This is a genomic window from Geobacter sulfurreducens PCA (assembly GCF_000007985.2).
Lineage (GTDB): Bacteria > Desulfobacterota > Desulfuromonadia > Geobacterales > Geobacteraceae > Geobacter > Geobacter sulfurreducens.
This window is the reverse complement of the sequence record NC_002939.5, coordinates 1,633,700-1,749,042: the sequence shown is the minus strand read 5'-3', so window position 1 is coordinate 1,749,042 and position 115,343 is coordinate 1,633,700. Positions and strand designations below refer to the sequence as shown.

At 58.6% G+C, this 115,343-nt stretch carries 104 protein-coding genes, 4 tRNA genes, 1 pseudogene and 1 riboswitch (2 of these 110 running past the window's edge); of the genes and pseudogenes, 13 read left to right on the top strand and 96 right to left on the bottom strand.

The window, feature by feature from the left end:
• The 10 genes from GS_RS07950 to rimP all read right to left on the bottom strand — a co-directional run.
• Positions 1 to 856 carry the 5' portion of a M16 family metallopeptidase gene (locus GS_RS07950; RefSeq protein ID WP_010942239.1) on the bottom strand. Its footprint begins 401 nt before the window's first position, so only the first 856 of its 1,257 coding nucleotides appear in the window; it begins with the start codon at positions 854 to 856; its stop codon lies beyond the left edge, outside the window.
• 44 nt (positions 857 to 900) lie between these two features.
• Positions 901 to 2,994 (bottom strand): polyribonucleotide nucleotidyltransferase, encoded by a 2,094-nt coding sequence (gene pnp, locus GS_RS07945; RefSeq protein ID WP_041914012.1) that lies wholly within the window; start codon positions 2,992 to 2,994, stop codon positions 901 to 903.
• A 273-nt stretch (positions 2,995 to 3,267) separates the two neighbouring features.
• Positions 3,268 to 3,534 (bottom strand): 30S ribosomal protein S15, encoded by a 267-nt coding sequence (gene rpsO, locus GS_RS07940; RefSeq protein ID WP_010942237.1) that lies wholly within the window; start codon positions 3,532 to 3,534, stop codon positions 3,268 to 3,270.
• Between the two features lie 123 nt (positions 3,535 to 3,657).
• Positions 3,658 to 4,572, bottom strand: a complete 915-nt coding sequence (gene truB, locus GS_RS07935) for a tRNA pseudouridine(55) synthase TruB (protein ID WP_010942236.1) — start codon at positions 4,570 to 4,572, stop codon at positions 3,658 to 3,660.
• A gap of 5 nt (positions 4,573 to 4,577) precedes the next feature.
• Entirely contained in the window at positions 4,578 to 5,528 is a 951-nt protein-coding gene (locus GS_RS07930) for a DHH family phosphoesterase (protein WP_010942235.1), read from the bottom strand.
• Positions 5,521 to 5,877 carry a ribosome-binding factor A gene (locus GS_RS07925; RefSeq protein WP_010942234.1) on the bottom strand — a complete coding sequence of 119 codons (357 nt, stop codon included), beginning with the start codon at positions 5,875 to 5,877 and terminating at the stop codon, positions 5,521 to 5,523. The genes GS_RS07930 and GS_RS07925 overlap by 8 nt, the downstream gene beginning before the upstream one ends.
• A 67-nt stretch (positions 5,878 to 5,944) precedes the next feature.
• Complete coding sequence (gene infB / locus GS_RS07920; protein ID WP_010942233.1) at positions 5,945 to 8,596, bottom strand: translation initiation factor IF-2; 2,652 nt, start codon at positions 8,594 to 8,596, stop codon at positions 5,945 to 5,947.
• Positions 8,574 to 9,191 carry a DUF448 domain-containing protein gene (locus GS_RS07915; protein WP_010942232.1) on the bottom strand — a complete coding sequence of 206 codons (618 nt, stop codon included), beginning with the start codon at positions 9,189 to 9,191 and terminating at the stop codon, positions 8,574 to 8,576. Before GS_RS07915 ends, infB begins: the two co-directional genes overlap by 23 nt.
• A 3-nt stretch (positions 9,192 to 9,194) precedes the next feature.
• Positions 9,195 to 10,352 carry a transcription termination factor NusA gene (gene nusA / locus GS_RS07910; protein WP_010942231.1) on the bottom strand — a complete coding sequence of 386 codons (1,158 nt, stop codon included), beginning with the start codon at positions 10,350 to 10,352 and terminating at the stop codon, positions 9,195 to 9,197.
• Positions 10,353 to 10,377: 25 nt separating this feature from the next.
• Positions 10,378 to 10,857 (bottom strand): ribosome maturation factor RimP, encoded by a 480-nt coding sequence (gene rimP / locus GS_RS07905; protein ID WP_010942230.1) that lies wholly within the window; start codon positions 10,855 to 10,857, stop codon positions 10,378 to 10,380.
• 231 nt (positions 10,858 to 11,088) lie between these two features.
• Here rimP and bioB point away from each other — a divergent pair, with 231 nt between their 5' ends.
• The 3 genes from bioB to bioA are packed head-to-tail and all read left to right on the top strand — an operon-like array spanning position 11,089 to position 14,147.
• Positions 11,089 to 12,078, top strand: coding sequence for a biotin synthase BioB (bioB, locus tag GS_RS07900; protein WP_010942229.1), 990 nt, complete (start codon positions 11,089 to 11,091; stop codon positions 12,076 to 12,078).
• Positions 12,071 to 12,793 carry a dethiobiotin synthase gene (bioD, locus tag GS_RS07895; RefSeq protein ID WP_010942228.1) on the top strand — a complete coding sequence of 241 codons (723 nt, stop codon included), beginning with the start codon at positions 12,071 to 12,073 and terminating at the stop codon, positions 12,791 to 12,793. Before bioB ends, bioD begins: the two co-directional genes overlap by 8 nt.
• The gene (gene bioA, locus GS_RS07890) at positions 12,786 to 14,147 is read left to right on the top strand and encodes an adenosylmethionine--8-amino-7-oxononanoate transaminase (protein ID WP_010942227.1); all 1,362 of its coding nucleotides are present in this window, start codon (positions 12,786 to 12,788) and stop codon (positions 14,145 to 14,147) included. The genes bioD and bioA overlap by 8 nt, the downstream gene beginning before the upstream one ends.
• Positions 14,148 to 14,183: 36 nt before the next feature.
• Here the strand turns inward: bioA and GS_RS07885 are convergent, their stop codons facing one another.
• The 5 genes from GS_RS07885 to cobO all read right to left on the bottom strand — a co-directional run bounded on the left by GS_RS07885 (position 14,184) and on the right by cobO (position 19,818).
• Positions 14,184 to 16,826, bottom strand: coding sequence for an A-adding tRNA nucleotidyltransferase (locus tag GS_RS07885; RefSeq protein ID WP_010942226.1), 2,643 nt, complete (start codon positions 16,824 to 16,826; stop codon positions 14,184 to 14,186).
• 54 nt (positions 16,827 to 16,880) lie between these two features.
• Positions 16,881 to 17,747: a L,D-transpeptidase gene (locus tag GS_RS07880; RefSeq protein ID WP_010942225.1), complete on the bottom strand. Its 867-nt coding sequence runs from the start codon at positions 17,745 to 17,747 to the stop codon at positions 16,881 to 16,883.
• 78 nt (positions 17,748 to 17,825) lie between these two features.
• A complete protein-coding gene (gene meaB / locus GS_RS07875) occupies positions 17,826 to 18,785 on the bottom strand; it encodes a methylmalonyl Co-A mutase-associated GTPase MeaB (RefSeq protein WP_010942224.1) in 960 nt (319 codons plus the stop codon).
• 86 nt (positions 18,786 to 18,871) lie between these two features.
• Positions 18,872 to 19,276: a cobalamin B12-binding domain-containing protein gene (locus tag GS_RS07870; RefSeq protein WP_010942223.1), complete on the bottom strand. Its 405-nt coding sequence runs from the start codon at positions 19,274 to 19,276 to the stop codon at positions 18,872 to 18,874.
• An 11-nt stretch (positions 19,277 to 19,287) separates the two neighbouring features.
• Positions 19,288 to 19,818 (bottom strand): cob(I)yrinic acid a,c-diamide adenosyltransferase, encoded by a 531-nt coding sequence (gene cobO, locus GS_RS07865; protein WP_010942222.1) that lies wholly within the window; start codon positions 19,816 to 19,818, stop codon positions 19,288 to 19,290.
• 297 nt (positions 19,819 to 20,115) lie between these two features.
• On the opposite strand from cobO, the gene GS_RS07860 reads away from it, so the two are divergent.
• Positions 20,116 to 20,190, top strand: a tRNA-Val gene (locus GS_RS07860).
• Between the two features lie 432 nt (positions 20,191 to 20,622).
• On the opposite strand, the gene GS_RS07855 is transcribed toward GS_RS07860, so the two are convergent.
• From GS_RS07855 to GS_RS07770, 18 genes are all read right to left on the bottom strand, one after another.
• Positions 20,623 to 21,429 carry an SDR family oxidoreductase gene (locus GS_RS07855; RefSeq protein ID WP_010942221.1) on the bottom strand — a complete coding sequence of 269 codons (807 nt, stop codon included), beginning with the start codon at positions 21,427 to 21,429 and terminating at the stop codon, positions 20,623 to 20,625.
• A 24-nt stretch (positions 21,430 to 21,453) separates the two neighbouring features.
• Positions 21,454 to 22,182, bottom strand: a complete 729-nt coding sequence (locus tag GS_RS07850; RefSeq protein WP_010942220.1) for a class I SAM-dependent methyltransferase — start codon at positions 22,180 to 22,182, stop codon at positions 21,454 to 21,456.
• Between the two features lie 62 nt (positions 22,183 to 22,244).
• Positions 22,245 to 22,511: a hypothetical protein gene (locus GS_RS07845; protein WP_010942219.1), complete on the bottom strand. Its 267-nt coding sequence runs from the start codon at positions 22,509 to 22,511 to the stop codon at positions 22,245 to 22,247.
• Positions 22,508 to 23,335, bottom strand: a complete 828-nt coding sequence (locus GS_RS07840) for a CPBP family intramembrane glutamic endopeptidase (protein WP_235045008.1) — start codon at positions 23,333 to 23,335, stop codon at positions 22,508 to 22,510. Before GS_RS07840 ends, GS_RS07845 begins: the two co-directional genes overlap by 4 nt.
• A 170-nt stretch (positions 23,336 to 23,505) precedes the next feature.
• Positions 23,506 to 24,033, bottom strand: coding sequence for a dihydrofolate reductase family protein (locus GS_RS07835; RefSeq protein ID WP_010942217.1), 528 nt, complete (start codon positions 24,031 to 24,033; stop codon positions 23,506 to 23,508).
• A 56-nt stretch (positions 24,034 to 24,089) separates the two neighbouring features.
• Positions 24,090 to 25,187: a GrpB family protein gene (locus tag GS_RS07830; RefSeq protein ID WP_010942216.1), complete on the bottom strand. Its 1,098-nt coding sequence runs from the start codon at positions 25,185 to 25,187 to the stop codon at positions 24,090 to 24,092.
• 212 nt (positions 25,188 to 25,399) lie between these two features.
• Positions 25,400 to 26,344, bottom strand: coding sequence for a TerC family protein (locus GS_RS07825; protein ID WP_010942215.1), 945 nt, complete (start codon positions 26,342 to 26,344; stop codon positions 25,400 to 25,402).
• A gap of 222 nt (positions 26,345 to 26,566) precedes the next feature.
• Positions 26,567 to 26,782, bottom strand: a complete 216-nt coding sequence (locus tag GS_RS07820) for a ribbon-helix-helix protein, CopG family (RefSeq protein ID WP_010942214.1) — start codon at positions 26,780 to 26,782, stop codon at positions 26,567 to 26,569.
• Between the two features lie 72 nt (positions 26,783 to 26,854).
• Positions 26,855 to 27,148 carry a zf-TFIIB domain-containing protein gene (locus GS_RS07815; RefSeq protein WP_010942213.1) on the bottom strand — a complete coding sequence of 98 codons (294 nt, stop codon included), beginning with the start codon at positions 27,146 to 27,148 and terminating at the stop codon, positions 26,855 to 26,857.
• Between the two features lie 22 nt (positions 27,149 to 27,170).
• The gene (htpX, locus tag GS_RS07810) at positions 27,171 to 28,031 is read right to left on the bottom strand and encodes a zinc metalloprotease HtpX (protein WP_010942212.1); all 861 of its coding nucleotides are present in this window, start codon (positions 28,029 to 28,031) and stop codon (positions 27,171 to 27,173) included.
• 336 nt (positions 28,032 to 28,367) lie between these two features.
• The gene (locus GS_RS07805; protein WP_010942211.1) at positions 28,368 to 28,826 is read right to left on the bottom strand and encodes a nucleoside 2-deoxyribosyltransferase; all 459 of its coding nucleotides are present in this window, start codon (positions 28,824 to 28,826) and stop codon (positions 28,368 to 28,370) included.
• A gap of 108 nt (positions 28,827 to 28,934) precedes the next feature.
• Positions 28,935 to 29,126 (bottom strand): hypothetical protein, encoded by a 192-nt coding sequence (locus GS_RS07800; protein WP_010942210.1) that lies wholly within the window; start codon positions 29,124 to 29,126, stop codon positions 28,935 to 28,937.
• A 28-nt stretch (positions 29,127 to 29,154) separates the two neighbouring features.
• A complete protein-coding gene (locus GS_RS07795) occupies positions 29,155 to 32,127 on the bottom strand; it encodes an NAD-glutamate dehydrogenase domain-containing protein (RefSeq protein WP_010942209.1) in 2,973 nt (990 codons plus the stop codon).
• Positions 32,128 to 32,171: 44 nt separating this feature from the next.
• On the bottom strand, positions 32,172 to 32,471 hold the full coding sequence (locus tag GS_RS07790) for an MTH1187 family thiamine-binding protein (RefSeq protein WP_010942208.1): 300 nt from the start codon (positions 32,469 to 32,471) through the stop codon (positions 32,172 to 32,174).
• 13 nt (positions 32,472 to 32,484) lie between these two features.
• Positions 32,485 to 34,473, bottom strand: coding sequence for a penicillin-binding protein 1A (locus tag GS_RS07785; RefSeq protein WP_010942207.1), 1,989 nt, complete (start codon positions 34,471 to 34,473; stop codon positions 32,485 to 32,487).
• A gap of 169 nt (positions 34,474 to 34,642) precedes the next feature.
• Positions 34,643 to 36,058: a thio(seleno)oxazole modification radical SAM maturase SbtM gene (gene sbtM, locus GS_RS07780; RefSeq protein WP_235045007.1), complete on the bottom strand. Its 1,416-nt coding sequence runs from the start codon at positions 36,056 to 36,058 to the stop codon at positions 34,643 to 34,645.
• Positions 36,059 to 36,134: 76 nt separating this feature from the next.
• Positions 36,135 to 36,491, bottom strand: coding sequence for a selenobacteriocin (locus GS_RS07775; RefSeq protein ID WP_074187118.1), 357 nt, complete (start codon positions 36,489 to 36,491; stop codon positions 36,135 to 36,137).
• A gap of 150 nt (positions 36,492 to 36,641) precedes the next feature.
• The gene (locus tag GS_RS07770) at positions 36,642 to 37,466 is read right to left on the bottom strand and encodes a mechanosensitive ion channel family protein (protein WP_010942204.1); all 825 of its coding nucleotides are present in this window, start codon (positions 37,464 to 37,466) and stop codon (positions 36,642 to 36,644) included.
• 146 nt (positions 37,467 to 37,612) lie between these two features.
• Positions 37,613 to 37,689: riboswitch (cyclic di-GMP riboswitch) on the top strand.
• A 72-nt stretch (positions 37,690 to 37,761) separates the two neighbouring features.
• On the opposite strand from GS_RS07770, the gene GS_RS07765 reads away from it, so the two are divergent.
• Positions 37,762 to 38,691 carry a DUF4382 domain-containing protein gene (locus tag GS_RS07765; protein ID WP_010942203.1) on the top strand — a complete coding sequence of 310 codons (930 nt, stop codon included), beginning with the start codon at positions 37,762 to 37,764 and terminating at the stop codon, positions 38,689 to 38,691.
• 236 nt (positions 38,692 to 38,927) lie between these two features.
• Positions 38,928 to 42,266 carry a PAS domain S-box protein gene (locus GS_RS07760; protein ID WP_010942202.1) on the top strand — a complete coding sequence of 1,113 codons (3,339 nt, stop codon included), beginning with the start codon at positions 38,928 to 38,930 and terminating at the stop codon, positions 42,264 to 42,266.
• A gap of 39 nt (positions 42,267 to 42,305) precedes the next feature.
• Here GS_RS07760 and GS_RS07755 read toward each other — a convergent pair whose 3' ends face one another.
• The 4 genes from GS_RS07755 to GS_RS07740 are packed head-to-tail and all read right to left on the bottom strand — an operon-like array spanning position 42,306 to position 46,442.
• Positions 42,306 to 43,475, bottom strand: a complete 1,170-nt coding sequence (locus tag GS_RS07755) for a diguanylate cyclase (RefSeq protein WP_010942201.1) — start codon at positions 43,473 to 43,475, stop codon at positions 42,306 to 42,308.
• 7 nt (positions 43,476 to 43,482) lie between these two features.
• Positions 43,483 to 43,863, bottom strand: a complete 381-nt coding sequence (locus tag GS_RS07750; protein WP_010942200.1) for a DUF1987 domain-containing protein — start codon at positions 43,861 to 43,863, stop codon at positions 43,483 to 43,485.
• 10 nt (positions 43,864 to 43,873) lie between these two features.
• Positions 43,874 to 44,404 (bottom strand): SiaB family protein kinase, encoded by a 531-nt coding sequence (locus tag GS_RS07745; RefSeq protein ID WP_010942199.1) that lies wholly within the window; start codon positions 44,402 to 44,404, stop codon positions 43,874 to 43,876.
• Positions 44,405 to 44,462: 58 nt separating this feature from the next.
• Positions 44,463 to 46,442, bottom strand: coding sequence for a SpoIIE family protein phosphatase (locus GS_RS07740; RefSeq protein WP_235045006.1), 1,980 nt, complete (start codon positions 46,440 to 46,442; stop codon positions 44,463 to 44,465).
• A gap of 299 nt (positions 46,443 to 46,741) precedes the next feature.
• On the opposite strand from GS_RS07740, the gene GS_RS07735 reads away from it, so the two are divergent.
• The gene (locus GS_RS07735) at positions 46,742 to 46,945 is read left to right on the top strand and encodes a 2-hydroxymuconate tautomerase family protein (RefSeq protein ID WP_010942197.1); all 204 of its coding nucleotides are present in this window, start codon (positions 46,742 to 46,744) and stop codon (positions 46,943 to 46,945) included.
• On the opposite strand, the gene GS_RS07730 is transcribed toward GS_RS07735, so the two are convergent.
• From GS_RS07730 to GS_RS07705, 6 genes are all read right to left on the bottom strand, one after another.
• Complete coding sequence (locus GS_RS07730; RefSeq protein ID WP_010942196.1) at positions 46,917 to 47,525, bottom strand: transglutaminase-like domain-containing protein; 609 nt, start codon at positions 47,523 to 47,525, stop codon at positions 46,917 to 46,919. The genes GS_RS07735 and GS_RS07730 overlap by 29 nt on opposite strands.
• A 27-nt stretch (positions 47,526 to 47,552) precedes the next feature.
• Entirely contained in the window at positions 47,553 to 48,038 is a 486-nt protein-coding gene (locus GS_RS07725; protein ID WP_010942195.1) for a ferritin family protein, read from the bottom strand.
• A 100-nt stretch (positions 48,039 to 48,138) separates the two neighbouring features.
• On the bottom strand, positions 48,139 to 49,554 hold the full coding sequence (locus GS_RS07720) for a tetratricopeptide repeat protein (protein ID WP_235045005.1): 1,416 nt from the start codon (positions 49,552 to 49,554) through the stop codon (positions 48,139 to 48,141).
• Between the two features lie 85 nt (positions 49,555 to 49,639).
• The gene (locus GS_RS07715; RefSeq protein ID WP_235045004.1) at positions 49,640 to 50,485 is read right to left on the bottom strand and encodes a hypothetical protein; all 846 of its coding nucleotides are present in this window, start codon (positions 50,483 to 50,485) and stop codon (positions 49,640 to 49,642) included.
• Positions 50,486 to 50,684: 199 nt separating this feature from the next.
• Positions 50,685 to 51,299 (bottom strand): LysE family translocator, encoded by a 615-nt coding sequence (locus GS_RS07710; RefSeq protein ID WP_010942192.1) that lies wholly within the window; start codon positions 51,297 to 51,299, stop codon positions 50,685 to 50,687.
• Positions 51,300 to 51,393: 94 nt separating this feature from the next.
• Positions 51,394 to 51,840 (bottom strand): DUF2845 domain-containing protein, encoded by a 447-nt coding sequence (locus tag GS_RS07705; RefSeq protein WP_010942191.1) that lies wholly within the window; start codon positions 51,838 to 51,840, stop codon positions 51,394 to 51,396.
• A 113-nt stretch (positions 51,841 to 51,953) separates the two neighbouring features.
• Here GS_RS07705 and GS_RS07700 point away from each other — a divergent pair.
• Positions 51,954 to 52,233 (top strand): annotated as a pseudogene (locus GS_RS07700) (type II toxin-antitoxin system RelE/ParE family toxin).
• A gap of 9 nt (positions 52,234 to 52,242) precedes the next feature.
• Positions 52,243 to 52,536 (top strand): addiction module antidote protein, encoded by a 294-nt coding sequence (locus GS_RS07695; protein WP_010942189.1) that lies wholly within the window; start codon positions 52,243 to 52,245, stop codon positions 52,534 to 52,536.
• A 37-nt stretch (positions 52,537 to 52,573) separates the two neighbouring features.
• Here GS_RS07695 and GS_RS07690 read toward each other — a convergent pair whose 3' ends face one another.
• The 4 genes from GS_RS07690 to GS_RS07675 all read right to left on the bottom strand — a co-directional run bounded on the left by GS_RS07690 (position 52,574) and on the right by GS_RS07675 (position 57,552).
• Positions 52,574 to 53,377: a transposase gene (locus tag GS_RS07690; RefSeq protein WP_010942188.1), complete on the bottom strand. Its 804-nt coding sequence runs from the start codon at positions 53,375 to 53,377 to the stop codon at positions 52,574 to 52,576.
• Positions 53,378 to 53,603: 226 nt separating this feature from the next.
• On the bottom strand, positions 53,604 to 54,773 hold the full coding sequence (locus tag GS_RS07685) for an FG-GAP repeat domain-containing protein (RefSeq protein WP_235045003.1): 1,170 nt from the start codon (positions 54,771 to 54,773) through the stop codon (positions 53,604 to 53,606).
• Positions 54,774 to 55,337: 564 nt separating this feature from the next.
• Complete coding sequence (xthA, locus tag GS_RS07680; protein ID WP_010942186.1) at positions 55,338 to 56,153, bottom strand: exodeoxyribonuclease III; 816 nt, start codon at positions 56,151 to 56,153, stop codon at positions 55,338 to 55,340.
• Positions 56,154 to 56,292: 139 nt separating this feature from the next.
• Positions 56,293 to 57,552 (bottom strand): cytochrome-c peroxidase, encoded by a 1,260-nt coding sequence (locus GS_RS07675; RefSeq protein WP_010942185.1) that lies wholly within the window; start codon positions 57,550 to 57,552, stop codon positions 56,293 to 56,295.
• A gap of 308 nt (positions 57,553 to 57,860) precedes the next feature.
• Here GS_RS07675 and GS_RS07670 point away from each other — a divergent pair, with 308 nt between their 5' ends.
• Positions 57,861 to 59,483, top strand: coding sequence for an AAA family ATPase (locus tag GS_RS07670; protein WP_010942184.1), 1,623 nt, complete (start codon positions 57,861 to 57,863; stop codon positions 59,481 to 59,483).
• Complete coding sequence (locus GS_RS07665) at positions 59,480 to 60,172, top strand: hypothetical protein (RefSeq protein ID WP_010942183.1); 693 nt, start codon at positions 59,480 to 59,482, stop codon at positions 60,170 to 60,172. The genes GS_RS07670 and GS_RS07665 overlap by 4 nt, the downstream gene beginning before the upstream one ends.
• Positions 60,173 to 60,210: 38 nt before the next feature.
• Here the strand turns inward: GS_RS07665 and recD are convergent, their stop codons facing one another.
• Genes recD through GS_RS07645 form a run of 4 tightly spaced genes read right to left on the bottom strand, consistent with a single transcriptional unit; the run spans position 60,211 to position 69,132 of the window.
• Complete coding sequence (recD, locus tag GS_RS07660) at positions 60,211 to 61,998, bottom strand: exodeoxyribonuclease V subunit alpha (RefSeq protein ID WP_010942182.1); 1,788 nt, start codon at positions 61,996 to 61,998, stop codon at positions 60,211 to 60,213.
• Positions 61,995 to 65,609, bottom strand: coding sequence for an exodeoxyribonuclease V subunit beta (gene recB / locus GS_RS07655; RefSeq protein ID WP_010942181.1), 3,615 nt, complete (start codon positions 65,607 to 65,609; stop codon positions 61,995 to 61,997). Before recB ends, recD begins: the two co-directional genes overlap by 4 nt.
• Positions 65,606 to 68,800 (bottom strand): exodeoxyribonuclease V subunit gamma, encoded by a 3,195-nt coding sequence (gene recC / locus GS_RS07650; RefSeq protein WP_010942180.1) that lies wholly within the window; start codon positions 68,798 to 68,800, stop codon positions 65,606 to 65,608. The genes recB and recC overlap by 4 nt, the downstream gene beginning before the upstream one ends.
• Positions 68,791 to 69,132, bottom strand: a complete 342-nt coding sequence (locus GS_RS07645) for a TSCPD domain-containing protein (RefSeq protein WP_010942179.1) — start codon at positions 69,130 to 69,132, stop codon at positions 68,791 to 68,793. Before GS_RS07645 ends, recC begins: the two co-directional genes overlap by 10 nt.
• Before the next feature lie 345 nt (positions 69,133 to 69,477).
• Between GS_RS07645 and hisI the strand changes: the two genes are divergently transcribed.
• Together hisI and hisG are read left to right on the top strand one after the other, a co-directional pair.
• Positions 69,478 to 69,855: a phosphoribosyl-AMP cyclohydrolase gene (gene hisI / locus GS_RS07640; protein ID WP_010942178.1), complete on the top strand. Its 378-nt coding sequence runs from the start codon at positions 69,478 to 69,480 to the stop codon at positions 69,853 to 69,855.
• Positions 69,852 to 70,727 carry an ATP phosphoribosyltransferase gene (gene hisG / locus GS_RS07635; protein ID WP_010942177.1) on the top strand — a complete coding sequence of 292 codons (876 nt, stop codon included), beginning with the start codon at positions 69,852 to 69,854 and terminating at the stop codon, positions 70,725 to 70,727. The genes hisI and hisG overlap by 4 nt, the downstream gene beginning before the upstream one ends.
• Before the next feature lie 86 nt (positions 70,728 to 70,813).
• Here hisG and GS_RS07630 read toward each other — a convergent pair whose 3' ends face one another.
• The 45 genes from GS_RS07630 to GS_RS07410 all read right to left on the bottom strand — a co-directional run.
• Positions 70,814 to 73,402, bottom strand: coding sequence for a hybrid sensor histidine kinase/response regulator (locus tag GS_RS07630; protein ID WP_235045002.1), 2,589 nt, complete (start codon positions 73,400 to 73,402; stop codon positions 70,814 to 70,816).
• A gap of 12 nt (positions 73,403 to 73,414) precedes the next feature.
• A complete protein-coding gene (locus GS_RS07625) occupies positions 73,415 to 74,311 on the bottom strand; it encodes a transporter substrate-binding domain-containing protein (protein ID WP_010942175.1) in 897 nt (298 codons plus the stop codon).
• Positions 74,312 to 74,558: 247 nt separating this feature from the next.
• Positions 74,559 to 75,848, bottom strand: a complete 1,290-nt coding sequence (locus GS_RS07620; protein WP_010942174.1) for a serine dehydratase subunit alpha family protein — start codon at positions 75,846 to 75,848, stop codon at positions 74,559 to 74,561.
• Positions 75,849 to 76,109: 261 nt separating this feature from the next.
• Positions 76,110 to 76,186 (bottom strand) — tRNA-Arg (locus GS_RS07615).
• A 59-nt stretch (positions 76,187 to 76,245) separates the two neighbouring features.
• Positions 76,246 to 76,761 (bottom strand): adenine phosphoribosyltransferase, encoded by a 516-nt coding sequence (locus tag GS_RS07610; protein ID WP_010942173.1) that lies wholly within the window; start codon positions 76,759 to 76,761, stop codon positions 76,246 to 76,248.
• A gap of 34 nt (positions 76,762 to 76,795) precedes the next feature.
• Positions 76,796 to 77,782 carry a sigma-70 family RNA polymerase sigma factor gene (locus tag GS_RS07605; protein ID WP_010942172.1) on the bottom strand — a complete coding sequence of 329 codons (987 nt, stop codon included), beginning with the start codon at positions 77,780 to 77,782 and terminating at the stop codon, positions 76,796 to 76,798.
• 32 nt (positions 77,783 to 77,814) lie between these two features.
• Positions 77,815 to 78,465, bottom strand: a complete 651-nt coding sequence (locus GS_RS07600) for a protein-L-isoaspartate(D-aspartate) O-methyltransferase (protein WP_010942171.1) — start codon at positions 78,463 to 78,465, stop codon at positions 77,815 to 77,817.
• A 27-nt stretch (positions 78,466 to 78,492) separates the two neighbouring features.
• A complete protein-coding gene (gene surE / locus GS_RS07595; protein WP_010942170.1) occupies positions 78,493 to 79,281 on the bottom strand; it encodes a 5'/3'-nucleotidase SurE in 789 nt (262 codons plus the stop codon).
• Positions 79,282 to 79,381: 100 nt separating this feature from the next.
• Positions 79,382 to 79,458, bottom strand: a tRNA-Pro gene (locus GS_RS07590).
• 8 nt (positions 79,459 to 79,466) lie between these two features.
• A complete protein-coding gene (locus GS_RS07585) occupies positions 79,467 to 79,817 on the bottom strand; it encodes a MerR family transcriptional regulator (RefSeq protein WP_010942169.1) in 351 nt (116 codons plus the stop codon).
• Positions 79,818 to 79,837: 20 nt separating this feature from the next.
• Positions 79,838 to 80,113: an integration host factor subunit alpha gene (locus GS_RS07580; RefSeq protein WP_010942168.1), complete on the bottom strand. Its 276-nt coding sequence runs from the start codon at positions 80,111 to 80,113 to the stop codon at positions 79,838 to 79,840.
• Positions 80,114 to 80,207: 94 nt separating this feature from the next.
• Positions 80,208 to 82,613: a phenylalanine--tRNA ligase subunit beta gene (pheT, locus tag GS_RS07575; protein ID WP_010942167.1), complete on the bottom strand. Its 2,406-nt coding sequence runs from the start codon at positions 82,611 to 82,613 to the stop codon at positions 80,208 to 80,210.
• Between the two features lie 67 nt (positions 82,614 to 82,680).
• Positions 82,681 to 83,700 (bottom strand): phenylalanine--tRNA ligase subunit alpha, encoded by a 1,020-nt coding sequence (gene pheS / locus GS_RS07570; protein ID WP_010942166.1) that lies wholly within the window; start codon positions 83,698 to 83,700, stop codon positions 82,681 to 82,683.
• A gap of 74 nt (positions 83,701 to 83,774) precedes the next feature.
• A complete protein-coding gene (gene rplT, locus GS_RS07565; RefSeq protein WP_010942165.1) occupies positions 83,775 to 84,128 on the bottom strand; it encodes a 50S ribosomal protein L20 in 354 nt (117 codons plus the stop codon).
• Positions 84,129 to 84,217: 89 nt separating this feature from the next.
• The gene (gene rpmI, locus GS_RS07560; RefSeq protein WP_010942164.1) at positions 84,218 to 84,415 is read right to left on the bottom strand and encodes a 50S ribosomal protein L35; all 198 of its coding nucleotides are present in this window, start codon (positions 84,413 to 84,415) and stop codon (positions 84,218 to 84,220) included.
• 37 nt (positions 84,416 to 84,452) lie between these two features.
• The gene (gene infC / locus GS_RS07555) at positions 84,453 to 84,971 is read right to left on the bottom strand and encodes a translation initiation factor IF-3 (protein ID WP_010942163.1); all 519 of its coding nucleotides are present in this window, start codon (positions 84,969 to 84,971) and stop codon (positions 84,453 to 84,455) included.
• A gap of 11 nt (positions 84,972 to 84,982) precedes the next feature.
• Positions 84,983 to 86,893: a threonine--tRNA ligase gene (gene thrS / locus GS_RS07550; protein WP_193360261.1), complete on the bottom strand. Its 1,911-nt coding sequence runs from the start codon at positions 86,891 to 86,893 to the stop codon at positions 84,983 to 84,985.
• A 76-nt stretch (positions 86,894 to 86,969) separates the two neighbouring features.
• Positions 86,970 to 87,044: transfer RNA gene (locus tag GS_RS07545), tRNA-Val, on the bottom strand.
• A gap of 53 nt (positions 87,045 to 87,097) precedes the next feature.
• Entirely contained in the window at positions 87,098 to 88,189 is a 1,092-nt protein-coding gene (locus GS_RS07540; protein WP_010942161.1) for a glycosyltransferase family 9 protein, read from the bottom strand.
• Entirely contained in the window at positions 88,186 to 89,112 is a 927-nt protein-coding gene (locus tag GS_RS07535; protein ID WP_010942160.1) for a class I SAM-dependent methyltransferase, read from the bottom strand. The genes GS_RS07540 and GS_RS07535 overlap by 4 nt, the downstream gene beginning before the upstream one ends.
• A complete protein-coding gene (locus tag GS_RS07530; protein WP_010942159.1) occupies positions 89,109 to 90,473 on the bottom strand; it encodes a protoporphyrinogen/coproporphyrinogen oxidase in 1,365 nt (454 codons plus the stop codon). The genes GS_RS07535 and GS_RS07530 overlap by 4 nt, the downstream gene beginning before the upstream one ends.
• Before the next feature lie 72 nt (positions 90,474 to 90,545).
• The gene (locus GS_RS07525) at positions 90,546 to 91,667 is read right to left on the bottom strand and encodes a glycosyltransferase family 4 protein (RefSeq protein ID WP_010942158.1); all 1,122 of its coding nucleotides are present in this window, start codon (positions 91,665 to 91,667) and stop codon (positions 90,546 to 90,548) included.
• Between the two features lie 128 nt (positions 91,668 to 91,795).
• Positions 91,796 to 92,590 carry a glycosyltransferase family 2 protein gene (locus tag GS_RS07520; protein ID WP_010942157.1) on the bottom strand — a complete coding sequence of 265 codons (795 nt, stop codon included), beginning with the start codon at positions 92,588 to 92,590 and terminating at the stop codon, positions 91,796 to 91,798.
• 1 nt (position 92,591) lies between these two features.
• Positions 92,592 to 93,545 (bottom strand): glycosyltransferase family 2 protein, encoded by a 954-nt coding sequence (locus GS_RS07515; RefSeq protein ID WP_235045001.1) that lies wholly within the window; start codon positions 93,543 to 93,545, stop codon positions 92,592 to 92,594.
• A 117-nt stretch (positions 93,546 to 93,662) separates the two neighbouring features.
• The gene (locus GS_RS07510; RefSeq protein ID WP_010942155.1) at positions 93,663 to 94,676 is read right to left on the bottom strand and encodes a glycosyltransferase family 2 protein; all 1,014 of its coding nucleotides are present in this window, start codon (positions 94,674 to 94,676) and stop codon (positions 93,663 to 93,665) included.
• Positions 94,666 to 95,784, bottom strand: a complete 1,119-nt coding sequence (locus tag GS_RS07505; protein ID WP_010942154.1) for a glycosyltransferase WbsX family protein — start codon at positions 95,782 to 95,784, stop codon at positions 94,666 to 94,668. The genes GS_RS07510 and GS_RS07505 overlap by 11 nt, the downstream gene beginning before the upstream one ends.
• A 66-nt stretch (positions 95,785 to 95,850) precedes the next feature.
• Positions 95,851 to 96,801 carry a glycosyltransferase family 9 protein gene (locus GS_RS07500; RefSeq protein ID WP_235045000.1) on the bottom strand — a complete coding sequence of 317 codons (951 nt, stop codon included), beginning with the start codon at positions 96,799 to 96,801 and terminating at the stop codon, positions 95,851 to 95,853.
• An 83-nt stretch (positions 96,802 to 96,884) separates the two neighbouring features.
• Positions 96,885 to 97,844 carry an FkbM family methyltransferase gene (locus GS_RS07495; RefSeq protein ID WP_010942152.1) on the bottom strand — a complete coding sequence of 320 codons (960 nt, stop codon included), beginning with the start codon at positions 97,842 to 97,844 and terminating at the stop codon, positions 96,885 to 96,887.
• The gene (locus GS_RS07490) at positions 97,841 to 99,109 is read right to left on the bottom strand and encodes an ABC transporter ATP-binding protein (protein WP_010942151.1); all 1,269 of its coding nucleotides are present in this window, start codon (positions 99,107 to 99,109) and stop codon (positions 97,841 to 97,843) included. Before GS_RS07490 ends, GS_RS07495 begins: the two co-directional genes overlap by 4 nt.
• A 6-nt stretch (positions 99,110 to 99,115) precedes the next feature.
• On the bottom strand, positions 99,116 to 99,967 hold the full coding sequence (locus GS_RS07485) for an ABC transporter permease (protein WP_010942150.1): 852 nt from the start codon (positions 99,965 to 99,967) through the stop codon (positions 99,116 to 99,118).
• A gap of 3 nt (positions 99,968 to 99,970) precedes the next feature.
• A complete protein-coding gene (locus tag GS_RS07480) occupies positions 99,971 to 100,780 on the bottom strand; it encodes a glycosyltransferase (RefSeq protein ID WP_235044999.1) in 810 nt (269 codons plus the stop codon).
• 100 nt (positions 100,781 to 100,880) lie between these two features.
• Positions 100,881 to 101,735: a decaprenyl-phosphate phosphoribosyltransferase gene (locus GS_RS07475; protein WP_010942148.1), complete on the bottom strand. Its 855-nt coding sequence runs from the start codon at positions 101,733 to 101,735 to the stop codon at positions 100,881 to 100,883.
• A complete protein-coding gene (locus GS_RS07470) occupies positions 101,732 to 102,643 on the bottom strand; it encodes an ABC transporter ATP-binding protein (RefSeq protein ID WP_010942147.1) in 912 nt (303 codons plus the stop codon). The genes GS_RS07475 and GS_RS07470 overlap by 4 nt, the downstream gene beginning before the upstream one ends.
• Before the next feature lie 13 nt (positions 102,644 to 102,656).
• Positions 102,657 to 103,511: a hypothetical protein gene (locus GS_RS07465; protein ID WP_010942146.1), complete on the bottom strand. Its 855-nt coding sequence runs from the start codon at positions 103,509 to 103,511 to the stop codon at positions 102,657 to 102,659.
• Positions 103,511 to 104,302 carry an ABC transporter permease gene (locus tag GS_RS07460; protein ID WP_010942145.1) on the bottom strand — a complete coding sequence of 264 codons (792 nt, stop codon included), beginning with the start codon at positions 104,300 to 104,302 and terminating at the stop codon, positions 103,511 to 103,513. Before GS_RS07460 ends, GS_RS07465 begins: the two co-directional genes overlap by 1 nt.
• Positions 104,299 to 106,047 (bottom strand): tetratricopeptide repeat protein, encoded by a 1,749-nt coding sequence (locus tag GS_RS07455; RefSeq protein ID WP_010942144.1) that lies wholly within the window; start codon positions 106,045 to 106,047, stop codon positions 104,299 to 104,301. Before GS_RS07455 ends, GS_RS07460 begins: the two co-directional genes overlap by 4 nt.
• A 67-nt stretch (positions 106,048 to 106,114) precedes the next feature.
• Positions 106,115 to 106,489, bottom strand: a complete 375-nt coding sequence (locus GS_RS07450) for a hypothetical protein (protein ID WP_010942143.1) — start codon at positions 106,487 to 106,489, stop codon at positions 106,115 to 106,117.
• A gap of 27 nt (positions 106,490 to 106,516) precedes the next feature.
• Positions 106,517 to 106,732: a type IV pilin protein gene (locus tag GS_RS07445; protein ID WP_049786599.1), complete on the bottom strand. Its 216-nt coding sequence runs from the start codon at positions 106,730 to 106,732 to the stop codon at positions 106,517 to 106,519.
• A 219-nt stretch (positions 106,733 to 106,951) separates the two neighbouring features.
• Positions 106,952 to 108,328 carry a sigma-54-dependent transcriptional regulator gene (locus tag GS_RS07440; protein WP_010942141.1) on the bottom strand — a complete coding sequence of 459 codons (1,377 nt, stop codon included), beginning with the start codon at positions 108,326 to 108,328 and terminating at the stop codon, positions 106,952 to 106,954.
• 33 nt (positions 108,329 to 108,361) lie between these two features.
• Entirely contained in the window at positions 108,362 to 110,014 is a 1,653-nt protein-coding gene (locus GS_RS07435) for a two-component system sensor histidine kinase NtrB (RefSeq protein ID WP_010942140.1), read from the bottom strand.
• Positions 110,015 to 110,017: 3 nt separating this feature from the next.
• Positions 110,018 to 111,235 (bottom strand): type II secretion system F family protein, encoded by a 1,218-nt coding sequence (locus tag GS_RS07430; RefSeq protein ID WP_010942139.1) that lies wholly within the window; start codon positions 111,233 to 111,235, stop codon positions 110,018 to 110,020.
• Positions 111,236 to 111,271: 36 nt separating this feature from the next.
• Entirely contained in the window at positions 111,272 to 112,369 is a 1,098-nt protein-coding gene (locus tag GS_RS07425) for a type IV pilus twitching motility protein PilT (RefSeq protein WP_010942138.1), read from the bottom strand.
• 127 nt (positions 112,370 to 112,496) lie between these two features.
• Positions 112,497 to 114,203, bottom strand: coding sequence for a type IV-A pilus assembly ATPase PilB (gene pilB, locus GS_RS07420; RefSeq protein WP_010942137.1), 1,707 nt, complete (start codon positions 114,201 to 114,203; stop codon positions 112,497 to 112,499).
• A 65-nt stretch (positions 114,204 to 114,268) separates the two neighbouring features.
• A complete protein-coding gene (aroE, locus tag GS_RS07415; RefSeq protein WP_010942136.1) occupies positions 114,269 to 115,129 on the bottom strand; it encodes a shikimate dehydrogenase in 861 nt (286 codons plus the stop codon).
• Positions 115,130 to 115,131: 2 nt separating this feature from the next.
• Positions 115,132 to 115,343 carry the end of a glycosyltransferase family 117 protein gene (locus GS_RS07410; protein WP_010942135.1) on the bottom strand. The gene runs 1,660 nt beyond the window's last position, so the window shows 212 of its 1,872 coding nt (coding positions 1,661-1,872); the start codon falls outside the window, past its right edge; the stop codon is at positions 115,132 to 115,134.

The following is a 115,343-nucleotide window of genomic DNA, read 5'->3' as shown; positions in this document are numbered from 1 at the left end:
AATAGACCGAATAGGCAAGCCCCAGCCGTTCACGGATCTCCTGGAACAACCGGGAGCTCATGCTGCCGCCGAGGAGCGTATTGACCAGGTAGACTTCGAATCGTCGAGGATGATTCTGAGGGAAGGCCTTGGTGCCGAGACAGATGTGAACCTGCTCCAAATCCTTCTCCACCACTTCGACCTGTTTTTCGTAGGCAGGCAGATGGCAGATATCCCGGCCAGAGCCCTCGGGCACCCGCCCGAAAAGACCATCCACCAGGCTCAGGAGTTCGTCGTGGCGTACGTTGCCGGCCACGGCAATGATAATGTCGTCGGAGCGGTATTTCTCTTTCAGGTGAGTAATGATCGCTTCCCGGGAAAGTCCTTCGATGCTCTCTACGCTGCCGAGAATCGACATGCCGAGGGGATGCCCCCGCCAGAAGCTTCGGTGGAACAGATCGTGGACGTAATCATCCGGTGTATCCTCCAGCATGTTGATTTCCTGGAGAACCACCTTCCGCTCCTTCTCAATCTCTTCGGAGTCAAAGATTGAATTGAGAAAGATGTCGGCAAGAAGATCAATGGTTTTGGGAAGGAATTTGTCGAGGACCTTGGCGTAATAACAGACGTACTCGCGGCTCGTGAATGCATTAAGCACGCCGCCTACCGAATCGATTTCGCGTGCGATATCGAGGGCGTTGCGCCGTTCAGTTCCCTTGAACATCAGGTGCTCGACAAAGTGAGCGACGCCATTGTGCTCCCGCCGTTCATGGCGGGAGCCGTTGGCCACCCAGATACCAATGGAGACAGAATGGACGTGGGGCATGTACTCAGAGATGATCCGCACGCCATTGTCGAGGATTGTTTTATTGACCATAGATAAAACTATACCCCGGTTGGAGGATTATACCAGCGCCGGCCCTATTCGGGCAGTACGGCGCCGAGCGCCTCTTTCCGCGACAGCTTTATCTTGCCCTGCTTGTCTATGCCGATACACTTCACCAGCACCTTGTCACCCTCATTGAGAACGTCGGTCACGTTCTTCACACGCTCGGTATCCAGTTCGGATATATGGACAAGTCCGTCGGTGCCGGGGAATATCTCCACGAATGCGCCAAAATCCATGACTTTTTTGACGGTGCCCATGTAGAGCTTACCCTCTTCGGCCTCGGCCGTGAGGTCGCGGATCATCTTGATAGCCTTGTCGCAGGCTTCTTTGCTGGTGCTGGCAATATTGATGCGGCCGCTGTCCTCGATATCGATGGATACGCCGGTCGCCTCGGTGATGCCGCGGATATTCTTTCCTCCTGACCCGATGACGTCGCGGATCTTGTCGGTCTTGACCCAGATGGTGGTGATGCGGGGAGCATAGGGTGAGAGATCAGTCCGCGGAGCGGCAATGGCCTGATTCATCTTGCCCAGGATATGGAGTCTGCCGTCACGGGCCTGCAGCAAGGCTTTCTCCATGATCTCGCGGGTGACACCGGTGATCTTGATGTCCATCTGGATGGCGGTTACCCCTGCTTCGGTGCCGGCCACCTTGAAATCCATATCGCCAAGATGATCCTCATCACCGAGAATGTCGGAAAGGATGGCGATGCCCTCCCCTTCCTTGATGAGGCCCATGGCGATACCGGCCACCGGAGCCTTGATCGGCACGCCTGCATCCATCATCGCCAGTGCGCCGCCGCACACGGTTGCCATGGAGGAGGAACCGTTGCTCTCGAGGATATCGGAGACAATTCTGATGGTGTACGGAAAATCCTCGTGCTTGGGCACGACGCGCTCAAGAGCTCTTTCGGCCAGCATGCCGTGGCCGATTTCGCGCCGGCCCGGAGCGAGACGGAAGCTCGTTTCCCCGACCGAGAACGGCGGGAAGTTGTAGTGAAGGAGGAAGCGCTTGCGGGTCTCGCCGTACAGTGAATCAATCCGCTGCTCGTCAATGGAAGTCCCGAGAGTCGATGCCACGAGCGCCTGGGTTTCACCACGAGTGAAGAGAGCGGAGCCGTGGGCACGCGGCAACATGCTGACCTCAATGCTGATAGGACGGATAGTTGTGGTGTCCCGACCGTCAATGCGGTAGCCGTCCTTGATGATATGCTCACGGACGAGTTCATACTCGAAGTCGCCGAGGAACCCCTTAATCTCCGACTCACGTCCTTCATACTCGGGCAGAAGTGTTTCAAGGGTTTGCGCGGTGATCTCGCCGATGCGGTTGTGACGCTCCTGCTTGGCGACGATCCGGACGGCCTCCTTGATCCCGGCATAGGCAAGATCCTTCACCCGAGTCTTCAGGGCCTCATCAACAGACGTGGCCGCAACCTCGCGCTTGGGAACGCCAGCCAGCTTCCGGAGATCGGTTTGGGCCTCGATAATCGGCTGAACAGCGGCGTGACCGAAGAAAATAGCTTCCAGGACATCCTTTTCGGACGCCTCTGCAGCCCCCCCCTCTACCATGATGACCGCATCGCGGCTCGCCGCAACAACGATTTCAAGATCGCTTTTCTCCAGTTGCTCTACCGTGGGATTGCATACAAACTGGCCGTCCACGCGCCCAACCTTGACGCCGGCGATGGGGCCGAGGAACGGAATATCGGAGACCTCAAGGGCGGCAGATGCGCCGATCATGGCAAGGATGCCGGGATCATTATCCTGGTCCGCCGAGACGACAGTTGCCATAATCTGGGTATCGTTCAGAAAACTCTCAGGGAAAAGCGGACGGATCGGACGATCGATAAAGCGGGACGTGAGAGTCTCGTTGTCGGAGGGACGCCCTTCGCGCTTGAAGAAGCCGCCGGGAATCTTGCCGCCGGCATACGCTTTCTCCTGATAATTCACCGTCAGAGGGAAAAAGTCCTGTCCTTCCCGGGCCGATTTGGTTGCTACGGCAGTCACGAGAACCACGGTGTCCCCGCAACTAACCACCACGGCGCCACTAGCCTGCTTGGCCCACTTGCCCGTTGCGATCGTTATGGTCCGCCCACCGAATTCTACGTTAACCTTGTGTTCAGTCATAGTGTGTTCCATCATGTTCATTGGCCTCCCAGCCTGTGAAAATAGGTGCGTTGGGGCCGTCGATGGAGCGACTGAGAATGCAATCAGTCGTTCCATCCACGCCCCCAACAGACAAAATAAATGGGCCATCAGGCCCATCTCCAAAAAACGCTAGCACCACATTATCCGCACTGTTCTGCCTGGAAGCGACGACGATCGCATGGCACGACAGTGAAGATAAAGGGCAGAAAAAGGAGAGGCAATATACCCCGGCGCGGAGTATACTGCCTCATCTTAGCGACGAATGCCGAGCTTCTCGATGATCGACCGATACCTCTCGACGTCTTTCTTCTTGAGGTAATCGAGGAGCCTTCTTCTCTGGCCGACGATCTTCAGAAGTCCGCGGCGGCTGTGGTGATCCTTCTTGTGCACCTTGAAGTGCTCGGTAAGATAGATGATCCGCTCGGTAAGAAGCGCGATCTGCACCTCGGGAGAGCCCGTATCACTGTCGTGAAGCTTGTGGGTTGTGATAATCTCTTTCTTTTTGTCAGTCACCAGCACGTTTGCTACACCTCCTTTACTAAGGGATTATGAGTATGTGATGCATGGCGGCGCACTGCTGCGCCAGAACGATCAGCAAAGTGTGTTTGTACCACAAAGGGTGCGCCGTGTAAAGGGGAAAACCTAGTTAAACACCCTTAAAAGTCTTAGGTTTTTGGTATCACTGGACCAAAGACCGGCAAGAGAATCCGCCACAGCAACAACAATTCCGTCTCTCAGCAAACGCAGACGTGTCCCCGCCGGTATTCCCGTACCCGCCCCATGCTCAACATCCTCACGGCAAGGGGGCATGCCGCGCCTGACACGTTCAGCTCCCTGGGCGGTGAGCGGCAATGCATGAAGATGACCCAGGGCGTCGGATGGCGACACAAGGACATCGGCAAGGTTGCCGGCTTCTGCCAGCTCTTTAAGCCGTTCAAGGGATATAGCCCGGTCCAGATTGAAGGGGCCGCTGCTCAACCGGCGCAACTCCGTCAGGTGAGCACCGCAGCCAAGACGCTCACCCATGTCGTGGGCCAGTGTCCGGACATAGGTCCCGCGCGAGCAGGACAGGGTAAACGTCACCAACGGCAGATCAATCGAGTCGACAACCAATGAGAAAACCTCTATCTCACGGCGTTCGCGCTCGACTTCCCTGCCAGTGCGGGCGAGTTTGTAAAGGGGGACGCCATCACGCTTGAGGGCCGAAAACATGGGGGGCAGCTGGCTGAGTTTGCCCGTGAACGAGGAAACGACATCACGAACTGACTGAGGCTCCAGGTGCCGCCAGTCGCCGGCATGAACAACCTGACCGGTGTGGTCCTGGGTATCAGTGGCAGCGCCAAGGATCAGCGTGGCACGGTATACTTTGGTTGATTCATCCAGATAGGGAATCGCTTTTGTCCCCTCGCCGACAGCAACCGGTAGAACGCCGGTGGCGAATGGATCAAGCGTGCCGGTGTGACCGGCCTTCTTCTGCCGAAGGGTTTGCCTGACTCTCGCAACCACATCATGGGAGGTGAGACCGATCGGTTTGTCGATGACGATAAAGCCGTCCATGAAAATCAGAGAGCAGTCTCCAGATGGTCGAAAACCTGCTTTCTGACTTCGGCCAAATCACCGGTCAGGGTACAACCGGCCGCATTGTGGTGCCCGCCGCCGCCAAAGGCTGCGGCAAGGCTCGACACATCGATCTTGCCCTTGGAACGGAATCCGACCTTGAACAGATGGGGCTGGATCTCGCGGAAGAAAACCGCGACTTCCACCCCCCTGATGGAACGGGGGTAGTTGACGAAACCGTCGGTCAGTTCGGCACAGGCGCCAACCTTCTCGTACATGTCAAGGGTCACGGTGATTGAGGCGCAATCCCCGTTGGCGGAGAAAGAAAGCGTCGAAAGGGCCAGCGCAAGAAGCTCCAGACGCTGGCGCGGCTGGCTTTCATAGAGTTTCTCGGCAATGGACCACGTATTGATGCCCGTGGCGACCAACTCACCCGCAATGGCGAAGGCTTCGGGATTTGCGTTCGAGTAGCGGAAAGAACCGGTATCGGTGATTATGGAAGTATAGAGTGCCAGGGCCGTATCGTAGTCGATGTCGTGACCGGCGGCCTTGATAAGGCGGTAGACCAGTACCCCGCTGGCTGCGGCTGCGGAATCTATGTAATTGATGGTACCGAAACGGTCACAGGTGAGGTGGTGGTCAATATTGATGAACATGCCGATGCGGCGGCACTCGTTCACCAGTTTGCCGGCTCGGCGAAATTCCCCCACATCGAGAACAAAGCACACGTCGAAATCCTGATCCGGCAGATCCTGTCGGACACTGTCGGCCAAGGGGAGAAAACGGTACAACTCGGGCACGGGATCACAGAAATGTACGGTAACATCCTTGCCCAAGCGTTTGAGGTAACCTGCAAGGGCAAGGGACGACCCGACCGCATCGCCGTCAGGATTCTCGTGAGTGGTGATCAAAAAACTACGGTGAATCCGAATTTCACGAAGAATGCTTTCAATCATCGGAACCTTTCTCAGTCTCGATTTCTTTCAGCAGTTGATCGATCCGGTTGCCGTACTCAATTGACTGGTCGTATTTGAAGTGAAGCTCCGGTGCGAATTTGAGCCTGAGCTGCTTTCCGATCTCCCGGCGCAGGAAGCCGGTTGCACTTGCAAGCCCGCGCGCCGTCGAGACCCTGGCTTCGTCATCACCCATGACCGTGTAATAGATGGTCGCCTGGCGTATGTCATCGGTAACTTTTACGCCGGTAATGGTGATGAACCCGATGCGCGGATCCTTCATCCCCTTGACGATAAGCCCCGACACGAGCTCATGGATCGCCTCGGCTACTTTTTCAGAACGGTTGAACATAGGCACGGCCCGGAGCGCACGGCGGTCAACGGACTACGGAACCGTCGTGCGCATACTTGTTCCCTTTCTACAGGGTGGTGGCGATCTTCTCGATCTCGAAATCCTCGATGACGTCACCAACCTTGATGTCGTTGTAGTTCTCAAGGCCGATACCGCACTCGTAGCCGGTGGCCACCTCTTTGACATCGTCCTTGAAGCGGCGCAGACTGGACATCTTGCCTTCGTAGATGACCACATTGTCCCGCAGCAGCCGCACTTGGGCGTTGCGGATCATCTTGCCGTCCTGGATGTAGCAACCCGCCACGTTGCCGACCTTGGGCACAGAGAAAACTTCCCGGACCTCTGCCCGTCCCAGATACTTCTCGCGCAAGGTTGGCTCGAGGAGTCCCTCCATGGCCTTTTTGATGTCCTCCACAGCATCGTAGATGATGTTATAGAGACGGATATCGACCCCTTCCTTCTCGGCATGGGCGGATGCCTTCGGCTCGGGCCGGACGTTGAAGCCGAGGATGATGGCGTTGGACGCCGAGGCCAGGTTCACGTCGGTTTCGGTAATGGCGCCGACCGAGGAATGGATGACGTTCAGCCGCACGGCGTCGGTGGAGAGCTTGCGCAATGACTCCGAAACAGCCTCCACGGACCCCTGAACGTCGGCCTTGACGATGGCATTGAGATCCTTGACCTCGCCCTTCTGGATCTTGTCGTAGAGCTGCTCCAGCGACATTTTGCTGTGCTTGGCAAGTTCGGTTTCACGAAGCTTCTGCTGACGATGGGAGGCGATTTCCTTGGCACGCTTCTCGTCGACAAGACTGATAAACACGTCGCCCGCATCAGGGACCCCGGTGAAGCCGATAACTTCCACCGGCATGGAGGGGCCGGCTTCGTTGACCTTATCGCCCCGATCGTTCTGCATGGCACGGACTCTTCCCGAGTTGACGCCGGCCACGAAGTAATCACCGATCTTAAGCGTTCCTTCCTGAACGAGCACCGTGGCAACAGGGCCGCGGCCGCGGTCGAGCTTAGCCTCCACGATGGTGCCGCGAGCGTCTTTGTCCGGATTGGCCTTCAAGTCCATCACGTCGGCTTGGAGAAGTACCATTTCGAGCAGTTCCGGGAGATTGATCCTCTTCTTCGCCGAAACCTCGACAAAGATGGTCTCCCCACCCCACTCCTCGGAAACCAGACCGAATTCCATGAGCTCCTGTTTCACCCGTTCGGGCTTTGCCTCGGGCTTGTCGATCTTGTTGATGGCAACGATGATGGGAACACCGGCGGCCTTGGAGTGGTTCACCGCCTCGCGGGTCTGGGGCATCACGCCGTCATCGGCGGCCACCACGAGGATGACGATGTCAGTGACCTTGGCACCGCGGGCGCGCATGGCAGTAAATGCCTCGTGGCCCGGCGTATCGAGGAAGGTGATCTTCCGGCCATTCAACTCCACGTCGTAGGCACCGATGTGCTGGGTGATGCCGCCGGCTTCGCCGGCGATGACGTTGGCTTCACGAATTGCATCCAGAAGCGACGTCTTGCCGTGATCGACGTGTCCCATGATAGTGACCACCGGCGGCCGCTTCGTGAGGCTCTCGGGCGCATCGGGCACCGATTCGAGCATTTCGTCCACATCGATTGCAACGTTCTCGATTTCGTACCCGAATTCGGACGCAACAAGGGTGGCGGTGTCCACGTCAAGGGGATGGTTTATGGTGACCATCATCCCCATTTTCATGAGGACGCGGATAAGATCGGTCGCCTTAACCCCCATCCGCTTGGCCAGTTCGCCCACGGTAATCGATTCGGAGATCTTGATGATCCGCTTGATTGCCTTGGGCACCGTAATCTCGGTCTTTCTGCCGAGAGAAACCATATCCCTCTCGCGCTTCTTGCCTTTACCCGTCTTTGGCCCGGGCTCAAAAATCCGTTCGCGCTTTTCGAGAAGTTCAGTCTTCTTGAACGCTTCTTTTTTCTTGCCCGCACCGCCTCCGCCGGGTTTTTTGGCTCCCCTTTCAGGCTCGGCCGGAGCAACGAACTCCTTGCCCTTGCGGGGCGGCGGGGGAGGAGTTCCCGCTTTGCGGCGGTCGTCGCCCGCCGGCGCCGGCCGATCGGTCGGAGAGGGAGTCATGATGCGCTCTTCGATCCGTTTCTTGGGAGCTGTTGCTTCACGTCTGTCCGCAGGCTTGGGTGCGGGGGTCGTGATGCCGGGGAGCTCGACCCGGCCAAGAATCCGTGCCTTGTTGGCCGTCGGCTTGTCATCAACCGGAGGTGCGGCAGGCGCAACCGGAGCCTTTTGCACAACCGGGGGCTCGGATGCAGGTTTGACGGCAGCGGCGACCGGTTCTTCCGCAGGTGCGGCCTCGGACTCTCGCGCCACGGGGGGCTCGACTACGGGCGGCGCCTGAACGACGGCCTCTTCGACTGCCTCGACTTCCAACGGAGCAGGCGCACTTTCAACCGGAGGTGCAACGGCCTCGACCGGCGTTTCTGCGGGAGCGGCCTCTGCCACACGGCGACGGCGGATAACGGTTGTCGTCACCCTGACTTCTTCCTGGGGGCCACTCTTCGGGGGAGCGGCAGGCGGCGCGGTTACCTTCAAAATCTCGTCTTCCTCCAGCACCGACAGGTGGTTTTTCACCTCAATGCCAAGGCTCTTGAGTCGGGTAAGGAGCTCCTTATTTTCAATACCCATCTTCTTTGCCAGCTCATACACGTGGGTTTTGCTCATCAACCGCACCCCCATCAAGGAAATTACCGTAGCGTTCTAATTCTTTCAGAATGGACGGGACAAAGCCGCTCTCCCCGATTGCGACGACACTTCGCAATCCTTTGCCGAGAAGAGCGCCGACCCGATCCTTGTCCAAGAGATGATAACAGGGTATCTGATATCGCTCGGCCAGGTGAGTCACCTTTTCGCCGATATCAGCGGAAATATCTTCCGTGAGAATCACGAGGCCAAGCCGGTCGCCGCGCCGAAGGCGCTCCATCACCGTATCGCTGCCCGACACGACCTTGCCCGCCTTGTTGGCCAGGGCCACATAAGAGGCTATCCGCTCCTCGAGACGTAACCGTATCTCGGCGATCAGCGCATCTACAGGGGCAACGCTGCCCTCCCCCTTGAAAGCTCGCGCAAACTGCTTCCGAGCTATAGCGGCCCGCACACAGGCGGGATCGGGGCACGTATACGCACCGCGCCCGGGAAGCTTGGCAACAATATCGGGAACTACCCTTCCTTCGGGATCAAGAACGAAGCGGAGCAGTTCGCCCTTGCCCCTCTCCTGACGACAACCGATACAGGATCTGCGCGGTTCGTCCTTTCCCATGACCTATGCTTCCACCTGCTCCTCTGCAACCGCTTCGCCTTCGGTCTCAACGGCTTGGGCGGCCTCTTCAGCAACCTCTTCGGTGGCCCCATCATAGGAGGAATACTGGAGCAGTTCCGCCTCGGCAGCAGTGGTTTCGCTCTTGATGTCGATGCGCCAGCCGGTAAGCTTTGCGGCAAGCCGCACGTTCTGCCCTTTTTTACCGATAGCCAGCGACAGTTGGTCGTCGGCGACGATTATCTCCATGGAGCGGTTCTCGTCGTCAATGTACACCTTCGACACCACGGCCGGTTGCAGCGCATTGCACGCAAAGCGTGCCGCGTCATCGGACCAGGGGATGATATCGATCTTTTCACCCCTCAGCTCGGACACCACATTCTGCACGCGGCTACCCCGCATACCCACGCAGGCCCCAACGGGATCCACATCGGAATCATGGGAGTAGACGGCGATCTTGGCCCGGCTGCCCGGCTCACGTACAACGGCCTTGATCTCCACGATCCCTTCGGCGATCTCCGGAACCTCCGCCTCGAAAAGCTTGGCAAGGACGCCGGGATGGGTACGCGACAGAACGATCTGGGGCCCCTTTGGGGTCATCCGGATGTCGGTGATCAGAGTCTTAACGCGGTCACCCTGGCGATACACCTCGCGCGGCGCCTGCTCCTTATGGGAAAGCACCGCTTCGGCGCGCCCGAGATCGATTACCAGATCACCTTTTTCAAAGCGGCGCACAACGCCGGTCACCAGTTCGCCGATCCGGTCCTTGAACTCGTTGAAAATAGTTTCCCGCTCCGCCTCGCGCACCTTCTGGATGATGACCTGCTTGGCGGTCTGGGCGGCGATACGGGTAAAACCGCTTGCATCCAGCTTCATACCGAGAGAATCGCCCACTTCCACGTCAGGGTCGATCTCCCGGGCCTCTTCCATGTCGATTTCCTTGTAGGAATCCTGAACCTCGTCGACCACGGTAACGAACTCAAAGAGCTCAACTTCGCCAACTTCCGGGTTATAGTGGGCCTCAAGATCACGAGTATTGCGGAACTTCTTGTTCGCAGCGGTGAGTACCGCCTGCTCCAGGGCTTCCACGACGATGTGCCGGTCAATCCCCTTCTCCTTGACGATCTGGTCAATAATGTGCTTGAGGTTGAAGGTCGTTTCCACGTCCAATCTCCTTGAGCTGATCTTTCTAAAACTCGAATTCCAGGTTAGCTTTAGCTATCTTATCCAGAGGGATGCGGGCCAGCTGCCCTTCCCGAAGCGTAAGGGTGACGACCCCGTCGGAGAGTCCGACAAGATCACCCAGGAACGTCTTGCGCCGGTTCCCCTCTTCATCCGCCAGGAGCTCGAATGTGCGCACCTTGACAAGGCGCCCGGCATAGCGCTCATAATCCGCCTCTTTCTTCAGGGGACGGTTGAGGCCGGGCGATGAAACCTCCAGCGTGTAATTCTCACGAATAAAATCTTCGACATCGAGAATTTCGGACAACTCGCGACTGACCGCGGCGCAGTCGTCAAGACTTATTCCACCCGGCTTGTCGACAAAGAGACGCAGAACCATCTGCCGTCCTTCGCGCTTGTACTCTACCTCCACAAGTTCCAGCCCTTGAGGGGTAAGCACCTGCTCGGCGACCGCCGTTATCCGACCGGCAACATCATCCTTCTGCATGAATCAAAAACCTCAAAATAAAAAAAGTGAGCTGCTGAGCCCACTTTCTAGTGAACGATTTACTTGAAACAAATGTTTAACATGCGTTGAACGGAAATGCAAGTAATTATTTTGATGTACCAAATCGACATCAACCCATATTCTGTTGGCCATTGTCAACCTATCACTACACACAAGTTGACAATGGCCAACCGCCTGTGGTAATCCAAGGATGCGGAGGAACCACACACAATGATCAACTACCCTGAATCACTAGCAAATCGCATCATCAAAGGAAGCACTCTCGACAAAGATGAAGCCAACGAGCTACTCCTGCTGGAAGGCACCGATGCCAACGCCCTCTTCCTGGCGGCCAGTCGCGTCCGCGATCATTTCCTCGGTACCGGCGTGGACCTGTGCTCCATCATTAACGCCAAATCGGGCCGCTGCCCGGAAAACTGCGCGTTTTGCGCCCAATCGGCTCACCACGCCACCAACGCGCCCGTGTATCCTCTCGTCGACGAAGAACAGATCACCGCCTGCGCCAGAGAAGCAGCGGGGGCCGGATCCCATTGCTTCGGCATCGTAACCAGCGGCTCTGCCATCTCGCGCGGCGAAGAGCTGGACCGAATCTGCCGGGCCCTGCGGCGCATCCGCCGGGAGACGGCCATAGAGCCGTCCTGCTCCCTCGGTGTCATCGACTACGAAACCGCCCTGGCGCTTCGCGAGGCCGGAGCCGTAACCTATCATCACAATCTTGAAACAGCCCGCAGCTTCTTCCCGAACGTCTGCACCACCCATGATTACGAAGAGGATGTGGAAACAGTACGAGTCGCGAAGCGTGCAGGACTGAAGGTATGCTGCGGCGGCATTTTCGGTCTGGGAGAAACCCCGGAACAACGGGTCGAAATGGCCCTCACCCTGCGTGAACTCGACGTGGATTCGATCCCTCTCAACTTCCTGAATCCCATCGAAGGGACGCCTCTGGCCGGTGCGGACCGAATTACCCCGCTCGAATGCCTCAAGACCATCGCCGTGTACCGTCTCATCCTTCCGGACCGGAAAATCGCCGTTTGCGGAGGCCGTGAGCGCAACCTGAGGGACCTGCAGTCGTGGATGTTTTTTGCCGGGGCCAGCGGCACCATGATCGGCAACTATCTTACCACCACCGGTCGTCCGCCCGAGCAGGACTGGCAGATGCTGGCCGACCTGGGGCTTACTGTGAGGCAATGCAATGGCTGAGAAAGGAATTTTCATTACCGGAACTGATACCGGAGTGGGCAAAACAATCGTAGCGGCGACCATCGCCCGCCTGCTGCGAGACCGGGGCGTAAATGTGGGCGTGATGAAGCCGGTCACCAGCGGCTGCATTGAACGCGACGGCACCCTGATTTCCGAAGATGCCGAATTGCTCACCTGGGCCGCCGGGGTTCCCCTTGATGAAGCCTGCGCCCCCTACCGCCTTCGCACCCCGATCGCTCCGTCCGTGGCCGCCAGCCGCGAAGGGGTCAAGATCGATTTCAATCACCTGAAGGATGCCTATGAAACACTGCGGCAGCGGCATGACTTCGTCATCGTCGAAGGTGCCGGAGGGCTCATGGTCCCCCTGTCGGGCGGCATGCTGGTGGCGGATCTGATGAGCCTCCTTAAACTGTCGCTTCTCGTGGTGGCCCGTCCGAATCTGGGAACCATCAACCACACGGTTCTCACCTGTTATGCCGCGCGCCAGCTCGGACTGGATGTGCGCGGCGTCATCGTCAACAGCTATCCCGAGTCGCCGGACATGGCCGAAGAATACGCGCCGCACCTGATCGACTCGCTCTCCGGCGCACCGCTGCTCGGCGTCTTTCCCCGCATCGAGGGAGCTGAAGGACGTGCCATGGTGGAACAGCTCGCGGCGCGCCTGGCAACCGAACCAACCACCAGGATACTGGTAAGGGAGATTGGCTGTGCCTGACTATGATACTCAGACCCTGAGAGACTGGGACCGTCGCCACATCTGGCACCCCTTCACCCAGATGAAGGAGTGGGAGGAAAGCGAACCAGTGGTGATCGTTGAAGGGGAAGGCTCCTGGATCATCGATTCGGAAGGAAAACGCTACCTGGACGGCGTGGCCGCTATCTGGACCAATGTGCACGGGCACTGCCGCCGGGAGATTAACGAGGCGCTCAAGGCCCAGGTGGACCGCCTGGAGCATTCGACGCTCCTGGGGCTCACCAACGACAGGGCGGTTGTTCTGGCTAAACGCCTCGCTGAGATCGCTCCGCCCGGACTGTGCAAGGTCTTTTACTCTGATAACGGCTCCACTGCCGTGGAAGTCGGCGTGAAGATGGCATTCCAGTTCTGGCGCCATGAGGGCAAACCGGAAAAATCCCGGTTCATCTCCTTCACGAGCGCCTATCACGGCGACACCCTGGGTGCCGTGAGCGTTGGAGGCATCGATCTGTTCCACGGCGTATTCCGCCCACTGCTCTTCCCGACTATCCAGGCGCCGGCGCCCTACTGCTACCGCTGCCCCATGGGCCGGGACACCCCTGCCGCCTGCGGCATGGAATGCCTGACGGAACTGGAGCGGATCATGGAAAGCCATGCCGGCGAGGTGGCGGGTCTCGTCATCGAGCCGCTGGTTCAGGGCGCGGGTGGAATGATCGTTCAGCCCGAAGGGTTTTTAAAGGGGGTGCGGGAGCTCTGCGATCGACACGACATCCTGATGATCGCCGACGAAGTCGCTGTGGGCTTCGGCCGCACCGGTGCCATGTTCGCCTGTGGGCGCGAAGGGATCACTCCCGACATCATGGCACTCTCCAAGGGGATTACCGCAGGCTACATGCCCCTGGCCGCCACCCTGGCGACCCAGCAGGTCTATGATGCGTTCCTGGGCGAATACCGGGAGATGAAGACCTTTTTCCACGGTCACACCTTCACGGGAAACCCCCTCGGCTGCGCCGTGGCCCTGGCAAGCCTCGACCTGTTCGAGAGCGACCGGCTTCTCGGCAAACTACCAAACAAGATCAAGTTGTTACAAGAAAAACTTAAGGGACTGATTGAGCTTGAACACGTGGGAGATGTACGGCAGTGCGGCATGATCGCCGCCGTGGAATTGGTGCGGGACCGGGCAACAAAAGAACCGTTCGACTGGGAAGAGCGAGTGGGGGTCCGCGTCTGCCTGGAAGCACGCACGCACGGCGTCTTTTTGCGGCCCCTCGGCAATGTCATCGTTATTTTTCCGCCCCTTGCCATCACTGCCGAGGAAATCGACTTCCTCGTTGACGGCTTGGAAAAGTCAATCCACACGGTCACCGGAGGGTGAACCACACACTGCGCCTGCGCTGGGCTCCGGCGATTGTCAGGCCGAATCCGCCAGACGCACGGCAATGCGCATCTCGTCGTCGCGGGTTGCCGCTTCGCCGTTGAGGCGGGCGGTAAGGACCCGGTCGAGGATCTCCCGGTATCGCGGCCCTGAAGGGATTCCCAAGGTCTTGAGGTCATCGCCGGTAATATGGGTAACGATGCCCCGCAACTGGGTCACGTACAGGGAAACGTAACGTCTCACCTCATCACTCCGGGTTTTCGCCATGATGTAGAGCAGCACTTCGGGAGAGAGCCCCCTGAGCCAGAAGTAGATATCGCTGCGGCGCACATCCTCCCGACGGGCCGCCTTGCGGGTCATGACCTCCAGGACCTGCTCGCCGTGAACTCTCATATCGATGAGTTTTTCCCGGTAGTGCTCAGATACGGAAAGCCGCGTGCAGGTTCCCCAGAACCCCTCGTCCGGCAGACTCGAGGTGAGCGCCAGGAAGTACACCACCCACGTCTCGACCTTCTCGCCCAGGTAGAGGAGATCGAACCAGGTGATCACCTTCTTGACCTCGTCCAGCACCTGCAGGGTGTTGGGCGCCAGGACCAGGTCCGGGTGAATGAACCGGAGAAGCCCCAGCCCAGACATCCGGAGGATGGCCTTGACCGGCTCCCGCTCCCGAAGGATCAGCACCAGTTCGTTCAGCAGCCTCCGCCCCCCCAGCTTGTCCAAAAATCCCATTTTCACCGCGTTCTTGATGAGATTTTCCGTGTGTCGCGAGATCGGGAATCCGAGACGCTGCTCGAAGCGGATAGCCCGGAACACCCTGGTCGGGTCCTCGACAAAGGACAGGTTGTGGAGCACCCGGATGGTCTTTTCCTGCAGGTCGCGATAGGCGCCGAAGTAGTCGATCAGGGTACCGAACCCTTCCGCGTTGAGCTTCACCGCCAGGGTGTTGATGGTGAAGTCACGCCGGTACAGGTCCATCTTGAGCGACGAACGCTCCACCGTGGGCAGGGCGCCCGGCGTTTCGTAGTATTCGAGCCGTGTGCTCGCGACGTCCACCTTGAGTCCGTCAGGAAAGACAATAACCGCGGTGCCGAATTTGGCGTGACTTTTCACCCGGCATCCCACGCGATTCGCAACGGTCTCGGCGAACAGGATGCCATCGCCTTCCACCGACACGTCGATGTCGTCGTTCTCTGCCCCCAGAAGCAGATCCCGCACAAAACCACCGACTGCGTACACGGGCAGCTCCAGTTCATCCCCCACCTTGCCAAGGTCGCGCAGCATGGCGACCGTCGGGCGCGGCAGGTGCCTGTTCATGAGATGGACCACCTCGCGCCGCCGCACCGGCAGGTTCTCGCTTCCCAGGTCATAGACCGGTTCGGCGTTGCGCTGCGTGCCGGTGTACATATACCGCAGGAGATCAGTCCGCGTTATGACCCCCACGAGCCGTTCACCGCTGAATACCGGTACCAGCCGCCGATGCTGGCCGACGATATAGTCCTGGATAGCGTTGATCGGGGTGTCGGGAGCGGCCCGCAGAAACTCCGTGTGCATGTATTCGTCCACGGGCAGGTTGCCGAGACCGTGATAGAGCGCCTTTTCCACGATCCGGCGTGAGATGATCCCCGCCATCCGTTCCCCGTCCATGACCGGCATGGCATTCACATTGTAACGGGTGAGTATCTCCCGCGCCTCGGTGATGGTCGTGGCAAGGGGCAGGGTAATCACCGGCGATGACATGAGGTCAGCGGCTGTCCTGACAGGGTTTACCAGCTCGGGCAGAAGTCTGTTGAGACGACCCAAAACCTGGATTACGGTCTGGTCCCTTACCGTGGCAGCCGCAGCAGTGGCATGCCCTCCCCCGCCGAAGACGCGCATGACAGCGCCGGCATCGACTTCGGCAATGCGGCTGCGCGCCACCAGGTAGACCCTCTCCCCCATTCCAACCACGAGAAAGATCGCGTCCAGGTTCTGCATGTCGCGCATCATGTGGGCAAGAACCGCAATGTCGCCCACATAGTGGTCGAGAGTGGCATGGGCAACGGCGATGTCGACCCCGTTCACCGGCGTACTGCGCAGGGACTTCAGCAGATCGTTCAGAAGCGCAACCTGCTCGGCAGTCAGCTCCTGAGAGACGAAATCCGACACGATATTCAGGTTGGCTCCCCGCTCCAGGAGCCAGGATGCTGCGGCATAGTCTTCGGGGGTGGTGGAAGGAAAGGTCAAGTTGCCCGTGTCTTCATAGATGCCCAGCATCATGAGGGTAGCCTCGACAGCGGTCACCTCGATGCCCTGCTCCATGAGCTTTCGGGTCAGAATAGTCGTGGACGAGCCGCAATCGCGGATCTCTCCGCCGCTCGGCCTGATGTCGCCGCTGGAGCCGGGATGGTGGTCGTAGATATGGACCTCGACGCCGGGTCGACGTGCAACCTCCGCAAAGCGGCCGATACGCGAGGTATGCTGGCAATCTACGAGAACCAGTCGCGTAATATCGGAAAAATCCACATCCCTGAGCCGGGTAAAGGGGAGTGCGTAGCCGGTTGTCTTGAGGAAGAGATCCCTCATGCTCTTTTCCTGGGAACCGGAGAAGACCATAAGGGCGTCGGGGTAGAGTTTACTGGCCGCGACCATGGCGCCGAGACAATCGAAATCGGCGTTCACGTGGGTGGTAATAACATCCATGGGAAAGAGTGTGCCGCAGCCTCGGTAAAAGTAAAGGACTGAATGCTGCTCGGGCTAACGCGTAGCAACCATGGGACGCAGCGGAGCAGGCTGGTAGACCGGATTCTCGCCGATCACCTCCACGACGGGTCCCCCATCGATAAGCTCAATAGTGCCGCTGTCGGGGCCATGATCGGCCTCGCCGACGGCCCAATCATACAGTTTCTTTGAATCATGCAGCACGGGTCGCGCGGGGATGCCGTACATCCTGTTCTGCATAGGCTCGTCGAAAAGCCCCACGCAGCCGTGGGAGGCCGGCTTTCCGGGCAGGTCGCGGGCATGAATCCAGTACCCGACGTTCTGCTTATCGATGAAAAACCTCATGGCATAGTCCATGGGATACTGGGCTGAGTTGTCATCAGTCTGGTAAAGCGATGAGGTATGGGTGCGATCCCGGGCATCAATCCGGAAAAGCCCCGTCGGAGTCTCGTTTCCCTTTTTGCCGGTTGCCGCCGGCATGGAAAACTTCAGCGTTCCCCGCTCATAGGCCCCGATCCACTGCTCGGTGAGGCTTACCAGAATATATTTTGCATAGCGCTTGGCCGGTTCGTACTCCTTCGGCAGCGGCGTGTACGCGCGGGCGACCGCCATGTCCCGCGGCACCTTAATGGTCATGCCGGGATACGTGTGGCGACGGTCGATGCGGTTGAAGCGGGCGATGTAGACCCAATCGTCGCCGAAGAGCGACTCAAGCGAGTCGTTGGGCCTGATGAAGCGGGGATACCAATCCAAATCTCGTTGGCTCGGATAGTCCACCCGCGACAGGTCCTCCTTGGCCGGATCCAGAGGAGAAGCCGCCGGCTCGGCCGTGATTTCCGGCTCGTGCACAACGATGGCGGCGAGGATGATGAGTGCGATGACAACAGCCAATCTGCGGATCATGGTAGGTCCCGGGAAAAAAGAAAGGGGCTGTCGCCCCATTGAATTCTTACGTGAAACTAGCATGATTGGCACACCGGGTCAAGATTCTTGGCAAGGAGTTCCGAGGCGCTCCGAGATCACGGCGTCCACGGCGCTGTAGGGGTCGGTGCGGCGGGATGCCATGGCCTCTACAATTTCCCGGTAGCGGCCGTTCACCCGGATATGGCCGAAAACTTCCGCAAAAAGCCTCTCGCGAAGCAACTCCTCGAAATGGCGAACGGACCGTTCCTGGCGGATGCGCTCCAGTGTTCCCGAATCTGCCAGCCATGAGCGGTGAAGCGCTATTTCGTCTACCAGTTCGGCGATTCCCCGATTGCGGCTCGCCTCGGTCATCATGACCTTGGGCAGCCAGTCGCCCGGCACGGTCTTCTTCATTTCAAGCATGGCCGCCAGCTCACGGGCGGTCCGGTCCGCGCCGTCCCGGTCGGCTTTGTTCACCACGAACACGTCGCCGATCTCCAGGACCCCGGCCTTGATCGCCTGGATATCGTCGCCAAGCCCGGGCACCGACACCACCACCGTCGTGTGGGCCAGCCGGACGATATCGATTTCATCCTGCCCCACCCCCACGGTTTCGATGATGACGACCTCCATCCCCATGGCATCCATGACGTTCACCACATCGGCGGTGGAGCGGGAAAGCCCTCCCATGTGGCCTCGGGTGGCGAGACTGCGGATGAAGACACCCGGATCGTCGGCATGCCGGTTCATCCTGATCCGGTCTCCCAGGATGGCTCCCCCCGTGAAAGGGCTCGTGGGGTCGATCGCTACCACTCCAACTCGTTTCCCCTGCTCACGGTATGCGGCGGTAAGCTGGTCCACCAGCGTCGACTTGCCGGCTCCCGGGGGGCCAGTGATGCCGAGAATGAACGCGCGCCCGGTGTGGGAATAGAGTTCCTTCATGTCGTCGACGGCACTACGAAAACCGTCATCCAGGTTGCGCATGAGTCGGGCAGCGGCACGCAACTCACCGTCGAGTATCCGAGAAGCCAGGGACATCGTCAGGTTCCTTCCAGAAAATCAATCAACGTCGGCTGCGCGGCAGAACCCCGGCAGGGCGGCCACGACGCCGGAAATAATGGTGGTTACGCCCGCGGGGCCACGTTCTCCCGCACCCATTTGACGATATCCTCCGTAGAGGTACCGGGGGTGAAGACCTCGCTGACACCCGCTCCTTTCAATCCGGGAATATCATCTTCGGGGATCACGCCGCCGCCGAACACGATGATATCGTCGGCACCCTTCTCCTTGAGGAGCTGGCAGACGCGCGGCAGAAGCGAATTGTGGGCGCCAGAGAGGATCGAGAGCCCCACGGCGTCCACGTCTTCCTGGATGGCGGAGGACGCGATCTGCTCCGGTGTCTGGTGGAGGCCGGTATAGATCACCTCGAAACCGGCATCACGGAAGGCCCGGGCCACTACCTTGGCACCCCTGTCATGGCCGTCGAGCCCCGGCTTGCCAACGAGAATACGCAGCGTTCTTTCAGTCATGACCATCTCCTTTATTTTTCGATTCCCGTACGTGCCGGTACGCCGGCACGGTAATAGTGCTTGATCTCACGCATCTCGGTGACCAGATCGGCGGCGGCGATGACCCGTTCATCGGCATTGCGCCCTGTGAGGACCAGTTCCACCCGGGGTGGCTTCAGGGTCATCAGTTCCAGAACGTCATCAACCGGAATGAGGCCGAACGAGACGGCGCCGTTGATTTCGTCGAGGATCACCAGATCGTAGTGCTCCCTGGTCAGCGCCTCACGAGCCATATTGAGCGCCTCGCGGGCAAGACGTACATCTTCAGGGTCGGGGTTCTCACGATTCACCCAGCCCGGCCGGCCGGTGGCGATGATGGTCAGCTCCGGGGCCAGACGCTTGGCCGCCTCGTGCTCGCCGTAGGGGCCCCCTCCCTTCATGAACTGGATGACGAGAACCTGAAATCCTCGTCCCGCCGCCCGGAAGGCAAGCCCCAATGCCGCCGTGGTCTTGCCCTTGCCGTTGCCGGTGTACACCTGGATACATCCCTGGTCGAGCTTCATTGGATTCGTTCCTGCGGAGGCCGGACACCCGGGTCGTAATCCGCCACCATCATGGCAGAGCAGCCAAGCCGTCCATCAAAACCGCCTCCCGTTTTATTCTCAATAAAGAACAGGCACGGACTATAACAACAGCCTCAGCGCGCTGTCAAGCCGTATTCATGGAAGTATAACGGGTTTTTAGCGACAGTGAAACCATGCCTTCATTGACTGGGTCGATTGCCGCTCCTCACTTCCCATAGAAATCAGCCCTTGACATCATTGACGGCATTTGATATTAAGTCAGCTCTACTTTTTGACGGGCGCTTAGCTCAGCGGGAGAGCACTGCCTTCACACGGCAGGGGTCACTGGTTCAATCCCAGTAGCGCCCACCAGAAAACACCACCAGCCAAGCAAAGAAACTTGGCTGGTTTTTTATTTTAATATCAATCAGTTAAAACCTGCCCCTTAAACCACACCCTCAACCAAACACCCACTCTCCAAGCTATTTCTGCACGGTTTTGTCATGCCTGTGCCCATGCTTAGCTGCCATCAACACAAGCCATTTTGAAGGTCTGCACATTACCGGAATTGCATTTGGGGCAAGCGGACATAGCATCCCCCTCTTCTACTTGGGTATAAATGAAGTTCGCAGAGATTTACCACTTAGAAACAACTAAACATGTCACTCCCATCCCGAACGTTTGGTCAGTCCTTAAAGGGTGTGTGTCCCCAGAAACAGGGGAAAGCATGTTGAATACTCCAGTCTGTCGAGGCGAAACTGGCCAACCAAACCATAAAACATCTTCACGATACCAGGTAACGGGCTAATCTACACTCGGCCTTGCCACCGAACCAGCAAGGATTCCTCCGTCAATGGTTATTTCGCTGCCGGTCATGTATGTGACCTCGTCCGAGGCCAACAGGAGAGCCACTGCGGCAATCTCCTCCGGAGTACCGAACCTCCTGAGCGGCGTATCCCAAACGAATTCCTTCATCCGTTGCTCCCGCTCCGCCCCCGGCGGCCCAATGAGGGGTTCCCACATGGGGGTGAGAATTGCGGCAGGGTGCAGAGAGTTGCAGCGAATGGCAAGGCCCTGATCCGCGCAATAGAGTGCGACCGTTTTGGTGTGGTTGCGCACAGCAGCCTTGGACGACGCATAGGCGGCAGCGGCGGGTATGCCGACCAACCCGGAACGCGACGAAATATTGATGATCGACCCGGTACCTGTTCTGCGCATTTCCTGGATGGCATATTTGCATCCTAGAAAGACACCGTCGAGATTGGTCCGATGTACTGCATGCCAACTGTCCAAACTGGCATGCTCAGGGTCGTGCGCGACCATTCCGTCCTCAAAGCCGGTTATCCCCGCGTTATTGACCACAATATCGAGCCTGCCATGCCGGCCGGTAATCTCCGTGGTGACACACTGCCAGTCAGCCTCCTCCCGGACATCCAGGCGGCGATAGGCCGCTTCCGCTCCTATTTGTCCGGCAACGACCGCTCCCTGTGCATCATTGATGTCTGTCAGATAGACAAATGCCCCGGCGGTTGCGAAGGCACGGGCAATCGCCTCCCCTATCCCCCTTGCCGCGCCGGTGACCAGCGCAATCTTGCCTTCAAGTCTTCTCATGATCTCCTCTATTGAGTATTCTAATCAGATTTTCCGCGCCACGATGCGCACCATCCCGCGCTGGCCGGGCTCTGTGCAGACCTGCAGGCCCCGTTGCCCAAGTTGAGCACCGACCCATTCCGGGTCGAGCCTGACCTTGGGGTAGGCGCTCACGGTCATCTCCCACCCTGACAGGGCGCGAGTGTGGAGTATATCGTGCACTATTACCCGGTCCCGGCCGTATTCGAGGAAGCAGGTCAGAATTTTCTCTTCATCGCTCTGCACCGGGATGAAACGGGCCGGCCCTTCCAGAACCCCCCTTACATAATCGCGAAAGGTCGTGACAAAGATCCCCCCTGGCGCCAGGGAAGCAGCCACCTCGGAGATGAGTCCCTGTACCGCTTCCCGGGATGGGAGGTGCGTCAGCGTATCACCCATGCAGACGACCACGTCAGGTGCTGTCGGGCAATGGCGCCGGAACGTTTCGAGGCTGTCCCGTACCGCGGTGATGGCAAACGTCCCGGATGACTCTCTCAGTTCATCCAGCAGCGACTGGCAGGTGTCGATCGCCACCACCGCATAGCCCGACTCTGCCAGGGGGACGGCATGCAGGCCATTGCCGGCGCCGAGATCGACCGCCAGGCCATCACCCGCTGAAATTCCCGCATCATGCAGCTCCTGACGGGCCCTTTCCCTGGCTTTTTCCCCATCTCCCAGCATCCAGCCGTAGAGTGGGCCGAGTAGCCGGTCATAATGGTTCTGTACCGAAGTCATCCTGTCGTCCCTTTCCCTTGTGTCATTGAATCCCCTCCGAAACCGGCGCCTGTCACCGGCATTCATTCGGCAGTTCTTGCTGCCCGACACCCCGTCAGTTCAGCAAAGACCCCGAAGACAAGGCGTTCCGCCAGACCGGGGCACTCGCTGGCGCACATGGCACAGACGGTCATCGTCCTGTCTTCCGAAGCGCGAAGGTGGAAGACGCTTGCCTGGTATCCCGGACCACCACCATTGTGCCCCTGGACAATTCCAAAAGGTAACGTCGCATCAGCGATCTCCCGGGCTACTAATGCCTCGATGAGTTGCTGGGGAAAAATTTCAGTCATCCGGACACACCTTTCTTACCAATAAAGAAATACAGGCAGACATTCAGGACTGTCAGCACACCAATCCCCGGAATTCCGAGAATGCCGGTGGTCAGGCTGTCGCCGCCGGTCAAAATGGCGGCCGGGGCCATGCCTACGCCGTTCAGACTGCCGTGCATCATCGCCGCAGCAACAACCGACCCAGTCCTGCTGCGCACATACCCGATGAGCGGAGAAAAAAGTATTGCCCATACCACCATGAGTGCTACGCCCGCAACGGGATGGCCAGGATAGTTGTACCCGTTGAGGATCATAGGTGCATGCCAGGCTCCCCAGACTAGCCCAATCAGCCAGGAGGACCGCCAGAATCCGAGATGGGCGAGTTCCATATACAGTAAACCGCGCCAGCCCACTTCTTCCCCTAATGCAGCAACAGCGTTGACCGTGGCACCAACAAGCGTCCCCCCAACCAGGATCAACCAGGCCGGATGCAGTGGGAGACTGGCGATCTGCCGGCGCACCTGGGCCATTTGTTCGGAAGGGACGGCTTCTCCCAGAGTCTTCATGATATTCGCATCAAAAATGTCTGCGCTTAGTGTTACCCCGGGGACCAGCAAACTTGCGGCTGCAGAAAGCATTGCAAGCAGCGGCGGAACGAACAGACCCGCCACATACCAACGGTTCGGGCGCACGACCAACCCCAGTGGCCCTAAAAATGGCTGCCGGCAGACAAGTCGTTGCACGACGAGAGCCGCCAGGAACGGTGTAAACATGACAGCTACCGATATGACGTAGAAAAGCGGTTGGGAGACTCTTCCTCCCAGCCCGAAATAGGTCCAGGTCATACCCCAACTCAATACGAAGGTTATTATCAGGAACAGCCGTATCTTCAAGAAGTTGTTACCCTCACTCCCTTCGTAACGAAGGGCAATCAATGCCAAAGCTGCTCACCAGGTCGTCCCGCCGCCTGTCGACGAAAGATCCGCATGTTACCCAAACAGCGGTAATCGACGGATCAGTGCCCTTCCGAGCGGTATCGGACCTGCACGATACCACCGGTGCAGACTTTGGTTTCCAGCAGCGTCAGTGACTCCCGTATTCTGTTGGGTGAAATCATCGGAATCCCCCCTCCCAAGATGACCGGGACGATGGAAACGATGTACTCGCTGATCAATCGCCGTTGAAGAAATGACGCCGCCAGCACACCGCCCCCGACCAGCCAGGCGCGCCGGCAGCCGTTGCGCAACAGGGAATGGAGCACGTCGTCCGGTGTGGCATCGGTAATCACGACATCATGAGTCGGTACCGCATGCTCTTGCCTTGAAAAGACGCGGCAAGGTTTTCCCTCGTAGGGCCATGCGCCGAACGAAAGCGTTTTCTCGTAAGTGGCGCTCCCCATAAGCAGGGCATCGACCGACGCGTAGAATTCAGCGTAACCGTAATCCTCGCCGGCATTTTCGAACGGTGCCAGCCAGGCAACGCCCCCGTCCGGCGTGGCAATGTAGCCGTCCAGGCTTGCTGCGACATAATAGATGACATCCATCGTTCCAGTCTCCCACCGCACGTTCGTGCACCAACTATTAGTTGTGTGGCCGGACGTCAACCCTCCCGCCCGACCACTTCCACGGTCCCTTGCACCAGCAGCTCAGGGAACTCCGGTTCATGGGCGCGGCGCCAGTAGCGTTCCGCCCGCTGCCGGACACGCCTCACCTCTTCGGCCATGGCAAGCGGGCCGGCCTGGTCGAGGTTGATCCCCGGCGGCAGCAGGGCGCCGTCGAATTCGAGGGCAGAGCCGGACCGGATCACGCAGCGGTGAATGACCCCGCCGGGGAAATAGGCATCCCTGAAGCGCTGCGCCACCCCCGGCACCGGCCAGGTGAATATGCTCGCCAGGCGGCTCGGCAGCGTGGGGGCCTCCTCATGCCGCACCTGCTCGAAAAGGGCTTCAAGCACGATCATCATTTTGAGCTGTTCGGGCTTCAAAGACGGGATCTCCTGCGGCATCTCCAGGAGCAGCCATGCCTCCTTCTGGCAATAGGCGAGAAGCGCTTTTTCACCGGTGGAGAGAGCCGCTATGGCCGCATTGATCATAGCTCCATAACGCTGCAGGTAGTAGGGCCGCAACCAGGCGCCGGGTGCCAGCGGCACCGAGGAGACCTGGTAGACAACCCTACCGGTAGCTCCAGCACCTGCGATCCGGCCGCGCGAGAGTGCTTCCTTAATGAAGCCAAATTTGGCTGCGGCGTACTGGTCTCCCGATGGCCACTCCTGCTCAGACAGCTGTTTTTTCAGGGCTTCGTAAGCAGTTCGCAAGGCATCGTCGCCGCGCAGCAGATCGCGGAACAGCAGGTGATCCTGCCAGAATGCCGTCTCCTTAACTACCGCATGCAGATGAAATGAAACCCCGGCATCACCGATGCGCCGGAAAAAGCGACGGAACGGCATCACCGTCTCATATTCGGGCAGGTACTCGTAGCCGAGACTTCTGACAGGACCGACCAGTACGTCAAGCTCCTTCTCCCTCAGAAGGCCGATCATGATATCAATGACCGGCTTTGCAGCCAACCCTGTAACCGCCGTACTGCCGATATGCTCAACGTGGGCATCTACTGGGAGTGCAGTACCCAAGAGGCGCTTTCGCTCGGCCAGAAAAGCTCTCTCCCACGCGGATGAGTACTCCTCGATTGCTATTCTCATTCCTGACGGCTCCCTCAACCCAAGGCAATCAGAGTATCAGCAGGATAGTACCGAACGTACCGTGAAGTCCCCAAACCGATCTCTCACAACATCCACGGCATGTCCGCAGAAGCGAGGGAAAGGTAAGTATTGGCCTCTAACACCAGTGACAATAGATGTTTGCAAAGGATTCTGCCATGCAGCGAAAATTGTTCCCTTATCGACCTGCGCGACTACGGAATCTCCCCGGACACCCTGTTGGCATACCCCATGCGGTTGGCCAGCAAAGACAATCCCATGGCAACTACCAGACTCAAGACGATAACCCCAAGGGATATGGCAATGGGAATATGTACTCCAAGCATAATCAGAATCATCTTTATGCCGACAAAAGCCAGAATGAATGATATCCCGTACTTCAGATAGGCAAACATTCCCATTACTTCTGCCAGCAGGAAATACAAGGCCCGTAGCCCCATGATGGCAAACACGTTGGACGTGAGCACGATAAAGGGGTCAAGGGTGATGGCAAAGATGGCCGGTATCGAATCGAGCGCAAAGACAAGGTCGCTGCTCTCAACCACGAGAAGAACCATGAATAGCGGACTGGCAACCCAGAGGCCCAATCGGCGGGTGAAGAACCAGTCGCCACGGATCTTCCGGGTCATGGGCAGAACCTTGCGCGCCAACCTCACCATGAGATTCTTGTCCGGGTCCATTTCTTCGCTGGCGCCAAATGCCATCTTGGAGGCTGTATAGATCAGCACTGCACCGAAGATGTAGAAAAGCCACTGGAAACGCTCCAGCAGTTCAGCCCCGAGAAAGATGAAAACTACCCGCATTATCAGGGCACCCAGGATACCCCACTTCAGCACCCGGGCCTGCAGTTCGCCGCGAACCCCGAAGACCGTGAATATCATGATGAACACGAACAGGTTGTCAACGGACAGGGATTTTTCAATCAGGTAGCCGGTCAGGAACTCCAGGGCCTTCTGTTGGCCCAACACGAAGTATATCCCCACGTTGAAGGCCAGTGCCAGGCCGACCCAGAGGATGCTCCAGCCGAGGGCCTCCTTAAAGGATACCCTATGACTCTTGCGGTTCATCCCGAGGTCAACGGCCAGCATAATGACCACCAGCAGTATGAACCCTCCCCATAATATCGTTGATGTTGCCATAGTGATTACCTTTCCCGTTTCTGAGGGCTATTCGTTTTCATCCTGAAAGATTTTTTTATTCGTGGCGGCGTCAAACTACGGAACTTCTTGTGCGGGGCACCGTGCGCACCACCGTGCGACCCTCAATGCACGAGCCAGTTGAATGGCTGCTCGGATAACCGGCCAGTGTCCAGCCGGAGACTCCGGACGGACACTGGCCAGACTTCCAGACTGGACTCGCTGTTACTCGCTGAATAGAGCACGCTGCTTGTACGACCAGAGCTCCAGTGCCTCCCGCATGACCTCCGAGACACTCTTGGAAGAACGCTTGATAAGGCGCTCAAGATTGCGTTTTTCCTGGTCGCTGATTCTTATGGAAATCACGTTGTCGAGCCGATTACCCAAAGTACGGCGTGCTTTTTTCTCTTTAGTGCTGCAATCTTTTCTGAAGTGGGGCATGAGCGTCTCCTTTCGCTATAGTGTTGACAAGGCTGGCTTGAATCCACTTGGGACCGCTCTTTCGCTCTGGTTTCAGTCAAACAGTTCTTCCAGAAACGATTTCTTCCGGTACGGTTTGTGGCCGTGGCCGTGGCTGTAGCCGTAACCTGCCGGTGCGTGCCCTGTCTGCTGCGGGGCATATGCCGGTTGCGCGGCTGGTTGTGGCGAGTGGGTTGCGGCTGTCTCCTTGGTCTGGGTTCGCTCGATGATCTTGTCGAGTTCTCCCCGGTCCAGCCATACCCCGCGGCATTCGGGGCAGTAATCGATTTCGATTCCCTGGCGTTCAGACATTACCAGATTGACGGTGGTGCAGACGGGACACTTCATGGTGCTGTTCTCCTTTCTTTGGTTACCTTGATGTTCTGGACATCGCTTCAAGCCGGGCAATCCGCTCCTCCATTGGCGGGTGGGTCGAGAAGAGGGAGAGGAGGCTGCCCCCGGTCAGTGGATTAACGATGAACATGTGTGCTGAGGCCGGTCTGGCCTCCTGCATGGGTATGCTGTGAGATGCGACATGGAGTTTGCGCAGGGCATTGGCCAGTGCCAGTGGTCTGCCGCAGATCCTTGCGCCGGTTTCGTCCGCCAGGTACTCCCGGGAGCGCGAGACCGCCATCTGGATCAGCATGGCCGCCATGGGTGCGACAATGGCCATGACCAGCGAACCCATCAGGCCGCCGGCGCCCCCCTCCTCGTCGTCGTTTCTGCCGACGCCGAGCATGGCGCCCCACTGGAGCATGTTGCCGATCATGGAGATTGCACCGGCGAAGGTGGCGGCAATGGTTCCCACCAGGATGTCCCGGTTCTGGACGTGGGCAAGTTCATGGGCCATTACCCCTTCGAGTTCATCCGGCGACAGAATCCGCAAGATGCCTTCTGTCGCGGCTACGGCGGCATGCTGCGGATTCCTTCCCGTGGCAAAGGCGTTGGGGCTGTCGGACGGGATGATGTAGACCTTGGGCATGGGGAGCCCCGCCTGAAGGGCCAGGCGGCGAACCATGCCGTAGAACTGCGGATGGTCGTGCTCGTCGACCTCGCGGGCTCCGTACATCTTGAGGACGATCTTGTCGGAAAACCAGTAGGAGAAGAAGTTCATGCCAAGGGCTATGACAAAAGCCGTGATCATACCGGACTTGCCGCCCAGGGCACTGCCCATGAGGACCATGAGAACGGTCAGCAGGGAGAGGAGAAGGGTTGTCTTGAGCCTGTTCATTGTCATTACCTCCGACGATTTGCTATCGCCGGGGGTAATAAAAAAGACCTTTACCCCCGGCATATGCCTGGATAAAGGTCTTGTTGGCAGATATCTGCCCCGGTTCCGGGTCCTTCGACCGTAATGACGAAACCGGGTCGGCATTTTCTGGTGCCGATAACTACTCCCCTTTACGTTGATGAAATGCTAGACAATTAATGGCAAGACTGTCAAGAGACTTTTTACAACCTCCAGGAATTCAGTACATTTTTTCAAACTGAAGCCCAGCGACAGTGATCACATGCTTTTCTATCCATAAATTGCCGTCAGCCGGCAAAGGGCAAGCCGACTACAGACTCACAGGCGAATATCGTCAATACACCTGAACAGACAACCGCCGCTACGCTCGATGAAGCGAAGTATCTGCAGATTTATAGGAATACCGACGAAGTCCCCGCAGTCCCTGATATCCGTTCTCAGACCGTAACACTTCCTGCCAAGGGCCGAAGCGAATCCCACCTCACCGGCAGTACCCGAGTCGATTTCGGCACCGTCCAGTATCGCCAGCAATCCGTCACACGCAATGATGCCGCTTTCGTTTATCTCTCCGATGCCCGACGCAATGGACCTGAACTCTTCCACCCGGGCGTGGAAGCTCTCTATCCGGAAGGCCTGCTCGATGCGCCCGGCAAAGTGATCCTGTTCCCAGGGGTCGAACACATCGTGTCCCAGAGATTTGAGCTTATCTTTGACCTTTTCAAGGTAGGACTTCGTTTCGGGGCTGAAGCCGAGGGGCGATGCAAGATAGATGTTCATTGGTTCCTCCCATCCTTTCGCAAGGAGGGCATCCTTGTTCCGATTTCCTCCTTATTCCCCGTTTCGAACATGATTCCCACCCTGCAGAAGCTGTAACGTTCTCCTGAATCACTCCCCTTCCATCACCATGAGCCGCACGGGCAGTGGCTCCTTATCCCATGTCACCTCTGGGTAGAGTACCGGATTGAGCCGCAGGTAGGTGCCGTCGACCCCCTTTTCGGCCCACCAGCACTCGGAGCCCCTGATGGGAAGGGCCTCGAAAAGATACAGATCGTTGTTCTTGTCTCGTGCCAGGTACATGGCTGATTCTCCTTTACCAATAGAACGCCTATATAGCCGAAAAACTGCGCATCAGGTGGAGCTTGATCATGTCCTCGAACTCGGTTTCCCGGTCGCCGCGATAGACCATGGACGAGCCGATCTCCGCGGCGAGAATGGCAGACAGGTACTTCTGGGGCAGTTGGGTGAGGCGGCGGCGGAAACGGGCTTCCTCGGCAATGATCTTGGGCAGGTGCGCCAGAATCGCCCGGCGGTAGAGAGGCTGCAGGCAGAGCTCAGGGCGGGCCTGGAAGAATCTGAAGAGCCGTGCATAATTGGCGTTGATCTCGGTGCTCAGGGAGTCCGATATCTCGGTGCACAGGGTTCCCGGCTGCTCCCGGCGGCGCTTCAGGATCAGCCGGGCCTCGTCGCCGGCCCGCTTTTCCAGAATCCGGAGCACGTCGGCCACGTAGCGCTCCTTGTGCTCCATGAATTCCTTCTCCGTCAGGAGCAGGTTGGCGATGATCTCGTAGGATGAAGAAATGACGCCGCACTTGTTGGCAGAGGCGTCGCGCATGACGATGATCCCCTTCTTCTGGAGCTCCACGCGGGCCGGCGGGGTGATGAAAGAGTTGGCCCCTTCCACGATGGCCCTGGCCGACGGGGTGCCGTCAGGCAGGAGGAATTGGTCCCAATTGTCCTTATCGATTGTTTCCGGGCGCCCGCCGGCGGGGATGAAGAGATCCGCCGGCACGCTGAATATCAACTCGCCGAACTCCTTGGAGAATTCGTCCAGTGAGATCCACTCCTCCACGAGCCCCGCATCGGTTTTGATCACGCGCCGGAAAAGCTCCCGCAGCCCCTCGCGCCGGCTGCCGGTGCGGAACAGCATGAACCCGCCCGGATGGAGCGCCGCCGGATCAAAGGCATCCAGGTCCTCCTTCAGCAGGATGCGGCCCAGCTCACCGTGATCCGCGCCCTCGGGGTCGCACAGGGCCGCCGTACCGTCGAGGATCAGGCCGATTTTCACCTTGGGGCAGCGCTCCAGCATGATCCGGAGGGCGTTCCCTGCCACGTCGCCGTTGGGACCGCCGGTGAACTTGACGGTGAACGGATCCCGCCGGATGTCGATGCCCAGCTCCGCCATCGTGATCTCGGCGAACGCCACTACGCCGGTGGAGGTGACGCCGTACTCCTTGTGGTTGATCCCCACCCGCTTGCTGGACATGATCCCGATGCCGAGCATGTAGCCGCGCCGTTTCGACATCCAGGCGATGGTCTCGATCATGTTGTCGTGCATGTTCTCGTCGGGGCCGAGCTCGATGGGCTCGTCCTCCCGGTAGTAGTCCACCACTGCCGGATGCCGGGCCACGCCGTTGTCGGTGGTAAAAATATCCAGGAAGGCGCCGGTGATGCCGTACTGGAGCTTGTAGAGGCGCCAGGTCTCCAGGGGCCGGTCCTTCGCTTTCAGGTCCGAGGCATCCAGGGCCACCACCAGCTTCGAGCCCCCCTCGTAAATGTCCTTGTTCTTCAGGTGCTGGGTGTGAGCCAGAACGAAGTTCTCCCGGAACAGGGTATTGGCGTTGGTGACCAGGTCGTCGGGGGTACGGCAGATGACCGTGCGCCACCCTCCCCGGGCGATGTCGGAGAAACCGATGTGGTAACCGAATCCGAAGCGGCTGAAGAAAAAGGTGACTCGGAAGGGCATGGCCGGAGGCAGGTCGGCGGTAAAATCAGTACCCAGCTCGGTCAGGTAGGCGGGGTCGAGCCGGAAGGCCAGGGCCTGTTTCTCCAGCACGAAGAAGTTGGTCTTCAGGGTGCGGGTGATGAAAGTGAGGCAGCAGTGGAAGATGGTCCTGCGCACCTCGTCCAGGTAGCGGTGGCCGGTGTTGTAATCCGCCACCTCACGCCGGGTTTCGGCCAGCACCCGCTCGTAGAGCTCGGCCCGGCCCTCCACGGCCGGGTCGAAACGGGCCCGGAAGAGCTTTGCCAGCTGCAGCGCGATCTCGGGGTGGGCCAGGAAGGCGCCGCGCACGTCGTCAAGGCCGAAGCGGTCGGGCTGGTTGTGGGCCAGGTTGGAATGACAGAAGGCGATGAAGGCATTGGTGAGGGTGGCGTCCTCGCCGCTCATGAGTCCGGTGATCACGAACTCGCGGTAGGCATGGGAGCGGGTCGCCAAGAGTTGGGTATTGGACAGTTCCCGCTGGAGCCTGCTGAAGAGCTCGGACCCCCGCTGCAGCACTTCTCCGTCGCGCCGCCGCACATAGAACGTCCCGAGGAAATAGGGATGGATGCCGTTGGAGATGGTCAGGCAATAGGCGCGGTTCACGCCCAGTTCGAGCCGGTTGAAAACCTCCATCACCTGGAGGAGGAAATCCTTCTGGGGGGGGTTCCCCACGGCAAAGAAGACCCGCGATTCGTTGCCGGCCGTACCGTTCTCCATCTCCTCCACGTCCAGGTAGAGGCCGCCGCAACGGTTTCCTTCCTGGTGAAGCCGCAGCACCTGGGCCACCCTGCGGGGGGGGGAGATGCGGACATAGTTCTCGTTGTTGAGCCAGAGGATGCGGAGCAGCCGGTCCAGATCGGCCAGATCGAAGTCCGGGTAGTATTTCCGCACCGCCGCCGCCACCGTGCGCCGGATGCCCAACGGCACCTGCACGTCCCTGCCGGCGAGGATGTCATCGTTGGTCTTGCGGTCGAACTCGAAACGCTGGATCTCCAGGTTCTGGTCAAGCCCGGGGATCGGGTCGTCCGAGTGGGCGATCATGGCGTAAGATATCTCCCGCTCCTGGATCCGGCGCAGGGTCTCGTACAGGGTGCCCGGCTGATTGACCATGGCAACGATCAAGGCCTTGTCCCGGTCGGCCAGGATCAGGCGCTTGTTGCGCCGCAGCATGCCCAGTTCGCGGGTCAGGACGGCCAGGGCCTCGGGCTCGTCCTTCATGGCAATGAAGAAGTAGGGATTCATCTGCTCGCGGAGCCACCGGCGGTTCTCCGCCCGTTCCGCAGTATGGGTCCTTCCGGCTGCTCCGGCAGCATTCATGGTTTCGAGCTCCTCTCGCTGTCAGACATGAACCTCTTTCGTGGCTACCCCATCTTCTCCTGAACGCTCCGCACCTTGTCCTCCATGGTCTGGACCCGGTCCGTGCGGGTTCCCAGCTTGATGGTGGTGGTGATGCGGGGCGCGCCCATCCCGTGCACCACCTCGTGGCAGCGCCTGACGGCGGCGAACACGGCATCCCACTCCCCCTCGATGTTCGTACCGTAGGAATGGAGCGAGGTCTTGAGCCCCGCCTCGTCAAGCACCTTCTGACAGGCCGCCACGTAAGGCGAAAGGGAAACTCCCACGCCGATCGGCACGATGCACAGATCAACCATCACGTTCATGCACGCCTCCTTGTCACATCGGATTGTCGGTGGCCGCAGGCTCCCGGGTTTCCCCTTCCGGCACCGGCAGATCGGGCGATTCGGGCATCAGGAGCTCCCCGCCGTGGGCAGGGCAGTATGCGACCGGCTCAGTGCCGGCAATAAATAATTCTTCCCGCTGTTCCGGGCACTCCGGCGCTGCCCGGTATCCCGTGGCAGGGTCCACGGTCACGGCAACGACCGTTTCCGGCCGGGCGAAGTCGGCGGCCGGCCGACCGGACAGGGCCGGTCCCATGAACCGCTCCCAGATGGGCGCGGCCACGGTACCCCCCGTGAACCCTTTCCCTCCCGGCCTGGGCTTGTCGTGGCCGACCCAGATGCCGGTAACGACACCCGGAGTATAGCCGATGAACCAAGCGTCCCGGTAATCGTCGGTGGTGCCGGTCTTGCCGGCGGCCGGCCGGGCCTGGCTGAACTTCCTGAGCGACTTGGCCGTGCCGTACACCATCACGTCCTTGAGCATCTGGGTCGTGACATAGGCCGCGGCGGGCGAGATGGCCTGAGTGACGGCCGGCGGATTGTCGGTCCAGGCGCGACGGCGCTTGTCGTAGATCCGGAGCACGGTCCTGGCTTCGGCCCGGAGTCCTCCGTTGGCCAGGGGGGTGTACGCCGAAACGAGATCACGCAGGGTCACCTCGTCGGTGCCCAGGGCCAGCGAGAGGTCGTTGGGCGATCGGAGCGACAGTCCCAGATTCCTGGCAATCTCCACGAAGTAGGGAACGCCGATCGTCTCCAGCACCTTGACTGTGATGACGTTGTTCGAGTAGGCCAGGGCCTTCCTCAGGGAAAGTTCCCCGTACTGCTCGCCGCCGTAGTTCCTGGGCTTCCAGGTTTGGTTGGCGCCGCGGACGTAGGCAACCGGGGAATCATCCCAGACGCTCGCGGCAGTGATCCCCTTTTCCAGGGCAGCCGCATAGATCAGGGGCTTTATTGCCGAGCCGGGCTGGCGCCGCGCCAGGAATGCCCGGTCATAGGAGCTCTTGGCGAAGTCCACGCCCCCCACGGCCGCCAGTACATCGCCAGTGGCGGGATCCAGGGACATCAGCGCTCCCTGAAGGTCGGGCGAAACCCGCTTCACCCCTTCCCGCAGGGTCTTTTCGGCTAGTTTCTGCAGGTTCAGATCCATGGCCGCTGTCACTTCCAGTCCCCCCGCCTCGATGACCTGGGGGCCGTACCGCTCCACCAGCAGGTTCCGGATATGGGCCAGATACCACGATGCCTGGTCCGGCGGGGTAACGGCCACCCGCTGGCTGCGCAGCTTCTGCTTCTGCCGGGCGGAAATCATATTGAGGTCCGTCATCCGCTTGAGGACCACGTCCCTGCGCCGCCCCACGTCAGCCGCCTTGCCCAACGGATTGTAGCGGCCCGGATTTTTGGGCACGCCCGCCAGCAGGGCGCATTCGGCCTCGGTCAGTTCCTCAGGGTTCTTGTCGAAGTAGACGCGGGCCGCCTGGGCGATCCCCCAGGCTCCCCGGCCGTAGTAAATTTCATTGAAATACATCTCAAGGATCTGCTTCTTGCTGTATTTCTTCTCGTAGTCCATTGCCAGCCGGGCTTCTTCCAGTTTGCGCTCGATGCTCTTCTCGCCGGAGAGATACTTGTTCTTGATCAGCTGCTGGGTAATGGTCGAGCCACCCTCGGCCAGCCGCCCCTTGACCACGTCCTTCACCAGGGCACGGGCGATACCCCGCACATCGATGCCGCTATGCTCGTAGAAGCGGGCATCCTCCACCGCCACAACCGCCTTCTGCAGGAAGGCAGGGATGCGGTCGATGGGAACCCAGTAGCGCTTTTCGGGAAGAATCCGGCCCGCAAACCGGCCGTTACGGTCGAAAACCTTTATGGAAGAATAGCCGGCGGGCTGGATTGGATGAGTGGCGATGGCATCCTGGGCCCCGGCCGGGGATGCCAGGGTCAGGGCAACGACGATGAACAGGGTCAGGCCATACAGCAGGTTTGACATCACATCTATCCTTGCAGACAATATTACCCGATTGCACGGGACGTCCGCCGGCTGTGCAGCCCTGCCGCAGCTGTGACGGTGGCACGTGCGTGGTTTGTGACGAAAGAGAAACACCGCAAAACGGTATATTCTTCGCTGAAGGATGTCAAGTGGAGGCGTGGCGGGATGATTACCGGAAACAGAAGGGATCACGGTCACGGAGAGGGTCCAGCCCGAGGCCGGCAGTTACTGCCGGGCAGCCGCCGCACCGGGAGTAGAGCCGACAGCCCTCGCAGGCCAGGCTCCGTGACCGATATCGCTCGGCTGCGGGGGAATCGTAGCGCTCGGACAGGGAGGACCCGTGGACCGACCCGATGGGTGACGGAAACTTGCGGCAGGCGTGGACCTGTCCGTCGGCAAGCACGGAAAGGAAGTTAAACGCGGCGCCGCAGCCGAAACCGGCGCAACCGTCGAACAGCACGCGCCCCCGGAGGGAGAGCGCCAGATTGAGCAGATTGTCCTTCAGGGCAAGGACCGGGTTTTCCTCCATGGCCGCCACATACCGATCAAAGAACGCCTCGTATGCCGCGGGTTCTGGCAACGCCAGGGATGCCCCCTCGCCAAAGGGGGCCAGCCGGTTGAAACTGAAGGCGTCGGCGCGGCCCCGCAGGATCTCCCCCAAGGCAAGGACCTGGTCCATATTGTCCCGGGTGAGGGTCAGCATGACCTCGCAGGGAATCCCCTCCTCCCGGAGCAGGTCGAGAAAGGCAAGGGTTCTCCTGAAATGGCCCGCCCCCCGGATGTGATCGTTGTGGGCCTCCAGCCCTTCGAGACTCACCTGGTAATAGACCGGCCGCCCCAGGGCAACGATGCCCAAGAGCTGTTCGCGCGACACCGGGTTTCCCAGTATTGCGGCGGACAGGCCACGATCCAGGGCGGCACCGTACAATGCCGCGAACTCCGCGTGCAGGAAGGGATTCCCGCCGGTAAAGGAGACCTGGCCCCGCACGAACCGCTCAGCGCAGAACCTGCGGAGATCGTCTAGCAGTTCCACCCCCCGGAGCAGTGAAAAGACACCTTGGCTGGTCCGGTCATAGCAATGGAGGCAGTGGAGGTCGCACTCCTGAGTGATGTGCCACTGGAGGGTAAATACCCGAGCCGCGAGCAAGTCCTCGCTCTCTGCCGATACCGGCCAGGACGGCGGCCGACGAAGGCGTGAAGGGGGCATGATGATCAGCCCCCGGGCAGCAGCCCCCCACAGGCAGTCGTCGATCCTCCCCACCGGAACCCCGGCCTCGCGGGCGGCATCCTCCGCATCCCTCTCCTCCAGGACGAGCTTCAGGGCGAGCAGGTCGGCCGGTCCGGCCTCTTCCGAGCGCACCGCACCGTCGGAGGGATCGCGCCAGACCACCCAGAAGCCGCTCCCCATCGGGACTCCCTCCGAGGGCGTATCACGGACGGATACGGCAACAAGTTCAAGGCGGGGATTCACCTGTATCCGTGCCCTATCGCAGGGCACAGCATCGGCCATGGCGGCAACCCGGCGCCGTGCAGCGCGCAGATTCTTGCGATCGTCACTGGAAAGGAGAGTCTTGTCGGGAGTCATGGGAACCAGAGAGCGGAAACGGCGGATCACCCCCTCGGGATGCGAACCGCCGTTTCCGGTGATATCCCTGCCACTCTCACTGCTTGGCAGGTGTTTCCGTCTTCTTTTCCGCAGGCTTGTCGGCCTTCTTTTTCTTGGCCTTCTTCTTAGCTTTGTCGGCCGCCGTATCGGATGCGGCATCCTTCTTCACATCTGGGGCTGCGGGGTCCTTCTTTACCTCTTCGGCTGCTGCGGCATCCTTCTTTGCGGCGCCACCGGCGCCGGACGATCCGCCTCAGCCACTCTTCGCCTTCTCCTTGGCGCTCCCGGCGCCGGAAGACTTGCCTCAGCCGCTCGTACCAAGCGCCGGCCCGGGCCCCATGGCTCCGGCACCGGCAACCAGCGACGCAATGCCGAGTCCCGCCAGAAGCTGCTTCATCCTGTCCTTACCCATACGCTACCTCCTCGCCCAGAGACATCGGTTGCACCGATCCAGCACAACCACTTCAGTGAGTATAGCGATGGATTGCCGGATCGCAAGGCAGCCTGGTCGGGCAGTAATCGCACCGAGGCAATGAACGGTCTATCCAGGCACCATGACCGGTCATCCCCCCTGCGGACTCTGGACCAGCACCACCTGGGCCGGCATGGGAGCAGGGAATCCCGCCGCGGCGAGGGCTTCGCGTATCGTCCGGTTGCCGTCGAAATAGACTTGCCAGTAATGGTCGTTGTGACAGTAAGGGCGCACGGCGAGCACCGGACCCACCAGGGTGAAGTCGAGGATCTCCACATCGACCGCAGGCGTTGTCAGCACATTCGGCACCGTCGCGAGCTTCTCGCGCAGCAGCGCCATCGCTGCCACGTGATCGGCGCTTCCGGCCAGCTGGCACTTCAGTTCCACTCGGCGATAGTCATTGATGGTAAAGTTCTGGATCGTATCGTTGAAGATTTTGGCGTTGCCCACCATGGTCATGACATTGTCAGGGGTATTGATGGCGGTCACGAAGAGGCCTATCTCGTTTACGGTGCCGGTGATGCCTCCGGCGGTGACGAAATCCCCCACCTTGAAGGGGCGCAACACCAGAAGGAACGCCCCGGCCGCCAGGTTGGAAAGGAGCCCACCCCAGGCAGCGCCAATGGCAATGCCGACGCCGGCCACCAATGCGGCGAAGGTGGTGGTCTGCACCCCGAAGTAGCCGAGTATCGCCACCACCAGCACGATGTTCAGAGCCACTCCGAGGAAGTTGCCCAGATACCGCATCAGACTGGGATCGACTTTCTGCTTCTCCAGAACCTGATGAAGCATCCGCTGCACCAGGTGGATCAGCCAGCGGCCGACAACCCAGAACAAAATGGCGGCGATGATCTTTGTCCCGATTACCGTTGCATACGTGACAACCAGCTGCTGATACTGTCCCATGGTGTCCATGCCATTCCTCCTTGAAGTTAGCCATTCCAATCAAGTCTATCGTCATTCCCTGCAAATGCCATCCCCTCCGGCTGCCACCGTCCAGTGAAGCCGCAGTTTGACATCGAGATATCACTGGTTAGACTTTCTTCACAACTGAGCGTGATACACGATACTACTAAACCATCCGCGAGGATGGGGCGGAAAGCCCACAGGGTCTCACCGAGACAGCCGGGATGCCGAACTATCACCACAAATTCGGCATCCCGTTTTTTTTTGCGTGGATGTCCAGACGAAACGGGGAAAGGAGTGGACAATGGTACGCGCGAAAAAGTCAGCTATGGGAGTACTGGGGATTCTTGCCGCCGCGCTTGCGGCACTGATGCTGATGCACGGATGCGGCGGCGGAGGGGATGGCGGATCGGCAAGCACTGCGGCGTCAACGGGAACCCTGAAACTTTCCATTACCGACAAACAGAGCGATTCGTTCGACAAGGTCATCATCAGCATCAGGGAAATACGTGTCGTGCCGGCGGGCAGGGAGAATGCGCCCGACAACGACCCCGGCCTGCCGGTGATCGCCCGATTCACCCCATCCAGGGTCATCGACGTGATGCAATTGCAGTTCGTGCAGGAAGCGCTGGGCGAGGCGGTTCTCCCTGCGGGAGCCTACAGCCAGATCCGGCTTGTTCTCGACCCGGCACCGGCAAACTACCTGACCCTGAAGGCTGATCCCGTCACGCAGATCCCCCTGACGACTCCCAGCGGCCAGCAATCCGGGGTTAAGGTTCTTGGCCCGGTAGAAGTCAGGGCCGGGGTCATCAATGCGGTCATGATAGACTTCGACCCCAATACCGCCATCGTTGCGAGGGGCAATGGCGACTACAACCTGAAGCCGACGGGGATTCGCGTCGTGCACCTGTCCGATCCCCTTACCCAGTTCGGATCCATTTCCGGAAACGTCATGTCGACATTCATGCCCTGGTCAAGCGCAACGGTGTCGGTAAAACGCCGCGGATCAACCAACGACAACGATCCCATTGCCGCTGGCTTGATCTTCAGTAACTACACTGGCGGCGCGTGGCAGGCCCCCTTTGCGGCGTTCGTTCCGCCGAACACTCTGCCGGTGACGTACAAGGCATTCATCACTACCAACGGCTTCCAGGTCTACTCCTCTTCAGCCGTTTCCGTGGTGACCGGACAGGCAACCGACCTGGGTACCATCCCCCTGATTCCCCTTCCCTGAGCACTACACGAAGGGGGAGGCGCGAAAGCCTCCCCCTTCGTGTTTCTGGCAGCCACTGTCGTCACTGTTACCTTCAGCGTATCCACATCCTTAAATCGTTACCAACCAGACATTCCATGCATGGCATGGTTTTCGTATACGCATTCGCATCTCGTTAACAAAATTATGTATGCCCGCGATTTACCTGTGGTAGTATGGGTGTCCGCAGTGCATCGCGAGGTCAATTCACGGGTGCAATGGTGAATGAACGCATCATCCTGGGGCTTGTCAACAATGCCGCCTTATTGCTGTCGCTGGGTCTGATTTACGACATCCTGTCCTACCGCCGGAACATTCAGACACCCCTGATGAACCGAATAGTTTCGGGAGTCACCACCGGTGCCATTGCGGTGGCTCTCATGGCGACACCGGTCATATTCGGTCCCGGCATTATTTTCGACACCCGCACCATCCTACTGGGGCTTACCGGCCTCTTCTTCGGCACCATTCCCACGGTAATCGCCATGGCCATCGCCGCTACCTACCGCCTTGCCCTCGGCGGCGGGGGGACGGCAATGGGAATTACCACCATCGTCCTTTCCGGCGCATGCGGCCTGGCGTGGCGGCACTACCGGCTGCGGCAGGCAAAGGCATTCTCATTCGGCGAGCTGTACCTGTTCGGCGTGGTGGTCCACCTGGGGATGATCCTGTGTATGCTGCTCCTGCCCACGGAACTCATTGCCAGGACCATGGCGTCTCTCGCCCTCCCCGTCATCCTGATCTACCCCCTGTGCACGGCGCTGCTCGGCGGCCTGCTCTCCGCACGGCACAAGAAGTATCAGCTGGAAAAGGAACTCGAGGAAAGTGCAGCGCGCTACAATCAGCTTGCCGCCCAGAGCCGCACCATCACCTGGGAAATCGACGTGACCGGCCTGTTCACCTATGTGAGCCCCGTGGTCGAGTCGGTGTTCGGGTATCTACCGAACGAACTGGTCGGTGCGATGCGTTTTTACGAAATCCACCCCACAGAGGGGCGCGAGAGATTCAAGACATCGTTTTTGGAGATGTTCGCGAGCAAAACGATAGTGGAAGAGGTGGTTCATCCCGTTGTGGCCGTGGACGGCAGGACCATCTGGATGAGCACCAACGCCCTGCCGATACTGGATGAGCACGGAACCCTGGTCGGCTACCGCGGAGCCTGCACGGACATCAGCGAACGCAAGCAACTGGAGGACCGGCTCAGGGAAAGCGAGCTTCTCCACCGCACGCTTTTCGAGCAGAACCCTTATGGCGTCGTCATCATCGACCCCGAAAACGCCACCCTCATCGACTTCAATGACCAGGCTTGCCGTCAGCTCGGCTATACGCGGGAAGAGTTCAGCCGCCTGAAGATATCCGACATCGACATCGTCGAGTCGCCGGAGCAAACCAGGAACCGCATTCAGAAAATTATGCGCGACGGATACGACGAGTTCGAAACCCTGCAGCGCACCAAGCAGGGCGAGCAGAGGTCCATCCTGGTCAGGGCCCAGTATTCTCACATCAAGGGAAAGAACGTCTACCACTGCATCTGGCGGGACATCACCGCGGAGAAAAAGGAGGCACAGCTCCTGCTGGCCAGGACGCACCTCATCGAGTACAGCGTTTCCCACTCGCTGGACGAACTGCTGACCGAGACGCTCGACCGTCTCGAAGAGCTTACCGGCAGCGAACTCGGTTTTTTCCATCTGCTGCAGGAGGATCAGCGCACCATCACCCTTCATGCCTGGTCTTCGCGCACGGCCGAACTGTGTACGGCCGAGTGCAGCCACAGGCATTACGACATCAGCCGGGCCGGCGTCTGGACCGACTGTGCCTCTCTGCGCCAGCCGGTCATCCATAATGACTATGCGTCGCTGCCCCACCGCAAGGGTCTCCCCCTCGGGCACGCCCCGGTGAACCGGCAGCTGACCATGCCGATCATGCGCCATGACAAGATTGCCGGAATCCTCGGCATCGGTAACAAGAAGACCGACTACACCCGGGAAGACATCGCCGTTGTTTCCCGTTTTGCGGACCTCGTCTGGGATATTGCCGAGCGCAAGCAAGTCCACGACTCGCTCCGCGAGAGCGACGAGAAATTCTCGTCGGCCTTCAACAACGCCCCGCTCATGATCACCATCAGCACCATCGAGGATGGCCGGTACCTGGATGTGAACCAGCGGTTCCTCGACATCTCCGGCTTCAGCAGGGAAGAGGTCTTGGCCAACACCGCCGTGTCCCTCGGGTGGCTCGGTGCATCCGACCGGACACGGTTGAAGGAAATGATGCTGAAGAACGGCTCGATCCAGGATCTGGAACTGGAGACGCGATCCAAATCGGGCGCAAAGGTGCTCTGCAAGTACTGGGGAACGATCATCCCCGTTGCGGGCCGAAAACGGCTCCTCTCCATCGCCCTGGATATCACGGAACACCGCAGAATGGAGCAACAGCTCTTCCAGGCGCAGAAAATGGATTCCATCGGCCGTTTGGCCGGCGGCGTGGCCCACGATTTCAACAACATGCTGAGCATCATCATCGGCCGGACCGAGCTCGCGCTGATGCAGACGGACCGGGACAATCCCCTGTATCACAACCTGGAAGAGATTCAGGGCGCCGCCAAGCGGTCCGCCGAAATCACCAAGCAGTTGCTCACGTTCTCGCGCAAGCAGACCATCGTGCCCAAGGTGCTGGACCTGAACGACACCATTACCAGCATGCTCAAGATGCTGCGCAGGCTGCTGGGCGAAAATATCAAGCTGGGCTGGAATCCGGGCTATAACCTCAGGCGGGTTAAGATCGACCCCTCCCAGTTGGACCAGATCCTGGTCAACCTGTGCGTGAACGCCCGGGACGCGATTGCCGGCACGGGGGAGATCAACATCCAGACCTCGAATGGAACCTTCGGGGAGGCCAGCGGCACGGACGACATCCCCCCCGGCGACTACGTGCTGCTGGAGGTGAGCGACACGGGCTGCGGCATCGGGCCGGAACTGCTTGAACACATCTTCGAGCCGTTCTTCACCACCAAGGAACTGGGCCACGGCACCGGCCTGGGACTGGCAACGGTCTACGGCATAGTCCAGCAATGCGGCGGCCAGATCAGGGTCAGCAGCTTACCGGGTAACGGATCCACGTTCCGTATCTATTTCCCCGCCGCAAGCGCCCCGACCGATGCCCCGATCCCGGCAGCGCCCGAGATTATCGGCGGGACGGAAACCATCCTGTTCGTAGAAGACGAAGCAGCCATCATGCACATGGGCGCAGCAATGCTCGAAAAGCTGGGGTACAAGGTTCTGCCGGTGAACTCGCCGGAGGAGGCCCTGCAGAGTGCCGTGACACATGCGGGGTCCATCAACCTGCTGATTACCGACGTCATCATGCCCGGTATGAACGGCCACGACCTGGCAGTCCAGCTGCGCGCGGCCAATCCGGACATAAAAATCCTCTTCATGTCGGGCTACACTTCGGACATCCTGTCCAATCGGAGTGAGCTGGGACAGGACCTGCACTTTCTGCAGAAGCCATTCACCATTACAACACTGGATGGAAAAATCAGGGAGGCGCTGCAGGGGTGATGCGGAGGGCCGGGACCGGCGCCTCCGCAGGGGACATGCTCAGACGTCGGCGCGGGAACCGGCCGCGGCGAACCGGTCGCGGCCCGCGGCCTTGGCGCTGTAGAGGGCATCGTCGACTCGCCTGATCAGTTCATCGACGCTCATGCCGGGTTCGCTGGTGCCATAGCCGATGCTCACGGTGACCCGGATGTCGCGCCCATCCCACGGGACCACCGTATTCCGCACCTTGGCGAGGAGCTTCGCCGCCACGGCCCCGGCCCGCGGCAAATCCGCCTCCGGCAGTATGATGAGGAACTCCTCCCCTCCCCACCGGCTGCAGATGTCTTCGCGGCGGATATTGGTACGCAGGGTGTCGGCGATCCCCCGGATGACCCGGTCGCCGGCCTGGTGCCCGTGGGTGTCGTTGACCTTCTTGAAGTGATCGATATCCGCCAGCACGATCGAAAAGACCTTCCCGTTTCGCTCCGAACGACTCTGCTCCGCTGCCAGTCGCATCACCATCTCCCAGTGGTTGGCGAGACCGGTGAGAAGATCGGTGCGGGCCATCAGCTCCAGCCGGGCGTTGAGCTCCCGGAGCTGTGACTGGTAGCTGTCGCTGATGGAGACGATCTTGCTGAAGCGGCGCAGCAGCTTGCCGTACTTTTCGACGAACTGTTCCACCTCGGGCGCAACCGGACTCCCGTCAAAGGCACTCCGGCGCACCAGCGCCCGCATCTCCCTGAGGGCGTCGTCCTCCACCGGCTGCCGCTCGGGAGACGCCGCCGGCTGTCCGGTCACGGCAGCATCCGGCAGCGGCATGGCCCTCCTGTTCATCCCCATCTTCTCATAGGCGGTCTTGATGCAGTCCGGGCAGATCCCGTGACTGAACATGATATCGGCATGGTTGCAGAAAAACGTTTCCAGCCGCTGCCAGTAGTCGTCGTCGGAGCGGATCTTCTTGCAGTACATGCAGATCGGGAGCGCCACATCCTTCAACTGACGATACTTCCAGGTGGCCTCCTCCAGCTTCTTGGCCATTGCCTGATGCTGGGCCTCGTAGGCATCGCTGATCACGAGCGTCTTGTTGAATTTGCGCAGCAGCTTCCCGTAACTCTCGGCCAGGGTGGCGAATTCGGCGGCCAGGTCAGCATCCGGCAACGCGCCCGCCTCCATGACCTTCAAGGCACGGGTCAGCGCGGGGTCTTCGACGGTTTTCTTCTTTCGCGGCATACCCACCTCATTCTTCCAGTTCCACGATGGCAAACGGCAGGGTGACCTCTTCCTTGAACTCCTCTGCAAGATCAAGGGACCGGGGATTCTCCCTGTCGTAGCGCCAGGTGATGGACACGGCTGCTCCCCGGCCGTAGGCGTCCTCGAACAGGTCGAGCAGATCAAGCATGCACTTGGTGCTGCTGCTGTTCATGTAGCTGACGTTGATGTCCAGCGTGAGCCCCTCGGGATCGGCGAGGGCCGCTTTCACCCACTGGGCGATGGGTGCGTAGAACTCGAAGGAGTTTTCCGGGTAGGATTCGCCCGAAATCGCCAGGACCCGCCCCCCGGGCTCATAGCTGACCAGGGGCGTTGAGACGGTCTGCTGTATGGTATCGAACACTCGCATGCGGAGCCTCCTAGATGTGCGCTGTCAGCGTGAAAAACGAATGCCGGCCGTCGACGGGGCGGACGCTGTACTCCAGCCGGCCGGAGGCCCGCTTAGCCATTTCCATGAGGCCGATGCCCGCCCCCATCGCGCCGGGCTGGACCTCGGCACGCAGTTGCTGCCGGATGAGCTTTTTCAGCTCGTCCGGCGCCTGGGCCTTGATGTGGTCAATCCGGGTGCGCAGCTGCTCCACATCATCATTCAGGATCACGTTGCCCGAGGTGACGGAGTAGAACTCGTCCCGCCGGGCAATGACGATGGTGGCCGAACCGGCCTCGGCCGGGGAGATGTCCCGGCGGGTCAGATAGTTGCGGGCGTTCTGGGTCATCTCGATGTAGACGGCGAACACGTCCTGAACCGCCATGCGGGCAATGTTCTCGGCGGCCAAGTGGTTCCTGATGGCAATGCCGATCTCCTCGATGATGCTGTGAGAGAAGGGGCCGTTGAAGCACATGAGGATGCCGTCCCTGGAGAACTGTTCCCGGAGCTGAAAGAGATCCATGATTCCTCCCTGTTGATAGCAATGGCGCGAACACTGTTCGCGGCGTCCCGGCGGACCGTCAGAAACGGAATCCCGCCAAGGTAATGTCGTCGCGCTGGCGATGGTCGCCCCGATAGGCGTCCAGGGCCGCCTCGACAGCCTCGGCCTGGGCCGGCATGGCGAGGTGCGCATGATCGGCCAGGATCATCCTGAGCCGCTCCGAGCCGAAACCGTATCCCTTGACTCCGCCCGGCTCGTCCAGCAGGCCGTCGGTCGTCAGGTAGCAGCTGTCTCCGGCTGCCGGGGTCAGCACATGGTTGGTGTACCGGTAGTCGATCCGGGAGCCCTTGTAGCCCACGCGCTGGTGGTCACCGCGCACCTCCCGCACCTCTCCGCCGGAAACCAGCACCAGCGGAAGCCCCGCCCCGGCGAAGGTCAACCGGCCCGCTCGCCGCTCCACCATGCAGAGAGCGATGTCGAGTCCGGCATCCACGTCCCGCAGGTGCAGGGTGTTCCGCAGCACGCGATTGAGCTCCGCCAGGATGCGGGACGGATCGTCGTTGCAGCAGACATCCACCACGTGGTTCAGCACCGCGTTAACGGTCATGGTCATGAACGCGCCCGGAATGCCGTGGCCCGTGCAGTCGATCACCGCCAGCAGGAAGTGGTCCGGGAACTCGCGCAGGTAGTAGAAATCCCCCCCAACCGGCTCCTTGGGCCGGTAGAGGATGAAATGGTCGCCCAGGCAGCGCTCCAGCGACTCCCGGTCGGGCAGGATCGAGGTCTGGATCATGCGGGCATAGGTGATGCTCTCCATGATCCTGCGCTGGGAATCCTCCAGCAGTCGGTTGGCCGCGGAAAGTTCGTCGGTGCGTTCCCTGACCCTGGCTTCGAGATTGGTGGTGTGGTCCAGGACCATGGCACTCATGGCATTGAACGAGCCGGTCAGCTCCCCCAGTTCGTCCCGGCCGGTCACGGGCAGCGAAATATCGTACCGCCCGGCGGCAATCTCCCGGGACGCGGCGGACAGTCTCCCCAGGGGCGTCAGCACCATCCGGTTTATCAGGAAGCCGATGGCCAGGATGCCCAACAGCAGCGACAGGGACATGACCGCGATGATGGGGAGGAACTGCTTCATGCTGATGACGCGGGATACGTCGACCAGAACTACGTTGAACCAGCCCATCCCCTCCAGGAACGAAATCGCCATGAGATAGCTCTTGCCGCCGAACCGCACCGGGAACGCCTCCACCTCGCTCCGCCCGGCCGCCAGGGACTCGATGGCCCCCCGCACCTGCGCTTCCCGCGCCGGATCGCCCATGAGGGTGAAGATCGTGATCTTTCGGTCCACGTCGCGGGTGTTGGCGTTATGCTCCACCACTTTCCGGTCCTCGTGGGCCTGCACCACCCCGGCGCGGTCCATCAGTATGGTTGAAAGCCCCTTCTGACGGGTGTGCACCACCTGATTGAGGAAGTCGGAAATGGTGATGCCGCCGCCGCAGATGCCGATCTTTCGGCCGCTGCCGTCGGTCATGGCCGCGTTGAACCAGACCTTGATCTCCTGCAGGGTGGCGTTGTAATCCAGGTTCAGGGCGTAGTCGTCGATTGAGCGAAGCCCCTCGAAGAACCAGCGATCGTGGGGCTTGGACCCGTCAAGTGTCACCATTTCGACACGGCCGTGTCCGTTTCGCTTGTCATAGACGTAATAATGGTTCGACGCCGCCAGGGCAATGAAGAAACTTTTGTCCCGGTAGAGGGTGCGGTAGTTTTCCAGCTCCGCAAAGGCCGCGCGCTGCAGTTCGCGGTTCCCCTCGTCCGATGCCCAGTGCCTGAGGGTGACGTCCCGGGCCATCATCCGGGCCAGTGCCACCTCCCGCTCGATGACGGAGATGACCTTGTTTTTCTCCAGCAGCGCCTCCTTGGTAGCGAACCGGAGAGCCAGATCGTCAATGATGCCGGACGTGCTGGTGTCAAAGGCGAAGAGGGTCAGCCCCCCCACCGCTAAACTGATGAGGACGATGACGGAAATGAATTTTGCTTTGAGGCTCGTGACCTGCATGGACATCGTCTCCCTGTCCGCGGCGGGCGCATCGCGCCTGCAACTCCGCAGCAAACAGCATGCAAATATATCGCCAACTTAGATTAACACCACCTAAACCGACCATCCCCGAAGATACTCCCGGTTCGGCCGTCTCACAACAGCCTGGCTGCGTAGTGCCCCCCTCACCGACTGCGACGGGTCCTTGCGCGGCACCGCCCTTCACTGCACCAAAAAGAAACACCACCTGGCGTGGATCAGTGGTGTAGAATTCTGGTGGATATGGCAACCCGCACGATAACCGAGAGGAGAACGGTACCATGCCCTACGTGAACATCAAGATCACCCGGGAAGGAGCGACGGCGGAACAGAAGGCGGCCCTGATCAGGGGGGCCACCCAGCTGCTGGTGGATGTCCTGGGAAAGAATCCGGCCACCACGGTGGTGGTGATCGACGAGGTGGATACCGACAACTGGGGGATCGGCGGCGAGTCGGTCACCGTGCGGCGCAGGGCCGGACGCTGATCGTCCGCACCAGCTCAACGTCTGGCAGGTTGGCGTACACGTCCCGATAGTCGTCGTGGCGGCGCAGCACCGAGACCACGCAGTCCAGGGGCTCCGGCCATATCTCGGGAAGATCGGCTTCCAGGCTGTCGTCCGTCGAGAATGCCAGGCGCTCGACCGGGGGGGTGAACCGGGCATCGATCCCCTCTTTGTTGCCCCGGGGATCGATCCGGTACCAGCCATGCTCCGGCAGGAATACCGCATTCAGGCCGTGCAGGCAGTAGGGCGCCCCGCTGCCGTCCAGGCTCAGCCGCTGATAGCAGAAACCCGCCGGGATGCCGCATGCCCGCAGGAGCGCCGCGAGCAGGTGGCTCTTGGCATAGCAGTACCCGGTCCGGTGGCGCAGGACGTCCGATGCCGTGCAGGTCACGGGGTTGAGCTGATAGTCCCAGCTGTGACGGACATTGTCGCGCACCCATTCAAAGCATCTTCCGGCGATCTCGCTCGCCGGGCGGCAACCGGCCGAGAGCGCCGCTGCCAGGGACAGAATGTCCGGGTGCTTCCAGTCGATGATGTCCGACTCCGCCAGATATCGTTCCATGTCGGCTGCGTTCCTTTCAGGCGCGGGCTATTCGGTGAACACCGCGGCACACAGGTTGCGCACCTCCTGGAGCATCACAAGGTGCTCTCTCTCCTCGGCCACAATCGCCGCGATGACATCGGCATCAATTCCATCGAGACCGGCTGCCGCCTCCGCGTAAAAGGCGACCGAATCCGCCTCCATGACTATCGCCATGTCCAGCGCCTTGGCCAGGTTCGAGGCGATGACCGTCTCGCTCACCACGCCCGGCCGGGGCAGAACCATCCTGCGCACGCGGTCCGCCGCCGTCATGAGTTCCTCGTCCGTCAGGTTCGGGCCGCGCATGCTCTCCGGCAACCTCTCCCGCATCCGCGTGAAGGTCTCCAGGTGATCAAGCTCCGCCTTCGCCAGTGCGGCGGCCAGCGCGGAGATCCGCCCGTTGCCGCAGCCGATGGCCAGCGACTCATAGAATGTCCGGCCCCGCCGTTCCAGCTCCATAGCTATCTGCAAAACCACATCCGCGGTAAGCTTCACTGGTCATATCCCCCTTCCGCCCTATTCTCCGGGCCATCCCGCCCGCCGGTTCCCCCTGCAGTACGCATGGATGATCAGGCTCAAGGCGTGATCATGCCGCTCAACGCGTCCCCCGCGGGCTGCGGGGACGTGCGGCAAACAACCGGAGCGCCTCCCCCACCTCGGCCACCACCGTCTCCCAGTCTCCCACGCGGGGCTGGCGGAACAGGCGCATGACCCCGGGATACCAGGGCGAATCGGTCCGGCCGGTGAGCCAGCGCCAATCGGTCCGGTACTCCGGCAGGAGCACCCAGCACTCCGTGCCCAGCGCCCCTGCCAGATGAGCCACGGCGGTATCCACGGTAATGACCAGATCCAGGTTGGCCACCAGGGCGGCGGTGTCGGCAAAGCCGGCAATATGCCGCATCAGGTTCACCACGGGCAGGCCGGCGGGTGGCTGGGCCGCCTCTTCCTCGCCCGCCCCTTTCTGCAGGCTGAAGAACCGCACCCCGGCCACGGCGCCAAGTGGCTCCAGGGTCTTCAGGTGCGGCAGGGAACGGTCCCCATCGTTCTCGAAATGGGGATTTCCCTTCCACGCTAGGCCGATCCGCATTTCCGGCCCGGCCCATTCCCGCTCCAGCATAGCCGCCCACTGCTCGGCCAGACCGGGATCGGCGTGCAGGTACGGGATGCGGGCGGGGATCGAATCGAGACGGGTCCGGCAATAACAGGGGATGCTCATGGCCGGGGTCCAGAAGTCCCACGCATCATCCGGCAGGATCTCGTCAAAGGAGATAACAGTATCAACACCGTCAAGGGTCTTCAAGAGGTCTTTCAGCGCCACGTGGCACACCAGGGTGATCCGGGCCGCCCCCCGGTCCTTGAGAAGCGGCGCGTAGCGGCAGAACTGGATCATATCCCCATGCCCAGCCTCCAGGCCGATCAACAGGGAGCGCCCCTGCAGATCCTCGCCGCGCCAGCGGGGGCACGGCAGATGCTCCTCCAGCCGGGCGAACCAGCGCCGGTTCCGGCTCTCCAGCAGGGACCACCCCTCGTCGAAGCGGCCCTGGCGCAGCAGCAGGTAACTGAGGTTGAACGATGCCCGGTGATAGTCCGGGTCCAGCCGCAGGGCCGTGCGATAACTTTCCTCCGCCTCCCGTTCCTGCTTCCGGCAGGCCTGCAGCACCCCCAGGTTGGACCACGCCGCCGGGCTGTCCGGCTCAAGCTCGATGGCGCTCAAGTACGCGCTCTCCGCCTCCTCGAACCGCTTCTGGTTCGCCAGCAGCACACCCAGGTTGGAATGCGTATGCCCCAGGCGGGGATTCAGCGCCAAGGCCAGCCGGTACTGGCGCTCCGCCTCGGCCGCCATCCCCTCCTGGTCCAGCAGCATGCCGAGATTGGCATGGGCCTCGGCAAAATCCGGCGCAAGCGCGAGTGCCTCGCGGAAACAGGCCTCCGCGGCGCGGCACTCGCTAGCCGCCAGCAGGCGGTTTCCTTCCAGAAAGAATGCTTCGGCGGGTGTGGGTTCGCTGTTCATGGACATTGGTGATAACGGCTCGCTGGTGTGGAGTCTGGGTTAACCTAACTTCGCAACTTCGTAGCGTATCTCATCGACCGGGCAATCATGGCTTGAGCCCGAGCAACTCCCGTCCCTTCATGCTCAGCCGGGGAGCGCCGTCAACAACAAGGATCATCTCAAGTTTCTGCAGAGCGCGCATGATGTCGCGTGCAGACGCGTTGCCGACCGAGAGCATTCGCGTCCGTGCCCGGTTCGAGTCCTTTGCGGCAAGCGCCTTAAGAAACTCCACCGAAGCCGACAGTTCGTGATCGTTCAGCCCGCGCCACAGCCAGAGGCTTCCGAATATCTCCCCATAGGAGGATATGATCAGGTGCGAGAGCGCTCCGACAAGCCCAAGGGAAAGATGTGCCCGGTCAATATCATCCTCAATGGTGAAGGGGTCGTCGATAAGGATCGGACCAGCTACCCACCCCACATAGTAATCATCGTGCGGCTCATAGACATGGCCGATACACCCCAGCATGGCCAGAGCGAAAACAAGATAGAGAGACCAGAACAGCCCCGGCGCAGTGGCAGGAAGCGTCGTACCGTAAGATATTCCCAGCAGGACACAAAACAGTAATGCGCCGACGACGAACCACGGATAACCTCTGCGTCCTCGCTGGCAATCCTGCGTTGGCCTCAAAAAGAACGAAGCCGCCATGAACGCGAGGGACAGATTGGCTCCGGTCGCCACGGACGCGTCGTACCCAAGATGATCTACTAGCGGCACGTCTACAATCATCAGCGTGAAAACAAGGAATATCGTTCCCACCACCATGAATATCGGAGTCAGAACAACCGTCAGCATGGCAAACGTAGCCGTGTCATGCCTCGCGGAATCCAGGCAGAGCCTCAGCCTGTCGCGGATGAGGTCGTGATTTGGGGATATCTCGATAGGGTGCGTCATAGCAGGTTGTTCCGGTGCCAATGTGGCCGTTGAAGATACTGACTAGGGTATGAAGTGCGCCCTATGGCAGATGAGCATTGGCCGCTCACGGTATTTTCTGAAGCATATATGCGCCGGATAAATGGCAGAGAAGCCCTGCGAGACGATCGGAACTCCCCTGCGGAATATTCTCAGGCTCTCACTCCATCAGCCTTCCACTTCACTTCTCCGAAAAAGCCAGATGCACGCCCAGAGCGGCAAACGCGCCGGCGAAGCTTCGGCGCAACCAGGCCTGGACCGATTCCGATTCGATCACAACCGTACGAAAGGCATTGGCCAGCAGACCATAGACCACGAACACCGCAAAGGTCATGGCCATGAACACGCCGCTCAGGACCAGCAACTGCGGCAGGGGGCCGGCCGGGCCGGGCCTGACGAATTGCGGCAGGAAGGCCAGGAAAAAGATGGTCAGTTTGGGATTCAGGATGTTGAGCAGCAGCGCCCTCACCACCAGTGACAACGCCGAGCGTCGCGAAGGGGTGCTGTCCAGGGCAAAGGTAGAGGTGTCTTTCCACGTGGCATAGGCCACATAGAGCAGATACGCCACCCCGGCGTACCTGAGGGTCTGGAATGCCAGCGCGCTGGTGTGCATGAGCGCCGCAAGCCCCAGGATCGTCGCCAGCAGATGCGGGATGATCCCGGCGGTGCAGCCGAGCGCCGCGTAGACGCTGGCCGCGCGCCCCTGGGCGATCCCCGTGGAAACGGTGAAAATGACTCCGGTACCGGGAATGAGGACGACAATGAGTGAGGTGATGAGAAATTCGGCGCTGATCATGGCTGTCCTTGTGTGAATCGGTGTTGTCTCGACACTTCAGAAACGGTTTCCGGCAAACATCCCAACGCTGCGGGCCGGCGTGCATCCAGTCGGATCAGTATCCGTACTCGCCCGTCCTGATCTCCACGAGCCGGTCATCCAGGAATTTCAGGTGATAGAGGAAACGGTCGGGCCCGAAGTTGTAGACCCACTCTTCAGTGGTCACCGTCGTCAGGAACGTCCCGTCGCGGGTCACCGCCTGGACCCGCTCTTCCCGCCGCTGCTCCTTCCGGGCCGGCTCGCCGCACTTCTCGATCACCCCTGCCCGCGTATCTCCGGGCGCCACGATCCTGTCGCCGCAGTAGAATTTCGCCGTGGTGGAGCCGGGCTCCCTGAGGATCGGAAACGCCTTGGCCGGCGGAGGGTTCTTATCGCCCTTGCGTGAGTAGTGGGCGACCGTGGCGGTCGGTTCGACACGGGCGCCAGTGACTCCGATGGTGAACACCAGTGAAAAGATCACCGCCATAAGCGTGCAGGATGTCGACAGGGTCAATCGCTTCACAATGTTCACCTTACTGAGGCTGCCCCGCCCCTTGCGGGTCTGTCCAACGGCTGAGCATGGTTACTGCTGTATTATGGGTTGACAGCTTGTAGCCAACTGGCTACAGTATAATCATGATTGAAATCCGCAAAACCGAACTGTTTGCCAAATGGCTTGACAATCTTCGTGATGTAAAGGCCAAGGCTCGGGTCCTCGTGAGGATTGAGCGGCTTGCGTCCGGAAATCCCGGAGACGTCAAACCGGTCGGCGATGGAATCTCGGAAATGCGTATCGACTACGGTCCTGGTTACCGAGTTTATTTCTTCCAGCGAGGAAGCGAATTTGGCCGGCGGCGATAAAGGCAGCCAGTCTCGGGATATCAAGGCGGCAATCCGCCTCGCACAGAACCTATAGGAGCTGAACATGACCAAAACCGCAACCAGTCGCTATGACGTCGCCGAACATCTCCGTACTCCGGAGGAAATGGCCGCCTACCTTGAAGCCTCCCTCGAAGAGGCTAATGGCGATGCGACCTTCATCGCCAAGGCACTCGGAGACATAGCCCGCGCCAAGGGGATGTCGCAGGTTGCACGAGATGCCGGTCTTTCCCGCGAAAGTCTTTATAAGGCACTTTCAGGAGAGCGGGTTCCCAGCTTTGATACCATCCTTAAAATCATTGCGGCACTTGGACTTAAACTGCACGCAGAAGCCAGGTAACCTGCTGATAGCAGGAACTCCTGAGGGTCGGACCACGCTAACCAACTGGAACTACATCGTAATCGTCCCAAAAGAATGCATTTTCAGGGCTTAGAACCTCACTTTTGCCGGTAAAATGGGCATGGTAAGGCTCCGCATCCTCTCTCAGGAAACTCGCTCCGTCCACCTGTTCTTCCAGCTTCCGTCCCTTGGCGCTGCACCCCATCTTCCGTTGCGTGTCTGTGATAAAAGCCGAACTGCCGACTGCAATGCTTTCGGTCCAATGGCCTTCCCGATTCATGCCCTTCTTCAGTGCATCCTCAACCCATTTACGGTGCTGTTCGGCAAAACTCCCGTAATCCGGGAAACCGCAAGCATCGAAAAGACTGTGCCTGTCGATAATGGCGTATCGGTCCGGCGGATTCTGAATCTCGTTGTATCCGTTCATTTCCCATTCCGCTGGATGCGTTACGACACCGGCGCGGACCATGTTCAGATCGATGTAAACGAGGCAACGGACGAGATGCTCGTTTCTCTCGATCGCGGTTGCGTGGTACCGATCTTCCCAGAACGCCCCTTTTCGATCTTTCCGCTGATTGAATTCCTGCGCGGTTCTTCCGGCGATCAGTTGGATGCTCTTTGCCACGACCTCTGGTTTCGTATCCACTACCAGCAGATGAACATGATTTGAGGTGACGGCATAATTCAGAACCTGCAGCCCGAACCGCTTCTTCGCCTCGAAGAGCCAGTGCAGCCACCGACGCCGGTCTCTGGCAAACTTGAGAAGAAACTCTTTCTTGTGACATCGGTGTGTGATGTGCCACACCTGACCCGGTATGTAGTGCCGATTCGCTCGTGCCATGTTAAGTGCTCAATTATGACCCTGAAAATGCGCTTCTAAGGGTAAAAATCTCCCAAAAATGAGGTGTAATTGTTGAAATATCGTTATGTTAGCTTGGTCCGACCCGATTCACGGTGACCCATGTGCCGGATACGCAGCGGAGAAGCCCTGCGAGACGATTTGCATTCTATTCATTTACTGAAAGTTGGAGACGCAACTCCTCATGACCTTCCCCCCTTTTTTCTTATTACTTCGTTGGTAGAACAAATAACCCTCCTCCTGATAAGGTAGCAATGACATCAGGCATTCCATCGCTAGTAACATCGATCAGTGCCATTGCCTGATGAGTAAATGTCCCTCCAGAAAACTGAGTCTGTAAATCGAATGATTTAAAGGTGTCAAAAGAGTGATTTGCTGTCTGAGGCAGTATTTGTACTTTGCTATGCTCACTCAATATCACGATATCATTCAAGCTATCCCAGTTCATGTCGGCAATTTTAATTTCATCTTGCGCAGTTAGGGGCGTTAACTGAAGAATCTGAGGGCCGGTTATGCTTCCAGTGGAATTTTGAACAAATATATTGAGACCATTACTTGCAGGGTCAGCGGCAACAATATCTGCTAGACCATCGCCGTTAATGTCTCCCACAGCAAATGATCTAAAATCTGGCCAGTAACTTGTTTGAACTGTGTAATAATCGGGTGTTGCATTGAATATCCCCGGCGAACTTTGCTTTATTACCGCCAATTGCTTTAGGTCGCTTTGAACGATGATATCATTGCGTCCATCATTGTTCATATCCGCAACATGAACCTCTCCTCCATATACAACCGGAACTGAGGTGTAGGTTTGCTCAGCGCCTAGCCCACCGGTTTCTTGAAAAAAGATTGATAACAGCCCATTACTTCCCTGCACACTTGCTACCACAATATCCTTGCGACCATCACTATTTAGGTCAGCTATAGCTAAGGTTCCTGCTGTATCAGTTGAAAGAGCATATTCCTGGTCTGGATCGAGAGCATGTGTTGATCGATTCTGAATATAAACCTTAGTTCTGCCACGTAATTCTGGAAGTCCTGGTACGTCTCCACTAACCACTAAATCTGACAAACCATCATTATTAACATCGCCAACGGTGATTCCACTTAATTGTAACGATGAATCAATTATCAGTGGCTCATTTAGTGCGCCCATTGCATTCTGGCAATAAATAAGGATTCCTTTACTGCCATTTGCCTCAATTACCGCAACATCGTTTCGGCCATCACCATTCAAGTCACCAGTAGCAATATCGCCGAATGCATTTGTAAAAGCGGTTGCAGGCACCGGATAGCCTATGCCAGCGGAGAATTGTAATTGAGTATTTCGCGGTTGTTGATTGCCCTCATTCTGCCCTCCACAACTCGATACCAGCATGCATATGAAGAGACTACAACACATTCTAAAAAAATATCGATTCATTATAGTTAATCCTCTTCCCATGATATGTAGATGCTATTTGATATGGTGTTGACCTATGATGCCAACGTGGTGGGAGGACACCGGCGGTTTTAGGCCGGTGCTTCTTCCTGGTTGGCAATTCGTAGATTTCTCCCCGTTGCTTCAGCTTTGTCTGATGTCGAAGTTTGCTCGCTGATAGCCTCAGTTTGACTTGCGTTGTCAGTTTGGGGAGACCTCTTGCGGGTCGGACCAAGGTAACCAACTGAAATAACATCATAATAGTCCCAAAAGAACTCATTTCCAGCGCTTAGAACCTCACTTTTGTCGGTAAAATCGGCATTGTAAGACTCCGCCTCTCTCCCAGAAAACTTGCTCCGTCCACCTGCTCGTCGAGGGAAGCAGGGACCTGCCTTAGTTTTCCCATACCCGAATCAATTCACTCCACGCATCACTAACACCCTTTCATAAATCAATTACCATCTCCGTTCAATCAGGAAAACCCCTATACGCCGCAACCTCGGGCCGTGTTTCAGGCGATGATCACACATCCACCTCCACCCACACGGGGCAGTGGTCGGACGGCTTTTCCATGGCGCGGATGTCGTAGTCGATGCCGGCGGCGCGGCAGGCTTGCTGGAGCGGACGGGTGAGGAGGATGTGGTCGATGCGCAGGCCCCGCTTGGGCTCGGACTCGAAGCCGCGGCTGCGGTAGTCGAACCAGCTGAAGCGGTCGTCGATGTCGGGGTAGAGTTCACGGTAGCTGTCGTGCAGCCCCCAGTCGCGCAGGGCGGCGAACCAGGCCCGCTCTTCGGGGAGGAAGCTGGTCTTGCCGGTGCGGAGCCAGCGCTTGGCGTTGTCGGCGCCGATGCCGATGTCCGGGTCCACGGGGGCGATGTTGAAGTCTCCCATGACCGCCAGGGGGGCGTCGGGGTCGCAGGAGGATTTCAGGTAGGCGAGCACGTCGGCGTAGAAGCGTTCCTTGGCCGGGAACTTGACCGGGTGGTCGCGGCTTTCGCCCTGGGGGAAGTAGCCGTTGATGACCCTCAGGGGCGGCCCGGCGGGGAGGTCGAAGGTGGCGCCGATGAAGCGCTTCTGGGCCTCGTCGCCGTCGCCGGGGAGGCCGAGCCGGACGTCGCGGGGCGGCTGGAGGGAGAGGAGCGCCACGCCGTGGTGGGTCTTCTGGCCGTGGTAGATCACGTGATAGCCCAGGGCCTGCACGGCGGCCAGGGGGAAGTCGGCATCCTGCACCTTGGTTTCCTGGAGGCCGATGATGTCGGGCCGATGGGTCCGGACCAGTTCTTCGAGTTGATGGAGACGGGAGCGCAGGCCATTGACGTTGAAGGATACGAGTTTCATCCCGGGTCACCTCGCAAAGGGGAATTGTGCTCGTATCACTAGCAGATTGCGGGTTCATTATCCATTGGTTTGTGAACGGGCTCGAGGCGGGCGAAAATGTGCCCCGGACCGGGCGGTCCGGGGCGGTGCAACGGGTCGGTCAGGGCTGATAACCGTCGGTGAGGGTCTTCATGAAGGCCACCAGGGCGTCTTCTTCGGCATCGGAGAGCTTCAGGTTGCCCAGCTCGGTGGTGTTCATGGTGAGCGCCAGTTCGGGCTCGGGCCAGCAGGTCACCTTTTCGCCGGGGGAGCCGGGCGCGCAGGTGGGGAGAACGTCGCGGGTGTTGTAGAAGTGGACGATCTCCTTCAGGCTCTTGAAGTAGCCGTTGTGGCCGAAGGCCTTGACGAAGTCGGGCGAAGTTTTCTTGTCCACGTTGCGCAGTGTGGGCACCTTGTGCTTGCCGAGGTTGGCCGTGGCAAAGCGGCTGTAATCGATGCGGGAGGCAAGAAAGCCGCCGAGCCCCTGGTCGATCCAGTTGATCCCCAGTGGGTTGAAGGCGGACTCATAGAATGGGTTCTCGCTGTTGCGGGGAACGCCCAGGTTGTCGTAGGTGTAGTCGGTGAAGAGGGGCGCGCGGCCGGTATTCACGTGGCAGCGGGCACATTTGGCCTTGCCGTTGAAGAGGGTGAGCCCCCTTCTCTCCTCGGGCGTCAGGAATGCCTTGCCGGCCAGGAAGGCGTCGTACTTGGAGGTGAAGGCGTTGGATTCGGTCGAGCCTTCGTAGGCGGCGATGGCCAGGGCTATGTAGTCGTAGGCCAGATCGGATGCGGCCCGGTTGGGGGCATCGAGGTTCACGACGGTCCCTTCGGTGGCGCAGGCGGCTGCCACGTCGGCGGGCCAGGCAATGGCGCACGAGCCGGGCCAGAGGGTTTCCATGGCGGTGCCGTAGGTGGCGGTGCAGACCCGGTGGACCACGCAGGCCGAGTCGGGCAGCCCCTGCTCCAGCGGATTCAGGAACGGCCCCTGGGCCTGGTCGGCGGCGGGGTTGCCCAGTTTTTCGCCGGTGGCGCGGCCGTCCCAGAAGTTACCCCCCACGAACATGCCGCCGCCCTGACGGATATACTTGAGGATGGGCGCGGTGGTGGCGTAGGCCGATGAGGGTGGTTTGCGGTTGCCGAAGCGCCCGGCAATGGAGCCTTCATACACGGCGCCGTGGGCGTTGACTTCCGAGGTGGGCCCGGTCCACCCCGCCTCGGGGGCGTGGCAGTCCGCGCATGACTGGTTGCCGTTGATGGAGAGGTTGGTGTCGAAGAAGATGTCTTTGCCCAGTTGTTCCTTGACGGTCAAGCCCGCCGCGCCGGCGGCGCCTGCCGCCAGGAAGAGGAGTGCCACTGCTCCGGTGAGTCGTTTGGATACCATCCCTGTACCCCCTTGTTGTGTGGAACCTGACCATGTCGTTGTCGGACAGGTTTCCGGAATATGCGGTCGCATCCCTGCCTTCCCCGGCGCCGTATCACCCTCCTTTCCCGTACGTCTGTTGCCGGCGCTCATGTCCGGCCGGGGCCCGCAGAGGTTAACTCTACATAATGATTAACCTTTGTCAAACGCCCTCCGTCCGGGCCCGCCAATGAATTACCCCTTGACATCCAGGGATTTGAACTTTATAACTAGTTGAAAATCTGATTATTTTACTCGCCGGGCAGTTTTCCGGCCGATGTTCGTGCCCCATGTATCGAGACCATTTCGGCTTTACCGAACAACCCTTTGCGCTCACCCCGAACCCTGATTTTCTCTTTCTGAGCACCCACCATCAGGAGGGGTTCGCCCACCTGCTCTACGGCATTGACACCCATGCGGGGTTCATCGAGCTGACGGGCGAGGTGGGGACCGGCAAGACCACCCTGATCAGGACCTTCCTCAACCAGCTCGACCCGGCCACGCACCGCACCGCCCTCATCTTCAACCCGACCCTGTCGTCCCTAGGGCTGCTCCAGGGGATCAACCGGGAGTTCGGCCTCCCCTGCGCCAGCTCGGAGCGGGGCGAGTTGCTGGAGGCCCTGAACCGTTTCCTGCTGGAGGAAAGCTCGGCCGGCCGCACGGTGGTGCTGGTGATCGACGAGGCCCAGAATCTTTCCGCCGAGGTGCTGGAGCACATCAGGCTCATCTCCAACCTGGAGACCGAGCGGGACAAGCTGATCCAGATCGTGCTGGTGGGCCAGCCGGAGCTGAAGCGGCTGCTGGCGCTGGAAGAACTGCGCCAGCTCAACCAGCGGATCACGGTGCGCTACCACCTGGAGCCCATGGGATGCGACGATACGCGGGAGTACATCCGGCACCGGATCAGGGTGGCGGGCGGCGGCCGGGAGCCGGTGGCGTTCACCCTGGGGGCCGTGAAGAAGATCTACCGCTTCTCCAAAGGGCTGCCCCGGCTGATCAATGCCGTGTGCGACCGGGCGCTCCTGCTGGCCTACACCAGGGACAGCAGGGAGATCACCGCGTCAATGGCGGCCGAAGCCATCATCGACGTGCGCCAGGAGGAGGGGCGGCGCTTTCCCATCCCCCGCAAGACCCTGCAGCTTCTGACCCTGGCCGCGGCGATAAGCATCGGCGTTGCCGTGTTCAACCGCGCGGACAAGGAGCCACCGCCCCCGGCCGTGGCCGGAGAGGCAACGCCAGCCCCGGCGCCGCAGCCGCCTCCCCTGACCGGCGACGCTGTCCGCAAATCCCTGACGGCAACGGCCGCGGGGGACAACCTGGTGACCGCGGCCAACGCCCTGCTGGGGGCATGGCAGGCACCCGCCATCGACCGGGCCGGGCGCAGCGACGATATCCGCACCCTGGCGGCACGGCGCGGTTTCACGGCCACGGAAATCAAGGGGAGCCTGGACGACATCCTGCGTTTCGACGCGCCGGTGCTGCTCCAGGTGGAGCTTCCCGACGGCACCAGCCGGTTCCTGACCCTTACGGCCGCGAACAACGGCTCGTTCACCGTGGTGCCGGCTGTTGCGGGGAAAGATTCCCTTTCGCGCGGCGAGATCGAGGCGTTCTGGGAAGGACGGGCCTGGATGTTCTGGAAGAATTTCCACGGAATACCGTTACGGACCCGGGCGGGAAGCAGGGGCAAGGGAGTGAAGCCGCTTCAGGAGCTGCTGAAGGGGGCCGGTTTCTACGATGAAAAACCCACGGGCGACTTTGATGCAGCTACCGAGGAAGGGGTGCGTCGCTTCCAGCAGTCCGAGGGGCTGCAACCTGACGGCAAGGCGGGGGAGAAAACGCTGGCGCTCCTCTACCGCAGGGCGGGCGGGTTTTTCCCGCCGGGACTTACGGGAGCAAAGGGGAGCACGCAATGAGCCTGATTCTTGACGCGCTGAGAAAAATGGAGCAGGAGCGCAAAGCCCGGCGCGGGGCCACCGAGAACATCCGTCCCGACGTGCTTGGTCACCGGGGCGCGCAGCGCTCCGACAGCCGGAAACGGTGGCTGTTCGCGGCCGGCGCCGCAGTGATCCTCCTGGCGGGTCTGGCAGTGGGCCTGTTACTGAAGGGCGGCAACGACGCCACGCGCACGGCGGCGGTACAACGCCGGGACGCCGGCCGGCCGGCCCCGCTGACGGCCGGGTACCAGGACGAGGGTACGGAATCCGCGCCTGCGCCGGCCCCCGTGCCGCAGCCCCCGGTTCCGCAGCCGCAACCGGCTCCGGCCCTTGAGGCGCCGCGTCCCGTCCCTGCCCCGCCCGCGGCGGCTGTTCCGCGCCCCGTGCCCGCGGCACCGCGCCCGGACGAGGAGGAAGAAGAAAGTGCTCCGGTGGTACGCGCCCCAAGCACACCGGCACCCGTTGCCGTGGCCCAGCCCGCGGATCTGTCCGTAACGGGCATCGCCTGGCAGGATGAGCGGCGTCTGCGCCGGGCCGTGGTGAATGGCACCCTGGTTGCGGAAGGAAACGTGGTGGCGGGCGCCCGCATCGTCTCCATCGGCGAGCGCAAGGTCCGCTTCTCCAAGGACGGCCGCACCTTCGACGTCCCCCTCTCCGGCGGTCACTGATCCGGCGCGGCTGTCCGGCCGCGCCCCCCATCACCCCATCATCCCCACAACGCTTCCCGCAGGCCCGACCGCCGTTCGCTCCTCCGCGCCGCAGCGGACCGCAGGATCTCCTCGTCCGCCCAGATGACCGCACCGGTCCGGGCGCGGGTGAGTCCCGTGTAGACCAGTTCCCGCGTGAGCACGGGACTGTCGAAGGGGGGGAGCACCAGCAGAATCCGGTCGAACTCGGACCCCTGGCTCTTGTGGACCGTCATGGCGAAAACCGTTTCGTGGGCGGGCAGCCGGGCCGGGGAAATCTTTCTGACTCCGCCGCCTGGTGCGGGAAAGCAGACGGCCAGGCCGCCGCTGAAGGCGGGATCGGCAACCGCCAGGCCGATGTCGCCGTTGAAAAGCCCCAGCCCGTAGTCGTTCACCGTCACCATGACCGGCCGCCCCGGATACCAGACGCGGTCGGCATCGATGAGCCCCTGCCGTGCCAGGACCCGCTCGATGGCCCGGTTGAGCCCCTGCACCCCGTACTCCCCCTGCCGAACGGCACAAAGGACCCGGAAGCGGTCGAAGCAGGCCAGGGCCTGTTCCGGGTCCGCCTGCCCCAGATACTCGCCGTACCCCGCAACAACGCTCTCAGCCAGGGCCCCGGCAAGCCGCTCCGCCGGCGGCACGGGCCGGAGCGCCACGCCTCCGTCCATCCCTTCTCCTGACACAAGCGCCATGAGCCGGTCCCCGTCGCCCTCGTTCACGGCCGCACTGGCCGCGCCAATGGCGCTGGCCGCACCGAAGCGGTAGTTCCTGCGCAGGATCACCAGGGAGTCGGCCGGCGTACCCGGCTGGTCGTTCCCGTCGTCCCCGGCTTCTCCCTCGATCTCCTCACTCGCGGCATCACGGATGAACTCCCGGAACGGGGCCGAGAACCGGTGCGCCCGCCCGGTGTCGCAGATGTCGCCCAGCACGGCCCCGGCCTCCACCGAGGCGAGCTGGTCCCGGTCCCCCAGGAGGATGAGCCGAGCCGACGGCGCCAGGGCCTCCACCAGCCGGGCCATGAGAGGCAGCGGCACCATGGAGGCCTCGTCCACCACCACTACCCGGTGGGGCAGCGGATTGTGCCGGTCATGACGGAAACGGACCGAGCCGGGAATCACCCCCAGCAGCCGGTGGATGGTGGAGACCTGGCCGGGAATCCGTTCCGCCACGGGGGTCACCGCTGCCAGGCGCTGACGGGCGTCGCGGATGGAGTCGCCGAGCCGCGCCGCGGCCTTTCCCGTGGGCGCTGCCAGGGCAATGCCCGCCCCCTCCTCGCCGGCCTGCTCCAGGAGCAGGGCCAGGATCGAAACCACGGTGGAGGTCTTGCCGGTACCCGGCCCCCCGGAGATGACGCAAAAGCCGCTCCGCACCGCGGCCGCGGCAGCCACCCGCTGCCAGTCCACGGCATCGTCCCCCTTCGGCCCGAAGATCCGGTCAATACCCGCCCGCAGGAGCGGCAGGGAAACGGGACGGAGCTCTGCGGATTTTTGCTTTATGAATTCAGCAACTAGATATTCATAGTTCCAGTATCGATAAAGGTAGAGGCGGTTCTTTTCGTCAAGGATCAGGGGGGTGCGGCCACCGGGCGGGCCCACCACCGGCAGGGCCCTGAGGGTGACGGCCAGGGCCGCTCCATTGCTGCCAAAGGCCTCGTCCAGGTGCAGGCAGACGTGGCCGGCCCCTACGGCGGCGCTGGCGTGCATGGCGGCCCGATGGAGATCGTCGTTCCGGCCCCCGGCCAGGCGGCAGAGGAAGTCGGCAAAACAGGCGTCGATGTCGCGGAATTGCAGGTCGTCGGCACTCACGGCGCTCCTCCTTCCCGCCCGGCGAGGCAGTCGGTCAATGCCCGCACTAGGTCGGGCCGCGGCAGGTCATGATAGACCCCCAGGGCGGGGCGTTCGGGATCGATCCCCCGCAGGAACAGGTAGAACACTCCGCCGAAGTGCTCCTCGTAGCGATAGCCGGGCAGACGGCGCTCCAGGAAGCGGTTGAGGGCCACGGTGTAGAGCAGGTACTGGAGCGGATAGAGGGAGCGCTCCATCTCCCGGCAGAGGCGCTCGGGGCCGTAATCCTCGGCCCGGTTCCCCAGGTGGTTCGATTTCCAGTCGATCAGGTAGTAGCGGCCACTGTGGCGGAACACCAGGTCAACGAAGCCGCGCACCATGCCCCGGGCCTCGCCGAAGGCGATCCGGCGCGCCACCGCCCCCAGGTCGGCCCCCTGGGGGAGCACCCCGGCCCCGGCCAGGATGGTTGCCACTTGGGCGTCCCGCACGAACCGGAGCGGGAAATAGAACTCCAGCTCCGCCAGCCAGCTGCCGGGGGCCAGGTCGGCCAGACGGAAAGAATTCCCCTCCCCGCCCAGAGGAACATTCAGGACGTTGCCGACCATGCGGCTCACCGGATCGAGCCACTGGGCGCCATGGCCGTTGCGCTCCAGTTCGCGCCGGACCAGGTCCCGCACCGTATCGTCGCCGGCAACGGCAAAATCGAGCTGCTCGAAGAGGCCGTGCAGGAAGATGCCGGCCCGGGGCCCCCGGGGAAAGGCGAACATGGAGCCCTCGGGCGGGGCTGCCGTGTCGCTGGCCGCGTCGGGCGGAAGCTCCGGCGGGGTCTGGTCCCGGTCCGGCAACTCGGCGGGTTCCCGGTGCCCCGAGGCAAAGGAGGTGAAGCTGGCCACCCGCCAGCCCGCGTCGATGTCGCCCCTGAAGTCCCGGCAGACCAGCGGCGCCTCACCCATGGCCGGCCGGAAGCGGGGCAGCCGGTCCGGGCACGGGTCTTCGGTCACGGCAATGCCTCCGCCGCTTGCCGTTGCCAGGTGGTCGAGCCGCTCCAGCAGGGTCTGGTCGGTCGCCTTCTTCAGGGTCCCTTCCAGGAGCGCCACCGGGTCGCCTCCCCCGTCGGGCCGGCTGCCGTGGAGGAGCCAGCCCGGAGCCGATGTCTCGGCGCCGCGGAACTTACCCCAGACCAGGTAGGCGCGGCAGCGGGCCCTGGTGAGGGCCACGTAGAGGAGGCGGAGATTCTCGGCCAGGGCCTCGGTGCGGGCCCGGCGCTGCCGCTCGTCCCGGCGGTCGGTGCCGAAATCCGCCACCAGCCGGTAGCCCTCCTCGTGACAGAGGGTCAGGTCCCCGTCATCCCGCAACCCGCCCCACATGAAGGGGGCAAAGACCACGGGATACTCCAGCCCCTTGCTGACGTGGACCGTGACGATGCGGACCGCCCGGTCGTCCGATTCGAGCCGGATCTGGTAATCCTCCCCGGGCGGGGGCACGCTCACCCGCTCCCCGAACCACGCCGTCAGGGCATCGGGGCCGAGACGCCGCTCAACGGCCGCCTGGTGGAGCACCTCGGCGCAGTGGCGCAGGTTGGTGAGCCGCCGTTCCCCGTCGGGCAGGGGAAGGCACCGCTCCCTCACCCCCTCCCGGTCCAGGAGGGCGCGGAACATGGTCATGAAGCCCTGCTCGCGCCAGAGGTCGCGGTAGTCGCGGAAGGCGGCGATCCGCGCTTCCCAGGCCGCCTCCTGCTCCATGAGAAGCGCCAGGTCGTTGCCGTTGAGCCCGAAGAGCGCCGTGACCAGGGCCGCCCTGACCCGCCCCTCGTTCCCCGGCTCGGCCACGGCCCCCATCACGGTCCAGACCTCGCCGGCCTCGCGGGTCTCGAACAGGCTGTCGGCACTCTGGACCACGGAGGGGATGCCCCGCTCCCGCAGGGCCTGCTGGACCAGGCCCGCCTCGAAGTGGGACCGGACGATGACGGCCACGTCGCCGGGGGTGAGGGGCTGCATCCGCCCGTCCTCGTCCTCCAGGCAGGCCGTGCCGGCGCGGCCGTCGGCCAGGAGCCCGGAGATCTCGTCGGCAACGGCGGTGACGATCCGCTGCCGGCCCGTACCCAGGTTGATGCAGTCGCGGTCGCTCTCGCCCCGGCGGAAGAACCAGAGCTGGAGCGGTGCCGGATCGCGGTCGCCGAAGGAACATCCCTGCCGCCGGGCCGCCGTGACCGGGGGAAAGGCGATGTCGCCGGCCAGGAAGGGGTGCTCCCCCCCCAGGCGGAACAGGGAACTCACCGCTTCGACCATCTCCGGCGTGGAGCGCCAGTTGCGGTCCATGGTGAAGCGCCGCTCCGCCGGGATCTCCTGCCGGGCCTCCAGGTAGGCGAAAACGTCGGCCCCCCGGAAGCTGTAGATGGCCTGCTTGGGGTCGCCGATCAGAAACAGGGGCACTGCGCCGCCGCTGAAGACCGCCCGGAAGATCCGGTACTGGACCTGGTCCGTGTCCTGGAACTCGTCGATGAGGGCGGCCCGGTAGCGCTCACGCAGCCGGTCGGCCAGGGCCGCGCCGCCGGGCCCGCCAAGGGCGGCGTGGAGGTCCGTGAGCAGGTCATCATATCCCCGGACGTTGCGCTGCGCCTTGAGCGCGGCCAGCCGCTCCCGGCCCCGGGCCGCGAACTCGGCCTTCAGAAGCAGGAGCCGCTGGGAGGTGAGCCGTGCCAGGCGGTCGCAGAGATCGAAGCAGTCGTGCCGGGGCGGGTCGGCCTTTTTGAGCCGCTGCCCGGCCAGGAACCCGGTGGTGAATTTGTCGAACCCGGCAAAGAGCGCGTAGGGGTCCGCTCCGGCCGCGTAGCCGTCCATGGCGACCAGAAGTCCCGGCACCAGGTCCGGGTGGTAGTTGCTCCTGGAGCGGCTCAGCCCGGGATCGGCGGCCAGGATGGCGGCAATCTCCGCCCGTTGCGTCCGCCAGAGGGACGAGAGCGCGGCAAAGGCGTCCCGGATCTCCCCGGCCACGCGGTCCGCTTCACCGGAATGCCAGACCGGCTCCACGGCCAGGTGGGGCTTGCCGGCAATGTTCCGCAGGAATGCCGCCAGTTCCTCCGGGGACCAGCGCCGGCCCAGGGCCAGGGGGAGCAGCGGCGCGTCAGCGCCGAAGAAGTGGTGGCGCCAGAAATCGTCCGCCACCTGGCGCAGGAGCGGTTCCTGGTCCGCCGCCAGTTCGGTGTCGAACAGGGAACCGCTCTCGAAGGCGTTTTCCTGGAGCGCCCGGAGGCAGAAGCCGTGGATGGTGGAGATGGCGGCGCAGTCGAAGGTCTGGAGGGCGCTGTCTATCCGGGCCAGGGCTGTGGCGTGCCCCGGCCAGCGCTCACCCAGGGCCAGCCGGTCGAGGAACTCGTCCGGCGCGCCCCCACCGGCGAACCGGTCGCGGGCCTGGCGCAGCCGCTGGCGGATGCGGGCGCGCAGCTCCTTGGTGGCCGCCTCGGTAAAGGTCACCACCAGGATGTTATCGGGGAGCAGCCCCTCCCCTTCCACCACCAGGCGCAGGTAGAGGCAGGCTATGGCAAAGGTCTTGCCCGTGCCGGCGCTGGCTTCCACCAGGTTGTGGCCGGACAGTTCCACGGTCAGATTGTCATGGGGTCGCAGGGAAGTCACCGCTCGTCCTCCCGGTGGGCCAGCAGGGGGGTCAGGATTGCGACGGACGTCTCGCGGAAGGCGTCGTCCAGGGGATCGGCAGTGCCGAAGCAGAGCGCATAGTAGGGATCGTCCCCCTCTGGGTAGAAGTCTCCCCCCCAGGTGGTGCGGGCCGCCGCCATCTCGCCCGTGCGGGCAAAGGCCAGGGAGCTGCGCGGGAAGAACCGCAGCGGCTCCCGGCTCCCCTGCCCGTAGTACGACACCAGAGCCTCCAGGTGCGCAAGGGGATCGGCCACGGGACGGAGCGCCAGGTCGCCGTCAGCGGCCAGGAGCCTGCTTGCCGCCCCGGTGGCGGGCAATGCCAGGGCATTGAAAACCAGGTGCTCAATCCAGAGCCGGATGTGGTCGCGGCCGGACAGCCTGGCACAGCGCCAGCGGATAAGGCCGGCGGGCCAGAGGGAACCCAGCTCGCCCACGAGCCGCCGCTCACCCACCCGCAGGTCCACGGTCAGGGGTTCGAGGGGGGGCTGGCCGTTGGTTGCCGGCCGGACCCGGTCGGCCAGGTCCCGCACCCGGGCGGTGAGCCCCGCAAAGGCCAGCTCTCCCTGGCGCGCCGGGGGCAGGCCGCCCCGGGCCCGGGCCACGGGGAGGAGGTCGGCCGGGTCGCCGCCCGCCAGAATGTGGTCCAGGATCTCCTGTTCCAGCAGGAAGGCATCCAGAGAGTCCAGGGCAAAGGGCTCCCGGTCCTCCAGGGGGGAGCGGCTCTCCTCCAGGCGGATGCCGAGCCGGTGACGCATGAGGTAGCGCACCGGGTGCTCGAAAAAGGAGATGAGCTGCGCCAGGGGCAGGATCTCCGTTTCGTCGGCCGACGCCGGACCGGACTCGGCCAGGGGGTGCTCCAGGAAGGGGCGCGGTGCGTCGTCCCTGCCGCGACGGGACAGGGCGCGACACTCTTCGGCCGCGTAACTGAACAGCCCGCCGTCACCGGTGAAGTAGGCGGGGCTGAAGGGCTGGAGCCGGTGCCGTGTCACCAGGGAGGCCGGGAACCGGTCGGTGCCGTCCGTGAAGCGCGATCCCAGGTAGTCGAGGAACTCGCTCACCAGCACCGACGGGGGAAGCTCGGCGTTATCCCGGACGCTCTGACCGGTGTAGCTGATCACCAGGCGCTCCCGGGCCGAGAGGAGGGCTTCCAGAAAGAGGTAGCGGTCCTCCTCCCGCAGGGACCGGTCGCCGGGACGGCGGTCTGCGGCCATCAGGTCGAAGCCGGCGGCGCGGTCCCGGCGGGGGAAGGAGTCGTCGTTCACCCCCAGCAGGCAGATCACCCGGAAAGGGATGCTCCGCATGGGGAGCATGGCGCAGAAGGTGACCCCGCCGGTCATGAAGCCGAGCCCCTGGTCGGGCCTGTCGAGCCGTTCGCCGAGCCAGGCCCTGATCACGGACCGCCCCACCTCGTCCGTGAAGCCGGAGCCCGCGCCGAGTTCGCCGAGGCCGTCCACGATCCTGCCCAAGGCGGCACGTTCGAAGGCGGTGGCGTCATCGGGATTGAAGAAGTCGGCCAGGATGCCGCGCAGGGTCGCTGTCCACCCCTCAAGGGAGCGGGGGCGCGCCAGATCCTGCCGCACCCGCTCCAGGGCCTCCACGAAGCGGATGAAGCGCCCCAGGAGCACCGGCCCGTCCCCTTCCATGGCATCGTGGGGGAGGATGCCGCCGAACATGGCCCCTTCCTCGTCGGGCATGGCCACCCCCAGCAGCAGCCGGTCGAGCCCCGCCTGCCAGCTGTTCTCCCGGTAGGCAGGCAGCCCGGCAGCCCGGCGCTCGTTCTCGTCCATGCCCCAACGGATGCGGGTGGCCTCAACCCAGGAGCGGATCTGTTCGAGACCGGCCTCGTCGATGCCGAAACGGCGGTGGACCGCGCCGGTCTCCAGGATGTCCAGCACACCGGTCGCCGGGAAGCGGCCCAGGGGGAGATCGAGGATGGCCAGGAAGGCGTCGGCCGCTCCCCCCGCACTCCTGATGCTCCGGTCGGCAATGGAAAACGGGATGCGCCGCCGCTGGTCCTGACCGCCGCCGAACACCGCGGCAACATAGGGGGCATAGGTCTCGATGTCCGGCGTCATCACGAGGATATCCCGGGGCGTGAGGCCGGGCAGGTCCTCGAACATGGCCAGCAGGACGTCGTGGAGCACCTCCGCCTCGCGCATGGGGCCGTGACAGGAATGAATCCCGATCGAGCGGTCGCCGGGGTCCACCCGGACCAGGCGCGGAGTGCCGTCGGCCTCGTCCAGGGTAAGGATGCCGTTCTGCACCGCTGCCAGGAGCGTTTCGCCGGGGGCGTCGGCATAGAGGTCGCGCTCGCCGCCCGACAAGTCGTCGCAGGCCAGGATGAGGGACGAGAAATCGCGCCCCGGCTTGCCCAGGGAGGCAAGCAGCGGATGCCCCTCCACGGCCTGCTGCCGGCGCTCCGGGGTCATCCGCGCCCGGGCGCCGGGCGAGACGATATCCCCCCAGTATTCCCGGCAGGGGCTCAGGACGAACAGGTTCACCGGGCAGAGCCGGGCCAGGGAGGTGAAGATCTCCAGGTGGAACGGCGGAAGGTACGAGATGCCGAAGACCGACACCCGTTCGGGGCAGACGCCGGCAGGGAGACGCCCCCCGGCCAGCTGTTTCAGAAATGCGTCGCGCACGGCCCCCCGGTGGGTACCGGGGCTGTCCGCGGTCAATGCGCGCCAGAGCCGGGCCTGCCACTGCTGGTCCCGCCCCGTTTCCCAGGTCGCCAGCAGGTCGCCCCGGAACACGGTGTACTGGTCAAAGGTGTCGGCGATCCTGGCCGCAAGCTGGTAGAGCCGCAGTTCCCGGTCCTCCCCGGCCAGATACCCCCGCAACTGGCCGAAGGCCGGTTCCGGGAGCAGGCGCGGCAGCAGGTCCATGATCCGCCAAGTCAGGATGGCGGGGTCAAAGGGGGACTGGTCCGGCAGATGGGGCAGCGCCGCCCGGAAGAGCGACCAGACAAAGGCATTGGGAAAGGGATAGGAGCCGTTCGCCCAGATCCCCAGGCGCTTTGCCAGCTCCATGGCGAGCCACCGTTCCATGCCCCGGCTCTGCACCACGATGGTCTCGGGAACAAAGGGTGACGACAGGGGGGGCTCGACCACGGCGCAAAGCTGCTCGACCAGGGCCTCCATCCGGTTGCTCGTGTAGATGGTCAGGGGCAACGGTCCTCTCCTTTCCCCTCATCCAGGGCCAGGGCCACCGCCTCCGCCAGGGCGTCGAGACAGGTGGCGGCGCCCAGGTGGCACGATATCCCGGCCAGGTCCCGAACCACAACCTGCGGGTCCATGCCCGAGAGCAGGCCGCGGGTGATCATCCGGGTCAGGCCGTCCATGACGGCGCTGCCGCACCCGCCCGCCTTGCCGAAGCGGCAGAAGACCTCGACGGGCAGACCGGTGTCCGGGTCGCGGTTGACCGTCACATAGAGCTTGCCGCAGTTGGTCTCCAGCGCCACGGTCGTGCCCCGCAGCGCCGCGGGACGTTTTCGTTCCGTCATGGGTGCTCCTCCGTGGGGATATAAAGGCAGGCTACAGTATCGTCCAACAGTGCGACAGGATATGTCCTCTATCCCGCCTGCCGGGTATGCCCCAGGAGTCGGTTATACCCCGAACGCCCCTCTCCTGCCAAGGGCTCCGACTTCTGGCGCCACATTTTGTTGACACAATGATAGATGGCGGAGTATTAAAGGAAATTCCGTGGTTCACGGCCGCTCCTGTCCGAATGGTGATCGGCTGCAGAAAAATGAGCCTGGTATTACTGAAAGAGACCGTCGGCACGACTGCAGGCAGTGTTCAACTGCTGAAATCTGGTTCATTCCCGCAAAGGAGGAGAGACACCCGGCATGATAACGATCGATTTCCAGAAGATGGGAGGGCTCATCCCGGCCATTATCCAGGACCACGCCACCAACGAGGTTCTCATGGTGGCCTTCATGGATGAAAAAACCCTCAACCTCACCCTTGAGAGCGGCAAGACCTGGTTCTTCAGCCGCAGCCGCAACAAGTACTGGATGAAGGGCGAGGAGTCGGGCAACACCCAGGAGGTGGTCGAGGTGCTCACCGACTGTGATGCCGACGCCGTGGTCATCAAGGTGAAGCAGAACGGTCCGGCAGCCTGCCACACGGGCAACCGGAGCTGCTTCTACGTCCGATGGGAGGACGGCCAGTGGGTCGAGCACTCCGAGCCCCTGTTCGATCCGGCGGAGGTGTACAAGAAATGAGCGGCCTTCTCAATTTCGGCGTGCCCAAGGGCAGCCTCGAAAACGCAACGGTCGAGCTGTTCCGCAAGGCCGGCTGGCAGATCAGCATCTCCTCCCGCAGCTACTTCCCCGGCGTTGACGACGACGAGATGAACTGCAAGCTCATCCGGCCCCAGGAAATGGGGAAATACGTTGAGCGCGGCACCATCGACGCTGGCATTGCCGGCCGCGACTGGGTGAGGGAAAACGAGTCGGACGTGGTGGAAGTCTGCGAGATGGTCTACTCCAAGGTCTCCCGCCGGCCCGCCCGCTGGGTCCTGGTGGTTACCAGGGACTCCGCCGTGCAGAAGCCGGAGGACCTCCACGGGGCCACCATCTCCACCGAACTGGTGGGCTTCACCAAGCGGTACTTTGCCGAGCGCAACATCCCGGTAACCGTTGAATTCTCCTGGGGCGCCACCGAGGCAAAGGTGGTTGACGGCCTCTGCGACGCCATCGTGGAAGTGACCGAAACGGGGTCTACCATCAAGGCCAACGGCCTGCGGATCGTCTGCGACCTGATGGAGTCGGTGCCGGTTCTGATCGCCAACAAGGCCGCCTGGGCCGATCCGTGGAAGCGCGAGAAGATCGAGACCATCGCCACCCTCCTCAAATCGGCCCTTGCCGCCGAGGGAATGGTGGGCCTCAAGATGAACGCCCCCAATGACCAGCTGGAGGCAATCACCCGCGTGCTGCCGAGCCTCAAGAACCCTACCGTGTCCCACCTCTTCAACTCGGACTGGGTCTCCATCGAGAGCATCCTCCCGGAAAAGGAGGTCCGGCGCATCGTTCCCGAGCTGATCAAGCTCGGCGCCGAGGGGATCGTGGAGTATCCGCTGAACAAGATCATCTAACGCCGGGAAACCGGCTGTTGCACACAAAAGGGCCTGCCCCGTCCGGGTGCAGGCCCTTTGTGTTCGAGCTCTGCCGATGACTTACGTCACGGGCCGCCGGCAAGAACCAGCCTGAGCTTTTCCGAAAGTTCAGCCACCTTGAACGGCTTGGTGATCAGCTCATCGAAACCGTATTCCCTGTAATTGGCCATGACTGAGTCATTGGAGTAGCCGGTCGAGACGATCGCCTTCACCTGCGGGTTTATCTGCCGAAGGATCGCGATGGCCTCCTTCCCCCCCATCCGGCCGGGAATCGTCAGGTCCATGATCAGCACGTCGAACGGGCACCCCTTGGCCAAGGACTCTTTGTACCGGTCGATGGCCTCTTCGCCCCCCTGGGCGAACTCCACCTCGCAGCCGGCGCTTCTGAGCATGTTGCCGATCACATCCCTCACCTCCTCTTCATCATCCATGACCAGGATCCTGCCGCAGGCCGGAGCCACCGCCTCGCGCCTGACCTGCTTCTGCCGCAGTTCTTTTGATGAAGCGGGAAGAAAGATATGGAAGGTCGTGCCGCGCCCCTCTGCAGACTCCACGGTAATCGTACCGCCGTGCTGTGTCACGATGGAAAAGCTGGACGCCAGGCCGAGACCGCTGCCCTGCGCTTTGGTCGTAAAGTAGGGATCGAAGACCTTGCCGAGATTCTCCTCGGGGATGCCGACGCCCTGATCGATGATAGAAACCTTTACGTACCTGCCTGCCTGAAGGGGAAGCGCCTCCTCCGGCCCGATGACGACGTTCTCGCAGTGCGTCTGGATGACGCCACCGGCGGGCATTGCCTGATTGGCATTGATGAAAAGATTGTGCAGGACCTGGCTGATCTGGCCCGCGTCGATGTCGACCGGCCAGAGGTCGGAAGAAATCGAGAACTCGCAGCGAACGCTGGACCCCCTCATGGCAAATTCGGCAGACTCCCTGATGACGGTAGTGATGGAGGACGCGGTTTTGACGGGGGCTCCTCCCTTGGCAAAGGTGAGCAACTGCCGGGTGAGATCCTGGGCGCGGAATGAGGCCTTTTCACTTTTTGCCAGATACTCTTTCACCTTGTCGGGGGAGTCGAGCTGTGTGAGCGCCAGGGAGATATTGCCCATGATGACGGTCAGAAGATTATTGAAATCATGGGCGATGCCGCCGGCCAGTACGCCGAGGGATTCCAGCTTGGCCGCCTTCAGCAGCTCCTTTTCCATGATCGTGCGCTCGGTGACGTCTTGCCCGGTGGCGAGAACCCCCACCTGGCGGGCATCGGTATCCAGGAGCCTTTTCACGTGCCATTCGATTTCCCGCTTGCGGCCGTCCCTGGTGATGATCGGGCAGATACGCCCCGTCATGCCGGTGCCTTGCAGTATCATCCGGTACAGTGAGTCCGGATGGTCCCTGAGTTCTTCAGGGAGCAACACGGACACGTCCTTGCCGCGCACCTCTTCCAGGTGGTATCCGGAAATCTCCTCCAGATAGGAATTGAAGCGCTCGACCCGTCCGTCGGTATCAAGCACCAGCATGATAACCTGGGCGGTCTCGAACAGGCTTTCCACAAAATCCCGCTCCTTCTGCAAAAAGGCCTCAGCGAGCTGACGTTCACGAATTTCAGCTGCAAGTTCGCGGTTTTTAGCATCCACTGCCTGCTCGCGGAGCCGGGTTTCCTCCAGGTGTGCCTGTAACAGTGCATTGTTGGTGGTGAGCCGGAGCAGGAACGCGATCCCCCCCACGATGAACAACGCCAGGCCGATGGTTGTATAGAGGAGCTGCTTCGGTGAGCGGAAATCGTACTGCTCCGACGGCGGGACAATGGCCATCAGCGAAAAGGGGGTGTCCCTGACCGGTGCGAGAATGGCGTAAATCGTCTTTCCCCGGAACTCTTGTCCCTTCAGTGGGAAGGAATACGGCCGGCCCGGCTCCATGCCGGCCGGCGGGGTCGGGATGCCGGCGGAGAGAAGATGTCCCACTGGCGGGGGGACATGAATGTATGTCCCATGGTAGATGATTACATCCGATACGCGGGAAAACTCCTTTTCCGGCTCAAAGAAATAGGTGTAGATCCGGGAAAAGGGAATCCATCCCATGACCTGGCCCACATACCGTTCCTTGAAAAACGAGGGAACCGATATGATGATCCAGTTTGTCTCGGCATCGCTGACGTAATAGATGGCCGACTTCTGTCCTCGGGGTGATGTGGCGGACAGCCGGCTTACCTCCTGCTGCCACCGGTAATCCGGTGACCGGCTGTCGTTCAGCAGCCTGCCGTTCGCGTCGAGAAAAACGATGCGCTTGTACAGGGGATGATCGCCGAGCCTTTTCACCCGGCGAACCTTGTCGAAACGCTCGGTTATCAGCAGGCTGCTGGCGCGAAGGCCATACTCCATGGACATGCCGAGGGCCTTGTTTTCAAAATAGGCTGACAGCTCCCGGCATTGGGCAAGGTCGCCCATGTAGTCCAACTGCTCGGAAAAAAAGTAGCCCACTGCTGTCGCCCGGCGCTCGCAATCGGAGCCCGCCTCCTGCAATGCCGCCTGTTGGCGGGCGATCTGCGAGTTGTACTGGACGACAACCAGATAGACAATGACCACGACCAATCCCAGCCCGATCAGGGCCGCGGCTGCTTTGCTCAGGATTCTCAGGGGAGTGTTAAATGTCGCCATCACGCCGCTTCGTCACTGTCTCTTTTTGAAGAACTCGGGGAAAAAGGCAAAGGCCGTCGGATAGTATTTCCGCACGATCCGTTCGTATGTTCCATCCTTCTGTGACTGGAGCAGGAATCTGTTGAACGCCTCTCTCAGGTGGACAGACTCCTTGGGAAAGGCAACGGCCATTTCCTGCCGCGGCGAGATGGGGCCGATGATCTTCAGTTTTCCGGGCCACTTCTCAAGGGCGATGAGGGCATCAGGGACGTCGAGGATCGTTGCCTCCGCCTCGCCCTTGATGACCGCGGGAGCAAGCTCGTTAAGCTTGCCGGTGAAGCATGTTACGTTGGCTCCGGTCTCCGAAAGGTTGTAAAGGTCGGGGTCGAGGCAGGTCTTTTTCAGGGCGAGCACCTTCCGATTCTTCAGCAGGGCCCTCGTCTGCTCGATGTCGCGGGTGATCCGGTTGGTCGGCTTGATCGGCTTCAGGGATGAGTCGGCCCGTGCCACCAGCCAGATTTGACTGGGGAACGTGGGACGGGAGAAATCAACCACCTTCTTCCGCCACGGCAGGATCGTAAACCCGTTGGCGACCAGGTCCCCTCTCATCGGGGACTCGCCCAGGATCTCCACCGAATCTCCTACGGCTTTCACCTTGTTCCCGGTGAGATCGGCGATTACCGTATCCCAGTCCGTCTCCACGTACTGGTAGCGCACGCCCAGGTACCCGGCGAAATTGCGCATCAGTTCCACGTCCATCCCGTCCCCGTCCCCGGAAACAAAATGCGCGTACGGAATGCCGAGATGCCGCAGAACACCTCTCGCCTTGATATCCTGCAGGTCGACAGCCGCCGCATGGCTGGCGAAGAACAGGATGAACGCCCAAACCCCCCCGAGACATACATAACAAATTCGACGTTTACCTGACATGTCCATAGACCACCTTCACCGACAGTGCATCCGTGTGGAGAGTCTCGTTAGCATTAACAAATAATATGCAATCACAGACAACAATTGCAAGGACAACTCAACACAACCACAACACGGCGACATCAAATGCAATACAAACGACCATCAGGTACCCCCTGTGAATCCTTTAGAGCCGGTGATCCGCAGGTTCAGTTGGTTGATGTAAATCAGATGGACACATGTCTGCTGCTCGTCATCCGAATCCCTTTCAAGGTTCGGTCGAGCGCTTCTGGAGCATGATGCACAGCATGGTATCGTCCACAAGCGCCATGCCTTTATCCGCGATGCGGCTCAGATTGTGTATGGTTTCCTCGGCGCTCTTTCCGACAAACCCTTCTTCTTCGGAAATTCCATGCCCGTTCAGGGCCATGTATGCCGCACGGATTGCAGCATCAGTCGAGCTGACAACCTTCAGGGCGCAGCCCCCCTTGGCACCGTCGCACAGCATGCCACCGATATCGCTGATGATGGTATTGACCGCCAGATCGATCTTGTGCATATCCGGTCCGGCCTGCTGATAGACGATCGCCACGGCGGCGCCTACCCCGGCGGCGATGGCGCAGCCGCAGATGGGCGCCAGGTCGCCGGTATGGCACTTGATATAGGCATTGACCAGATGGGAAAGGGCTATGCTGCGCAGGATGGTCTCTTCAGGCACATGAAAGAACATGCCGACATTGTAGGGGACGAGAATGGCGACAATGCCCTGATTGCCGCTGCCGCCACTCGACATCACGGGGTATGGCAGCCCGGCCATGCGCGCATCCGACGCGGAGGCGGTAAGGATCTTGCTGGACGAAACGACATCGGCAAGCAGAAACCCCTTGCGCACCAGTTCCTCGACATAATGGCCGACCTTGGTCAGTTGCTTACCCTCTTCGGCGATGCGCAGATTCATCTCAACGCCGCGCTTGAGATAGACAAGATCCCCTTGATCGAGATCATCAAGCAAGCCGATCATTTCGGAAAACGTCATCTGCCGCAGCACGGCCCGATAGGCATGGCTGTCGACAGCCGAAACCGGCTCATCCGCATTCAGCAGAATCCTGCCGTCGCATTCGAGCCGGACAATGTTGGTATGTCCCCCCTCCAGAACGGCCCGGGCCGTGCGCCCTCCCCCGGTGACCACAACATCGATGTACAGATCGGTCCGCTCCTTGACCAGGGCAACGGTAGCCCGGCCCGAGGAGACCAGAAGTTCGGCCTGCGCCAAAAGTCGCTCGTCAGCGCCGGAGAGTATCTCCATCTTCAACTCGGGCCGGGCAATGAGGGCACCGAGCGCCGCGGCGATGACGTTTCCCTTCAGCCCCCCCGTCTTGGGGACAGTCACCGCGAAGCCATTCTTGAACACCCCGGGGTCAACCGAAGCGGTAACCGTCTCAACTTCGGCCCCGAGCCGTTCCGCCGCCAGACTTGCGGCATAGGCGACGGCAATCGGCTCGGTACAGCCGAGAGCGGGAAATACCTCGCTTTTTATCACATCATGATAGATGCTCATCAGTGGTCCCCTGTCGATGAAAGTCTGAAAACGGCAGGCTCGGCCTGCCGGCACAGGCCATGGGCAGTTGGTGGCCGGTCACGCCCACGTGCGTGCGGCATGCGGAAACGTCGCCGGCCCTGAAACGTGTTTCCCGCATGACTTAGTGTTGTAACCTAGAAACCTGTCGGGAATAAAGAAGAAATATCAGCGTACGGCATGAGGATAAAGGCGGTAAAAACAAATGGCCGATTTTATTGTAAAATCGGCCATCATTGTGTATGGCGTCCCCGAGACGATTCGAACGTCCGACCCCTTCCTTAGGAGGGAAGTGCTCTATCCTGCTGAGCTACGGGGACAAAAGAGAATTTTTTATAGCCTATCCGGGGCGCATTTTCAAGCCCTTTCCCCGGTGGTGCTAGAAGGTGAGAAGCGAGTAAACCTTTCCTTCGGGCAACCTCTTTCTGCCCCCGAGGAATTCGAGCTCGGCCATAAAACAGCACTCGACAATCTCTCCCCCCAGCGCCTCGACCATGTCGACCACCGCCGCCATGGTACCGCCGGTGGCGAGGATGTCGTCGGCGATGATCACCCGCTCTCCCTTGGCAATGGCGTCGGTATGGATCTCCAGCGTGTCGGAGCCGTATTCGAGCTGATAGGTTTTGCTATAGGTTTCTGAGGGGAGTTTGCCCGGCTTGCGCACCAGGACCACGCCGGCACCCAGCTTGTAAGCCAGGGCGGCGCCGATGACGAATCCGCGGGCTTCCACCACAACAACCTTGCTGATCTTCTTCCCTACATAGCGATGCGCGATCAGGTCAACCATACGCTGGAACGACGGGGCGTCCGCCAGTAGCGTGGTAATGTCCTTGAAGATGATCCCCTTTTTGGGGAAATCGGGTACGTCGCGGATTATGTTTTTCAGCTCATCCATGCTTCTTCCCCCTCCGTGATGGCATCAAGCCGGCTCAATCGATGGCGTTGCCATCGCTTTCCTCAATATACTTTCTCAATTTTTCCAGAGACTTGGCCTCGATCTGCCGGATACGCTCACGGGTGACGCCGAAGCTGCGACCGATGGTGTCGAGGGTCTGGGGCTCCTTGTCCTCCAGGCCAAAGCGGAGCGTGAGGATCGTCTGCTCGTTCTCAGACAGGGACGCAAACCACTTGGACACGATTTCGTATTTGTTGAGATCCTCAAGCAGCACGGCCGGCGAGACGGTGGACGTATCCTCAATGGTGTCGATAAGAAAATAATCGCTGTTCTCCCCCATGGGGCGCTCGATGGAGTAGGTCTTTTTGAGGAGGACCATCAGCCGCCGGACGTAGGCGGAATTCACCTTCATCTCGGTGGCGACTTCTTTCACGCTCGGCTCGCGGTTGAGTCTCTGCACCAGTTCACGCGTGATCTTAAGCATCTTGTTAATGTCGTCGGAGACATGGACCGGCAGTCTGATCGTCCGCGACTGATTCACGAGGGCGCGCTCGATGGATTGGCGGATCCACCAGGTGGCGTAGGTGGAGAAACGGCACTCCTTCGAGAGCTTGAAGCGCTCCACCGCCTTGATGAGCCCCATGTTGCCCTCCTCGATCAGATCGAGAAAAGGGAGCCCCCGATTGATGTACCGCTTGGCAATCTTGACCACGAGCCGCAGATTCGACTCGATCATCTTATCCCGGGCAGCCTTGTCACCCTTGGCGATACGGCCGGCCAGCTCTTTTTCCTCATCGGCGGTCAGCAGCCGCGTCCGCTGAATCTCGCGCAAATAGAGCTTGATTGCATCGTCGAAGTGCTCCTGCTCTATGTTCTTGCCGACCTCAGCGGGCTCCTCGGGCTCTTCCTCTTCCTCGGCCGCCTCCAGCTCAAAGGTCGTCGGCTCGGGCTCAATGAAGTCCTCGCCGGGCTCATCCGGAGCATCCAGCTCTTTCTCATCCAGTTCGTTCATGTCGCTCATGGAGATCTCCGTCGCAAAGCGCCCGGCGGCGCTTAGTCATCGCTGCTCCAACCGAATTTGCCCACCAGTTTGACGAACCTGCATCCCGTGATGTTCTCCCGCTCGACCGAACCGTCCTCCTGCTTGACCACCCTGACGAGCACCTGTTCGAACTGGGTCCCCACCGGGATGACAAGCCTCCCGCCGGGCTTGAGCTGGTCGATGTACTGTTGCGGGATATCCGGGGCTCCGGCGGTCACAATGATGGCGTCGAAGGGAGCCTCGTCTTCCCAGCCAACCGTGCCGTCGGACATCTTGATATTGACATTGAGTAGGCCCAGGCTGTCGAGGGCCTTGCGCGCCCGCAACGCAAGCGGACGAATGCGCTCCACCGTGTAGACCCGGTCGGCCATGACTGCCAGGATAGCGGCCTGGTACCCTGAGCCGGTACCGATTTCCAGAACCTTTTCCTTCCCTTTCAACTCCAGGAGTTCGGTCATCAGGGCGACCATGTAAGGCTGGGAGATGGTCTGTTTTTCGCCGATGGGCAGCGGTGTGTCGCTGTAGGCCTGGGCGGCCATGGCCTCTTCTACAAAGACGTGGCGGGGCACTTTCAGCATCGCCTCGATCACCCGCCGGTCCGAGACGCCTCGCGCGATGATCTGGGATTCGACCATCCGTTTGCGTGCAATTTCAAAGTTCATAACATGCCCCTGTTGGTGGAAACGCGACTATAGCAGAGCTCCCGACGGCTGTCCAGCCTCCGGGCGGCATGCCGAAAGGTCCCACGACTGCAAAATCGAGAGCGATGCGTAATTCGTCAGATCCAGGTGAAGCGGGGTAACCGAGATCCTGCCGCGCTTGACGGCGTGAAAGTCGGTTCCCTCGATATCGCGAAAGACCGGCTCGTTGCCGCCGATCCAGTAGTAGTTCCTGCCGCGCGGATCTACCTTGGTAACGATGTCACCACCGTAATCACGCTTTCCCTGCGAAGTTATAACCGGACCACCAAGCTCTTCGGCAGGCAGGTCGGGGACATTGACATTCAGGAACGTATCCCGGGGGAGGCCCCGGTCGAGCACTTCCCTTGCCAGCTGTGCTGCAAAGGCAGCCGCCGCGCGGTAGTTGCTCCCATGTCCGTTTGTTGCAAGAGAAACGGCAATGGCGGGAATTCCCATGAGGGTCGCCTCCAAGGCTGCGGAGACGGTCCCGGAGTACGTAATGTCGTCGCCCAGGTTCCCGCCGCGATTGACGCCGGACACCACGATATCGGGCGCTTCGGCCAGAAGGGTGTGAATTCCGAGATTTACGCAGTCGGTGGGGGTTCCATCAACGGCAAAGATACCTGCCATGATCTCCGTAACCCTGAGTGGGTGATGGAGCGTAAGGGCATGGCCCACCGCGCTTCGCTCACGGTCGGGAGCTACCACGGTAACTGTGCCCACGAGTCTGAGGGCCTCGGCCAGAGCCACAATTCCCGGGGCGTGAACACCATCATCATTGGTAACGAGAATATTCATGGCGCCTCCTTGCCTCCGGATGCATGCCGGCGGGACCTTCGCTTCCGGCGGACGATACGCAAAAGGGGGTTACGAAATATATCTCGTAACCCCCTGTAAATGGTCGGGGCGACTGGATTCGAACCAGCGACCACCAGACCCCCAGTCTGGTGCGCTACCAGGCTGCGCTACGCCCCGAATACGTGCTATTGCAGTTGTTTTTTCAGCAATTCCAACTCATGCTTGACCGAGAGAAGGATCTCTTTAAGGGCTTGATCCTGCCCCGGGGGTTCTCCTGCTAGCCTCTGCCCCTTCCCCGTAGCCAAACGCTTTCGTGCACCGTCAATGGTCAGCTTTTCACCATAGAGCAGTCGCTTAATCTCCAGCAGTAGCTCAATATCCTTCCGCGAGTAGAGTCTCTGGCCCGTCCTGCTTTTGGGAGGCCGCAACTCCTTGAACTCGGCTTCCCAGAAACGGAGAACCGACGGCTTGAGAGAGGTAATCCGGGATACTTCGCCGATGCGGTAGTACTGCTTGTCCGGGGTCTCCTCCGCCACCATGCCTCCGGCGAAGCGTCCTAGGTGTTAATCGAGGACTTGAGAACCTGGCTCGGCTTAAAGGTAAGGATTTTACGGGCAGAGATAATGATCTCGTCACCGGTTTGCGGATTGCGGCCACGACGATCGGCCTTATCCTTGACCACGAAATTGCCGAAGCCGGCGATCTTGATCTTTTCCCCACGCTCAAGGGTTTCCTTGATCAGACCGAACACGCGTTCGACCAGTTCAGCGGACTCTTTCTTGGAGAAACCAATCTTCTCGTATATCTGCTCGACAATATCGGCCTTCGTCATATACTCCCTCAAAATTATTGCATAATCTAGCCACTATCCGGCCAACTGAAGCTCTGGTTTTATATCACAGCGATTCGGCAGAATCAACCAGTTTTTAACGAATCGTCGCTCCGAGCTTCGCGACAAGGCTGTCAACGACCTTCTGGTGCAGCGGTGAAACCTCGTCATCGCTCAGGGTTTTCTCTGTGGAACGATAGCGAACCCGCACCGCGATGCTCTTCTTCCCTTCGGGAACGTGGACACCTTTGTAGAGGTCAAACACTGCAGCACTTTCGATTTCCCGGATACGCAGCCCGTCGATGCACCGGACAATGTCCGCAGCCGGCGTCTCATCGGCCACAAGTATGGCAATATCCCTGAACGTGTCCGGGAAGCGTGACGGCGGGACAACGGCCGAGGCGGCGCGCGCTGCGGACAGGAGCCGCTCGAAATTAAGCTCGAAGTAGAATACCGGCTGATCGATCCCGAAGTTGTCCTGCACATCGGGATGGAGTTCGCCGAGAGAGCCCAGGATCAAATCGCCGCACTTGACCGTGCACGATTTGCCGGGATGGTAAAAGACATCGGTGTCGTCAGACGAATAGCTCGCGCCGCTGACCGAAAATGCGTCGAGAACCGCCTCCACAACGCCCTTCACATCATAGAAATCAAGAGGATGCTTTTCCTGGTTCCACCCTTCAGGGTAGCGTCTGCCGGTCATGAGCCCGGCAAGGACCAGTGGCTCATTGGGGAGCTGCTCCCCTTCCACCCGCAGATACACGCGCCGCAGCTCAAAGAGACGCAGGTCGAGACTGCGGTAATTCAGGTTGCGGGAAGCGGCCTCCAAGAGCCCGGGAAGCAGCGTCGTCCGCATGACCGCCTGCTCGTCCACCAGTGGATTCCTGAGCGCCACCACGCTACGCCGGCCATCCTCAGGGCCGAGCATCATGCGGTCAAGGGCGCCCGGCGCCATGAAGCTGAAGGTTATGACTTCATTGAACCCCTGCCCCACCATCAGATCGCGACACCGCCTCTCCATGCGCTGGTGCTTTGTGGGGCGATCGGAAAAGACACGGGCTCGCGGCATGGTCGTTTCAATCCGGTCATAGCCGTTTAGCCGCGCAACCTCCTCCACCAGGTCGATCTCGCGCTCCAGGTCCACCCTGAATGTCGGGACCGTCACATCGATTATGCCGGGCTCAACCGTGACTGTGGTAAATTCCAGGTGATGAAACAGTGCCTTCATTTCGTTGGCGGAGAGCTCGACCCCGAGAAGGGCATTACAGCGGTCCACCCTGAACCGGATCGTCCGATGGGAAACAGGCGTGGGATAAACGTCGATAATCCCCGCGGCAACAGTCCCGCCGGCCAGTTCGGCCAGAAGCGCGGCAGCCCGGTCCAAGGCCCTGGTCACAATGGCCACGTCGGCCCCCCGCTCAAAACGATGGGACGACTCGGTGTGGAGCCCCAGGCGCTTGGCGGTACGACGGATGGCGGAGGGATTGAAGTAAGCGCTCTCCAGCAGGATATTCGTCGTAGTATCACGGATTTCCGAATTCTCTCCCCCCATGATACCAGCGAGGGCAACACTCCTCGCTCCGTCACGGATAGTAAGGTCGCCGGCGGTGAGGGTGCGCTGCTGACCATCAAGGGTGGTAAACACCTCACCGTCCGTTGCCCGACGGACAACGATCGTGCTGTTCTCAAGCAGGTCGGCATCAAAGGCGTGCAAAGGATGCCCATACTCCATCAGGACGTAGTTGGTCACGTCGACCACGTTGTTGATGGAGCGCATTCCGACCGCCTCAAGGCGCCGAACCAGCCATGCCGGCGAGGGACCGATGGAGCATCCGCTGATAAAGCGGGCAGTATAGCGCGGGCAGAGTTCGGGATCCTCCACAATGACCGTTGCCTTCTGCGTCACCGGCTCACCGGACTCGACAACCGCGTGTCCCGGATAGGTAATCCGCTTCCCGAGCTTTGCCGCAATCTCCCGTGCCACCCCGATAACACTGAGACAATCGGCACGGTTGGGAGTGAGCCCGATCTCGAAGATCGTGTCCTTGAGGCCAAGGGCGTCGAACAGGGGAACTCCGAGCGGCAGGTCGGACGGAAGGATCATGATCCCTTCCGATTCAGCGGAAAGCCCCAGTTCGCGCTCGGAGCAGAGCATGCCGCACGACTCCTCGCCGCGTATCTTGGAGCGCTTGATCTTGAAGTCACCAGGCAGCACGGCCCCGATCTGGGCCAGGGCGACCTTGTCGCCGGCAGTGAAGTTCTGGGCTCCACAGACGATATCCAGGATCTCCCGGCCGTTGTTGACCTTGCAGAGCGAAAGCTTGTCCGCATTGGGATGCTTCCGGCGCTCCTCCACCACGGCGACCACTACCTGGTCGAGGCCGCCACCGACCTCGCGTACCCCCTCCACTTCGAGGCCGAGCATGGTAAGCAGGTCGCCAAGCTCCTGAGTAGAGAGATCACATTCGACAAATTCCTTGAGCCAGTTGTACGTAACGATCATATTCTCACTCTATCCGAGATGCAGTAGTTAAAGTTTCACCAGAAGAATACGAGCCCAACTATTCAGATTATCTAAATTGCTGCAGGAACCGCACATCATTATCGAAGAACAGGCGCAGATCCCCGATGCCGTACTTGAGCATGGCGACCCGCTCGATCCCCATGCCGAACGCAAAGCCGGAGATCGACTCGGGATCATAGCCAACATGACGATAGACTTCCGGATCGATCATGCCGGCACCCAGAATTTCGAGCCAGCCGCTCTGCTTGCAGACCCGGCACCCCTGCCCTTTACACATGACGCAGGCAATGTCCACCTCGGCGCTCGGCTCGGTGAAGGGGAAGAATGAGGGACGTAACCGAACCCCTGTTCCGGCGCCGAAGAACTGGTTCACAAAGTTGGTCAGTATCCCCTTCAGATCGCCGAAGGTAACACCCTTGTCCACCATGAAACCTTCGATCTGATGGAACATGGGAGAGTGGGTGGCATCGGAGTCGCACCGGTAAACCGTGCCCGGCGAGATGATCCTGACCGGAGGTGCGTGCTTGAGCATGGTCCGGACCTGGACCGGAGAGGTGTGGGTGCGCAGCAGGATGTCGTCATCAACGAAAAAGGTATCCTGCATGTCCCGGGCCGGGTGATCCTTGGGAAAATTGAGAGCCTCGAAGTTGTAAAAGTCCAGCTCCACCTCGGGGCCTTCGGCCACCTGAAAGCCGAGGCCGGCGAAGATGTCCGAAATTTCCTCGATGACGAGCGAGATGGGGTGCTTGGTTCCCAAAGGCGACGTACGACCGGGGAGCGTCACGTCGAGGCGTTCCCGCTCAAGGCGCTCCTTTTTAGCCGCAGCCCTGACCCGTTGCAGGGTTTCCTCCAGCGTGGTCTCGAGCCGGTCCTTGACCGTGTTGACCATTTGGCCCATGCGGGGACGCTCTTCGGGCGAGAGCGAACCAAGCCCCTTCATGACCGCCGTCAGTTCACCCTTTTTCCCCAGGTACCTGACGCGCAACTCCTGCAGGGCGTCCTCGGAGGCTGCGCCGGCAATCTCCGCAAGGGCCGATTGCATCAGTTGATCAAGCGTTTCTTTCATGTCCGGTATCCCTTTACAAAAAAAGAAATGGAACGCAGAGCATCCCATTTCTTTTTGTATTCCTCAGGATTTCACTAAAACTGGGCTTTGGCGAGGGTTGCGATTTCCGAGAACCCCTTGGGGTCCGACACGGCCAGATCAGCCAGGACCTTGCGGTCAATCTCAACCTGGGCCTGTTTGAGGCCATGAATGAGCTTGCTGTACGAAAGACCGTTGAGCCTGGAAGCCGCATTGATCCGCGTAATCCAGAGAGCCCGGAAGTCACGCTTCTTGACCTTGCGGTCGCGGAACGCGTAATTGAGCGCCCGGTCGACGGCCTCCGTCGCACTCCGGAACAATTTGCTCCGTGCGCCCCTGAAGCCCTTGGCTAGCTTGAGTACTTTGTTTCTTCTGCGTCTCGCTTTGAAACCTCTTTTTACCCGTGGCATCTACTACTCCTTCTTCTGTGGTATTTTGCCGGATCCGCAAGGGGAGACAGTTCCTCACGGTTCACGGCGTCATGACGGAGCGGGCTCCGTTACATGTAAGGGATAAGCTTGGCGATATTCTTGTGATCAACTGCCGCCACAACAGCGCTGGAACGAAGCTGACGCTTACGCTTTCTGGTCTTGGAGGTGAGGATGTGACTCGTGAAGGCGTGGCTCCGCTTGATCTTGCCGGTACCGGTCTTCTTGAAGCGCTTTGCGGCACCGCGATTGGTCTTGATCTTGGGCATTGCTCTATTCTCCTTTGCTGCGTTCTCGGTAGCTTCTCTATTTTTTGACTTTGGGCGCAACGATCATGAACATGCTACGCCCTTCCATCTTCGGTTTGAATTCGACAACTGCGATATCTTCCAATTCGGCGGCAACACGGTCGAGGGCCCGGGAACCGAATTCCAGGTGCGTTATCTCACGCCCCCGGAACACAAGGGTTACCTTCGCCTTGTTTCCCTCCTCGATAAAGCGCCTCACATGCTTGATCTTGGTCATCAGGTCATGCTCATCGGTCTTGGGCCTGAGCTTTACTTCCTTGACCTGCACGTGGGACTGCTTTTTCCGTGCTTCCTGAAGTTTTTTGCTTTGCTGGTACTTGAACTTGCCGTAATCCATGATCCGGCAAACCGGCGGCACCGCTGTGGGTGAAACCTCCACCAGGTCGAGTTGCCGTGCTTCAGCCAGCGCAAGAGCCTCCTGGAGAGACATGATCCCCAGCTGTTCGCTGTCTGCGCCGACAACGCGCACCTCGCGCGCCCGTATGGCCTGATTGATATTTACCGTAGGCTTCGCTATGGCACCACCTCCTAATTGAAGCGTTTCACTTCGTCGTTTACAAACGCAACAAACTCCTCCGGCTTCATGGCCGCGAGGTTTGACCCGTCGCGGAACCGGGGAGTTACCGTACCTGATTCGACTTCCTTGTCACCGATGACGAGCATGTAGGGGATTTTCTGCAGCTGCGCCTCGCGGATCTTGAACCCGAGCTTTTCGTTGCGAAAATCCTTCTGAACTCTCACCCCGTTTGTCCGAAGCGTCTCGAACACCTGCGCCGCGTAGGGCTGCTGGTTGTCGGTAACGGTCAGCACAATGGCCTGAACCGGCGAGAGCCACAGCGGGAAATTGCCGGCGAAGTGCTCAATAAGGACACCGATGAACCGCTCGATGGACCCGAGAATGACCCGATGGACCATGACCGGCCGCTTGCGCTCGCCATCCGCATCCACATAGGTCAGGTCAAACCGTTCAGGGAGCGTAAAATCGCACTGGATTGTAGCACACTGCCACTTTCTGTCAAGGGAATCGCGCAGCTTGATGTCGATCTTCGGCCCGTAAAATGCGCCGTCTCCCTCGTTGATCTCGTAGGGCCTGCCCGAATCCTTGAGGGCACCCAGCAGGGCACCGGTGGCGCGCTCCCAGTCCTCGTCGGAGCCGATGGACTTCTCGGGCCGGGTAGAAAGCTCCATCTCGTAGTCGAATCCGAATATGCCCATGACGTCGTTCACAAAGGAGATGACTCCCTTGATCTCGGCGTCAAGCTGCTCGGGGGTACAGAGAATATGGGCATCGTCCTGGGTGAAGCAGCGGACCCGCAGGAGGCCGTGCAGCACGCCAGCGCGCTCATGGCGATGCACCGTGCCGAGCTCGAAGAAACGGAGCGGCAGGTCCCGGTAGCTGCGCAACTGGGACTTGTAAATCATCATGTGGGAAAGACAGTTCATCGGCTTGATGCCGAACCCCTGCCCCTCAACCTCGGTGAAATACATGTTCTCGCGGTAATTGTCGTAGTGGCCGGAACGCTGCCAGAGTTCGGTCTTCAGGATCTGGGGACCGACCACGATGTCATAGCCGCGTTTGAGATGCTCCCGACGCTCGAAATCCTCCAGCAGGGTACGAAGCATGGCACCCTTCGGATGCCAGATGACGAAACCGGCCCCCACATCGTCAGAGAAGGAAAAGAGGTCGAGCTCCCGGCCCAGCTTGCGATGGTCGCGGCGCTTGGCCTCCTCGATCTTCTCCAGATAGGCGTCGAGCTCCTTCTTGTCCGCAAAGGCGGTTCCGTAGACCCGCTGGAGCATCTTGTTCTTCTCGTCCCCGCGCCAGTAGGCGCCGGCCAGAGAGGTCAGCTTGAACGCCCGGCAAAAGGAAGTCGAAGGGAGGTGAGGACCGCGGCACAGGTCAACGAAATCGCCCTGGCGATAGAGCGAAACGCTCTCCTCGGGGAGTGCCTCGATGATCTCGACCTTGTATTCTTCACCCATGTCACGAAAAAGCTTCACTGCCTCGTCACGGGAAAGCACCTGGCGCTCGACAGGAATGTCGGCCTTGGCTAGCTCTCGCATCCGCTCCTCGATGCGGGCAAGATCTTCGGGACTGAATGGGGTTTCTACGTCGAAATCGTAATAGAAGCCCGTTTCAACGGCAGGGCCGATGGTAACCTTGGCGGTCGGGAAAAGCTGCTTGACGGCCTGGGCCATGAGGTGGGAGGTGGAGTGCCTGATGATGTCAAGGCCATCCGCAGACTTATCGGTAATGATCTCGACCCTGGCGCCGTCGGTCAGGGGGGCGGTAACATCGACCTGAACCCCGTCGATCTTTCCGGCTATGGCAGCCTTGGCAAGCCCTGCCCCGATGGAGGCGGCAAGATCGCGCACCGTGGCGCCCTCGGCAAGAATTCTTTCTGAACCATCCGGCAGCGTTACCCTGATGTCTCCCATCACTGGCCCCTTAACAGAAAGAGGCATCGAACCTTCGATGCCCCTTCCACAGCGTTCGCCGCGAGCATTTTTTGAATGGTAGGCGCGGGCGGTCTCGAACCGCCGACCTCTACCGTGTCAAGGTAGCGCTCTCCCCCTGAGCTACGCGCCTCCAACCAAAACGAGCTTCATCATTTACCACTCAGCTCAAACGGTGTCAAGGCTTTATTTAGGATGAGATATTATTTTTTCAAGCACAGCAAGAACAGCGCCTTTAACCTCATCCACAGTGATATCCGCCATGCAGCGCGCATTTCCAGGACATTTCGGCGTGTATCCGAAGGTGGTGCAGGGGGAACAGGGCAACTCCTTGTTGATCACCGTATGGTAACCGTTGCGAGGCGCCCACTTCTTCGCCCGGCCGGGGCCAAAAAGTGAGACTGTGGGTATGCCGAGACCGACGGCAATGTGAAGGATACCCGAATCGCCGCTGACGAGAAGAGCCGACCGACCGATCACCGCTGCGGTAGCGGCAAGCCCCGTCCTTCCGCACAGAGACAGACCGCCGGCCGCCTCCACAGTACGGCCGGCGGCACGCTCGGACTCACCTCCGACCACAACGACGCCGATGCCTCGTTGTACCAGCAGCGCAGCAAGACTCGCGAAGCGTTCCGCCCCCCAACGCCGCTCCGCAATACTTGCCCCGGGAAACAGTGCGACGAATCGCCGCCCCTTCAGTCCCCCGAGCAGTTGATCGACCAGTTCGGCATCCCTGGCAGGAACAGCCAGAAACGAGCATTCCGCCTCCCCTTCCCCTCTGATGCCGAGCGGTGTTAACAGTCGCATGAAGCTGTCGGCCTCGTAGTCATCCTGCTCGTAGGGTATGGGATGGGTGAAGAGACGACGGCGCTCATTGGTCGCAAAGCCGATTTTGATCCCCGCCCGAACAATTCGGGCCACTACCGCCGAAAGCCGGTGCCACTGTTCCGTATCGATGACAACATCATAGCTTGAACGCAACACGGGAAAAAACTCAGCGGGAACGTCGTAGCGGCTAACCGAACGGAGGCCGGGACAGAGAGCAAAAGCGCCGGCATTACGCCGTTCGGCCAGAATATCAATGGAGACACCGGGGTAGCTCCTTTGCAGTGCGTGCAGCGCGGGAGCAAGGAGGGCAGCGTCGCCGATGCCACCGGGGCGGATGACGAGGATGGACTTGGGGAGGTGTGGCTGCAGAACAAGCGATGGCGGGGGAATGATGGCTGCTGCAGTGCGTCCCACCACACTATCTATCAGTTTGAGCAACCGGGGATTCATTTATGACGGCAAGCCCGCGCTATGAGGGTTATATTATCGCTGAACCCGCTAAGATAACCTGCAGCGACGAGAGGAGCAAACGGCAAAAGTGCCCAAATATTAAGTCGAGCATAAAATCTCTCTCTCAATTCTGATGAACCGGGAAGAACCCTGAAGAAACTTTCTGGATACCAAAGCGGCGAAGGGGTCTGATACACATTCTCAACCTTGAAGCCCGCCCTTTCGACAAGCCCTTGCAAAGAGCGTGGATTGAAAAACAAGCAATGCCACGGCAAAATCCACGACCAGCGCGTATCGAAAAGAAATCTTCCCAGGCAGTCGATATTAGGTACAACAACTACTAACAGCCCGTCATGCCTGGTGTGGGAATGAATATGTCTGAGCGCCTCAAGCGGATTCTCCAGATGCTCCAATACGTGTCTAATGGTAACGACATCAAAGCTCTCTTCGCTGCCTAGTTCCTCAACAAAACTATCGAGCACTCTGATCCCATGTCGTTCCCGGGCAATCCTGCGCCGGCTTGCGGAAGGCTCCAACCCCGTCACGTCGGCACCCAGGTCACGCCATATCGCAGAGATCCAGCCCGTGCCACACCCCACGTCAAGGAGAGAAAAATTATGGCGGCCAAGTAAAGCACGCGCTACGGCAATCTCCTTCTTGACTATGAGCTGCTCGTGAAGCCTCTTCAATACCGAACTGTTGAACATGTCGGCATCATCCACCGACTCCATCGGCCGTTTAGTGAGCTCCGAAAGCATAAGCGGATACATAAACATCAGATCACAAAATGGGCACTTATAGATGAAGCTTTCACCGCTTTCGTAGTCGACACGGTAGTTGAAGCTATTTACCTCATTGTGACAGGACGGGCAGGTGGCGATATCCCCTATCCCTCCACGCACCCGTCTCATCTCGATACTCATCTATCCCCTCCCTTACCGGTCACGGTCGGCTCGTCCGCACCGTTCAGGATGCGGTCCGCCACCTCTACACCCTGCATGAATGAATGGTCCATATTGCCCACCTCGTACTTCCATGCTCCGAAGCGTCCTCGCGAATACACGCCCTGTGATTCGAGGAACGGATTGATCACGGCAAGCGCTTCATCCCTGCCCACGGTAGGCACGGGATAGGAATACGGGATATCTATCACGTATCGGCTGATGATCCGCTCTCGTTCGCTTTCGGTGAGCATGCCGGCGTTTATCAGTCCCTGGATGGTTGTTTCAACGATCTCCGCGCGGTTAACCGGTTTGTGCGGAGAGGACGTAGTCTCGCACATGAGCGAGAAAAAGCGGCTGGTATCGCCATTCGGGACGTTCCATGGCGAATAGTTGTGAAAGTTGGTTACCCGGTAGAAGGGGCAATTGTCCTCGGGGAAATACATCCAGCACTTGCTGTCCCGCCTTTCCCCCTCGACACCGATGCCGACGATGAGGCCGCTGTTGTGGACCAGGCGACTGGCAGCCTCGCGCACTGACTCGGGAACGTCCCTGCAGAGGCCAATGAAGATATCGAGGGGGATGGTGGTAATGAGGGAGTCGTACCGTTCGCGCCGACCGTTGGAAAAGCCGAGTTCGCGGGCAGCAAGGTTAACCTCCGTCAATTCATGGGAGAACGAGATGCGATCCTGGAAACGAGTGGCGATGCTGCTGAAAATCGCTCCAGTACCACCCTTGTGAGGGAATTTGAAAGTATTGTTCGGCCCCCAGTTCACGTCATCAGTCTTCTCAGCTATGTTCTTCTCAATGCGGGCCAGATCGATGACGCTCACCCGCTCGCCGATCCACTCGCGGGACATCTCATGCAGCGGCACTCCCCAGACTTTACGGTTGTACGGCTCCATGAAATGCTTGACGATGCCGGCCCCGAAGACACGGTCCATCCATTCACGGAAGTTGGCTGCAAGGCTTGGAGATCCGGCCAGCCCCTTAAGGCCAGCCAGACACTCTTCAAGGGCATCCGGCGGGAGGTGACGGATATTGTTCTGGAACGGGTACGGAACCCATGTTTCGCGGATGCGGACCCAGCACTCCCGCTGGTGCTCATACCAAGCGCCGTCAAGGGCCTCCTCTACCACACGGTCAAAATAATCGTAGTGAGAAAAGAGGACGTGACCGCCGACGTCCCAGGTGAAGCCATGGTCGTCGACGAAGGAGGCGGAGAGGCCGCCGATCTGCTCGGTGGACTCGAAGAGATGCCAATTCTCCAACCCGAGTCCACGGAGACGATGGGCCGCACCAAGGCCGGTGGGACCGGCACCTATAATGAGGATGCTAGACATTGGCTCTCACTCGATTTTGCTCGCGGTGACAAGGATACGTTTCATGCCCAGCAGATGAGTACATTCCCTATCTCAGTTCTCTTGTGTGGTACTTGTCCGAACTGCCGTATCATAAAAGACCCGAGCATAACTATCAGCAACATAATCAAGGCTGAATATTTCCCGGTCGAATATTGATGGATAATTATCATTAAGTCCACGTAAAATAGCTTCAGCAAATTGATCGACTTCTGCCCCTCTGCCTTGCCGTTGAACAACATATGGCGTCCCCACGTATTCTGAAATGGCTCCGACATCTGATGCAACAACCGGAACGCCAGTTGCCAATGCCTCTAGAATAGTAAGTGGGGCTCCCTCGTACGATGAAGTTAGTACTAACATGTCCGTTGAATTTAATACGATATGTATATCGTCTCGCGGCGCAACAAAACTAACTCGATTGGAAATTCCCAAGCTATCTGCAAGTTTTTTGGATTTATCAAGAAGATCGCCGTCTCCAGCCATATAGAAATAAACCTCCCCGAGCTTCCCCAATAGATGCTTAGCTACATCAAGAAACACATCGGGCCTTTTTTGTCGAGAAAAGCGGCCAATGTAGCCGATCAAAGGGAAATTAGCTGGAACTCCGAGCTCGTTTCTGAAAATTCCTTTAAGCGAAGAATCCTTCTTGAAACGAGTTGTATCGACCCCATTCCGAATAATGATGAATTTGCCAGGATCAACTGAATAAGATCGCTTTATGTAAGACAAGAGGTGTTCGGATATAACAATGCTCTTGTCTATAAAAGGGTGTACATATCTATTTGCACTGATATCAGGGTATCCCCCACGGAAACAATACGGTTCGAGCACATGGAGAGAGTCGACGACTTTAAGATTGCTACGATCTTTCTTGAGCTTGGCAATATGCTCATAAACCCAAAGAGAGTGAGTATTAAAAACCAAATCTATGGCATTACTATCCAAATACTCTAAAAATCGTCGATATCTGTCTTGGAGAGGGTATCGAAACAACTTGAAAGGTTCACCAAAGCTATCCCTGAAGTGGTTTTCCAGCTTTGAAGTAAGCCTTCCATCACTTGCTGTTTCGCAGACATAGATATTATTCTTCCCGGCAAGTCTCGCCAGAATATCATAATTCAATCTGGTAACACCGCTAACATCCAGAAAGCATGTTGCGTAAAGAATATTCATTTTCTTGAATAGACAAACATCAAACAATTATTTATTGATTTAATAATTGCCAATTTGATGCATTCCGGCAGATGGTAAAAGGTAGTGCGTGAGATATACGTAATAAATCTTACAGCAGATGTCATCATTTATTTATTCCAATATCTGGCATTGAACATTAGCTTTTTAATATGCTCAATAAGTTTATACCTGACAGTTCCTCTACGACGATGATATTTCTCAAAGTCAATATCATCTATTTTGCCGTATAGTCTACGGTGGTTATTATAAAGCTGTTGGTGCATTGCTATCTTATTATCTAATGTCATGGAACGTATCATTGAATTGTGCTTTACCCTATAAAAAAACATCACCTCTTCTATCATATAAGGCGTCTTACCCAGTTCAAGCAACGATAACCAGAAGTCCCAATCCTCCCAGCCATATACCATATTACTATTGTAGCCGCCTACAGCGGCCCAGTCGGACTTCCTGAAAAGTGCACTGCAGAACACTCGACTGTCCCACAGCATATCCTCCAAGGAAGCGTTGTTCAGATAAAATTTTCCGCGCGCACCGTCAAACAACTCAGCCAGACAATAGACGAACCCGACTTCAGGATGTGAGCCAAGAATCGCTCCTGCTCTTTCGAGGTAGGCAGGACCAATGCGATCATCAGCATCGAGCGGCAGAATAAATTCAGCGCATGCTGCAGTTATGCCGTTGTTCCGCGCCGCAGCAAGACCTTGATTTGAGGTTCGGACCAACTTTACGCCAGAGTGATCGAGTCTGTCCAGCACTGTCACCGTTGCCTGGTCGGTGGAACCGTCATCCACCACGATAATCTCGTAGTCGTCACACGACTGATTCAATACCGACGCTATCGCCTCGTTTACGTATTCCCCCTGGTTGAAGCAGGGTATGACGACGCTGAACCTTGGCAAGCTAGTGTATCACCTTGATGCCATCTATAGTATTGACGCTGAAGCGTTCGATAAGCCATTTTTCCAAGGGTCTGCACAGAAACTGCAATACCAGATGAACGAAACTGCCACCATCGAACATATTACTTGCCAGGGCTTTAGAAAAAAAATCTCGTGCCTCGACATGTTCATCGGCAAGGACACACAACGATCCGATCCGGCTATAGTGAGCCGACAACACACGAGGATAGTTCTTGATCTCATCATAATGCTTGGCTAGAACCATTTTTCTTCCGTCGATTTTTTTCCGGAGGTTCGTAGAGATTTGATCCCCATGTACTCTATACAGCGCCAACGACTCCTTGACAGGGTAGAACCCACACACCTTAGACAGTCGGATCCAGAGGTCCCAATCCTGGCAGGAAGGCAATTCCCTGTCGAAACCTCCGACCATATCGAAATAGTGCTTTCTTATCAGAGGAGTCGGCGACCCGAAGGGGCATCCTGACAAGACAGCGATGCTCAGATCATAATCATTATGAAACTTGTTCTGGCGAGGCACTATCTCTTCTTTGCACAGAAAATCAAAACCGCAGTAAACTACTCCAATATCAACGCCGTGTTTCGAAAAAGCATCAACCTGCATCTCAAGCTTTTTCGGCAACCACAAATCGTCATCATCCAGGAACGTGATATAATCACCGTGGGCACTTTGTGCTCCACGATTGCGAGCAACAGCCCCACCAAGCGATTGGTCATTCCTCAGACACAGCACTCTATCGCTAAATCTGTCTTTCAGAAGCGGAGCCAATGGCATATCGGAACCATCGTCAACCACAATTATCTCTATGTTATCGTAGGTTTGATCAATAACGCTCACTAACGTAGCGATAACGAGATCTGGTCTATTCTTGCTCGGAATGACGACAGAAACCAGAGGATTATGGTGGGACATCCCGCTACCGATCAAAGTCATCAGATTCTTCCAGCCAAGAAATCAAGCCAAGCAGGCTGTTCAAATTGAAATAGGGGAAATAGCCTATTTGTGATAAATAATCACTCATAACTCTTAAATTTATTGCAAATCTAAACATTAAGCATAAGTACGTAAGAGATCTTTCAATGCACTTTTCCAACCACAGTAATAATGATAGCCACCAGACCGGTACAAATCATAAATCGGAAATAATCGTTTCCAGCGATCAAGCCTCAATATGCTTTGACGTGAATTCCTAGCACGAAGTCTCTTTTCCTCATACTGAATAAACGTATTGATTCGATCTTCTGAAGAAAACCCGTTGTCCAGCAGAACCATTTTTCGTGAATCCAACCATTGAACGAGAGGTGAAATGTCAGGACTTCCCAAATCGGTTTCCATTCTAAACAATTTCAGAAACGCTAGAGATTCATTACCAAAATAGTGCCTGGTAGTAACAAAATCTACATTGAGACGAGATGGTGCTGTCACGTTCAAGGAGTGGCGTCGATAAAGAGCCAATACTTCCCTAACAATTCCCTTGCAACCGAGTACTCGAGCACAATCATGCAACCATTTGTCATGGGTGACCTCTGGAGCACTCGGCACGGGCAAACAGTGTACTAAAAATGATCTACGTACTGCTGTTGCCATCCCAACAACATAATCCGACTCAATATCAAAGTTAGATTCCATCCTTTGTAATTTAGTTTGTCCTATTGGTGTTAAATCTTCTTTACAATAATCAACATCATGGATAAGCAACTGAATATCAGGTCGAGTGTTGAATTTATTTATAATAAATTCTATTTTGTCACTAAGCCATACGTCGTCCTGATCGCACAAGAAAACGATATCACCAGAGGACATCTCAAGAGCTTTTGAAAAATTCTGTACATATCCAATATTTTTATCATTCGAAACTAGTTTAACATCAAAATGCGCATTTTTAATTTTTTTAGTTATTATATTTATTGTTTCATCATTAGAGCAATCGTCACATATAACTAACTCATCAGGCGCCCTAGTTTGTTTAATAATACTCTCAAGCTGCTCTTCAATATACTTCTCACCATTATACGTTGCTAATGCAACAGATACTTTAGGTCGCATAATAGACTCACATTTCATTGATGCCCGCCTGAAGAGCAGCCAGATACTGTGTACCCCACTTTTCGCAAGGTTCAAGATGGTTACCCTCAGCCCACTCATTCCAAGCGTTTACAAAAAGAAATCTTTCTGGAAGCAAATTCCAATCTGTTATTCTAATTTTCTCACGAACCCATAGTTTAAAGATTTCAGGAGTTGATTTATCGAATATTATCGCTGTAGTATCTCTGCGACGAGCAGAGTTATCCCATCCAGGACATACTCCTGGAAAAATTGGCCATCCTTGCTGAAAATCATATTTAAGGTCATTATCTACCAAATGTGAATATACATATACATCATCAATATTCTTACAGAAGCAGAAGTGCTTTTTTAACGTCTTGTAAATGCGTCTACTTAATCTATTATTATAATTGATCAAATAAGAAAATTGCCTAGCAAGAGGCTGAAATTCGATACCTGCATCAAAAACTTGAAAAGCTCTATTTAAGTCCCTACTTGTCCCGATATTTCTTTCGAATCTGCACAAAAATACGTTGATAGAATTTTTAAGCAATTCATTGCGAAATAGGAGAAGATATTTCTCAATATCTTCTCCTATGTCATCCTTATAGATTGCAAAAACAGGTCTACCATCAATTTTTATGTAGCGGTCATCCTTAAAGTATCTTATCAAATGGCGTGCATGATTAACAAAGTCTTCCTTAGAATACTTTTGTTCCAACAGAACCTTATTATAACTTCCATCCCAATTTCTCGTCCAATTTTCATTTGCCCAGCAAAGCATGAAGGGGAAATCTGGCTCGCCTGATTCTAACATTGCGTCAACAGGACTTTCGAGAATACGGCGACCATTAAACCAGTAATGATAATAGCAAAAACCATAGATGCCGTATTTTGTTGCGAGAGCAGCTTGCGCTTTGCGTGTTTCAGGTAGTCGCAAGTCATAGTAGCCAAGATCTTTCGGCAAATGAGGCTGGTAATGTCCCCGGAAACGCGGTCGCCCCTTAACGACATTAGTCCATTCGGTGAAACCTTCGCCCCACCATAAATTGTTTTCTCGAATGGGATGGAACTGGGGTAATACGATAGCGATAGGTTTGATAATATTGTGGTCGGGAGTAATCATGATTTTCCCTTTCCCCACAGAGATCATTTTCGAGCACGGGGTGATGCTGTGAAAATAGAATGCAATCTATGCATTAGCCCTGCTTTTGTTGTTAGAAGCCACAGCCGATAAGGTGGCAGAGAGAGTAAGCACACGGCTTATCTCCTGGTATACTGTGTTCACTGAAATATCCCGAACGTGACTTTTACTATAAATCACAGAGGCCATGCTGCCATCTGCAAACGCTCCACTGTAAGGTTGGTAACAATTGAAGGCCCTGTATTGACCAAGAAGAATTATTCCATACGTCCCAACGGCATTAGCAATATGCGCAGGACCACTGTCGATCCCGACAAAGAGCTTGGATCCCCGAATCACCTCTGCCGTCTCCAGAAGAGAGAGCTTCCCGCAGAGGTCAATGTAGTGTTCAGACTGACTACGACCAAGATCGGACTGTAAGCCTACCTCAATTACCTTGATGTCGTCCAAGGCGAGGCGGTCTAATAATTTGTTCCACTTCTGTGAGCTCCAGTCCTTGCATAGTTCATTTGAATTACAATGTATTACTAGATACTGCTCGGCAAGGCGCAGAGAAGCGACACAGCCCTTGACTCGCTTTGGAAGGTGCAAAACTGGCTGGTCGTCCAGCGCCGGAAGGCCGGCAGCTTTGCAAAAGCTACCTAATAGCGACCCATAATAAAAGTAGTTGCTCAGGTTAATGGAGCGGTCGCCATCAAAATTGCCGTGAGGGATCCGGCAGGTGGGACAGACACGCCCATCGATATGGAGATCAACAACCCGGTCGAATCGGACTGATCTGCGAAGTCTGGACCAAGAAGTAATACAGTTGATCGTCCTGACCCTGTCCAACGAGGCGTAGGTTTCGACAATCTCCCGGTAGGTCGGTGATACAAACCATATCAGGAAGGAGTTAGGTTCTTGGCTCCTCACATACCTGGCCACTGGTTCGCACGCCACGATATCACCGAGATGTTCAAGCAAGGTTATGACGATCACCCTTCTTCCTTCTCGTCTCATCTTGCAAAGCATCTTCAGACACCAGATTCGCAGGAACAGATATTCCAATCGCTCCGTAACCCTATGAATCAAATGTGACATCATCAGTACCGGGACGGCCTGGCCTTCGCAAACCCCAGTTGCGAAAGCAGCAGCAGAGAAAGATCGCTGTCATCGTGTAAGGCGATCACGTCGTAATGCCAGTCCTTCACTACGTCACTCATACAGTACTCGGCGAGGGTATCGATCTCCTCGCGGCAGTGGCCGAAACTGAAGTGGCTGAAGTGACCAAATTTTGTGAACCACAGGCACCGGGAGTAGCCACAACGCGCGAGGACATCAAAATGATCGGTCCAGTTGTTCCCAGTTTGGCGACAGAGGCTGGGATGCCACTCAAAAATCACCAACGGACGGCAGCGTTTCAGTAAGTCTTCTGCGCCAAGCAACACCCGCCCATCGAAGCCATCGACATCAATTTTAATCAGGTCAATCTCTTCCGTAACTACCGCAGACAGGGTACTTGCGCCACGGGTCCTCTCCCCTTGGGCGCTCGCGGTGCCGGTATGAATCCTGACCAGATCCGAGACCTCAGTCTCCTGGTCGGCCACCACGACATTAATTAGTCTTCCCTCCGTCATGTGCCCCAGATTGTGTTGGAGGTAACGGTAAAACTCCTGGTCTCCTTCAATACATACGAAAGAACCGACAGCTTCGGGGAGGTTGGAATGTAGCAATAGCATGGTGTCCCCAACGGCTGCCCCGACATCGACGATGCAAATCGCAGTACCTCGTGATCGCCAGCATTGATAGGTCAACTCCACCAACGGAGCGTTCAGTTCGGGGTAGCAGCGCATGTAAATTGGATAGGTGTATCCAAAGTTGACGATGGCGGGGCGGTTGTGAATGGTAATATCAACTGGCCCTTCAATGATGTTGCAACTCAAGCGCCACAGCCACTCCCAAATATTCGGAAGCAATCCTCTCCCTGCACGTAAACAGGCTGTTCGGACAAACACCCGGTATATCAGTGAGGTCCACCAATTTGCAGTGACGATGCCAGTCATAAACGAACCTCGTCCCAAGGCATCAGGGGGGTCACAACTCCTAGCCGACCATCCTTCATCAGAGTCGCAAGCGAGCCCATATCATCGATGCAAAACCCAAGCTTGTCTTCAACGCCGTCGAACAGCTTTTCACCGGGGACAAAGGAGGCAACAATCAGCGTGTAATACCCAGGTGGCAGAAAACTTGCCGGAAGAGAAACTGTGTACCGGTACCTCCCCCTGCTGATCTCCTGCAGCTTTCCTGCCTTATCACAGTTGGTTGTGGTGAGAATTGGAATCCCTTGCTCGTTGGTTATTCTGATGGCGATCTGCACTCCCTTTAGCGAAGCGGTGGCATTGACCACAAGGGTAATCGAGAATGGTTCATTAGAGGGCAAAACCTCTGCAATCTTTCTGTCCTTGTTGACGATGCTAATTGATTCGAAAAAGATCCCATCAAAGTCAGGAATTGATGTTGAGCAGCTCCAGGCAGATATCGCGTTCTTCGCCTTGTCCAAGTACATCTGAATCACGGGCTTTGTGAAGTCGGCGAGACGGACCCGCCCCCTTTCGAGCAGAACCGCCCGAGTACACAATCGGTCGATAGCCCCCATATTATGACTTACAAACAGCACCGTCCTACCTTCTTTTGTCGATACATCCTCCATCTTGCCAAGACATTTATTTTGAAACTGTGCATCCCCTACCGCCAGCACCTCATCAACAATTAGGATCTCTGGTTCCAGATGCGCCGCCACGGCGAAAGCCAGCCGTACGTACATCCCCGAAGAATATCTCTTCACCGGCGTATCGAGAAACTTCTCAATCTCCGCAAAAGCAACAATCTCATCAAACTTGCGGGCGATCTCCGCCCGGTTCATACCGAGTATGGCCCCGTTCAGAAAAATATTTTCCCGTCCGGTTAGTTCAGGGTGAAAGCCGGTCCCAACTTCCAGAAGGCTCGCTACCCGTCCCCTGATCCTGACGCGCCCCTCTGTCGGCTCGGTAATACGGCTCAGTATCTTGAGCAGCGTCGACTTCCCAGCCCCGTTGCGGCCGATGATACCAATTCGATCACCCTGCTTCACCTCGAACGAAACATCCTTCAGCGCCCAAAACTCCTCGGCCTGTGCGTCCGCTTGGCTCGTTCCGGGCGAAAACAACCGGCGGTAGAACGCACGCGCCCCATCGGTAAGCACGTCGCGTAGGGCCGTGTAGGGTTCCCTGCCCTGGTGGCTGATGAGGTATTTTTTACCGAGGTTCTCGACCGAAATGACGTTGCTCATAGTTTCTCAGATAATATCGGCGAAGGCACGTTCGGTTTGTCTGAAGTATCGAATGCCAAACACGAGAAGTACGGCAGTGCCGGCGACCGCCAATGCAAGCCCGTCCCAGCTCAGTTTCTGCCCTTCACCAAGAATCGCCCAGCGAAACCCGTCGATCACGCCCACCATGGGATTCAGCGAATAGATCAGTCGCCAGCGCTCCGGCACCACTGAACTGCTGAACCCCACCGGCGAGATATAAAGGCCGAACTGCACGATAAAGGGCACCACGTAGCGGAAATCGCGGTATTTGACATTGAGGGCAGCCAGCCACAAACCGCTCCCTAGAGCACAGAGCAGCGCCAGCAAGGAAAACAGCGGCAGCGTCAGCATACGCCAGTCAGGCCACACGCCATACCAACTCATGAGCAGGAAAAGCAGGACAAGCGAGATGACGAAATCCACGACGCAGACAATGATTGCGCTTGAGGGAACAATCAGTCGGGGGAAGTAGACCTTTGAAAGTAGGTTGCTGTTGACTACCAGCGAATTGCTGCATTCGGCGAGGGCTGTGGCAAAGAATTGCCAGGGGAGCATGGCAGCGAAAACCATGACCGGGTAGGGTGCACCCTGAGAGGGAAGACCGGCAAATGTCCCAAAGACAAGCGTAAAGACAACCATGGTCGCCAGAGGACGCAGTACGCTCCATGCAATGCCGATGGCCGTCTGCTTGTACCGGACGAGAATGTCGCGCCAAGCCAGGAAGTAAAACAGCTCACGATAGCGCCAGACATCGCTCCAGTAGCGGACTTCAGTCCGCCCCGCCTCGATAATGATCTCTTCTTGTGCCTGACTCCCTGTCCCTGGGTTCATCTGCATGACCTATCGATAGTTAAGGCTACCGCTGCGAAAGGGGGCCGTCAGCACACCCCACAGAAATCCGAGCCCAAAGCGACCCATTTCCCGGTACTTGCGTGATGGCGCCAGCACCAGCGGCAGATGACGTGAACAGTTGACCACCGCCAATAACCATGTAACCAACGGATAGCGTTTTCTGATCCCATAAAAAGAAGACCCCACCGCCATTGGTTTGCCGAGGTTCGTGACATAGAGCGGCGGATGCCGGTAGGCCAGTTGCGGTACGGCAGCGCAACGATTGCCGGCCGCATGGAAACGGATGACGAACTCAACATCCTCCTGGCCGATGAATGACGACATGAACCCGCCCAGAGAGGCAAGCACTGTGCGGCGATAGGCCGTGCAACGGCTCGTCATGAAAAACGGGTCGTGAAAATCATAGCGGTCGTCCACAAAGGCGAAACTGGCCTCGCCGTGGGGCATTATGGCCGAAACGCCGGGCTGCGCGTCAAAATAGGCCACCATTGTTTTCAGAAAATCGTCCTGCAGGATTATGGTGTCATCGTCGAGAAAAAGAATGAATTCTCCCCGCGATCGCTCAAGCCCGAAGTTTCTTGAGTACCCCATGAGGCCATACTGTTTGTCGAGAGGAGCATAGACAATGGGCAAGCGTGAGGAAAATTCCTCGGCCAGCGCCCTCCCCTCATCGCTGCCTCCGCGATCTTCGACCAAGATCACCTCAAAGGCCGACCGAGGGAAATCCTGCTGGGCAAGGGACCAGAGAATACCGGCAAGAACGTTCAGGCGCCCGTAGAAATTGATGATGCAGGACACCCTGATACCGTCCCGCGCCGGCGGCACATCGCAGTCCCCGTGCAGGTCAAAGGGGAAAAGGCTGAAAAGGTTTTGTAGCAACGCAGTCCGCATTGAACTCCTAGAAATAGAGGCGCCAGCCGATGATGGCAGCCCAGGCCAAGCTTACCAGCAGCAGCGGGATGTCTTTCAAGAGCGATTCGGTCGGATCCCCGCTCTGACCTGATTTCACCCTCAAAATATACCGTAAGAGCCCGAAACAGCAGAGAGGAACGGTATAAAACAAATGACTACGGGAAAGGGTGTACATGCTGTACGTGACAAGTACCGCCCCTCCCGTCAAATACATGGCTCCCTCCAAAAAACCGTCGGGGTAGCCGGCCAGACTCTTGCGATGGAGTCCTGCCCCGTCTCCCAGGTTGTGCTTCTCGGTAAGGCGTTTGCCGATGCTCAGGAAGAGCGCCAGGAGAAACACACTGAGGAAGAGCCAGCTCGATATCGGTACTGCAAAAGCCTCGCCACCGGCCTCAAGGCGGATGATGAAACCTGTTGCCACACAAAACACGTCAAGAAGGGGTATATCTTTGACCTTAAGGGAATAAATTGCCGTGACCAGGAGATAGAGCAGCAGGAACAACAAAAAGCGCGGGGACTGGGTTATTGCCGCAACCCCGATTCCTGCTAACACCAGAAAACCGGCAAGGGCAGTTGCCACGGCAGGACTCACTACACCGGAAGGCAGGGGACGGAACCGCTTCGTCGGATGGAGCCGGTCCTGCTCACTATCCATAATGTCATTGAGTATGTAGCCGGCGCTGGAGGCGAGACAAAAGGCACTGAAAGCAGGTATCCCCTTGACTGCGACTTCCGGGGTAAAGATTGTCCCGGAAAGGAAGGGAGGGAAAAAGAGCATTAGGTTCTTGAGCCATTGGAGAGGACGACAGATCCTTAGAAATGCTTGGAAGCTCACAATCATTCCGGCCCGTTAGACTCTTTAATGATGTCGAGAAAAAATCTCTCGAGATTTTTTCTGACAGGTTCTATGAGAGACACAGTACAACCTACCGTGGCCAAGGATGTCAGCTTGTCACCCAATCCGTCACGATCTACAGAAAGGATTAGAGTTTCTCCTTTGTCATTCTGGGCTGTTATTGTGTAGCCCGTCACTCCTTGTTCCAATATTCTGTCAACATGCTCGACGCTTTTCAAAACCCCACCGGAAATAATCCCGACGCGGTCGCAAATCTTTTCAACATCATCAATAATATGAGTGCTGAAAAATACCGTTTTCCCCCGCCTCTTCAGGTCACTGATAATCTCCTTCACCAGCGAACGCCCCAAAGGGTCAAGTCCGCTCATGGGCTCATCCAGGATATACACATCAGGATCGTGAACGAGCACTTGGGCCAGACCAACGCGCTGGACCATTCCTTTACTATAGCTCCGGATTGGACGTTTGCGGGCATCCCAAAGCTCAAGCAGCTTAAGAACTTCCTCGCTCTTCCGAGTCAATTCGTCGGCCGGCATCTGGAATGCCGACCCAACAAAGCGTATATACTCCTCCGCAGAGAGGTAATCATAGAACGAGGGATTTTCGGGCAAATACCCGATGTTGCGCCGTGAAGCAATTGATGGGATGCTTTCTCCCATTATCGTAGCAGTTCCCTTTGTTGGACGCATGAGGCCCACAAGGCACTTAATAGTGGTGCTCTTCCCCGCGCCGTTCGGCCCAAGGAAACCAAAGACCTCGCCGAGCCCCACTGTCAGTGAAACATCTTTCAGCGCTTCAACTCGAACTCTCTTTTTACCGATATAGGTCTTAGAGATGCTGTCTATTGCAATAGCAGACGCACCTGCTGTCTCACCATTGATGAACGTACCCATGAAATTCCCCTCTTCAGTTATTCTGAACTCCTGCAAATGCAAATTTGCTGGTAGTGCTCACATCCCCGGTGGGCTCAAGGTAGAACTTGCCACCATAGGGATCTGCAGGGATTGATTTCAGGTATCCCTTCGCTAACATCTCCTCCACACTTGACGGAAGCCTGCCATGTTCGGCAATAAACCCGTCACGGGCTTTCTCGATCAACAAGACACGTCTAAACGCGGTGAGCCGAATACGAAATGACTCCTTGACCGCTTTATCCCGTGCCCCCTTCTCCATGGTCGTCAGATACGCGATTGCTATTTCAGTCTGACCTGATTGCTGCAGGTACCGCCCGGCCAGTTTCTTGAACAGAGGTTCACCGGACAGATCTCCGGCTCGCATGTACATTCTGGCGGCATTAGGGTAATCCTTCAGGAAAAATGCATAGTTAAACCCGGCAAAAAAAGGCAGATACCAGTCCCAAGTGCGGTACTTCATCCCGTATTCCAACAGATCATTGGCAAGACGATATTGCTTTACATCCCATACCAAAATTGCCTGAGCAAAGTAATATCCATCCATATTGTACGGGTCAAGCTTAAGAGCGGCATGGACAGTCCTCGACATGGCCTTGTAGTCGACGTCAGTCGTAACTTTCAGGTTGCCACCGCTCACCTTGCCGCCAAAATACATCATGACCTTCATAATGAGCGAAGCCCCAACAGACTGCTTCTGATCGGCAACAAGCACCTTGAGGGCATCGCTCGCCGGGAGGTATCCCAGTTTTTCCACAAAGGGACGCCCCCTCATGTGGTCGGTGAACGGCACCATGACAACGCCGTACAAACCAATGAGCAGCAGTAGTGCCAGCGCCTTCCCTTTCATCAGTTCATTTCCTTGCGGCTGAAGATCATGGAGGCGCAGAGGAGGACAATCGCTGTGTAAACAACGAAGTAAGCGCTAGTGGTGGCAAGTCCCTGCAGGTCAAGAGGCACGGAATAAATGGCGTAAGTTTTCAGGTCAAAGGCACTCAGATTTGGGAGAACGTAGTACAGGATCTTGGTCGTTAGCCTCATAATCTCTGGAAGCTGCTGTCCCCCGCCGGCCGTAATGTACTCATAGACCTGCTGGCTGGCATTACCGGCAAAATATATAGCGATGGTTCCGAAGATAGGAAGAAAGAGCGAGGTGCTCACCGTCGAGAACAGGAAAGCGAACGCAACAAGAAGAAGTGCTTTCATGGCGTCGAATAGAACGCACAATACGATGGCATCCCAGGCCACAGGCCGATCAGGCGCATGCGTGGTTGAGGAGATCATGATGACGGCGAGTGATGCACACAGCAGAATACCGCAGACTGTAGCAATAAAGCATGCCACCGCCGCATATTTCCCAAGCAGGTAACTGGTCCGGCTGACGGGAAGACTCAGAACGCTGAAAGTGTAGCGCCGTTCGATATCCTTCCACAGTTGAGTTCCGCCAAGAAAGATTGACAACACAACCAGCAGGAATGATATGAATGAAAGCGAAAGTGTTATTGATAATTCAGCCACCTGTCGCATGGACAGTGAGCTAAGGGAGGGGATAAAGAGTAAAAACAACGAAACTATACCTACTCCATGCAGCACTCTATCCCTTATAATACCTTTGACAGACAGTACGATTATTTGTGTCATATGGCAGCTCCACCAAGATTATCATGTGTTACTATTTTATCCAGCATTTTCCTGGCAGCTGGCCTATAAAGGCTGTCTCCCGGATGAGCCAGAAAGAGCTCGAAATAACAACGTGCCTTGCGTTGATCACCAAGGATCAAATAGAGTTTGGCCGCATTATATAAACCTTCTCCGAAATTCTTATCCTTCTCATACGCGAGCAGATAATAGTTTGCAGCTTTTTGGTAGGCTTTCCGGGAGTTTTCGCTCTTAGTTCCGTGCCAAAGGAGATTCTGGATCAGCTTTATGTATAACTCTGTCGGTGTTTTGGAGAGTGAGATTGCGCGCAACATGGCATTCTCGTATTGAGAATGATCACCGCGCTCCTGATAAATAGTTGCCAGATTCTGCCATACAAAATATGTCTCATATTTCATGTCAAGAGCGCGCTTCAGGTTCTGTTCAGCCTCATCATACCGCCTTAGCTTTATTAGCTCTGCCGCATAACCGACGTAACTTCGGGGAAATTCGGGAGACTTTTCTATTGTCTCACGCCAGAAAACTTCTGAATTTGACCAAATTACTGCTCGCGAGAGGGTTGGAAACGCAAGAAGAAGTAATGCGATCACCGCAAAAGAGGCTAGCCTCTTAGGCAATTGAGTCACTGCCCATCCAGCAAACATCGCGAACCCAACCATGGGGAGATAGAGGTACCTCTCGGCATAGGGAGTCCACGCAAGTTTCCCATGTATTGCCATAATTGGTGGGATTATACACATGACCATAATGAGAATAGGTAAGCGAGTAATGGCAACTCGAAGGTAAAGACAACTCAACGAAAAAATGCCGGCAAAGGCGATTACGGCAGATAACGGCCGATTAATCGACACTATGGCAAAATTAAGAGGAAATGGCCACAATAGCTTGCTGAAATAAAATCCCATTGCAACGATGCTTTCATATAACAACATGCTGATGCTCTTTGTTTTTCCCCCTTCAACTACTTTTGCGACACCGTTATCAACGGAAAAATCTATTCCAAATCTCAGAATAAGATAAGCTGCGAGAGCACTTCCCATTGCAATCAGGACCAGAAACCGCCTGCTTCCCATACCAGAATTTTGCCCTGACCACAGAAAAAATGGAACTATTCCCAAAAGAGCAATTGAAGATTCTTTAGCCAGGAGAGAACAGAGAAAACAAATACTGATGGCTCCGGCAGTCAACAACTGAGGAAAAGTATTCTTAGCGATGATAAGATTAAGGCTAAGTAAAAAAAAGAAACAACAGAGCAAGTCGGTTCTTCCTGAAACCCACACCACAGATTCCGTATTGAGCGGGGAAAGACCGAAAATAAGAGCGGCCGCGAGAGAGGGCCATCTGGAATCGGTAACTTTGTTCAGATAAGCACGAGACAATACAAATACAAGGAACGTGTTAAAAAGATGCAATCCAACATTAAGAATGTGAGAGATAAGTGGATCCGCATCTCCCGCCTTGACATCCAGGAAGTAGGACAGTATGGTAATCGGCCTGAAATAGTCGCCACTTGCGCCGACAAAAAGAGACTTCAACGATATTTCAGAAGTCATGAATGTCTTGACGAGAGCAATATCGTCAAGACTCAAGAAACCAGATGTAAGAGCCGGCAAATACGCAAGTGTAACAACTATTCCGACAACTACGAGACTGACCCAATCCAACAAGTCATCACCAGATGTTGCACCGCGGTTTAAATCATTGATGGATTTTATCTTTTTATTCATAAAAGCTCATGATTGAAAAAGGGGGGCATAAACATGCCCCCCTTTTTCAATCAGTTATCCGATATGACTACTGCGACTTCCACTCGGTACCAGAAAAATCAGACTTGCCTACGTCACCGGTTCCCAAGGCGGTAACATCGCTATCTGAAACTGCCTTACCTTTCCATGCATCATTTTCGATGTACCAGATGTTAGATGTATTATTGGTTGAGGTGAACACCCGGTTACCAGAAGAGTTTTTGGTATTGACAGCATAATCGGTATTGACAGTTCCCGCGGTAGAAGTTGCACCGTTCGTAGTGAAGTAGGAAACACTCACGTTAGTAGAAGGTTTGAAAGTAAAGTCCTTGCCACCCATCGTTGTTGTAGGAATTTTCCCGGCGGCAATGGCTATTCCCTGCATTGCGAGCAACATAGCAACTATAGTAATGATCTTTTTCATGGTTTCCTCCAGTATGTATTTAATCAATTAACTTTCGGGCGGATAGGTTTGATCATCAGCAAATGCGGACTCAAGAGCAGTCTTCAGGTTTCTCAAGTCGCTTGACGCCGCGCTGTTGTACGCCTTGACACGATACGCCGAGAACTGCGGAATCGCAATTGCAGCGAGAATACCGATGATCGCAACGACGATCAGCAGCTCGATAAGGGTGAAACCTTTCCTGTTTCTGAGTTTCTGAAGCATAAGTGTCTCCTTTCTTCTTTTTGCTGCTTGTGTTGGGGTATGGGGGTAATTGGCCAATTATCCGTTTAATCCTTAAACGTTATCGTGAACATAGCAAAAGCCGAACCAACTTATACATGGCTACAATTTCAGCACGTTACACAACGCAACCGCTTCAACCTACCCCTTCACCACCTATTTCGTCACTTGTGTCTGACGATTTTCGTCACTGGCTCCTCTTCACTCCTCATCCATGCCAAATTTTGCCAGGCGATACCGGAAAGAACGGAACGTAAGCTTCAAAAGTTCGGCCGCCTTCTTTTTCACACCGCCGCTGCGTTCCAGTGCCTGAAGCAGAATTCGCTTTTCAATGCCGTCCAGGTAGGCTTCGAGGTCCATGCCCTCTTCCGGCAGTTCGCACTCGGTGACCGCGCCACATTCAGGCCGTTTACCCGCGTGGAGCTGCGGCGGGAGACATTCTTCCGAGATCTCGCGATTGCCGAGCACGGAGCAGCGCTCGACCAGGTTCTCCAGCTCACGGACGTTGCCCGGAAATCCGTATGACATGAGCAGCTTCAGCGCCCCCTGGGTTATGATGCGGTCGCTGTAGGGGGGCTGGACGTACTTTTTGTAAAAGTGCTCAACCAGGATGGGGATATCATCTCCACGCTCACGGAGTGGGGGCATTTTGACCTGGACCACGTTGAGGCGATAAAAGAGATCCTCCCGGAAACTCCCTTCCTTCACCTGCTCTTCCAAATCACGATTGGAGGCGGCCACCAGCCGCACGTCGGCCTTCTGGTCAAGGGTTCCCCCTACCCTGCGGAATTCCTTTTCCTGGATGGCCCGCAAAAGTTTGGCCTGAAGCTGGAGCGGCACTTCTCCGATTTCGTCCAGGAAAAGGGTACCACCCTCGGCCTGCTCGAAGAGCCCCGCCCGGTCACCAACGGCGCCGGTGAACGCCCCCTTTTTGTGACCGAAGAATTCACTCTCCATGAGGGTTTCGGGAATGGCGCCGCAGTTGACCGCCACAAAGGGTTTTCCCTTGCGTTGGCTGTTGTAGTGGATGGCGCGGGCCACCAGCTCCTTGCCGGTGCCGCTCTCACCGAGAATGAGAACATTCGCGGTACTTGGCGCCACTTTTTCGATCAGGGAGTAGACCTCGCGCATCTTCTTGCTCTTACCGATCAGACCGCTGAAGCTGTACCGCTCCTGCACCTCCTGGCGAAGCCGCAGGTTCTCCCTCTTGAGATCCCTCTTTTCCAGGGCGTTGCGGGCGAGAATCTTGACCTCTTCCACCTTGAAGGGTTTGGCAATGTAGTCGTACGCCCCGAGCTTCATGGCTTCCACGGCCTGCTCGGCAGTGGAAAAGGCCGTCATGAGGAGGACGGCAGTGTCGGGCGTCATCTCCTTGATGCGGCCCAGGAGGGTAATGCCATCAAGCCCCGGCATCTTTACGTCGGAGATGACCAGATCATACGTCTTGCGTTCAAGACAGGCCAGCGCCTCTTCGGCGCTGGCGGCCTGGTCGACGGTATAGCCCTCCCGGTCGAGCAGGATGGCGAGGAATTCGCGCATGCTCAGTTCATCGTCCACTACGAGAACATGAATTTCCATGATAGTCCCTTCTGGCGGTTACTGACTGATTGCCTACTCTCCGCTGGATGGGGGAGTCGGCAGAAAGATGACGAACATAGTGCCTTTACCCGGCGTACTTTCAACGGCAATCCTGCCGCCGTGGGCCTCCACAATCCGGTGGACGGTTGCGAGACCGAGGCCGGTACCAGTGGACTTGGTGGTGAAAAACGGTTCGAAAATACGGGCTACGGTGGCTTCGTCCATGCCGAGGCCGGTGTCGGCAACCGAAATACGATAGGTGATGCGCCGCTGCCCGCCGCCGCGAATCTCGTCGGATTGGCCAGCCTCCACCGTGATAGTCCCGCCATCGGGCATGGCCCCTGCGGCATTGCCCATCAGGTTCCAGAGAACCTGGCGAAACTGATCCGGGTCCAGCAACGGCCTGAACGTACTGTCGACCCGGTTGTCGATCACAACACCCTCGAACCGCTCGTCGGACGTGACGAGCGCTGCCAGTTCCGCCACGAGTGAATGGAAATCAACCGGCCGCGGCTCGGGCTGGTTGGGGCGGGCATAGGCGAGAAAATCGCTGATCAGGCCGTTGAGCCGGTCCGTTTCCCTCAGGACGATGTCGAAGAGGCGCCGGTCGGGGTCGGACACGGCTCCCCCCTGGGCAATGAGCTGGGTCGACCCGCTGATGGCGGCCAGAGGGTTGCGGATCTCGTGGGCAATCCGGGCGGAAAGCTCGCCAATGGCTGCCAACCGGTCAGACTTCTTGAGGCTTTCCTCCATCCTCCTGACCTGGGTTACATCCTGGAAATTGAGCAGGATACCGGCTGCGTCGCTGTCTTTCAACATGAGCGGCACGCTGCTGAAGCCGATGGTAAGCTTCCTTCCCATCTTGGCAATGAACTCGAACTCACCTCTTTTGACGTTGGCAAGCACATCCGCGTAGACACGGAATCCCGGCAACACGTCGAACAGGTGGCAGTCATAGGCCTCGGCAAGGCCGATACCGGTAAGGGCCTCGGCGTACCGGTTGAAGACCCGGATCCTCCCATCGCCCGTGACGGTAATGAGTCCGCTGTTCAGATTCGAGACGATAGTGCTGTTGAGACGTTCGAGCTCGTCATAGTCGATGGCCTTCTGTTCAAGCTCGGTTTCGCTGCGACGCGCCCGTTCCGCCAGGTAGCCGGTGAGGAGCGCGGTGGAGCAAAAGGCGATGATATTGAGAAAAATCGTATAAAAGATGTACGTGGTGCCCAGCTTCTGCGCCGGCACGGGACTGAGCCCCAGGTCAACCAGCCTGCCGAAATACTGCAAATCCATAATGGCGCCATAAATGATGGCGCAGAGGGATGCCGTATAGAGGGCTTCCCGACGGGCGAGCAGCACGCTGGCGCTGGTTATGGCGAGCAGATACAGGAAGGAAAAGGGGCTCGTGACGCCGCCGGTAAAAAGGATCAGCAGTGTCACGAAGAGGATGTCCCAGATGATCTGGAAATAGGTAACGGTCTGATCGTAGCGCGCGGTAACCCTGAGGAAAAGAAGGGACACTATCGAGAAGCCGTAGGTGGCCACTACGATCTTCGTTATCCCCTCGAGGGCATGCACACCCAAGGGGCCGGTCCCCTTCATTCTCAGGATGATGGTGGACACCAGAAACAGTGACACCACAATCATCCGGGCAAGGATGAACCAGACAACGCGCCGGCTTTCCTTCATCATTTAGCCGCCAACAGTTCCCGCAAGCTTGAAGATCGGCAGGTACATGGCAATGACGAGACCGCCGACAGTGGTGCCGAGAAACACCATCAGCATCGGCTCCATCAGGGCGGTCATGGCACTCACGGCCTCGTCCACTTCATCATCGTAGAAATCGGCGATCTTGCTCAGCATGGCATCCATGGCACCGGTGGCCTCGCCCACGGAGATCATCTGCACGACCATGGGGGGGAAGACGCCACACTCCTGGAGCGGCTCGGCCATGGTCTTACCTTCCGAAATGGCCTGCCGGACCTTGTACACCGCCTCCTCCACCACCTTGTTGCCGGCGGTCTTGGCAACGATCTCGAGCCCGTCCATGATCGGCACCCCACTGGAGATGAGGGTTCCAAGGGTCCGGGTAAACCGGGCAACGGACACCTTCTTGATGATTGGTCCGGCAATGGGTGCTTTGAGGGCAAAGGCGTCTATTTTTTTTCTGCCGCCGGTTGTGGCGTAATACTTTTTGAATCCGACGATAAGGGCAAAGATAAGGCCGATAATCAGGAGAATGTATTTAACAATGAAATTACTGAGATTGATGACAAACTTGGTCGGCCCAGGCAGTTCTCCGCCAAACTCCTGGAACATCTTGGCAAAAGTCGGAATGACGAATATCAGAATGACGCCGACGACGATGACGGCAATTGCCATGATCGTTGTCGGATAGACCATGGCCCCCTTGACCTGCTTCTTGAGTTTCATCGCTTTTTCGATATAGGCGGCAAGACGGTTCAGGATTGTGTCGAGGATGCCGCCGACCTCGCCAGCAGCCACCAGGTTCACATAGAGCTGGTCAAAGACCTTGGGATGCTTGGACAGAGCATCAGCAAAGGTTGAGCCCCCTTCAACCGACTCCTTGACCCTAATGAGAACATCCTTGAAGGTTTTGTTTTCCTGTTGGCTGGAGAGGATGTCAAGGCATTGCACCAAAGGCAGGCCTGAGTCGATCATGGTGGCGAACTGCCGCGTGAATACCACGAGATCCTTGGTTTCCACCTTGGGGGCAAAGCCGGGAAGCTTGATCTCCATGGAGAGGCCTTTTCCCTCTTCCTTTATGGAAATGCTGCCGAAGCCGTATTTTTTGAGCTGGGCCTCCACGGCGGCTGCGCTGGCCGCCTCCATGACCCCCTTCTGAACGGAACCGGTCCTGCTTCTTGCTTCCCAGTTGAACTTGGGCATCTTTCTCCTCCTGTGTACAGATCGATCCGGCGGCGGTTACCTCATCTGAGGGCGCTGACCCGGTGGCCGCTGGGCGCTGGCCAGCATCTGCTTGAGTTCGTCGGGATCGGACGAGCGGGCCATGGCCACATCAAGCGAAATCCGTCTCTTCTGCAACAGACTGAACAGCGACTGGTTCATGGTCTGCATGCCGAACTTCTCCTGCCCCACCTGCATCTGGGAATAGATCTGGTGGATCTTGTCTTCGCGGATCAGGTTACGGATGGCCGGATTGGGCACCATCACCTCCAGGGCCAGCACCCTCCCCTTGCCCGATACGTTCGGCAGCAGGGTCTGGGACATGACCCCTTCCAGAACGAAAGAAAGCTGGGCACGGACCTGGGGCTGCTGGTAGGGGGGAAATACGTCCACGATCCGGTTGATGGTCTGCACCGCCGAGTTTGTGTGGAGCGTGGCGAGACAGAGGTGACCGGTCTCGGCAAGGGTCAGGGCCGCCTCGATGGTCTCCAGATCCCGGAGCTCCCCCACGAGGACCACGTCCGGATCCTGGCGCAGGATATATTTCAAGGCGTTCTTGAAGCTTTTCGTATCGGCCCCCACCTCACGCTGGTTCACCACGCAACTCTTGTGAGGATGCAGGTACTCGATGGGATCCTCGATGGTCACAATATGATCGTGCCGTTCGGTGTTGATCTTGTCGATGATGGCGGCCAGGGTGGTCGACTTGCCGCTGCCGGTGGGTCCGGTAACGAGGATCAGCCCCCGAGGCTTCTCCGCCAGCTCTTTCACCACCACCGGCAGACCCAGCTCTTCAAAGGTGAGAATCTTGTAGGGAATCACCCGGAACACGCCGGCAACTGCGCCCCGCTGAATGAACACGTTCCCCCGGAAACGGGAAAGCCCCTTGATGCCGAAGGAAAGGTCGAGTTCGTTGGCTTCCTCGAATTTGTGCTTCTGCTGCTCAGTAAGGATGCTGTAGCAGAGCTGCTTGGTGTCCACCGCATTGAGCGGTGGCATCTCGAGAGGGATCAACTGGCCGTCGACCCGGATCTGCGGGGGCGAGTTAGTGGTGATGTGAAGGTCCGAGCCCCCGCGATTGACGAGTTCCGTGAGGAGTTGATGCATGTTGGCCATTATGATGTTCTCCGTTACAAAATGTCAGATCTCAGATGAGCGGGATTGAGGCTCCGGGGCTTATGGGAAGTACGCTGAGGAAGCCGCGATAGAGCCACGCCGTGATCGCTCGCGTATGGCATTTTGTTTAGTCGTCAGCCACGGTAACCCGTAGCACCTCCTCAAAGGAGGTAACCCCCTCCTTGAGTTTGGTCAGGCCCGATTGGCGCATGGTCTTGATGCCCAGGCGCATGGATTCGCGTTTGATTTCGGCCGTATTGGCGCCGTTGAGAATCAGCTCCCTGATTTCCTCCAGCATGGGCATTACCTGATAGAAGCCGACGCGCCCCTTGTAGCCGGTGTTGTTGCACTTGGCACAACCGGTGCCGCGAAAGCAGACATATTCAGGAGCTTCCTCGGGAGGGACGCCTGCATCGATCAAAGCCTGGATCGGTATCTCCTCCACGGCCTTGCACTCGGAGCAGACCCGCCGGGCAAGACGCTGGGCGGTAATCAGGTTCACCGCCGAGGCAACAAGAAACGGCTCGACCCCCATGTTCAACAGCCGGTTGATGGTGGCCGGGGCATCGTTGGTGTGAAGGGTAGAGAGAACCAAGTGACCGGTAAGCGCAGCCTTGATGGCGATCTCGGCCGTCTCGAAGTCCCGGATCTCTCCGATCATGATGATGTCCGGGTCCTGACGCAGGAAGGAGCGGAGCGCGGCGGCAAAGGTAAGACCGATATCTTCGTGCATCTGCACCTGGTTGATGCCGGCGAAGTTGAACTCCACCGGGTCTTCGGCCGTGGAGATGTTCTCGGTAGTCTTGTTGAGCTCGGAAAGCGCCGAATAGAGGGAAACCGTCTTGCCGCTCCCCGTGGGTCCGGTCACCAGCACCATGCCGAAGGGCTTGTGAATCGCCTCCTTGAAGTAGCTCAACGCCGTGGGCTCGTAGCCCAGCTTGGTCATGTCGAGCTGGAGGTTCGACTTGTCCAGGAGTCGCAGAACCACCTTCTCGCCGAACAGGGTCGGCAGGACCGACACCCGGTAGTCCATGTCCTGCCCGCCACCCATTTTGATCTTGATGCGGCCGTCCTGGGGAAGCCGCCGTTCGGCAATATCCAGGTCAGCCATGATCTTGATCCGCGACGTGATGGCGTTTTTCAGTTTCAGGGGGGGCTTCATGACTTCGTAGAGGACGCCGTCGATCCGATAGCGCACCCGGAAGGTCCGCTCATAGGGCTCGATATGGATATCACTCGCCTTCTTCTTGATGGCGTCGGTGAGGATCAGGTTCACGAGCTTGACGACCGGCGCATCCTCGGTCGCCCGTTCGAGGGAAGAAACGTCTACATCCTCGTCCTCGCCGATAACCTCCAGATCGTCCATCTCCAGGTCGTTCATGACGTCGGCCAGAGACGCTGACTGGTCATAGTACTTGTCGATGGCAGTCTTGATGGACGACTCGGAAGCGACGACCACCTCCACGTTGTAGCCGGTCATGAACTTGATGTCGTCGATGGCGAAGATGTTCGACGGGTCAGCCATGGCAATGATCAGGGTCGAACCGGCCCTGTTCACCGGGACGATCTGGTACTTCTGGGCCACGTCGGCGGGGATGATCTTGACCACCGCCATATCGGCTTCGAATTCACTCAGATTGATGGAGGGGACACCGTACTGCTTGGAGAGGAACGTGGTGAGATCGGGCTCAGTGACAAGGCCGTTCTTGACGAGGATGGAGCCAAGGCGCTGTTGGCCGCCGGAGGTTCGTTGCTCGTCCAGTGCCTTGGCAAGCTGTTCCTTGGTGATGATATTGTTTCGAACCAGGAGTTCTCCCAGTCTGCTAGCCTGCATAGACTCTCCGGCGTATTGGCGACGAACCCATCGTAGGTCGTCAAAAGTCCAATGTCAAGAAGTAGTTAGCTCATCAGAGCCGCCATGAGACACGCTTTCATGAGTCCCTCGGGAGGCCGTACTCCGGTCCATAGTTCCAGCGCGCACTCACCCTGGGCCGCCAGCATGCCGATGCCGTTGGCGTAGCGTATGCCGCAACGCTCAGCCTCGGCGAGCAAGGGGGTAACGGCGGGAACGTAGACCATGTCGTACACGGCACCGTGGGGACCCATGCGGGAGAGATCCATGCCCGGGAAAGCAGTCCCCCCCATCCCCACGGAAGAGGTGTTGACCAGAAGGTCAAAATTTTGAACGCACCGATTCAGGTTCTCCGGGTCGAGGGGAATTGCAGCAAATTGTGTGCCGATAAAGTGCCGCCTGAACGCCGCCGACAGCTCTTCCCCCCTGGCAATGCTCCGGTTGGCGATAACCACCGATGCCGCCCCGGCACCGGCCAACGATGCAACTGCTGCTCGGGCAGCACCACCGGCCCCCATGACGAGAATCCGACACCCGGCCGGAGTAAAACCGAGATCTTCGCTCAGAGACTGAATAAACCCCGTGCCGTCGGTGTTGTATCCGACCAGATCGCTCCCTTCGCGTTTTACGACATTGGCGGCGCCGATCAGCTCGGCTTCCGGCGAAAGCCGGTCCAGCAGCGGCAGGATGGCCGATTTATGAGGAATGGTCACATTGAAACCGACCACACCCAGGGCCGCCAACCCCCTCACCGCGTCGGCCAGGCAGTCCTCCTCAACGGCAAAGGGAACATACGCATAATCGAGCCCCATGGCCTGCAGCGCCGCATTCTGCATGAGAGGCGAAAGCGAATGGGACACCGGCTGACCGATGATTCCCAGTACTCTGGTAGCACCCGTAAACGGCATGATCACCTCGCTCCATAGGCCGCAAGCACTTGCTCAACCTGTGCCCGCAACTCGGGGGCTATGGCCGCGGCGGCCGACAACTCCTCGGCTCCCTGCTGGCGATAGCCCATGCGCAGCAGTATTTCTCCGGCCTCCATGCGGCAGCTGGCGTAAATGAGTATCGCCTTGCCCGTGTCCAGATCCCTGAAGCCCATCTGGCTCGTGTATCCCCGTG

Bases quoted from the DNA above. Each gene is read 5' to 3' on its own strand.
- GS_RS07840 (WP_235045008.1), bottom strand. From the start codon at position 23,335: ATGACCTGGACCTATTTCGGGCTGGGAGGAAGAGTCTCCCAACCGCTT.
- GS_RS07620 (WP_010942174.1), bottom strand. From the start codon at position 75,848: ATGAGCATCTATCATGATGTGATAAAAAGCGAGGTATTTCCCGCTCTC.
- surE (WP_010942170.1), bottom strand. From the start codon at position 79,281: ATGAATATTCTCGTTACCAATGATGATGGTGTTCACGCCCCGGGAATT.
- GS_RS07925 (WP_010942234.1), bottom strand. From the start codon at position 5,877: ATGTTCAACCGTTCTGAAAAAGTAGCCGAGGCGATCCATGAGCTCGTG.
- GS_RS07715 (WP_235045004.1), bottom strand. From the start codon at position 50,485: ATGACGCACCCTATCGAGATATCCCCAAATCACGACCTCATCCGCGAC.
- GS_RS07685 (WP_235045003.1), bottom strand. From the start codon at position 54,773: ATGCTGGTATCGAGTTGTGGAGGGCAGAATGAGGGCAATCAACAACCG.
- GS_RS07580 (WP_010942168.1), bottom strand. From the start codon at position 80,113: ATGACGAAGGCCGATATTGTCGAGCAGATATACGAGAAGATTGGTTTC.
- sbtM (WP_235045007.1), bottom strand. From the start codon at position 36,058: ATGACTCCCGACAAGACTCTCCTTTCCAGTGACGATCGCAAGAATCTG.
- GS_RS07530 (WP_010942159.1), bottom strand. From the start codon at position 90,473: ATGTCTAGCATCCTCATTATAGGTGCCGGTCCCACCGGCCTTGGTGCG.
- GS_RS07720 (WP_235045005.1), bottom strand. From the start codon at position 49,554: ATGAACAGCGAACCCACACCCGCCGAAGCATTCTTTCTGGAAGGAAAC.
- GS_RS07450 (WP_010942143.1), bottom strand. From the start codon at position 106,489: ATGAAAAAGATCATTACTATAGTTGCTATGTTGCTCGCAATGCAGGGA.
- pheS (WP_010942166.1), bottom strand. From the start codon at position 83,700: ATGAAAGAAACGCTTGATCAACTGATGCAATCGGCCCTTGCGGAGATT.
- GS_RS07500 (WP_235045000.1), bottom strand. From the start codon at position 96,801: ATGAGACGAGAAGGAAGAAGGGTGATCGTCATAACCTTGCTTGAACAT.
- GS_RS07510 (WP_010942155.1), bottom strand. From the start codon at position 94,676: ATGAAATGTGAGTCTATTATGCGACCTAAAGTATCTGTTGCATTAGCA.
- GS_RS07710 (WP_010942192.1), bottom strand. From the start codon at position 51,299: ATGATCAGCGCCGAATTTCTCATCACCTCACTCATTGTCGTCCTCATT.
- GS_RS07535 (WP_010942160.1), bottom strand. From the start codon at position 89,112: ATGAGTATCGAGATGAGACGGGTGCGTGGAGGGATAGGGGATATCGCC.
- GS_RS07835 (WP_010942217.1), bottom strand. From the start codon at position 24,033: ATGGATGTCATCTATTATGTCGCAGCAAGCCTGGACGGCTACATTGCC.
- aroE (WP_010942136.1), bottom strand. From the start codon at position 115,129: ATGCCGTTTACGGGTGCTACCAGAGTACTGGGAATCATCGGTCAGCCG.
- GS_RS07915 (WP_010942232.1), bottom strand. From the start codon at position 9,191: ATGGGAAAGGACGAACCGCGCAGATCCTGTATCGGTTGTCGTCAGGAG.
- GS_RS07765 (WP_010942203.1), top strand. From the start codon at position 37,762: ATGGTACGCGCGAAAAAGTCAGCTATGGGAGTACTGGGGATTCTTGCC.
- GS_RS07470 (WP_010942147.1), bottom strand. From the start codon at position 102,643: ATGGGTACGTTCATCAATGGTGAGACAGCAGGTGCGTCTGCTATTGCA.
- cobO (WP_010942222.1), bottom strand. From the start codon at position 19,818: ATGAAGCTCGACCAGGGATGTATCCAGGTGTACACCGGCAACGGCAAG.
- GS_RS07440 (WP_010942141.1), bottom strand. From the start codon at position 108,328: ATGGAAATTCATGTTCTCGTAGTGGACGATGAACTGAGCATGCGCGAA.
- GS_RS07435 (WP_010942140.1), bottom strand. From the start codon at position 110,014: ATGAAGGAAAGCCGGCGCGTTGTCTGGTTCATCCTTGCCCGGATGATT.
- GS_RS07630 (WP_235045002.1), bottom strand. From the start codon at position 73,402: ATGGCGACATTTAACACTCCCCTGAGAATCCTGAGCAAAGCAGCCGCG.
- rimP (WP_010942230.1), bottom strand. From the start codon at position 10,857: ATGCAGAAGGATGATGTTGCCGGTCGGATAACGGCGGTCGCCGAGCAG.
- GS_RS07820 (WP_010942214.1), bottom strand. From the start codon at position 26,782: ATGCCCCACTTCAGAAAAGATTGCAGCACTAAAGAGAAAAAAGCACGC.
- GS_RS07805 (WP_010942211.1), bottom strand. From the start codon at position 28,826: ATGAACATCTATCTTGCATCGCCCCTCGGCTTCAGCCCCGAAACGAAG.
- GS_RS07490 (WP_010942151.1), bottom strand. From the start codon at position 99,109: ATGAGCAACGTCATTTCGGTCGAGAACCTCGGTAAAAAATACCTCATC.
- GS_RS07430 (WP_010942139.1), bottom strand. From the start codon at position 111,235: ATGCCCAAGTTCAACTGGGAAGCAAGAAGCAGGACCGGTTCCGTTCAG.
- GS_RS07880 (WP_010942225.1), bottom strand. From the start codon at position 17,747: ATGATCCGCAGATTGGCTGTTGTCATCGCACTCATCATCCTCGCCGCC.
- truB (WP_010942236.1), bottom strand. From the start codon at position 4,572: ATGGACGGCTTTATCGTCATCGACAAACCGATCGGTCTCACCTCCCAT.
- GS_RS07610 (WP_010942173.1), bottom strand. From the start codon at position 76,761: ATGGATGAGCTGAAAAACATAATCCGCGACGTACCCGATTTCCCCAAA.
- GS_RS07525 (WP_010942158.1), bottom strand. From the start codon at position 91,667: ATGAATATTCTTTACGCAACATGCTTTCTGGATGTTAGCGGTGTTACC.
- GS_RS07740 (WP_235045006.1), bottom strand. From the start codon at position 46,442: ATGCAGGTCACGAGCCTCAAAGCAAAATTCATTTCCGTCATCGTCCTC.
- GS_RS07755 (WP_010942201.1), bottom strand. From the start codon at position 43,475: ATGCCGCGAAAGAAGAAAACCGTCGAAGACCCCGCGCTGACCCGTGCC.
- GS_RS07515 (WP_235045001.1), bottom strand. From the start codon at position 93,545: ATGACTTTGATCGGTAGCGGGATGTCCCACCATAATCCTCTGGTTTCT.
- pilB (WP_010942137.1), bottom strand. From the start codon at position 114,203: ATGCAGGCTAGCAGACTGGGAGAACTCCTGGTTCGAAACAATATCATC.
- GS_RS07795 (WP_010942209.1), bottom strand. From the start codon at position 32,127: ATGAATGCTGCCGGAGCAGCCGGAAGGACCCATACTGCGGAACGGGCG.
- GS_RS07505 (WP_010942154.1), bottom strand. From the start codon at position 95,784: ATGATTACTCCCGACCACAATATTATCAAACCTATCGCTATCGTATTA.
- GS_RS07670 (WP_010942184.1), top strand. From the start codon at position 57,861: ATGTATCGAGACCATTTCGGCTTTACCGAACAACCCTTTGCGCTCACC.
- GS_RS07850 (WP_010942220.1), bottom strand. From the start codon at position 22,182: ATGACTTCGGTACAGAACCATTATGACCGGCTACTCGGCCCACTCTAC.
- GS_RS07645 (WP_010942179.1), bottom strand. From the start codon at position 69,132: ATGACGGAACGAAAACGTCCCGCGGCGCTGCGGGGCACGACCGTGGCG.
- GS_RS07790 (WP_010942208.1), bottom strand. From the start codon at position 32,471: ATGAACGTGATGGTTGATCTGTGCATCGTGCCGATCGGCGTGGGAGTT.
- GS_RS07930 (WP_010942235.1), bottom strand. From the start codon at position 5,528: ATGATTGAAAGCATTCTTCGTGAAATTCGGATTCACCGTAGTTTTTTG.
- hisI (WP_010942178.1), top strand. From the start codon at position 69,478: ATGATAACGATCGATTTCCAGAAGATGGGAGGGCTCATCCCGGCCATT.
- GS_RS07825 (WP_010942215.1), bottom strand. From the start codon at position 26,344: ATGGCAACATCAACGATATTATGGGGAGGGTTCATACTGCTGGTGGTC.
- GS_RS07730 (WP_010942196.1), bottom strand. From the start codon at position 47,525: ATGGAACGATATCTGGCGGAGTCGGACATCATCGACTGGAAGCACCCG.
- GS_RS07815 (WP_010942213.1), bottom strand. From the start codon at position 27,148: ATGAAGTGTCCCGTCTGCACCACCGTCAATCTGGTAATGTCTGAACGC.
- hisG (WP_010942177.1), top strand. From the start codon at position 69,852: ATGAGCGGCCTTCTCAATTTCGGCGTGCCCAAGGGCAGCCTCGAAAAC.
- GS_RS07690 (WP_010942188.1), bottom strand. From the start codon at position 53,377: ATGGCACGAGCGAATCGGCACTACATACCGGGTCAGGTGTGGCACATC.
- pnp (WP_041914012.1), bottom strand. From the start codon at position 2,994: ATGACTGAACACAAGGTTAACGTAGAATTCGGTGGGCGGACCATAACG.
- GS_RS07460 (WP_010942145.1), bottom strand. From the start codon at position 104,302: ATGACACAAATAATCGTACTGTCTGTCAAAGGTATTATAAGGGATAGA.
- GS_RS07760 (WP_010942202.1), top strand. From the start codon at position 38,928: ATGGTGAATGAACGCATCATCCTGGGGCTTGTCAACAATGCCGCCTTA.
- infB (WP_010942233.1), bottom strand. From the start codon at position 8,596: ATGAGCAAAACCCACGTGTATGAGCTGGCAAAGAAGATGGGTATTGAA.
- htpX (WP_010942212.1), bottom strand. From the start codon at position 28,031: ATGAACAGGCTCAAGACAACCCTTCTCCTCTCCCTGCTGACCGTTCTC.
- GS_RS07475 (WP_010942148.1), bottom strand. From the start codon at position 101,735: ATGATTGTGAGCTTCCAAGCATTTCTAAGGATCTGTCGTCCTCTCCAA.
- bioB (WP_010942229.1), top strand. From the start codon at position 11,089: ATGATCAACTACCCTGAATCACTAGCAAATCGCATCATCAAAGGAAGC.
- GS_RS07600 (WP_010942171.1), bottom strand. From the start codon at position 78,465: ATGAACTTTGAAATTGCACGCAAACGGATGGTCGAATCCCAGATCATC.
- GS_RS07785 (WP_010942207.1), bottom strand. From the start codon at position 34,473: ATGTCAAACCTGCTGTATGGCCTGACCCTGTTCATCGTCGTTGCCCTG.
- GS_RS07745 (WP_010942199.1), bottom strand. From the start codon at position 44,404: ATGGATCTCTTTCAGCTCCGGGAACAGTTCTCCAGGGACGGCATCCTC.
- GS_RS07750 (WP_010942200.1), bottom strand. From the start codon at position 43,863: ATGCGAGTGTTCGATACCATACAGCAGACCGTCTCAACGCCCCTGGTC.
- xthA (WP_010942186.1), bottom strand. From the start codon at position 56,153: ATGAAACTCGTATCCTTCAACGTCAATGGCCTGCGCTCCCGTCTCCAT.
- GS_RS07855 (WP_010942221.1), bottom strand. From the start codon at position 21,429: ATGAGAAGACTTGAAGGCAAGATTGCGCTGGTCACCGGCGCGGCAAGG.
- GS_RS07465 (WP_010942146.1), bottom strand. From the start codon at position 103,511: ATGAAAGGGAAGGCGCTGGCACTACTGCTGCTCATTGGTTTGTACGGC.
- GS_RS07885 (WP_010942226.1), bottom strand. From the start codon at position 16,826: ATGGATGTTATTACCACCCACGTGAACGCCGATTTCGATTGTCTCGGC.
- pheT (WP_010942167.1), bottom strand. From the start codon at position 82,613: ATGATCGTTACGTACAACTGGCTCAAGGAATTTGTCGAATGTGATCTC.
- GS_RS07845 (WP_010942219.1), bottom strand. From the start codon at position 22,511: ATGACTGAAATTTTTCCCCAGCAACTCATCGAGGCATTAGTAGCCCGG.
- GS_RS07770 (WP_010942204.1), bottom strand. From the start codon at position 37,466: ATGGACACCATGGGACAGTATCAGCAGCTGGTTGTCACGTATGCAACG.
- GS_RS07830 (WP_010942216.1), bottom strand. From the start codon at position 25,187: ATGAGAATAGCAATCGAGGAGTACTCATCCGCGTGGGAGAGAGCTTTT.
- GS_RS07625 (WP_010942175.1), bottom strand. From the start codon at position 74,311: ATGTCAGGTAAACGTCGAATTTGTTATGTATGTCTCGGGGGGGTTTGG.
- GS_RS07540 (WP_010942161.1), bottom strand. From the start codon at position 88,189: ATGAATCCCCGGTTGCTCAAACTGATAGATAGTGTGGTGGGACGCACT.
- GS_RS07675 (WP_010942185.1), bottom strand. From the start codon at position 57,552: ATGGTATCCAAACGACTCACCGGAGCAGTGGCACTCCTCTTCCTGGCG.
- GS_RS07485 (WP_010942150.1), bottom strand. From the start codon at position 99,967: ATGCAGATGAACCCAGGGACAGGGAGTCAGGCACAAGAAGAGATCATT.
- rplT (WP_010942165.1), bottom strand. From the start codon at position 84,128: ATGCCACGGGTAAAAAGAGGTTTCAAAGCGAGACGCAGAAGAAACAAA.
- rpmI (WP_010942164.1), bottom strand. From the start codon at position 84,415: ATGCCCAAGATCAAGACCAATCGCGGTGCCGCAAAGCGCTTCAAGAAG.
- GS_RS07800 (WP_010942210.1), bottom strand. From the start codon at position 29,126: ATGTACCTGGCACGAGACAAGAACAACGATCTGTATCTTTTCGAGGCC.
- thrS (WP_193360261.1), bottom strand. From the start codon at position 86,893: ATGGGAGACATCAGGGTAACGCTGCCGGATGGTTCAGAAAGAATTCTT.
- GS_RS07455 (WP_010942144.1), bottom strand. From the start codon at position 106,047: ATGAATAAAAAGATAAAATCCATCAATGATTTAAACCGCGGTGCAACA.
- GS_RS07735 (WP_010942197.1), top strand. From the start codon at position 46,742: ATGCCCTACGTGAACATCAAGATCACCCGGGAAGGAGCGACGGCGGAA.
- meaB (WP_010942224.1), bottom strand. From the start codon at position 18,785: ATGTCCCTGGCTTCTCGGATACTCGACGGTGAGTTGCGTGCCGCTGCC.
- GS_RS07605 (WP_010942172.1), bottom strand. From the start codon at position 77,782: ATGAGCGACATGAACGAACTGGATGAGAAAGAGCTGGATGCTCCGGAT.
- GS_RS07870 (WP_010942223.1), bottom strand. From the start codon at position 19,276: ATGACTGAAAGAACGCTGCGTATTCTCGTTGGCAAGCCGGGGCTCGAC.
- GS_RS07495 (WP_010942152.1), bottom strand. From the start codon at position 97,844: ATGACTGGCATCGTCACTGCAAATTGGTGGACCTCACTGATATACCGG.
- GS_RS07425 (WP_010942138.1), bottom strand. From the start codon at position 112,369: ATGGCCAACATGCATCAACTCCTCACGGAACTCGTCAATCGCGGGGGC.
- bioD (WP_010942228.1), top strand. From the start codon at position 12,071: ATGGCTGAGAAAGGAATTTTCATTACCGGAACTGATACCGGAGTGGGC.
- GS_RS07695 (WP_010942189.1), top strand. From the start codon at position 52,243: ATGACCAAAACCGCAACCAGTCGCTATGACGTCGCCGAACATCTCCGT.
- GS_RS07445 (WP_049786599.1), bottom strand. From the start codon at position 106,732: ATGCTTCAGAAACTCAGAAACAGGAAAGGTTTCACCCTTATCGAGCTG.
- GS_RS07665 (WP_010942183.1), top strand. From the start codon at position 59,480: ATGAGCCTGATTCTTGACGCGCTGAGAAAAATGGAGCAGGAGCGCAAA.